The organism is Klebsiella sp. PL-2018 (genome assembly GCF_019048985.1).
In the GTDB taxonomy this organism is placed as follows: Bacteria; Pseudomonadota; Gammaproteobacteria; order Enterobacterales; family Enterobacteriaceae; genus Klebsiella; species Klebsiella michiganensis.
In genome coordinates, this window is sequence record NZ_CP077673.1 from 4,534,799 (window position 1) to 4,648,220 (window position 113,422).

General features: G+C 57.2%; 111 protein-coding genes and 4 pseudogenes (2 of these 115 cut by a window edge). 47 read left to right on the forward strand and 68 right to left on the reverse strand.

The features are described from left to right. On the reverse strand, positions 1-73 hold the 5' end (the start) of the coding sequence (mltB, locus tag MKleb_RS21235; RefSeq protein WP_009651581.1) for a lytic murein transglycosylase B. 1,004 nt of this gene lie to the left of the window's left edge; 73 of the gene's 1,077 nt are visible here — the first part of the coding sequence; it begins with the start codon at positions 71-73; its stop codon lies off the left edge, out of view. 262 nt (positions 74-335) lie between these two features. Between mltB and srlA the strand changes: the two genes are divergently transcribed. From srlA to gutQ, 7 genes are all read left to right on the forward strand, one after another. After that, positions 336-899, forward strand: coding sequence for a PTS glucitol/sorbitol transporter subunit IIC (gene srlA / locus MKleb_RS21240; protein ID WP_004104818.1), 564 nt, complete (start codon positions 336-338; stop codon positions 897-899). Beyond that, positions 896-1,873, forward strand: a complete 978-nt coding sequence (locus MKleb_RS21245; RefSeq protein ID WP_014226517.1) for a PTS glucitol/sorbitol transporter subunit IIB — start codon at positions 896-898, stop codon at positions 1,871-1,873. The genes srlA and MKleb_RS21245 overlap by 4 nt, the downstream gene beginning before the upstream one ends. A 13-nt stretch (positions 1,874-1,886) precedes the next feature. After that, positions 1,887-2,249 carry a PTS glucitol/sorbitol transporter subunit IIA gene (srlB, locus tag MKleb_RS21250; RefSeq protein ID WP_004132227.1) on the forward strand — a complete coding sequence of 121 codons (363 nt, stop codon included), beginning with the start codon at positions 1,887-1,889 and terminating at the stop codon, positions 2,247-2,249. Between the two features lie 17 nt (positions 2,250-2,266). Next, positions 2,267-3,046, forward strand: coding sequence for a sorbitol-6-phosphate dehydrogenase (gene srlD, locus MKleb_RS21255; protein WP_014226518.1), 780 nt, complete (start codon positions 2,267-2,269; stop codon positions 3,044-3,046). A gap of 129 nt (positions 3,047-3,175) precedes the next feature. Then, positions 3,176-3,535 carry a transcriptional regulator GutM gene (gene gutM / locus MKleb_RS21260; protein WP_014839303.1) on the forward strand — a complete coding sequence of 120 codons (360 nt, stop codon included), beginning with the start codon at positions 3,176-3,178 and terminating at the stop codon, positions 3,533-3,535. Between the two features lie 68 nt (positions 3,536-3,603). Continuing rightward, positions 3,604-4,377, forward strand: coding sequence for a glucitol operon DNA-binding transcriptional repressor SrlR (srlR, locus tag MKleb_RS21265; RefSeq protein ID WP_004104826.1), 774 nt, complete (start codon positions 3,604-3,606; stop codon positions 4,375-4,377). Continuing rightward, positions 4,370-5,335, forward strand: a complete 966-nt coding sequence (gene gutQ / locus MKleb_RS21270) for an arabinose-5-phosphate isomerase GutQ (RefSeq protein ID WP_025107286.1) — start codon at positions 4,370-4,372, stop codon at positions 5,333-5,335. The genes srlR and gutQ overlap by 8 nt, the downstream gene beginning before the upstream one ends. Here gutQ and norR read toward each other — a convergent pair. Then, positions 5,298-6,842, reverse strand: a complete 1,545-nt coding sequence (gene norR / locus MKleb_RS21275; protein ID WP_025107285.1) for a nitric oxide reductase transcriptional regulator NorR — start codon at positions 6,840-6,842, stop codon at positions 5,298-5,300. The genes gutQ and norR overlap by 38 nt on opposite strands. A 187-nt stretch (positions 6,843-7,029) precedes the next feature. On the opposite strand from norR, the gene norV reads away from it, so the two are divergent. Then, positions 7,030-8,475, forward strand: coding sequence for an anaerobic nitric oxide reductase flavorubredoxin (gene norV, locus MKleb_RS21280; protein ID WP_217076179.1), 1,446 nt, complete (start codon positions 7,030-7,032; stop codon positions 8,473-8,475). Next, positions 8,472-9,605: an NADH:flavorubredoxin reductase NorW gene (norW, locus tag MKleb_RS21285; RefSeq protein ID WP_025107283.1), complete on the forward strand. Its 1,134-nt coding sequence runs from the start codon at positions 8,472-8,474 to the stop codon at positions 9,603-9,605. The genes norV and norW overlap by 4 nt, the downstream gene beginning before the upstream one ends. A gap of 123 nt (positions 9,606-9,728) precedes the next feature. Here the strand turns inward: norW and MKleb_RS21290 are convergent, their stop codons facing one another. The 4 genes from MKleb_RS21290 to MKleb_RS21305 form a co-directional block, all read right to left on the reverse strand. After that, positions 9,729-10,742 (reverse strand): HoxN/HupN/NixA family nickel/cobalt transporter, encoded by a 1,014-nt coding sequence (locus MKleb_RS21290; protein ID WP_025107282.1) that lies wholly within the window; start codon positions 10,740-10,742, stop codon positions 9,729-9,731. An 11-nt stretch (positions 10,743-10,753) separates the two neighbouring features. Beyond that, positions 10,754-12,973, reverse strand: a complete 2,220-nt coding sequence (gene hypF / locus MKleb_RS21295) for a carbamoyltransferase HypF (protein ID WP_025107281.1) — start codon at positions 12,971-12,973, stop codon at positions 10,754-10,756. Between the two features lie 12 nt (positions 12,974-12,985). Next, complete coding sequence (gene hydN / locus MKleb_RS21300) at positions 12,986-13,513, reverse strand: electron transport protein HydN (protein WP_004104833.1); 528 nt, start codon at positions 13,511-13,513, stop codon at positions 12,986-12,988. Positions 13,514-13,647: 134 nt separating this feature from the next. Then, the gene (locus MKleb_RS21305) at positions 13,648-14,661 is read right to left on the reverse strand and encodes a LacI family DNA-binding transcriptional regulator (RefSeq protein WP_025107280.1); all 1,014 of its coding nucleotides are present in this window, start codon (positions 14,659-14,661) and stop codon (positions 13,648-13,650) included. A 256-nt stretch (positions 14,662-14,917) separates the two neighbouring features. On the opposite strand from MKleb_RS21305, the gene ascF reads away from it, so the two are divergent. Beyond that, entirely contained in the window at positions 14,918-16,360 is a 1,443-nt protein-coding gene (ascF, locus tag MKleb_RS21310; RefSeq protein ID WP_004104835.1) for a PTS cellobiose/arbutin/salicin transporter subunit IIBC, read from the forward strand. Between the two features lie 26 nt (positions 16,361-16,386). Further along, on the forward strand, positions 16,387-17,811 hold the full coding sequence (locus MKleb_RS21315; RefSeq protein ID WP_025107279.1) for a 6-phospho-beta-glucosidase: 1,425 nt from the start codon (positions 16,387-16,389) through the stop codon (positions 17,809-17,811). A 196-nt stretch (positions 17,812-18,007) separates the two neighbouring features. On the opposite strand, the gene hycI is transcribed toward MKleb_RS21315, so the two are convergent. From hycI to hycA, 9 genes are all read right to left on the reverse strand, one after another. After that, positions 18,008-18,493: a hydrogenase maturation peptidase HycI gene (gene hycI, locus MKleb_RS21320; RefSeq protein WP_025107278.1), complete on the reverse strand. Its 486-nt coding sequence runs from the start codon at positions 18,491-18,493 to the stop codon at positions 18,008-18,010. Beyond that, the gene (locus tag MKleb_RS21325; RefSeq protein ID WP_014226530.1) at positions 18,486-18,896 is read right to left on the reverse strand and encodes a formate hydrogenlyase maturation HycH family protein; all 411 of its coding nucleotides are present in this window, start codon (positions 18,894-18,896) and stop codon (positions 18,486-18,488) included. Before MKleb_RS21325 ends, hycI begins: the two co-directional genes overlap by 8 nt. Beyond that, on the reverse strand, positions 18,893-19,660 hold the full coding sequence (locus MKleb_RS21330; RefSeq protein WP_014226531.1) for an NADH-quinone oxidoreductase subunit B family protein: 768 nt from the start codon (positions 19,658-19,660) through the stop codon (positions 18,893-18,895). The genes MKleb_RS21325 and MKleb_RS21330 overlap by 4 nt, the downstream gene beginning before the upstream one ends. Next, positions 19,660-20,202 (reverse strand): formate hydrogenlyase complex iron-sulfur subunit, encoded by a 543-nt coding sequence (locus MKleb_RS21335; protein ID WP_025107277.1) that lies wholly within the window; start codon positions 20,200-20,202, stop codon positions 19,660-19,662. Before MKleb_RS21335 ends, MKleb_RS21330 begins: the two co-directional genes overlap by 1 nt. A 9-nt stretch (positions 20,203-20,211) precedes the next feature. Then, positions 20,212-21,921: a formate hydrogenlyase subunit HycE gene (hycE, locus tag MKleb_RS21340; protein WP_217076181.1), complete on the reverse strand. Its 1,710-nt coding sequence runs from the start codon at positions 21,919-21,921 to the stop codon at positions 20,212-20,214. Positions 21,922-21,938: 17 nt separating this feature from the next. After that, positions 21,939-22,862 (reverse strand): respiratory chain complex I subunit 1 family protein, encoded by a 924-nt coding sequence (locus tag MKleb_RS21345; protein WP_004104852.1) that lies wholly within the window; start codon positions 22,860-22,862, stop codon positions 21,939-21,941. A 2-nt stretch (positions 22,863-22,864) separates the two neighbouring features. After that, positions 22,865-24,691: a formate hydrogenlyase subunit 3 gene (gene hycC / locus MKleb_RS21350; protein WP_025107276.1), complete on the reverse strand. Its 1,827-nt coding sequence runs from the start codon at positions 24,689-24,691 to the stop codon at positions 22,865-22,867. Beyond that, positions 24,688-25,296, reverse strand: a complete 609-nt coding sequence (locus tag MKleb_RS21355) for a 4Fe-4S dicluster domain-containing protein (RefSeq protein ID WP_014839318.1) — start codon at positions 25,294-25,296, stop codon at positions 24,688-24,690. Before MKleb_RS21355 ends, hycC begins: the two co-directional genes overlap by 4 nt. An 82-nt stretch (positions 25,297-25,378) precedes the next feature. After that, on the reverse strand, positions 25,379-25,828 hold the full coding sequence (hycA, locus tag MKleb_RS21360; RefSeq protein WP_004134329.1) for a formate hydrogenlyase regulator HycA: 450 nt from the start codon (positions 25,826-25,828) through the stop codon (positions 25,379-25,381). A gap of 208 nt (positions 25,829-26,036) precedes the next feature. Here hycA and hypA point away from each other — a divergent pair, with 208 nt between their 5' ends. From hypA to MKleb_RS21395, 7 genes are all read left to right on the forward strand, one after another. Then, on the forward strand, positions 26,037-26,381 hold the full coding sequence (gene hypA / locus MKleb_RS21365; protein WP_004114752.1) for a hydrogenase maturation nickel metallochaperone HypA: 345 nt from the start codon (positions 26,037-26,039) through the stop codon (positions 26,379-26,381). Positions 26,382-26,388: 7 nt separating this feature from the next. After that, positions 26,389-27,261 carry a hydrogenase nickel incorporation protein HypB gene (hypB, locus tag MKleb_RS21370; protein WP_025107275.1) on the forward strand — a complete coding sequence of 291 codons (873 nt, stop codon included), beginning with the start codon at positions 26,389-26,391 and terminating at the stop codon, positions 27,259-27,261. Next, complete coding sequence (locus MKleb_RS21375) at positions 27,252-27,524, forward strand: HypC/HybG/HupF family hydrogenase formation chaperone (RefSeq protein WP_004104861.1); 273 nt, start codon at positions 27,252-27,254, stop codon at positions 27,522-27,524. Before hypB ends, MKleb_RS21375 begins: the two co-directional genes overlap by 10 nt. Next, positions 27,525-28,646: a hydrogenase formation protein HypD gene (gene hypD / locus MKleb_RS21380; protein ID WP_025107274.1), complete on the forward strand. Its 1,122-nt coding sequence runs from the start codon at positions 27,525-27,527 to the stop codon at positions 28,644-28,646. It begins immediately after the preceding gene. Then, positions 28,643-29,653, forward strand: a complete 1,011-nt coding sequence (hypE, locus tag MKleb_RS21385) for a hydrogenase expression/formation protein HypE (protein WP_025107273.1) — start codon at positions 28,643-28,645, stop codon at positions 29,651-29,653. The genes hypD and hypE overlap by 4 nt, the downstream gene beginning before the upstream one ends. 231 nt (positions 29,654-29,884) lie before the next feature. Continuing rightward, a complete protein-coding gene (gene flhA, locus MKleb_RS21390) occupies positions 29,885-31,957 on the forward strand; it encodes a formate hydrogenlyase transcriptional activator FlhA (protein WP_064358914.1) in 2,073 nt (690 codons plus the stop codon). Positions 31,958-32,074: 117 nt separating this feature from the next. Then, positions 32,075-33,022 carry an alpha/beta hydrolase gene (locus MKleb_RS21395; RefSeq protein ID WP_025107271.1) on the forward strand — a complete coding sequence of 316 codons (948 nt, stop codon included), beginning with the start codon at positions 32,075-32,077 and terminating at the stop codon, positions 33,020-33,022. 188 nt (positions 33,023-33,210) lie between these two features. Here the strand turns inward: MKleb_RS21395 and MKleb_RS21400 are convergent, their stop codons facing one another. The 4 genes and pseudogenes from MKleb_RS21400 to MKleb_RS21415 form a co-directional block, all read right to left on the reverse strand. Then, the gene (locus MKleb_RS21400; RefSeq protein WP_025106462.1) at positions 33,211-34,611 is read right to left on the reverse strand and encodes a glycoside hydrolase family 1 protein; all 1,401 of its coding nucleotides are present in this window, start codon (positions 34,609-34,611) and stop codon (positions 33,211-33,213) included. A 54-nt stretch (positions 34,612-34,665) separates the two neighbouring features. Then, positions 34,666-36,858 (reverse strand): CBM35 domain-containing protein, encoded by a 2,193-nt coding sequence (locus MKleb_RS21405; RefSeq protein ID WP_025106461.1) that lies wholly within the window; start codon positions 36,856-36,858, stop codon positions 34,666-34,668. Positions 36,859-36,873: 15 nt separating this feature from the next. Continuing rightward, a pseudogene (locus tag MKleb_RS21410) lies at positions 36,874-38,211 on the reverse strand (maltoporin). Positions 38,212-38,434: 223 nt separating this feature from the next. After that, positions 38,435-39,706: a PTS sugar transporter subunit IIC gene (locus MKleb_RS21415; RefSeq protein WP_025106460.1), complete on the reverse strand. Its 1,272-nt coding sequence runs from the start codon at positions 39,704-39,706 to the stop codon at positions 38,435-38,437. 174 nt (positions 39,707-39,880) lie between these two features. On the opposite strand from MKleb_RS21415, the gene MKleb_RS21420 reads away from it, so the two are divergent. The 9 genes from MKleb_RS21420 to sitD all read left to right on the forward strand — a co-directional run bounded on the left by MKleb_RS21420 (position 39,881) and on the right by sitD (position 47,593). Beyond that, positions 39,881-40,195: a PTS sugar transporter subunit IIB gene (locus MKleb_RS21420; RefSeq protein ID WP_004104871.1), complete on the forward strand. Its 315-nt coding sequence runs from the start codon at positions 39,881-39,883 to the stop codon at positions 40,193-40,195. Between the two features lie 9 nt (positions 40,196-40,204). Then, positions 40,205-41,527 carry a PTS sugar transporter subunit IIC gene (locus MKleb_RS21425; protein ID WP_217076183.1) on the forward strand — a complete coding sequence of 441 codons (1,323 nt, stop codon included), beginning with the start codon at positions 40,205-40,207 and terminating at the stop codon, positions 41,525-41,527. A gap of 23 nt (positions 41,528-41,550) precedes the next feature. Continuing rightward, positions 41,551-41,865 carry a PTS lactose/cellobiose transporter subunit IIA gene (locus MKleb_RS21430; protein ID WP_014226542.1) on the forward strand — a complete coding sequence of 105 codons (315 nt, stop codon included), beginning with the start codon at positions 41,551-41,553 and terminating at the stop codon, positions 41,863-41,865. A gap of 187 nt (positions 41,866-42,052) precedes the next feature. Continuing rightward, positions 42,053-42,967 carry an ROK family protein gene (locus MKleb_RS21435; RefSeq protein ID WP_025106459.1) on the forward strand — a complete coding sequence of 305 codons (915 nt, stop codon included), beginning with the start codon at positions 42,053-42,055 and terminating at the stop codon, positions 42,965-42,967. Between the two features lie 56 nt (positions 42,968-43,023). Then, on the forward strand, positions 43,024-43,986 hold the full coding sequence (locus tag MKleb_RS21440) for a LacI family DNA-binding transcriptional regulator (protein ID WP_025106458.1): 963 nt from the start codon (positions 43,024-43,026) through the stop codon (positions 43,984-43,986). A 178-nt stretch (positions 43,987-44,164) separates the two neighbouring features. Then, positions 44,165-45,082, forward strand: coding sequence for a metal ABC transporter substrate-binding protein (locus tag MKleb_RS21445; protein WP_014226544.1), 918 nt, complete (start codon positions 44,165-44,167; stop codon positions 45,080-45,082). After that, the gene (locus MKleb_RS21450) at positions 45,079-45,900 is read left to right on the forward strand and encodes a manganese/iron ABC transporter ATP-binding protein (protein WP_014226545.1); all 822 of its coding nucleotides are present in this window, start codon (positions 45,079-45,081) and stop codon (positions 45,898-45,900) included. Before MKleb_RS21445 ends, MKleb_RS21450 begins: the two co-directional genes overlap by 4 nt. Further along, the gene (sitC, locus tag MKleb_RS21455; RefSeq protein WP_014226546.1) at positions 45,897-46,745 is read left to right on the forward strand and encodes an iron/manganese ABC transporter permease subunit SitC; all 849 of its coding nucleotides are present in this window, start codon (positions 45,897-45,899) and stop codon (positions 46,743-46,745) included. The genes MKleb_RS21450 and sitC overlap by 4 nt, the downstream gene beginning before the upstream one ends. Next, entirely contained in the window at positions 46,739-47,593 is an 855-nt protein-coding gene (gene sitD / locus MKleb_RS21460; RefSeq protein WP_025106457.1) for an iron/manganese ABC transporter permease subunit SitD, read from the forward strand. The genes sitC and sitD overlap by 7 nt, the downstream gene beginning before the upstream one ends. Positions 47,594-47,658: 65 nt before the next feature. Here sitD and MKleb_RS21465 read toward each other — a convergent pair whose 3' ends face one another. Together MKleb_RS21465 and MKleb_RS21470 are read right to left on the reverse strand one after the other, a co-directional pair. Beyond that, the gene (locus MKleb_RS21465) at positions 47,659-48,009 is read right to left on the reverse strand and encodes a nitrous oxide-stimulated promoter family protein (protein WP_014226548.1); all 351 of its coding nucleotides are present in this window, start codon (positions 48,007-48,009) and stop codon (positions 47,659-47,661) included. Positions 48,010-48,085: 76 nt separating this feature from the next. Beyond that, the gene (locus MKleb_RS21470; protein WP_004853555.1) at positions 48,086-48,370 is read right to left on the reverse strand and encodes an Rdx family protein; all 285 of its coding nucleotides are present in this window, start codon (positions 48,368-48,370) and stop codon (positions 48,086-48,088) included. Positions 48,371-48,585: 215 nt separating this feature from the next. On the opposite strand from MKleb_RS21470, the gene MKleb_RS21475 reads away from it, so the two are divergent. From MKleb_RS21475 to MKleb_RS21495, 5 genes are all read left to right on the forward strand, one after another. Beyond that, entirely contained in the window at positions 48,586-50,955 is a 2,370-nt protein-coding gene (locus tag MKleb_RS21475) for a TonB-dependent receptor domain-containing protein (RefSeq protein WP_025106456.1), read from the forward strand. Positions 50,956-51,026: 71 nt separating this feature from the next. Then, a complete protein-coding gene (locus MKleb_RS21480) occupies positions 51,027-52,067 on the forward strand; it encodes a hemin-degrading factor (protein ID WP_014226550.1) in 1,041 nt (346 codons plus the stop codon). Then, complete coding sequence (locus MKleb_RS21485) at positions 52,064-52,882, forward strand: heme/hemin ABC transporter substrate-binding protein (RefSeq protein WP_025106455.1); 819 nt, start codon at positions 52,064-52,066, stop codon at positions 52,880-52,882. Before MKleb_RS21480 ends, MKleb_RS21485 begins: the two co-directional genes overlap by 4 nt. Continuing rightward, positions 52,882-53,877: a FecCD family ABC transporter permease gene (locus MKleb_RS21490; protein ID WP_025106454.1), complete on the forward strand. Its 996-nt coding sequence runs from the start codon at positions 52,882-52,884 to the stop codon at positions 53,875-53,877. Before MKleb_RS21485 ends, MKleb_RS21490 begins: the two co-directional genes overlap by 1 nt. Further along, on the forward strand, positions 53,870-54,649 hold the full coding sequence (locus MKleb_RS21495; RefSeq protein WP_025106453.1) for a heme ABC transporter ATP-binding protein: 780 nt from the start codon (positions 53,870-53,872) through the stop codon (positions 54,647-54,649). The genes MKleb_RS21490 and MKleb_RS21495 overlap by 8 nt, the downstream gene beginning before the upstream one ends. A gap of 108 nt (positions 54,650-54,757) precedes the next feature. On the opposite strand, the gene fucO is transcribed toward MKleb_RS21495, so the two are convergent. Beyond that, a complete protein-coding gene (gene fucO / locus MKleb_RS21500) occupies positions 54,758-55,909 on the reverse strand; it encodes a lactaldehyde reductase (protein ID WP_025106452.1) in 1,152 nt (383 codons plus the stop codon). Positions 55,910-56,348: 439 nt separating this feature from the next. Between fucO and MKleb_RS21505 the strand changes: the two genes are divergently transcribed. Then, the gene (locus MKleb_RS21505) at positions 56,349-56,585 is read left to right on the forward strand and encodes a hypothetical protein (protein ID WP_129897099.1); all 237 of its coding nucleotides are present in this window, start codon (positions 56,349-56,351) and stop codon (positions 56,583-56,585) included. A 291-nt stretch (positions 56,586-56,876) separates the two neighbouring features. Here MKleb_RS21505 and MKleb_RS21510 read toward each other — a convergent pair whose 3' ends face one another. Continuing rightward, positions 56,877-57,188, reverse strand: a complete 312-nt coding sequence (locus tag MKleb_RS21510) for a FaeA/PapI family transcriptional regulator (protein ID WP_025106451.1) — start codon at positions 57,186-57,188, stop codon at positions 56,877-56,879. 171 nt (positions 57,189-57,359) lie between these two features. Between MKleb_RS21510 and MKleb_RS21515 the strand changes: the two genes are divergently transcribed. From MKleb_RS21515 to MKleb_RS21525, 3 genes are read left to right on the forward strand one after another with little or no spacing between them, the layout of a single operon-like run. Beyond that, positions 57,360-58,100 (forward strand): winged helix-turn-helix domain-containing protein, encoded by a 741-nt coding sequence (locus tag MKleb_RS21515; protein ID WP_025106450.1) that lies wholly within the window; start codon positions 57,360-57,362, stop codon positions 58,098-58,100. Further along, entirely contained in the window at positions 58,093-58,581 is a 489-nt protein-coding gene (locus MKleb_RS21520; protein ID WP_025106449.1) for a hypothetical protein, read from the forward strand. Before MKleb_RS21515 ends, MKleb_RS21520 begins: the two co-directional genes overlap by 8 nt. Further along, on the forward strand, positions 58,547-59,812 hold the full coding sequence (locus MKleb_RS21525) for an HD domain-containing protein (RefSeq protein ID WP_029946895.1): 1,266 nt from the start codon (positions 58,547-58,549) through the stop codon (positions 59,810-59,812). Before MKleb_RS21520 ends, MKleb_RS21525 begins: the two co-directional genes overlap by 35 nt. Before the next feature lie 25 nt (positions 59,813-59,837). Here MKleb_RS21525 and MKleb_RS21530 read toward each other — a convergent pair whose 3' ends face one another. The 19 genes and pseudogenes from MKleb_RS21530 to MKleb_RS21620 form a co-directional block, all read right to left on the reverse strand. Then, entirely contained in the window at positions 59,838-60,569 is a 732-nt protein-coding gene (locus MKleb_RS21530) for an SDR family NAD(P)-dependent oxidoreductase (protein ID WP_025106447.1), read from the reverse strand. Position 60,570: 1 nt separating this feature from the next. Beyond that, positions 60,571-60,822, reverse strand: coding sequence for an acyl carrier protein (locus tag MKleb_RS21535; RefSeq protein ID WP_004853570.1), 252 nt, complete (start codon positions 60,820-60,822; stop codon positions 60,571-60,573). Between the two features lie 16 nt (positions 60,823-60,838). Then, the gene (locus MKleb_RS21540) at positions 60,839-61,633 is read right to left on the reverse strand and encodes a MaoC family dehydratase (RefSeq protein ID WP_025106446.1); all 795 of its coding nucleotides are present in this window, start codon (positions 61,631-61,633) and stop codon (positions 60,839-60,841) included. Then, positions 61,630-62,883 carry a beta-ketoacyl-[acyl-carrier-protein] synthase family protein gene (locus tag MKleb_RS21545; RefSeq protein ID WP_014226566.1) on the reverse strand — a complete coding sequence of 418 codons (1,254 nt, stop codon included), beginning with the start codon at positions 62,881-62,883 and terminating at the stop codon, positions 61,630-61,632. Before MKleb_RS21545 ends, MKleb_RS21540 begins: the two co-directional genes overlap by 4 nt. Beyond that, positions 62,870-64,267: a TolC family protein gene (locus tag MKleb_RS21550; RefSeq protein ID WP_025106445.1), complete on the reverse strand. Its 1,398-nt coding sequence runs from the start codon at positions 64,265-64,267 to the stop codon at positions 62,870-62,872. Before MKleb_RS21550 ends, MKleb_RS21545 begins: the two co-directional genes overlap by 14 nt. Further along, positions 64,264-66,207: a MacB family efflux pump subunit gene (locus MKleb_RS21555; RefSeq protein ID WP_025106444.1), complete on the reverse strand. Its 1,944-nt coding sequence runs from the start codon at positions 66,205-66,207 to the stop codon at positions 64,264-64,266. The genes MKleb_RS21550 and MKleb_RS21555 overlap by 4 nt, the downstream gene beginning before the upstream one ends. Beyond that, on the reverse strand, positions 66,207-67,367 hold the full coding sequence (locus tag MKleb_RS21560; protein WP_014226569.1) for an efflux RND transporter periplasmic adaptor subunit: 1,161 nt from the start codon (positions 67,365-67,367) through the stop codon (positions 66,207-66,209). The genes MKleb_RS21555 and MKleb_RS21560 overlap by 1 nt, the downstream gene beginning before the upstream one ends. Then, positions 67,364-69,476, reverse strand: a pseudogene (locus tag MKleb_RS21565) (peptidase domain-containing ABC transporter). Before MKleb_RS21565 ends, MKleb_RS21560 begins: the two are co-directional and overlap by 4 nt. Before the next feature lie 9 nt (positions 69,477-69,485). Continuing rightward, a complete protein-coding gene (locus MKleb_RS21570; protein ID WP_025106442.1) occupies positions 69,486-70,436 on the reverse strand; it encodes a lysophospholipid acyltransferase family protein in 951 nt (316 codons plus the stop codon). 2 nt (positions 70,437-70,438) lie between these two features. After that, positions 70,439-71,107, reverse strand: coding sequence for a DsbA family protein (locus MKleb_RS21575; protein ID WP_025106441.1), 669 nt, complete (start codon positions 71,105-71,107; stop codon positions 70,439-70,441). A 70-nt stretch (positions 71,108-71,177) separates the two neighbouring features. Continuing rightward, complete coding sequence (locus MKleb_RS21580; RefSeq protein ID WP_014226573.1) at positions 71,178-71,384, reverse strand: DUF4762 family protein; 207 nt, start codon at positions 71,382-71,384, stop codon at positions 71,178-71,180. A gap of 104 nt (positions 71,385-71,488) precedes the next feature. Beyond that, complete coding sequence (locus MKleb_RS21585) at positions 71,489-72,160, reverse strand: hypothetical protein (protein WP_064358558.1); 672 nt, start codon at positions 72,158-72,160, stop codon at positions 71,489-71,491. 22 nt (positions 72,161-72,182) lie between these two features. Continuing rightward, a complete protein-coding gene (locus MKleb_RS21590) occupies positions 72,183-72,731 on the reverse strand; it encodes a fimbrial protein (protein WP_014226575.1) in 549 nt (182 codons plus the stop codon). A 9-nt stretch (positions 72,732-72,740) separates the two neighbouring features. Then, entirely contained in the window at positions 72,741-73,793 is a 1,053-nt protein-coding gene (locus MKleb_RS21595) for a fimbrial protein (RefSeq protein WP_049083777.1), read from the reverse strand. Continuing rightward, positions 73,793-74,422 (reverse strand): fimbrial protein, encoded by a 630-nt coding sequence (locus tag MKleb_RS21600; protein ID WP_004137363.1) that lies wholly within the window; start codon positions 74,420-74,422, stop codon positions 73,793-73,795. The genes MKleb_RS21595 and MKleb_RS21600 overlap by 1 nt, the downstream gene beginning before the upstream one ends. 18 nt (positions 74,423-74,440) lie before the next feature. Then, positions 74,441-75,184: a fimbrial biogenesis chaperone gene (locus MKleb_RS21605; RefSeq protein WP_032720410.1), complete on the reverse strand. Its 744-nt coding sequence runs from the start codon at positions 75,182-75,184 to the stop codon at positions 74,441-74,443. A 25-nt stretch (positions 75,185-75,209) separates the two neighbouring features. Beyond that, positions 75,210-77,678, reverse strand: coding sequence for a fimbria/pilus outer membrane usher protein (locus MKleb_RS21610; RefSeq protein WP_217076185.1), 2,469 nt, complete (start codon positions 77,676-77,678; stop codon positions 75,210-75,212). Between the two features lie 75 nt (positions 77,679-77,753). Continuing rightward, a complete protein-coding gene (locus MKleb_RS21615; protein ID WP_014226579.1) occupies positions 77,754-78,308 on the reverse strand; it encodes a fimbrial protein in 555 nt (184 codons plus the stop codon). A 79-nt stretch (positions 78,309-78,387) separates the two neighbouring features. Beyond that, a complete protein-coding gene (locus tag MKleb_RS21620) occupies positions 78,388-78,927 on the reverse strand; it encodes a fimbrial protein (RefSeq protein ID WP_048260253.1) in 540 nt (179 codons plus the stop codon). Between the two features lie 965 nt (positions 78,928-79,892). Between MKleb_RS21620 and MKleb_RS21625 the strand changes: the two genes are divergently transcribed. The 5 genes and pseudogenes from MKleb_RS21625 to MKleb_RS21645 all read left to right on the forward strand — a co-directional run. Next, complete coding sequence (locus tag MKleb_RS21625) at positions 79,893-80,375, forward strand: Hcp family type VI secretion system effector (protein WP_000997079.1); 483 nt, start codon at positions 79,893-79,895, stop codon at positions 80,373-80,375. 11 nt (positions 80,376-80,386) lie between these two features. Then, positions 80,387-80,836, forward strand: coding sequence for an STM2901 family protein (locus MKleb_RS21630; RefSeq protein WP_072351685.1), 450 nt, complete (start codon positions 80,387-80,389; stop codon positions 80,834-80,836). Continuing rightward, positions 80,821-81,168, forward strand: coding sequence for a DUF1493 family protein (locus MKleb_RS21635; protein WP_064358557.1), 348 nt, complete (start codon positions 80,821-80,823; stop codon positions 81,166-81,168). The genes MKleb_RS21630 and MKleb_RS21635 overlap by 16 nt, the downstream gene beginning before the upstream one ends. 286 nt (positions 81,169-81,454) lie before the next feature. Then, on the forward strand, positions 81,455-82,009 hold the full coding sequence (locus MKleb_RS29990; RefSeq protein WP_064358556.1) for a hypothetical protein: 555 nt from the start codon (positions 81,455-81,457) through the stop codon (positions 82,007-82,009). A gap of 81 nt (positions 82,010-82,090) precedes the next feature. Then, positions 82,091-82,294: pseudogene (locus tag MKleb_RS21645) on the forward strand (IS256 family transposase); the annotation flags it as partial. Between the two features lie 31 nt (positions 82,295-82,325). Here the strand turns inward: MKleb_RS21645 and MKleb_RS30230 are convergent. Next, positions 82,326-82,702 (reverse strand): annotated as a pseudogene (locus MKleb_RS30230) (integrase); the annotation flags it as partial. Positions 82,703-82,872: 170 nt separating this feature from the next. On the opposite strand from MKleb_RS30230, the gene mutS reads away from it, so the two are divergent. Further along, a complete protein-coding gene (mutS, locus tag MKleb_RS21650; protein ID WP_217076773.1) occupies positions 82,873-85,440 on the forward strand; it encodes a DNA mismatch repair protein MutS in 2,568 nt (855 codons plus the stop codon). 119 nt (positions 85,441-85,559) lie between these two features. On the opposite strand, the gene MKleb_RS21655 is transcribed toward mutS, so the two are convergent. The 4 genes from MKleb_RS21655 to MKleb_RS21670 all read right to left on the reverse strand — a co-directional run bounded on the left by MKleb_RS21655 (position 85,560) and on the right by MKleb_RS21670 (position 88,318). Continuing rightward, on the reverse strand, positions 85,560-85,712 hold the full coding sequence (locus tag MKleb_RS21655) for a Hok/Gef family protein (RefSeq protein ID WP_009651623.1): 153 nt from the start codon (positions 85,710-85,712) through the stop codon (positions 85,560-85,562). Between the two features lie 338 nt (positions 85,713-86,050). After that, positions 86,051-86,287 carry a non-oxidative hydroxyarylic acid decarboxylases subunit D gene (locus MKleb_RS21660; protein ID WP_004853596.1) on the reverse strand — a complete coding sequence of 79 codons (237 nt, stop codon included), beginning with the start codon at positions 86,285-86,287 and terminating at the stop codon, positions 86,051-86,053. A gap of 10 nt (positions 86,288-86,297) precedes the next feature. Further along, positions 86,298-87,725, reverse strand: a complete 1,428-nt coding sequence (locus tag MKleb_RS21665) for a non-oxidative hydroxyarylic acid decarboxylases subunit C (protein ID WP_004853598.1) — start codon at positions 87,723-87,725, stop codon at positions 86,298-86,300. Continuing rightward, on the reverse strand, positions 87,725-88,318 hold the full coding sequence (locus tag MKleb_RS21670; protein ID WP_004104955.1) for a non-oxidative hydroxyarylic acid decarboxylases subunit B: 594 nt from the start codon (positions 88,316-88,318) through the stop codon (positions 87,725-87,727). The genes MKleb_RS21665 and MKleb_RS21670 overlap by 1 nt, the downstream gene beginning before the upstream one ends. A gap of 169 nt (positions 88,319-88,487) precedes the next feature. Between MKleb_RS21670 and MKleb_RS21675 the strand changes: the two genes are divergently transcribed. Beyond that, positions 88,488-88,904: a MarR family winged helix-turn-helix transcriptional regulator gene (locus MKleb_RS21675; RefSeq protein WP_004853601.1), complete on the forward strand. Its 417-nt coding sequence runs from the start codon at positions 88,488-88,490 to the stop codon at positions 88,902-88,904. Here MKleb_RS21675 and MKleb_RS21680 read toward each other — a convergent pair. Further along, positions 88,901-89,788 carry a LysR family transcriptional regulator gene (locus tag MKleb_RS21680; RefSeq protein ID WP_108703526.1) on the reverse strand — a complete coding sequence of 296 codons (888 nt, stop codon included), beginning with the start codon at positions 89,786-89,788 and terminating at the stop codon, positions 88,901-88,903. The two genes, MKleb_RS21675 and MKleb_RS21680, sit on opposite strands and share 4 nt — an antisense overlap. A gap of 107 nt (positions 89,789-89,895) precedes the next feature. On the opposite strand from MKleb_RS21680, the gene MKleb_RS21685 reads away from it, so the two are divergent. Together MKleb_RS21685 and MKleb_RS21690 are read left to right on the forward strand one after the other, a co-directional pair. Further along, positions 89,896-91,110: an MFS transporter gene (locus MKleb_RS21685; RefSeq protein ID WP_108703527.1), complete on the forward strand. Its 1,215-nt coding sequence runs from the start codon at positions 89,896-89,898 to the stop codon at positions 91,108-91,110. Next, on the forward strand, positions 91,107-91,484 hold the full coding sequence (locus MKleb_RS21690) for a DUF4440 domain-containing protein (protein WP_032751032.1): 378 nt from the start codon (positions 91,107-91,109) through the stop codon (positions 91,482-91,484). The genes MKleb_RS21685 and MKleb_RS21690 overlap by 4 nt, the downstream gene beginning before the upstream one ends. Positions 91,485-91,549: 65 nt before the next feature. On the opposite strand, the gene rpoS is transcribed toward MKleb_RS21690, so the two are convergent. The 13 genes from rpoS to cysG all read right to left on the reverse strand — a co-directional run bounded on the left by rpoS (position 91,550) and on the right by cysG (position 102,767). Further along, positions 91,550-92,542 (reverse strand): RNA polymerase sigma factor RpoS, encoded by a 993-nt coding sequence (rpoS, locus tag MKleb_RS21695; protein ID WP_004104962.1) that lies wholly within the window; start codon positions 92,540-92,542, stop codon positions 91,550-91,552. A gap of 159 nt (positions 92,543-92,701) precedes the next feature. After that, positions 92,702-93,763, reverse strand: coding sequence for a murein hydrolase activator NlpD (nlpD, locus tag MKleb_RS21700; RefSeq protein ID WP_223852525.1), 1,062 nt, complete (start codon positions 93,761-93,763; stop codon positions 92,702-92,704). Between the two features lie 182 nt (positions 93,764-93,945). Then, positions 93,946-94,572: a protein-L-isoaspartate(D-aspartate) O-methyltransferase gene (locus tag MKleb_RS21705; protein ID WP_009651549.1), complete on the reverse strand. Its 627-nt coding sequence runs from the start codon at positions 94,570-94,572 to the stop codon at positions 93,946-93,948. Continuing rightward, positions 94,566-95,327, reverse strand: coding sequence for a 5'/3'-nucleotidase SurE (gene surE, locus MKleb_RS21710; RefSeq protein ID WP_025106440.1), 762 nt, complete (start codon positions 95,325-95,327; stop codon positions 94,566-94,568). Before surE ends, MKleb_RS21705 begins: the two co-directional genes overlap by 7 nt. Continuing rightward, complete coding sequence (gene truD / locus MKleb_RS21715; RefSeq protein WP_014226586.1) at positions 95,308-96,357, reverse strand: tRNA pseudouridine(13) synthase TruD; 1,050 nt, start codon at positions 96,355-96,357, stop codon at positions 95,308-95,310. The genes surE and truD overlap by 20 nt, the downstream gene beginning before the upstream one ends. Then, positions 96,354-96,833: a 2-C-methyl-D-erythritol 2,4-cyclodiphosphate synthase gene (gene ispF, locus MKleb_RS21720; RefSeq protein WP_004853615.1), complete on the reverse strand. Its 480-nt coding sequence runs from the start codon at positions 96,831-96,833 to the stop codon at positions 96,354-96,356. Before ispF ends, truD begins: the two co-directional genes overlap by 4 nt. Continuing rightward, positions 96,833-97,543: a 2-C-methyl-D-erythritol 4-phosphate cytidylyltransferase gene (gene ispD, locus MKleb_RS21725; RefSeq protein WP_025106439.1), complete on the reverse strand. Its 711-nt coding sequence runs from the start codon at positions 97,541-97,543 to the stop codon at positions 96,833-96,835. Before ispD ends, ispF begins: the two co-directional genes overlap by 1 nt. Positions 97,544-97,562: 19 nt before the next feature. After that, entirely contained in the window at positions 97,563-97,880 is a 318-nt protein-coding gene (gene ftsB / locus MKleb_RS21730) for a cell division protein FtsB (protein ID WP_004104977.1), read from the reverse strand. A 140-nt stretch (positions 97,881-98,020) separates the two neighbouring features. Beyond that, entirely contained in the window at positions 98,021-98,347 is a 327-nt protein-coding gene (locus MKleb_RS21735; RefSeq protein ID WP_004124286.1) for a DUF3561 family protein, read from the reverse strand. 53 nt (positions 98,348-98,400) lie between these two features. Then, positions 98,401-99,006, reverse strand: coding sequence for an adenylyl-sulfate kinase (gene cysC, locus MKleb_RS21740; RefSeq protein ID WP_025106438.1), 606 nt, complete (start codon positions 99,004-99,006; stop codon positions 98,401-98,403). Beyond that, positions 99,006-100,433: a sulfate adenylyltransferase subunit CysN gene (gene cysN, locus MKleb_RS21745; RefSeq protein ID WP_014226587.1), complete on the reverse strand. Its 1,428-nt coding sequence runs from the start codon at positions 100,431-100,433 to the stop codon at positions 99,006-99,008. Before cysN ends, cysC begins: the two co-directional genes overlap by 1 nt. A gap of 9 nt (positions 100,434-100,442) precedes the next feature. Beyond that, a complete protein-coding gene (gene cysD / locus MKleb_RS21750; RefSeq protein WP_004104981.1) occupies positions 100,443-101,351 on the reverse strand; it encodes a sulfate adenylyltransferase subunit CysD in 909 nt (302 codons plus the stop codon). Between the two features lie 9 nt (positions 101,352-101,360). Then, positions 101,361-102,767, reverse strand: coding sequence for a siroheme synthase CysG (gene cysG, locus MKleb_RS21755; protein WP_163586344.1), 1,407 nt, complete (start codon positions 102,765-102,767; stop codon positions 101,361-101,363). A gap of 246 nt (positions 102,768-103,013) precedes the next feature. Here cysG and MKleb_RS21760 point away from each other — a divergent pair, with 246 nt between their 5' ends. Beyond that, on the forward strand, positions 103,014-104,069 hold the full coding sequence (locus MKleb_RS21760; RefSeq protein ID WP_025106436.1) for an aminopeptidase: 1,056 nt from the start codon (positions 103,014-103,016) through the stop codon (positions 104,067-104,069). Between the two features lie 252 nt (positions 104,070-104,321). Here MKleb_RS21760 and MKleb_RS21765 read toward each other — a convergent pair whose 3' ends face one another. From MKleb_RS21765 to cysJ, 6 genes are all read right to left on the reverse strand, one after another. After that, entirely contained in the window at positions 104,322-105,239 is a 918-nt protein-coding gene (locus MKleb_RS21765; protein ID WP_025106435.1) for a DMT family transporter, read from the reverse strand. Further along, on the reverse strand, positions 105,236-106,384 hold the full coding sequence (locus MKleb_RS21770; RefSeq protein WP_025106434.1) for a cysteine desulfurase family protein: 1,149 nt from the start codon (positions 106,382-106,384) through the stop codon (positions 105,236-105,238). Before MKleb_RS21770 ends, MKleb_RS21765 begins: the two co-directional genes overlap by 4 nt. A gap of 18 nt (positions 106,385-106,402) precedes the next feature. Further along, on the reverse strand, positions 106,403-107,245 hold the full coding sequence (locus MKleb_RS29995; protein ID WP_224226582.1) for a hypothetical protein: 843 nt from the start codon (positions 107,243-107,245) through the stop codon (positions 106,403-106,405). A 617-nt stretch (positions 107,246-107,862) separates the two neighbouring features. Next, positions 107,863-108,597, reverse strand: a complete 735-nt coding sequence (gene cysH / locus MKleb_RS21785; RefSeq protein WP_014226592.1) for a phosphoadenosine phosphosulfate reductase — start codon at positions 108,595-108,597, stop codon at positions 107,863-107,865. Between the two features lie 98 nt (positions 108,598-108,695). After that, on the reverse strand, positions 108,696-110,408 hold the full coding sequence (cysI, locus tag MKleb_RS21790; RefSeq protein WP_004853633.1) for an assimilatory sulfite reductase (NADPH) hemoprotein subunit: 1,713 nt from the start codon (positions 110,406-110,408) through the stop codon (positions 108,696-108,698). Then, positions 110,408-112,207 carry an NADPH-dependent assimilatory sulfite reductase flavoprotein subunit gene (gene cysJ / locus MKleb_RS21795; RefSeq protein ID WP_025106432.1) on the reverse strand — a complete coding sequence of 600 codons (1,800 nt, stop codon included), beginning with the start codon at positions 112,205-112,207 and terminating at the stop codon, positions 110,408-110,410. Before cysJ ends, cysI begins: the two co-directional genes overlap by 1 nt. A 430-nt stretch (positions 112,208-112,637) precedes the next feature. Between cysJ and queD the strand changes: the two genes are divergently transcribed. Continuing rightward, positions 112,638-113,000 carry a 6-carboxytetrahydropterin synthase QueD gene (gene queD, locus MKleb_RS21800; RefSeq protein WP_004853637.1) on the forward strand — a complete coding sequence of 121 codons (363 nt, stop codon included), beginning with the start codon at positions 112,638-112,640 and terminating at the stop codon, positions 112,998-113,000. Positions 113,001-113,056: 56 nt separating this feature from the next. Here the strand turns inward: queD and queE are convergent, their stop codons facing one another. Continuing rightward, a protein-coding gene (gene queE / locus MKleb_RS21805; protein WP_025106431.1) for a 7-carboxy-7-deazaguanine synthase QueE crosses the window boundary here: on the reverse strand, positions 113,057-113,422 show its 3' portion. It continues 306 nt past the right edge of the window; the window shows 366 of its 672 coding nt (coding positions 307-672); the start codon falls outside the window, past its right edge; it ends in the stop codon at positions 113,057-113,059.

The following is a 113,422-nucleotide window of genomic DNA, read 5'->3' on the forward strand; positions in this document are numbered from 1 at the left end:
TTTGAGGTTTGCTGCTGCAGGCAGCGAGGAGAACGCACAGGGGGAGTAAAGCCAGGGAACGACGCTTCAACATGGGACATCCATTTAACAAATCGGCAAGGGGTAATTATGGTAAAGCATGCGCCCGCTCACAAGGAAGCGGCGGCAATGTAAATTCTTTTTTATCGCCCTTTTTCCTCTCGCCCCGCCGGATCCTTCGTTCACTTCAGCCACAATCTTTCAAAATAAAATATTTATCTTTCATTTTGCGATCAATATAACAATTTCAAACCTTTTAAAATGATTAAAATTAGCTGCCAGTTAGCAAGAAAAATAACACGCTGAAGGAGAGAACAATGATTGAAGTCGTTACCCACGGCGCCGAATGGTTTATCGGCCTGTTTCAGAAGGGAGGCGAGGTGTTCACCGGTATGGTCACCGGGATCCTGCCTTTGCTGATCAGTCTGCTGGTGATCATGAACGCGCTGATCAACTTTATTGGTCAGCAGCGGATCGAAAAGCTGGCGCAGCGCTGCGCCGGTAATCCGATCTCCCGCTACCTGCTGCTGCCCTGCATCGGCACCTTCGTTTTCTGTAACCCGATGACCCTGAGCCTTGGGCGCTTTATGCCCGAGAAATACAAACCGAGCTACTACGCGGCGGCCTCCTACAGCTGCCACTCAATGAACGGCCTGTTTCCGCACATCAACCCCGGCGAACTGTTCGTCTATCTGGGGATCGCCAACGGGCTAACCACCCTCGGTCTACCGTTAGGGCCGCTGGCGGTGAGCTATCTGCTGGTGGGCCTGGTGACGAACTTCTTCCGCGGCTGGGTGACCGACCTGACCACGTCGATTTTTGAGAAAAAAATGGCCATCCAGCTTGAGCAGAAAGTGCATCTGTCAGGAGCGACATCATGACCCGTATTCGCATTGAAAAAGGCGCCGGCGGCTGGGGCGGCCCGCTCGAACTGGACGCCGTTGCCGGTAAAAAGATTGTCTATATCACCGCGGGCACCCGCCCGGCGATCGTCGATAAAATTGCCCGCCTCACCGGCTGGCAGGCGGTCGATGGCTTCAAAGAGGGCGAACCGCCGGAAGCGGAAATCGGCGTGGCGATTATCGACTGCGGCGGCACCCTGCGCTGCGGTATCTACCCGAAGCGCCGCATCCCGACCATTAATATCCACGCGACCGGCAAATCGGGTCCGCTGGCGCAGTACATCGTCGAAGACATTTACGTTTCCGGCGTCAAAGAAGAGAACATTTTCGCGCTGGAAGAGGGTCCCTCCCCGGCCCCGCAGGCCGCGCCTGCCCAGCCGGCGGCCCGCGACTATGACACCAGCAAGAAAATAACCGAGCAGAGCGACGGCCTGCTGGCCAAAGTTGGTATGGGGATGGGCTCGGTCGTGGCGGTGCTGTTCCAGGCCGGGCGCGACACCATCGATACGGTGCTGAAAACCATTCTGCCGTTTATGGCCTTCGTCGCGGCGCTGATCGGCATCATCATGGCCTCCGGCATCGGCGACTGGATTGCCCACGGCCTGGCGCCGCTCGCCAGCCATCCGCTGGGCCTCGTCACCCTGGCGCTGATCTGCTCTTTCCCGCTGCTGTCGCCGTTTCTCGGCCCCGGCGCGGTCATCGCCCAGGTTATCGGCGTGCTGATTGGCGTGCAGATTGGCCTTGGCAATATTCCGCCGCATCTCGCCCTGCCCGCGCTGTTCGCCATTAACGCCCAGGCCGCCTGCGACTTTATCCCGGTTGGCCTGTCGCTGGCGGAAGCGCGCCAGGACACCGTGCGCGTCGGCGTACCGTCGGTACTGGTGAGCCGCTTCCTGACCGGCGCGCCAACGGTGCTGATCGCCTGGTTCGTTTCCGGATTTATTTACCAATAAGAGGTGCCTGAAGATGACCGTGATTTACCAGACCACCATTACGCATATCGGCGCCAGCGCGGCGATGGCGCTGGACGAGCAGATGCTGATCACCTTCCGCGAAGGCGCCCCGGCCGATATCGAAGAGTACTGCTTTATTCACAACCACGGCGAGCTCTCCGGCGCGCTGGTGCCGGGCGCTGAGCTGCAGCTCGGCGAGCTGCGCTACCCGGTCACCGCCGTCGGCGACGTCGCCGAGCAGAACCTGCGCGAGCTGGGCCATATCACGCTGCGCTTTGACGGCCACCGCGAAGCGGAATTCCCCGGAACCGTACACGTGGCGGGGCCAGTGCCGGAAGGCATCGCCGCCGGCTGCGTACTGAAATTTGTTGCTTAAGTTGTATGGAGAAAATTATGAATCAGGTTGCTGTTGTCATCGGTGGGGGACAAACCTTAGGGGAGTTTCTGTGTCGCGGGCTTGCCGCAGAAGGCTATCGCGTGGCGGTGGTCGATATTCAGAGCGATAAAGCGACCCGCGTCGCGCAGGCCATCAATGCAGAACATGGCGAAGGCACGGCGTGGGGCTTCGGCGCGGACGCCACCAGCGAAGCCAGCGTGGTCGCCCTCGCCCGCGGGGTAGACGAAATATTTTCCCGCGTCGACCTGCTGGTCTATAGCGCCGGGATCGCTAAAGCGGCGTTTATCAGCGACTTCGCGCTGGGGGATTTCGACCGTTCGCTGCAGGTGAATCTGGTGGGCTACTTCCTCTGCGCCCGCGAGTTTTCCCGCCTGATGATCCGCGACGGCATTAAAGGTCGCATCATCCAGATCAACTCTAAATCCGGCAAAGTGGGCAGCAAGCATAACTCCGGCTATAGCGCGGCGAAGTTTGGCGGCGTGGGGCTGACGCAGTCGCTGGCGCTGGACCTCGCGGAGTACGGGATTACCGTGCACTCCCTGATGCTCGGCAACCTGCTGAAGTCGCCGATGTTCCAGTCTCTGCTGCCGCAGTACGCCACCAAGCTGGGGATCCCGGAGGAGCAGGTCGAGCAGTATTACATCGACAAAGTCCCGCTGAAGCGCGGCTGCGATTACCAGGACGTACTTAACGTGCTGATGTTTTACGCCAGTCCGCAGGCTTCATACTGCACCGGGCAGTCTATCAACGTCACCGGCGGGCAGGTGATGTTTTAAATCAGAGGTCCCGGATTGCGCTGCGCTTATCCGAGCTACAAAACCGGCACCCCGCGCCGATCCGTAGCCCGGGTAAGGCGCAACGCGCCGCCTCCGGGGAAATATCGCACACACCTTAAGGAGACTTTTATGGTTACCGCACTTATCACCATCGCCGCCATCGCCTGGATAACCCAGCTCGCCTTTGGCGGCTGGCAAATCAGGCAGTTCAATCGCGCATTCGATCGGCTGTGCCAGCAGGGACGCGTCGGCGTCGGCCGCTCCTCGGGGCGGTTCAAGCCGCGCGCCGTCGTCGCCATCGCCGTCGACGAAAACGACCGCATTCGCGATACGCTGTTAATGAAAGGCCTCACCGTTTTCGCCAGGCCGCAAAAAATTCCCGCCCTCACCGGTAAGCATCTTAAGGAATTGCAGCCTGATGTGATCTTTCCCAATGATCCGCTCTGTCAGAATGCACTATCATTAGCGCTTAATCCGAAACATGGATAATTTCGTTGTGAACGTTAATATCTTGCGAAATTATCATTTCGAAACTTTAAACGCAGGATACAACGCCTATGAAACCACGTCAGCGCCAGGCAGCCATTCTCGAGCACCTGCAATCGCAGGGCAAATGCTCGGTCGAAGAGCTGGCGCAACACTTCGACACCACCGGCACCACCATCCGTAAGGATCTGGTGATCCTTGAGAATGCCGGTACCGTTATCCGCACTTACGGCGGCGTGGTGTTAAATAAAGACGAGGCCGATCCGCCCATCGACCACAAAACGCTGATCAACACCCATAAAAAAGAGCGGATTGCCGAAGCCGCGGTCAGCTTTATTCACGATGGCGACTCGATCATTCTTGACGCCGGCAGCACGGTGCTGCAAATGGTGCCGATGCTCAGCCGCTTCAATAACATTACCGTGATGACCAACAGCCTGCATATCGTCAACGCCCTCTCCGAACTGGATAACGAACAAACCATCCTGATGCCGGGCGGCACGTTCCGCAAAAAATCGGCCTCCTTTCACGGCCAGCTGGCGGAAAACGCCTTCGAACACTTCAGCTTCGATCGACTGTTTATGGGCACCGACGGCATTGATTTAATCGCCGGCGTCACCACCTTTAATGAGGTTTATACGGTCAGCAAAGCGATGTGCAATGCCGCCCGCGAAGTTATCCTGATGGCCGACTCGTCGAAGTTTGGCCGCAAAAGTCCCAATATCGTCTGCGGCCTGGAGAGCGTAGACAAACTGATTACCGATGCCGATATCAGCCCGGAATTTAAGCGGGCGCTGGAAGACAAAGGCATCGAAGTCATTATTACTGGAGAACATCATGAGTAACTTTCTGTTAGAAGCCGGACGCCAGACCCTGATGCTGGAGCTTCAGGAGGCGAGCCGCCTGCCTGAACGCCTGGGCGACGACTTCATCCACGCGGCGGAAACCATTATCCACTGCGAGGGCAAACTGGTCGTCTCCGGTATCGGTAAATCGGGTCATATTGGTAAAAAGCTGGCCGCCACCTTCGCCAGCACCGGCACCCCGGCATTTTTTGTTCACCCGGCGGAAGCGCTGCACGGCGACCTCGGCATGCTCGACAGACGCGACGTGATGCTGTTTATCTCTTACTCCGGCAGCGCTAAAGAGCTGGATCTTATCGTTCCGCGCCTGGAGGAAAAATCTATTCCGCTGCTGGCGATGACCGGTAAATCCACTTCACCGCTGGCGCTGGCGGCCAAAGCGGTGCTTGATATTGCCGTAGAGCGTGAAGCCTGCCCGATGCACCTCGCGCCCACCTCCAGCACCGTCAATACCCTGATGCTCGGCGACGCGCTGGCCATGGCGGTCATGCAGGCCCGCGGCTTTAACGAAGAAGATTTCGCCCGTTCGCACCCGGCCGGCGCGCTGGGCGCGCGGCTGCTGAACAAAGTTCACCATCTGATGCGCCGCGACGGCGACGTGCCGCGCGTCGCCAACGACACCAGCGTCATGGACGCGATGCTCGAACTCAGCCGCACCGGCCTGGGGCTGGTGGCGGTCTGCGATGAGCGCAATCACGTGCAGGGCGTCTTTACCGACGGCGACCTGCGCCGCTGGCTGGTGGGCGGCGGCAGCTTACAGGATATCGTCAGCCAGGCGATGACCCGCAACGGCGTCACTCTGCAAGCGGAAAGCCGCGCGATAGAAGCCAAAGAGCGCCTGATGAAGCATAAAATCAGCGCCGCTCCGGTGGTGGATGAAAGCGGCCAGCTGGTCGGCGCGATTAACCTGCAGAATTTTTATCAGGCCGGGATCCTTTAAGCCCCAGACGCTTCGCCAGCCGGTGCAGGTTGGCGACGTCGAGCCCCAGCGCGCGGGCGGCGGCGGCCCAGCTGCGGCCATTAGCCGCCAGCGCGCTGGCGATCGCTTCGCGCTGGAACGCCTCCGTCGCCTCGCGCAGGCTCACTGCTTCCGCCGCCGGCTGCGGGCTGACGGTCGGCAAGGCTGGCGCTTCCCCGGCCAGCTGAAAATGCTGCGGCTCCAGCACGATATCATTACCCGCCTGCGTCGCCCGCGCCAGCACCACCGCCCGATGAATCGCGTGCTCCAGTTCGCGTACGTTGCCCGGCCATGACCAGGCGAGCAGCCTGGCCCGCGTCGCTTCGCTTAAAATCACCTGCGCCAGCCCCATACGCAAACGGCACTGTTCGCAAAAATAGCCGGCCAGCAGCACTACATCACTTTCCCGCTCGCGCAGCGCCGGAACCGACAGCGGAAACACGCTCAGGCGATGATACAGGTCGGCGCGAAAGCGCCCCTCCACCACCTCCTGACGCAGGTCGCGGTTGGTGGCCGCCAGCACCCGCACATCAACCCGCAGGCTGCGATCGTCGCCGACGCGCTGAATATCGCCATACTGCAGCACCCGCAGCAGCTTGGCCTGGAGCGCCAGCGAAAGCTCGCCAATTTCATCGAGGAACAGCGTCCCGTTGTCCGCCATTTCAAATTTACCGCTGCGGTTGCTGATCGCCCCGGTAAACGCCCCTTTGACGTGGCCAAACAGCTCGCTCTCCGCCACGCTCTCCGGCAGGGCCGCGCAGTTGAGATAGACCAGCGGATTGGCCGCCCGCGGCGACCCCTGATGCACCGCTTTCGCCACCAGCTCTTTGCCGGTGCCGGTCTCGCCGCTAATCAGCACGTTTAAGTCAGAAGCCGCGACGATATCGATCTCTTTTTTCAGCTGCAGCATCGGCGCCGACAGGCCAATTATCTCCTGACGTTCGGCTGCCGGATACACGATAGCCTGCTCCGGCAGCACGTTTTGATTCTCCAGCCGGGCGATCAGCAGCGCGTTATTAAGCGCCCCGGCCACCAGGGCGGCAATCAGGCGCAGCTCCTCGTCGCTGAAGCTGTCAAAACGGTCCGCATCCATGCCGTCGAGGGTGAGCGCGCCGATCAGGGTTTGCCCGGCAAACAGCGGCAGGCCGACGCAGGCGTGCACCTTCAGGCTCTCCTGTCCGGGGATCAGGCCATCGTAAGGGTCCGGCAGGTCGCTATCCGCCGGGAAGCGCACCACGTCCCCCGCCCGGGCAATCGCCTCCAGCCGCGGGTGGCCTTCAAGGGCAAAGCGTCGGCCAAGCACGTCCTGGGCCAGGCCATCAATCGCCAGCGGCACAAACTGGTGCGCCTCGTAGCGCAGCAGCGCCGAAGCATCGCAGCCGAGTATCTGCCGCAGGGTGGTAATCAAACGCGAAAAACGGTCGGCATGGCCGAGATCGCTTTGTAAATCAATGGCGATTTTCGCCAGGGCCTCGACGGAGAAACTCATTGTCGCCTCATAGTCATTTTGACACCAAACGTAGTCATATCGACTATTTTAACCATTGTCAATTTGACATCAACAGATTTAATAAAAAACTTAAAACACTTTAAATTCAATTAATTAAAAAGTTGGCACGCAACTTGATATAAGCAAAACATCTTATTTGAACACTGCTGAATTAATTGAGGTTGCTATGTCTATTCTGGTTAAAAATAACATTCATTGGGTTGGCCAACGCGACTGGGAAGTGCGTGATTTCCACGGGACTGAATACAAAACGCTGCGCGGCAGCAGCTACAACAGCTATCTCATCCGGGAAGAAAAAAATGTGCTGATCGATACCGTCGATTATAAATTCAGCCGTGAATTCGTGCAGAACCTGCGCGGTGAAATCGACCTCGCCGATATTGATTACATCATTATCAACCATGCTGAGGAGGACCATGCCGGCGCGCTGACCGAGCTGATGACCCAGATCCCGGACACCCCGATTTACTGTACCGCCAACGCCATCGACTCCATCACCGGACACCATCATCACCCGGAGTGGAATTTTAAGGTGGTGAAAACCGGCGACAGCCTGGATATCGGCAACGGCAAGCAGCTGATTTTCGTCGAAACCCCGATGCTGCACTGGCCGGATAGCATGATGACCTATATGACCGGCGACGCGGTGCTGTTCAGCAACGACGCCTTCGGCCAGCACTACTGCGATGAACATCTGTTTAATGATGAAGTTGACCAGGTTGAGCTTTATGAGCAGTGCCAGCGCTACTATGCCAATATTCTGACCCCGTTCAGCCGCCTGGTGACGCCGAAAATTACCGAAATCCTCGGCTTTAACCTGCCGGTGGATATGATTGCGACCTCCCACGGCGTGGTCTGGCGCGATAACCCGACGCAGATCGTCGAAAAATATCTCGAGTGGGCGGCGGATTATCAGGAAGACCGCATCACGATTTTCTACGACACCATGTCCAACAACACCCGCATGATGGCCGACGCGATAGCCCAGGGCATTACCGACGTGGATCCGCGGGTGGCGGTGAAAATTTTCAATGTCGCCCGCAGCGATAAAAATGAAATCCTGACCAACGTGTTCCGCTCGAAGGGCGTGCTGGTCGGCACTTCAACCATGAATAACGTGATGATGCCGAAAATCGCCGGGCTGGTGGAGGAGATGACCGGCCTGCGTTTCCGTAACAAGCGCGCCAGCGCCTTCGGCTCCAACGGCTGGAGCGGCGGCGCGGTTGACCGCCTGTCCACGCGTTTACAGGATGCGGGCTTTGAAATGTCCCTGAGCCTGAAGGCCAAATGGCGCCCGGATCTCGACGCGCTGGAAGTGTGCCGCGAGCACGGCCGCGAAATCGCCCGCCAGTGGGCCCTCTCCCCGCTGCCGGCGAGCCAGGCCAAACACGCCGCGCCTGAGGCAACGCCCTGCGCAGCGCCAGCGGCAGCCGATCTCGGCCCGAAAATGCAGTGCAGCGTTTGCCAGTGGATTTACGACCCCGAACAGGGCGAACCGAACCAGGACGTCCAGCCGGGTACGCCGTGGAGCGAAGTCCCGGATAACTTCCTCTGCCCTGAGTGTTCACTGGGTAAAGATGTGTTTGACGTTCTGGCATCGGAGGCAAAATGAGTGATGGCATCGTCATCATCGGCTCGGGCTTCGCGGCCCGTCAGCTGGTGAAAAATATTCGCAAGCAGGACCCGAATATCCCGCTGACCCTGATCGCCGCCGACAGCATGGATGAGTACAACAAACCGGATCTCAGCCATGTGGTCAGCCGCGGGCAGAACGCCGACGACCTGACCCTGCAAACGGCGGGCGAGTTTGCCGAGCAGTACAATCTGCGCCTGTTTCCGCATACCTGGGTCAGCGATATCGACGCCGAGCAGCACCTGGTGAAGAGCCAGGACCGCGAGTGGCGCTATGACAAACTGGTGCTGGCCACCGGCGCGACGCCGTTTATCCCACCGGTGCCGGGCCGCGAGCTGATGCTGACCCTGAACAGCCAGCGGGAATACGGTGCGGCGCAAAGCCATCTGCGCGATGCAAAAAGGGTGTTGATCGTTGGCGGCGGGCTGATTGGCTGCGAGCTGGCGATGGATTTCTGCCGCGCCGGCAAAGCGGTGACGGTGGTGGATAACTCCGCCAGCGTACTGTCGGCTCTGATGCCGCCCGAGGCCAGCAGCCGACTGCAGCATCGTCTGACCGACATGGGCGTGCATCTGATGCTGAAGTCCCAGCTGGAAAGCCTGGCGCAGAGCGCCGACGGGATTCGCGTCACCCTTGACCGCCAGCGTACGGTGACGGTGGATGCGGTGGTGGCCGCCGCTGGTTTACGCCCGGAAACGGCGCTGGCGCGGCATGCGGGACTGCAGACGCACCGCGGCGTGGTGGTGAACAGCCAACTGCAAACCAGCCATCCGGCGATTTACGCCCTCGGCGATTGCGCGGAAATCAACGGCATGGTCCTGCCTTTTCTGCAGCCGATTCTGCTAAGCGCTATGTGCCTGAGTAAAAATCTGCTGGCCCAGCAGGGAGAACTGAAGCTGCCGCCGATGCTGGTGAAGGTCAAAACGCCGGATTTACCGCTGCACCTGGCGGGCGATACCCGGCGCGAGGATCTGACGTGGAATATCGTTGCCGCCAAAGACGGCCTGGTCGCGAAAGGCGTTGACGCCGAGAACCAGCTGCGCGCTTTTGTGGTCAGCGAGGATCGCATGAAAGATGCTTTTGCCCTGCTCAAGCAGCTGGTGAGTTAACCTCGATGAAATAATGTTATTCCCGGGTCGCGGCGTAAACGCCTTACCCGGGCTACCCAACTTGCGAGGCGCTCGGGTTTGGTAGCCCGGCTAAGCGCAGCGCGAGCCGGGGAAATGCCCAACCTACCGCGCCAGATTATCGTACCCGCGCCAGCGGTAGTTGAGCACCGACAGCACCCAGCAGGCCACGAACAGCCCGACCACCACAAAACCGGCGTCGCCGAGATGGTCGTTCAATGCGCCAACCCAGCGCCAGAGGCCGCCGCTCAGAGAGAACTTATCCATCAACAGCCCCAGCGCTTCCAGACCGCCGATAAACAGCGCCACCACCACCGAGGTGCCGGTAATGGTCATATTGTAATAGAGCTTGCGCTGCGGCTTGCTGAACGCCCAGCCGTAGGCGCCGACCATCAGCACGTTATCGAGCGTATCCACCAGCGCCATCCCGCTGGCGAACAGCGCCGGAAAAACCATAATCGACCAAATTGACACCCCGCTCGACGCGCTGGCGGCGGAGATCCCCAGCACGCCGATTTCCGTCGCCGTATCAAAGCCGAGGCCAAACAGAAAGCCCACCAGATACATCTGCCAGCTGCGGCTAATCAGGCGGAAGGTTTTACCGAACAACCAGCTCATCATGCCGCCGCCGGTCATGACCTCATCGCTCACCTTTTCGCCCTGCTTCCACGCCCGAAAGCTGCGCCAGACGCTGCGCAAAATAACCAGGTTGATAAAGGCCATCACCAGCAGGAACAGCGCCGACACGGCGGTGCCGATAACGCTGCCGGTCTCATGAAACCAGCTCATCTGCTGGCCAAACGCGGTGGCGGTCGCGGCAATCGCCGCCGAAGCCAGCACCACAATCGACGAATGCCCCAGCGAGAACCACGCGCCAACGGCAAAAGGCCGCTTCCCCTGCTGCATCATTTTGCGGGTCACGTTGTCGATCGCCGCGATATGGTCGGCATCCACCGCGTGGCGCAGACCATAACCCCAGGCCAGCAGGCTGGCGGCCATCAGCGCGCCGCTGCCGCCGAACGCCGTAAACGCCCAGCCCCAGGCCAGCAAATTGGCGGCAATCAATGCCAGCACCAGCGCCGCTGCGCGCGGCTGCTGACGCAAAATCGTCACTATCATATCGGTGTCCTTTAAGCCTGCAGGCGGGCCGCAGCGATAACCGCCTGGCCGAAGGCAATCGCGCCATCGCCTGCGGGCAGCTGCTGCGGAAAGAGCAGAGTAAAATCGGCCAGATAAAAGGTCAATCGCGCCGTCAGCAGGCGGTTGTGCAGTACCCCGCCGCCGAAGGCCAGCGTGTGAATATTCCGCGCGTTCGCGCAATCGCGCATCATGGCCGCCAGCCCGCGGGCCAGCACATCATGAAAGGCCCACGCTTTTTGCGCCGGGCTCGCCTGCCAGCTCAGCCACTGCTGCCAGAACGTCGCCAGATCCAGTTTTCCATCGCGCCACGGCAGCGTCGCCGGATGATCCACGCCTTCGCAGGTCGCCGCCAGCGCCTCCAGACGGCACGCCGCTTCCCCCTCATAGCTCAGGGTTAGCGGAGCGTAGCCCAGCGCGCAGGCGACGGCGTCAAACAGACGGCCGCACGACGATGCCTGCGGCGCATTAATACCGCGCTCGATTGCCCGCGCCAGCAGCGGCCAGCTTTGCTGGCGCAGCGCGGCGGTGTCGGCATAATTCTGCCACTCGGGGACGAAGGCCAGGCAGTGGGCGAGCAGATTGCGCCACGGCTGACGCGCCGCGAGGTCGCCGCCGGGCAGCGCCACCGCCGGCAGACCGCCGAGATGCTCGCACTCGCGATAGTTGACCCGCAGGCACTCGCCGCCCCACAGCTCGCCGTTTTCCCCCATCCCGATACCGTCGAGGATAAGGGCAATCACGTCGCCTCCCTCCCGCGGCCAGCGGTGCTCGGCCAGGCAGGCGGCCGCGTGGGCATGATGATGCAACACGCGGTCCACCGGCAGCATAAGCGACGCCGCCCACCGCGAAGCGCGGTAGCCGGGATGGGCGTCGGCAACCACCCGCTGCGGGGTAAAAGCGTAAATCTCCTGCATCAGACGCAGCGCCTGCCGCCACTGCGCCTCGACGCCCTCCTCATCGAGATCGCCAAAATGCTGGCTGAGCACCGCTTCATCGCCGCGCAGCAGGCAGAACGTATTTTTCATATCCGCGCCGAGAGCCAGCAGCGGCGGTACGTCGTGGAAACCCGGCGGCAGCGCCAGCGCGTCCGGCACGTAGCCGCGGGCACGGCGCAGCATCTCGCCGCTTTGCCGCACCACGGAATCATCCATCCGCTGCACAATCTCGCGATTATGCAGCAGAAATCCGTCGGCAATTCCGGCTAAATCCGCCAGCGCCTCGGCGTTGGTTAACGCCGGCGGGCGGCCGCTGAGGTTGCCGGAGGTCATCACTAATGGGCGCGCCAGCGCCTGCGAAAGTAAATGCTGCAGTGGATTAGACGGCAGCATCCCCCCTACTTCCGCAAGCCCTGGCGCAATCTGGTCGCACAGGCCGGCCACCTGCGTTTTCTCCAGCAGCACGATCGGCGCGGCGGGAGAGGTCAGCAGCGTCAGCGCCGGTTCATCGAGCCCCGCCGTTGTCGCCAGCATCACCGCCAGCGGTTTCGCCGGGCGATGCTTACGCGCCCGCAGCTTCGCCACGGCCTCGCGGTTTCCGGCGTCGCACAGCAGATGGAAACCGCCCAGCCCCTTCACCGCCACAATATCGCCCGCCAGCAGGCGAGCAATCGTCGCATCTAAGGCGGCCTCGCCAAATAAATGCTCCTGCGGGCCGCGCCACTCCAGCTGCGGCCCGCACTCGGCGCAGGCTACCGGCTGCGCGTGAAAGCGGCGATCGGCGGGATCGCCATATTCCGTCGCGCAGGCGGGGCAAAGAGGAAACGGCGACATAGAGGTCAGCGGGCGGTCGTAGGGCATAGCGCGAATAATGGTAAAGCGCGGCCCGCAGTGGGTGCAGTTGATAAACGGATAGCGGTAGCGGCGCTCCCGCGGGTTGTTCATCTCCGCCAGGCATGCCGGGCAGGTAGCGGCATCGGGCACAACCTGCGTGCGCATGCTTCCGGCCCCGCTTTGGCGGATGGTAAAGCCCGGCGGCGGCGCGGCCCAGACAAAAGGCGCCGCTGCCGCGCTGTCGATACGCGCCAGCGGCGGGCAGCGCCGGGTTAACGCGGCGAGAAATGGCGCATCATCGCCGACAAGGCGCACCAGCACGCCGTCGCCGTCGTTGCACACGTCGCCGCGCAGCTCCAGCTGCTGCGCCAGCTGCCAGACGAAGGGGCGGAATCCCACCCCCTGCACTTTACCGCGAATGCGGATTTGCACCCCGTTCATTGCGCGACCGGCTTACCAGGCCAGCGCGGTGCGGCGGCGTTTTTCGATATTCATCTGTTCGAGCTTGTTGCGGTCGACGCAAATCAGCGCGTGGGTCGGACAGGCATCCATACAGGCCGGGCCTTCCTCACGGTGGTGGCAAAGGTCGCATTTGTTGGCTTCGGCTTTTTCCGCCATCACGTTCAGCCCCGCGCCGCTGTGGCGGATAACCGGGCGCACCACCACTTCCATGGCGCCGTAGGGACAGGCCACCACGCAGGTTTTGCAGCCGATGCAGCGCTCCTGCATCACGTGGACGAAGCCCTGATCGCGGCTGATCGCGCCGTTCGGACAGACGTTGGCGCACGGGGCGTCCTCGCACTGACGGCAGGCGGTGGCCGTCGACACGTTAACGCCTTTGATCACGTGAATACGCGGTAAAAAGCTTTTTGGCGTCAGCGCGGCGCAGTCCTGATTTTCCTGATGAGAGACCACGCAGGCCACTTCACAGGTGCGGCAGCCGATGCATTTGCTCGCGTCGGCGATAATGAAACGGTTCATCCATTTCTCCAGCTGTAAGAAGGTTACGCGCCGGAGTATGCATAATGCGTTCCAACTTTTATCTAACTGATATTAAAGAAGATAAATACGGGAGATACTGTCATCGTCAGTTGTGACGATGACAGCTGACGACGTCAGGCGTGCGGGCCGGGAACCATCGAGTCGCGTTCAATCAGCTCGCCGGAAAAGGTTTGCTGAAATTTAAAATCGCCGCCGTCGAGCATAAAGATCAGCCGGTTGATGCTCTCTTTGATCATCTCCGTCACCGGGACTTTGACGCTGGAGAGCGCCGGCACCATAAACGGCGCCAGCGCGATATCGTCAAAGCCCACCACCGAAACCTGCTCCGGGACCTTGACGCCGAGCTGGTGCAGCTGCTTCATCGCGCCAACCGCCATATCGTCGTTGCTCGCCACCAGCGCGCTATAGCCGACGCGGCGCTGGCGCAGCGTCTCGACTCCCGCCGCGCCGGTTTCCGGCGTCCAGCGGCCTTCGACGATCAGAGAGTCATTCAGGGCAATGCCGCCGCGGGCCAGCGCGTCTTTATAGCCCGAGAGGCGCTCTACGCCGGTTGGCGAATCCAGCGAACCGGTAATAAACGCGATTTCCCGATGGCCCAGCGCGATAAGCTTTTCCACCGCCATCATCGCCGAGGCCTTTTGATCGGACCAGACGCAGTGGCTGGCGTTGCGGCGCAGGCGGCGGTTGAGCACCATGATCGGCCGCTCATGATTTTCGATAATCTCATCCATCTCATCAACGCTGAGAAAGCGCGGATAGATAATAATCGCATCGCAGCGCAGATCGAGCAGATACTGAATCGCCTCGCGCTCCTCCTCCGCGCTGTGCTTGCCGTCGGCGAGGATCAGCTGCCGCCCTTTGTCTTCGGTCATCCGCGCCACGTGGTAAAGCAGTTCGCTGAAATAGACGCCGTGATAAAGGGTGTTGGTCACCACCAGCCCGAGGGTCTGGGTCTTTTTCGTCGCCAGGTTGCGCGCCAGCAGATTCGGCCGGTAGCCGCTTTCGGCCACCGCCTGGAAGACGCGATCTTTGGTCTCCTGGCTGACATAGCCGTTCCCCGACAGCACCCGCGAAACGGTGGCCTTTGACACCCCCGCGCGCTTCGCTACCTCCAGCATCGTTGCCATGTGGTTATTCCTGTTGCCAATGTTGCCCGCAGTGTACTGCACGCGCTGCGCTTTTTCAGCATTTGCGCGTCGCCCGCGCTGATGCGCACACAGCGATCAAAATCACAAAATCGAGATCTTATTTTTTTATTTCTTGTATGCATTCATGAAACTAATCATGATTTTGTGGAACCGGTTTCCTATGTATGCATGATGCCGCTCCGCTTTCCGGCGCGGTGACAAGCCAGTACCCCATTGATAAACAGGATAAAATCCGATGTCTAAAAATTATGCAGCTCTGGCGCAGCAGATTATCGCGGCAATTGGCGGCGCAGATAACGTTGCCGCCGTCACCCACTGCATGACCCGCCTGCGTTTCGTGGTCAAAGACAACGAGCGGGTCGACAGCGCCACCCTCAAAGGGCTGAAAGGCGTGCTCGGCGTCGTGCGTAGCGATAACCAGTGCCAGGTGATCGTGGGCAATACCGTCTCCCAGGCGTATCGTGAAGTGGTCGCGCTGCTGCCGGGGGATCTACGCCCCGCCGAACCGCAGGGGAAACCGCCCATTACCCTGAAACGCATCGGCGCCGGGATCCTCGACGCGCTGATCGGCACAATGTCGCCGCTGATCCCGGCGATTATCGGCGGATCGATGGTTAAGCTGCTGGCAATGATCCTCGAGATGACCGGCGCGCTGCCCAAAGGCGCGCCAACGCTGACTATTCTGACGGTGATCGGCGACGGCGCGTTCTTCTTCCTGCCGCTGATGGTTGCGGCTTCCGCGGCGGTGAAGTTCAAAACCAATATGTCGCTGGCGATTGCGATTGCCGGGGTGCTGGTACACCCGAGCTTTATCGAGCTAATGGCCAAAGCCGCCCAGGGCGAGCACGTGGAGTTCGCCTTTATTCCGGTGACGGCGGTGAAATACACCTATACCGTGATCCCGGCGCTGGTGATGACCTGGTGCCTCTCCTATATCGAACGCTGGGTCGACCGTATCACCCCGGCGGTGACAAAAAACTTCCTTAAACCGATGCTGATCGTGCTGATCGCCGCTCCGCTGTCGATTCTGCTGATTGGCCCGCTCGGCATCTGGATCGGTAGCGCCATTTCCGCGCTGGTCTATACGATCCACAGCTATCTCGGCTGGCTGTCGGTGGCGATTATGGGCGCGCTGTGGCCGCTGCTGGTGATGACCGGGATGCACCGGGTCTTTACCCCGACTATCATTCAGACCATCGCCGAAACCGGCAAAGAGGGCATGGTAATGCCGTCGGAAATCGGCGCTAATCTGTCGCTGGGCGGTTCGTCGCTGGCGGTGGCGTGGAAAACCAAAAACCCGGAGCTGCGCCAGACGGCGCTGGCGGCCGCGGCTTCCGCGATTCTGGCGGGGATTTCCGAACCGGCGCTGTACGGCGTGGCGGTGCGGCTGAAGCGACCGCTGATCGCCAGCCTGATCAGCGGCTTTATCTGCGGCGCGGTGGCCGGTATTGCCGGGCTCGCCAGCCACTCAATGGCGGCGCCAGGGTTGTTTACCAGCGTCCAGTTTTTCGACCCGGCCAATCCGATGACCATCGTCTGGGTCTTCGGCGTCATGGCGCTGGCGGTAGTGCTGTCGTTTGTCCTGACGCTAATGCTTGGCTTTGAAGATATTCCGCAAGAAGAAGCCGCCGCCGACGCCAGACAGCGCCAGGCCGGCACCCAGGCTTCTCACGCCTGAACACCATTTTGTTAACGAGGTAACGCATGGCGACTTTTCCACAGGGATTTTTATGGGGCGGCGCACTGGCCGCCAACCAGTCCGAAGGGGCATATCTGGAGGGCGGCAAAGGGCTGACCACCGTCGATATGATTCCCCACGGCGCGCACCGCCTGGCGGTCAAGCTGGGGCAGGAGAAACGCTTCGCGCTGCGCGACGATGAGTTCTACCCGAGCCACGAGGCGATCGATTTTTATCATCGTTATAAAGAAGATATCGCCCTGATGGCGGAGATGGGCTTTAGCGTCTTCCGCACCTCTATCGCCTGGAGCCGTCTGTTTCCTGAGGGCGATGAACTGGAACCGAACCCGGAAGGGATCGCCTTTTATCGCTCGCTGTTCGAGGAGTGCAAAAAGCACCGCATCGAGCCGCTGGTGACGCTGTGCCATTTCGACGTGCCGATGCACCTGGTCACCGAGTATGGCTCCTGGCGCAATCGAAAAATGGTGGAGTTCTTCACCCGCTACGCCCGCACCTGCTTTGAAGCCTTTGATGGTTTGGTGAAATACTGGCTTACCTTCAATGAAATCAACATCATGCTGCACAGCCCGTTCTCCGGCGCCGGTCTGGTGTTTGAAGAGGGGGAAAATCAGGAGCAGGTGAAATACCAGGCCGCCCATCATGAACTGGTCGCCAGCGCCTTAGCGACCAAAATCGCCCACGAGGTGAATCCGCAAAATCAGGTCGGCTGTATGCTGGCGGGCGGCAACTTCTACCCCTACTCCTGTAAGCCGGAAGACGTGTGGATGGCGCTGGAGAAAGATCGCGAGAACCTGTTCTTTATCGATGTCCAGGCGCGCGGCGCGTATCCGGTCTGGGCGGCGCGGGTATTCCGCGAGAAAGGCGTGACCATCGCCAAAGAAGCGGGCGATGATGAGATCCTGCGCCATACCGTCGATTTCGTCTCCTTCAGCTACTACGCTTCGCGCTGCGCGTCGGCGGAGATGAACGCCGGCAACACCAGCGCCGCCAATATCGTTAAATCGCTGAAGAACCCGCATATTCAGGCCAGCGAATGGGGCTGGGGCATCGACCCGCTAGGCCTGCGCATCACCATGAATATGATGTATGACCGCTACCAGAAACCGCTGTTCCTCGTGGAAAACGGTCTCGGCGCGCGGGATGAGATTGACGCTAACGGCGAGATTAACGACGACTACCGCATCAGCTATCTGCGCGAGCATATTAAAGCGATGGGTGACGCCATCGAGGATGGCATTCCGGTGATGGGCTACACCAGCTGGGGCTGTATCGATCTGGTGTCCGCCTCCACCGGCGAGATGAGCAAGCGCTACGGCTTTGTCTACGTCGACCGCGACGATGCCGGACACGGCACGCTGGCGCGAAAACGCAAAAAGTCGTTCTGGTGGTATAAGAAGGTGATTGCCAGCAATGGGGAAGATTTGGCGTAGTGTGCCCCACAGACTGAGGGAGCCCTCAGCTTAGCAAACACCTGCAACACGGAAATTTTCCCGGCTTGCGCTACGCTTAGCCGGGCTACAGGTTCATCAACGCCCGCGAACCGGTAGCCCGGGTAAGGCGTTTACGCCGCGACCCGGGAAAAAATTACGCTTGCTCCCCTGACCGAACTTCCGGCTCGCGCTGCGCTTAGCCGGGGAACGCCGCCTCCTCTGCGGCTTCAAGTGCCGCAAAACCGCCATTCCCCTGCCAGCCATTAAGCCGCGCGTACACCACCTCGACCGCGTCCTTAATCGGCTGGGTCATCGGGTAATAAAAGCCGACGATATCCGGCTGAATGCCTAAGAAAATCACCTCGCCGATATCCTCTTTTAGCTGATCGATCAGATAGTTGAGCGGCATATTGTGGGTGGTCATCATAAACATCTCGGCGATATCGTCCGGATCGACGATGCGGATCTCGCCGGGATTCAGGCCCATATCGGTGGCATCGACGATCAGCAGGCGCTCGGGGCGCAGCTCGCGAATGGCGACGATATCGTTCTCCGGCGCGCTGCCGCCGTCAATCACCACCCATTCGCCGACGGGGTTAGCCGCGCACATCTCCGCCAGCAGCGGACCTGCGCCGTCGTCGCCCATCATACTATTGCCGACACAGAGTAAAACGTCAGTCACGGAGTCTCCTCACCATCAGATAGATGGCGCTTTCCTGGTGAATATCATGCAGCATGCTGAGCAGCGTTTTGCTCCACGCCTGCTGCTCGGGGGTCTGACGGGCCTGCGCTTTATCAAAAGCGTTGGCCAGCATCGTCACATGATTGCTGTCGATAACAATCTCGCCGTACTTCGGCACGCCTTCCATTTTGCGCCGCGCGGTGCTGCCCTCTTCGAGGGTCGCAATCCACGCCAGATACGCCTGCCACGGGCAGCTCAGCGCCGCCTCAAGGCAGTCGATCACGCCGAGGTGGTGGCCAATTGCCAGGCTGTAATAGACCACCTGCTGCGCCTGGTCGGGCGTCGCATCGTTCTCATCAATAAATTTACGGCTCAGCTGACTGAACACCACCGTCTCGCTCATCGGATACGCGCTCCTTCGACCACCTGGTTCAGATGGGTGACGATCTCGGTCAGGCGCGGATCTTTTTCCGCCTCCAGCCAGCGCACCACCTGGCTATCGCCCTGTCCCAGCAGGCGCATATAGTCGTCGGCTATCTGGCGACCGTAGCGATAGCCCGCCAGCCGGCGCGCTTCGCGGTCGATGCGCACCCGCAGCGGCTGTACCATATCCGGATGCAGAAGCTCGGTCGGCCGTTCGTCCTGTTCGCCTGGCACGCGGGCGTGGATTTTCTGCTCCAGCAGGCCCAGCGCCATCGCGAAGCCGTACAGCGTCGCGGCGGGGGTCGGCGGGCAGCCGGGAATATAGACATCCACCGGCACGATTTTATCGGTGCCGCCCCATACGCAGTAGAGGTCGTGGAAGATTCCGCCGCTGTTGCCGCAGGCGCCGTAGGAGATACAGATTTTCGGGTCCGGCGCGGACTGCCACGCGCGCAGCGCGGGAGAACGCATCGCCCGGGTTACCGCTCCGGTAAACAGCAGAATATCGGCGTGACGCGGCGACGGCACCACTTTGATCCCAAAACGCTCGGCGTCGAACAGCGGCGACAGGGTAGCGAAAATCTCGATCTCGCAGCCGTTGCAGCCGCCGCAGTCCACCCGGTAGACGTAGGCGGAACGCTTAATTTTCTTCAGCAGCGATGCCTTCATGCTGGCGATGGACTCATCCACCGTCATCGGCACCGGAATGCCGTTTTCATCGCGCGGCCCTAATAAGTTGCTCATCAGCTGGCCTCTCTCATATGGCGAGTCAGTTCAATACGGTCGGACGGCACCAGGCACTTCTGGCGTTTACACTCCGGGCAGGTCTCAAAGCTTTCGCGATGCAGCTCGGCGCGGCTGTCGCCGTTGTGTTTGAGCAGCGCGATGGCGTAGTCGATCTCTTTCTGTACGGCGAACGGCCGTGCGCATACCCGACAGTGGCAGATGGCAAAACGCGACTGCTGGAGGAAATCCTCTTTTTTCCACACCGCCAGCTCGTACTCCTGAGAGAGCCTAATCGCCGCCGTCGGGCAAACCTCTTCGCAGCGTCCGCAGAAAATGCAGCGTCCCAGGTTGAACTGCCAAGCCAGCTGGTTGGTGGCCAGATCGGTCTCCACCGTCAGGGCGTTCGACGGGCAGGCGTTAACGCAGGCGGCGCAGCCGATGCACTGCTGCGGGTTATGCTCCGGTTTGCCGCGGAAGTTTTTATCCACCGGCATCGGCTCCAGCGGGTATGAGTGCGTCGCGGTGCCGGTTTTGATGACTTTTTTAATAAAGGTAAACATGGCGATTCCTTATTTCAGCGGCGAGTTCTTACGCTCGATGCTGTAGCGCTCCAGCTCTTTGTACGGCACCACTTTGCTTTTCTTCTTGCGCACGTCGACCACGGTCATGCGGTCGGTGCAGGAGTAGCACGGGTCGAGGCTGCCGATAATCAGCGGCGCGTCGGAGACGGTATTGCCGCGCAGCATATAGCGCAGAGTCGGCCAGTTGGCGTAGGTCGCCGCCCGGCAGCGCCAGCGGTACAGCTTCTGGTTGTCGCCGGTCATGCTCCAGTGGATATCATCTCCGCGCGGCGCTTCCGAGAAGCCCAGCGCGAAGCGGTGCGGAATATAGGTGAACCCTTCGACCATCAGCGGGCCGCCCGGCAGGTTATCGAGGCCGAAGTCGATCATGTTCAGCGCGGTGTAGACCTCGTTGATGCGCACCTTCAGGCGCGAGATGACGTCGCAGCCCTGTTCGCTGTGCACTTCCATCGGCAGCAGGCCGTAGCCGACAAACGGGTGATCGGCGCGGGTATCGCGGGCGTGCCCGCTGGCGCGCACCATCGGGCCAACGTTGCTGAAGTCGCGGGCGATTTGCGGGTCGAGACGACCGATGCCCACGGTACGCTGCTCCATATTCGGCGTGCTGAGCAGCATATCCACCAGCTCCTGCACGTCGCGGCGCATCTTCTGCGCCAGCTGGCGGGTCTGGATCATGTCCTCTTTCAGCAGATCGCGACGAATGCCGCCAATCAGGTTCAGACCGTAGGTTTTACGCGCCCCGGTAAGAATTTCCGCCATCTTCATCGAGGTTTCGCGCACGCGGAAGAACTGCATAAACCCGGAGTCGAAGCCGGTAAAGTGGCAGGCGAGGCCGAGGTTCAGCAGGTGCGAGTGCAGGCGCTCCACCTCCAGCAGAATGGCGCGGATCATCTGCGCGCGCTCCGGCACCACGATACCCATCGCGTTCTCCACCGAAGTGGTGTAGGCGGTGCTGTGGGCGAAACCGCAGATACCGCACACGCGGTCCGACAGGAAGGTGACTTCGTTGTAGCCCATCCGGGTTTCCGCCAGCTTTTCCATCCCGCGATGCACGTAGAACAGGCGGTAGTCGGCGTCGATAATATTCTCGCCGTCAACGAACAGGCGGAAGTGGCCCGGTTCGTCGGAGGTGACGTGCAGCGGGCCAATCGGCACCACGTTGTTTTTCTTGCTGCCCAGCTCGTTGATAAACTCGTAGGTTTCGGCGTCGGTGGTCGGCGCCGGACGCTGGCGGTAGTCCATGCTGTCTTTACGCAGCGGATAGAGTTCATCCGGCCAGTCGTCCGGCAGCACCAGCCGGCGTTCGTCCGGCAGGCCGACCGGCACCAGGCCGTACATGTCGCGCACTTCGCGCTCGCCCCATACCGCCGCCGGCACCCGCGGCGTCACCGACGGATACTCGGGTTTATTGGCGTCCACTTCCACGCGCACGGTGATCCAGCACTTCGTGCCCTGCTCCATCGACAGCACGTAGTAGACGGCGTAGTGGCCGTTCAGCTTGCGTTCATCGTTGCCGAACAGCACCGACAGCCAGCCGCCCTGCTTGTAGTACAGGAACTCGACCACTTCCGGCAGATAGTTGACCTTCACCGTGACCGTCAACTGGTCTTTGGTCTGCCAGGCTTCATCCAGCACCACGCCCGGAAAGGCCTGATGCAGCGCGGCGAGATAGTGTTGACCGATTTTTTCTTCAGACATGCTCAAACTCTCTTAAATCACGCCACCAGCAAGGAGACGAAGGCTAAAAAGGCAAAACCAAACCCGGCCCAGGTGACGCGGGAGGTGGCGCAAAAGCGCAGACGCGCCATGCTGTTTTCGAACAGCGCAATCACCAGCACGCCGAGCACCAGCTTGACGACGGCAACCACCAGCGCCAGCAGCAGACCGCCGACGCTAAAGCTGGTCATCTGTCCCCACGGGATAAATACGCCGACGAACATCTGCAGGACCACCAGCTGCTTTAGGCTGATGCCCCACTTCAGCACGCCGAAGCCGCTGCCGCTGTATTCCGAGAGCGGGCCTTCCTGAAGCTCCTGCTCCGCTTCCGCCAGGTCGAACGGCAGCTTGCCCATTTCGATAAAGGTGGCGAAGGCGCAGGCGCACAGCGCCAGAATCAGCGGAAGAGTGCGGGCGACAGGCCAGTGATAAATGGTGTCGGTGATACTGCTGATATGGGTGGACCCCGCGACCTGCGCCGCGACCCACAGGCCGAGCAGCAGGATGGGCTCCACCAGCACGCCGAGCATCGCTTCGCGGCTCGCCCCGATAGCGGTAAACGGGCTGCCGGTATCAAGGCCGGAAATAGCAAAGAAGAAGCGGGCGATAGCGAACAGGTAGATCAGGGTGATCAGGTCGCCCAGCCCCGCCATCGGCGAATCAACGGTCACCACCGGCAGCGCGGTGGCGATGGTCAGCATCACGCCGACCATCACGTACGGCGTCAGGCGGAAGACCCAGCCGGAGGCATCCGGGCCAACGCTCTGGCGGCCCAGCAGTTTCAGAATGTCCCGGTACTCCTGCAGCACGCCCGGACCGCGGCGATTATGCAGACGCGCGCGGGCGACGCGGGTCACCCCGGACAACAGCGGCGCGACGGCGAACAGCACCAGCGCCTGCAACAATGCAATTAATACGCTCATTCTCAGGCTCCTCGGGAAATCACAATCACCACCAGTACCGCCAGCTCCACCAGCGCCACGCCGCGAAATAGCGCAGGCGCGGAAGCGTTCTGCCAGCCGGGCACCAGGCGCACCGGGTTCAGCCAGTGGCGCAGTTTCAGAATCGGCGCAAAGGCTTCTTTCACCGGCATGGCGAAACCGTGGGCGGTCACCACCATGGATTTTTCATGGTCGTAGCCGCAGACCCAGGCCGCCCCGCGGGAGCGCGCCGGCAGGCGATCGCCCTTGAAGAAGATCATCAGCAGCAGCGGCAGCAGCGGGCAGGCAATCAGCAGAATGGCGATCATCGGCTGGGACACCGCGCTGGAGACCTCCGCCTGCACCGGAAACGCCCCGCTCACCAGCGGCAGCAGCCACGGCGCGGCAACCCCGCCAATCACGCAGCAGACGGCGGCCAGCACCACGCTAAAGGTCATCAGCCCCGGCGCGCAGGTGGCGTTTTCCGCCTCTTTACTTCGCGGCGCGCCGAGGAAGGTGACGCCGTAGACTTTCGCCATACACATCACCGCCAGCGCGCCGGTAATCGCCAGGCCTACCGCCAGCAGCGGCCCGAGCAGGCGGCCAACAAACGCGTCGCCGGTGCTCAGCTTAAAGAAGGACTGATAGATAACCCACTCCCCGGCAAAGCCGTTCAGCGGCGGCAGCGCGGCCATCGCCATCAGGCCCACCAGCATCGCGAGCGAAATCAGCGGCATTTTCTTGCCGATCCCGCCGAGCTTTTCGATATCGCGATGGCCGGTGCGGAACCACACCGCCCCCGCGCCGAGGAACAGGGTGGTTTTAAACAGGCTATGGTTGATCAGGTGATACATGCCGCCAATAAAGCCCAGCACCATCAGGGTCGGGTTATGGGTCGCCACGCCGGTGACGAACGCCCCGAGGCCGAGCAGGATAATGCCGATGTTTTCCAGGGTGTGGTACGCCAGCAGGCGCTGAATATTGTGCTCCATCAGGGCGTACAGCCCGCCGACGAAGGCGGTGATCATGCCCAACACCAGCAGCATCACGCCCCACCACAGCGGCGGTACGCTGCCGGCCAGCGAGACCGTCAGGATGCCGTAGAGACCGACCTTCATCACCACCGTGGAAAACAGCGCGGCGGCCGGCGCGCTGGCGCCGGCGTGGGCCTGCGGCGCCCAGCCGTGCAGCGGAATAACTCCGGCCAGCAGCGCAAAGCCGACCAGGCCCGGCAGCCACAGCAGCGCGTTCTGCGGCGCCGCCATCGCCAGCTGGGTAATCTGCGCCAGCTCAAGGGTGCCGTAGGACGACCAGACCAGCCAGCAGCTCCACGCCATCAGCAGCGTACCGAGGCGACCCAGCGCAAACCACAGCTTGCCGGACTGCGCGCAGCCGGTAAGAAACGCGGCGCAAAGGGCCATAATCTCCGCCATCACCACCAGCGCGCCGAAGTTTGTCACCACCACGGCGCAGACGGCGGCGGCCAGCAGCAGATTCACCAGCAGGCCGTTGGCTTTCACCTGCGGGTGACGATGCCAGGCGATATTGAACAGTGAAATCGGCAGCGCCGACAGGCCGATCGCCAGCAGCCACAGCGCGTTGACGCCGCCCACGCGCAGGGTCAAATGCAGCATCTGCAGCATGCCGCCGCTAACGCGCTCCGGCATCAGCAGCGCCGTTCCGCCCGCCAGCACCAGCATCGCGCTGGCGACCGCGCCGCCAATCCCGGCGATCGCCCCGCTCAGCGGTTTGCGCAGGGCGAACAGAAACGCCAGCACCGCGCTGGCGGCGTACCAGGCCACCGCCTGATTCACTAAGGAAATCACACTCATTTCACGTCCCCTTGTTGCGCCTGGAACAGCGACAGATCGCCGAGATCGGTATTAAAAGTCAGCTGCCGCTTACGCTTGCTGGCCTGGGCGATATCGCGGATATCCACCAGCAGCAGCGCTTTGGTCGGGCAGGTGCGTACGCACGCCGGGCCCTGCTCATCGAAGTGGCACAGGTCGCATTTGACGGCGATGGCGCGCACGCCCGGCACCCAGTCGAGCAGCGAGCTGACGCGGGCCGGCGCCGGCGGCGCGGCGGGGGCCAGGGGCGTATTGGCGTTAGCCGGCATATCCAGCGGACGGCTGCCGGAAAACTCAATGGCGCCGAACGGACAGGCGATGCCGCACAGCTTGCAGCTTACGCACAGGCTCTCATTGAGCTGCACCGCGCCATCGACGCGATTAATGGCGTTAACCGGGCAGACGGCGGCGCAGGGCGCATCTTCACAGTGGTGGCACATCTGCGGCGCAGATTCTTTTTCATTGCGCATTAAATGCAGCCGGGGCATGGCCTGCAGGCCCTGCTGGCGGTGAGTCTCAGCGCAGGCGGCTTCGCAGGTGCGACAGCCGATACAGACGGTGGAGTCAGCAATTACAAAACGGTTCACCGGGTCATCCTCAGGTGAAAGTCATTTTTGACGAAAACAGGTTGCGCAGGTGTCAGCTTCGACACTTGTCGACACCTGACGATTAACGGGCCAGCGTCAGGTGGCTTAAATCCACCGGCTGGTCTTGTTCGATAGCCTCGTAGAGACGGTCGTAAACGCTGGCGATAGTCGCCAGATAGTGCTCCAGAACCTGCTCGCGATCGCGGTTGCTAATCCGGCCATCAATGGTGCCGTCTGAACCCAGCGTGGCCTGGGCAATCAGACGTCTGTCGTCGCCGTTTTTGGTTTCCACGTAGTACTCGATGGTGTGGCTGTTAAAGCCCTCCGCCAGCGCAACGTAGACCTGAAAATGGCCAAACAGTACGAAGCACAGTTCTTTATCCGGCGCGCAGCTCATGGCGTGATGCAGACGCGCTTTCGACAGGGTTATCCCCTGTACCAAGGAGTTGCAGTAGGTGTGCCACTGCTCCTGATGCTGACGGTGACGATCGGCGATGTAGTCCGCCTTTTCACTTAATTCCCAAATAGTCATCCCGGATCCCCCGTTGTATGAGATGCACCGGTTAAGCACTTTTCATGCCAAAATTTAATTAATTGATTTTAAACATGTTTATAAAATTCCGGGGGGCGGAAAGACATGTCGATGACGACGTCTGCAGCGTGTCATCGACATTTTCGTGACATTACCTATGACCTGGCATCGTTATTGCATTAAAGGGCCATCGCGATACGGAGGCACCATGCACGAAATCACTCTTAGCCAGCGGGCGCTGGAAATTATCGAACAGCAGGCGCTGCAGGCCGGCGCGCGTCGGGTGACCGGCGTGTGGCTGAAGGTCGGGGCGTTTTCCTGCGTGGAGGCCAGCGCGCTGACCTTCTGCTTTGAGTTGGTGTGCCGCGGCACGCTGGCGGAGGGCTGCGAGCTGCATATCGCCGAACAACAGGCTGAATGCTGGTGTGAATCCTGCCAGCAGTACGTGCATCTCATCTCCCAGCACGTGCGCCGCTGCCCGCAGTGTCAGAGCGACCGGCTGCAAATCGTGGCGGATGACGGCTTACAGATTCAGCGACTAGAAGTGGAGTAATAAGATTATGTGTACAACCTGCGGCTGCGGTGAAGGCAACCTTTATATAGAAGGCGACGAGCATAACCCGCATTCGGCGTTTCGCAGCGCACCCTTCGCGCCCGCCCCGCGCCAGATGATGAACATTACCGGCGTGAAAACCGATAACTTTTCCCCCACCCGCTCGGAGGCTGGCGACCTGCACTACGGTCACGGCGAGGCGGGTACCCATGCGCCGGGCCAGAGCCAGCGGCGGATGCTGGAAGTGGAAATCGACGTGCTGGATAAAAACAACCTTCTGGCCGCCCGCAACCGCACGCGCTTCGCCGCGAAAAACCAGCTGGTGCTGAATCTGGTCTCCAGCCCCGGCTCCGGCAAAACCACCCTGCTGACGGAAACCCTGCTGCGGCTGAAAGAGAAAACCGCCTGCGCGGTGATTGAAGGCGATCAGCAAACGGTGAACGACGCCGCGCGCATCCGCGCCACCGGCACCCCGGCGATTCAGGTCAACACCGGCAAAGGCTGCCATCTCGACGCGCAGATGATCGCCGACGCCGCGCCGCGCCTGCCGCTGGCGGACCACGGCATTCTGTTTATCGAAAACGTCGGTAACCTGGTGTGTCCGGCGAGCTTTGACCTCGGCGAACGTCATAAAGTGGCGGTGCTGTCGGTAACCGAAGGCGAAGACAAGCCGCTGAAGTATCCGCATATGTTCGCCGCCGCCAGCCTGATGCTGCTTAACAAGGTCGACCTGCTGCCGTATCTCAACTTTGACGTAGAAAAGTGTCTGGCCTGCGCCCGCGAGGTGAACCCGGATATTGACATCATCCTGCTTTCCGCCACCAGCGGCGAAGGCATGGACCAGTGGCTTAGCTGGCTGGAGACGCAACAATGTGCATAGGCATTCCCGGACAAATCTGCGCCATTGACGGCAATCTGGCGAAGGTCGAAGTGTGCGGCATTCAGCGCGAAGTCGACCTGACCCTGGTGGGCGCGGTTGACGATCGCGGCCAGCCGCGTCTCGGTCAGTGGGTGCTGGTCCACGTGGGTTTCGCCATGAGCGTGATTAACGAAGCCGAAGCCCGCGATACCCTCGAGGCGCTGCAAAATATGTTTGAAGTCGAGCCGGACGTCGGCGCGCTGCTGTACGGCGAGGAGCGGTAAATGCGCTATGTCGATGAATACCGCGCCCCGGAACAGGTGATGCAGCTGGTGGAACTCCTCCGGCAGCGCGCGCGCCTGCTGCCGCATACCGCCGAACGTCCGCTGCGCATTATGGAAGTGTGCGGCGGTCATACCCACGCCATTTTTAAATTTGGTCTCGACCAGCTGCTGCCGGAAAATATCGAGTTTATTCACGGCCCCGGCTGCCCGGTGTGCGTGCTGCCGATGGGGCGCATCGACGCCTGTATCGATATCGCCAGCCGTCCGGGGGTGATTTTCTGCACCTTTGGCGACGCCATGCGCGTGCCGGGAAAAAACGGTTCACTGCTGCAGGCTAAATCGCGCGGCGCCGACGTCCGCATCGTCTATTCGCCGATGGACGCCCTGAAGCTGGCGCAGCAGCACCCCGAGCGTGAAGTGGTGTTCTTCGGCCTTGGTTTTGAAACGACGATGCCCGCCACCGCCCTGACCCTGCGCCAGGCCCGCGAGCGCGGCGTCGCCAACTTCTATTTTTTCTGCCAGCACATCACCCTGCTGCCGACCCTGCGCAGCCTGCTCGACCAGCCGGATAACGGTATCGACGCGTTTCTCGCCCCCGGTCACGTCAGCATGGTGATTGGCACCGACGCCTACGGATTTATCGCCAGCGACTATCATCGTCCTTTAGTGGTGGCAGGATTCGAACCGCTTGATCTACTGCAAGGCGCGGTGATGCTGGTTGAGCAGACAATAGCGCGGCACAGCGACGTGGAGAACCAGTATCGCCGGGTGGTGCCCGATGCGGGCAACCCGCTGGCGCAGTCGGCCATCGCCGAGGTGTTTTGCCTTAGCGGCGATAGCGAGTGGCGCGGTCTGGGGGTGATTAACGACTCCGGCGTGCATCTGACGGCCGCGTATCAGCGTTTCGACGCCGAAGCACATTTCCGCCCGGCGCCGCAGCGGGTCAGCGACGACCCGCGCGCCCGCTGCGGCGAGGTGCTGACCGGCCGCTGCAAACCGCACCAGTGCCCGCTATTCGGCAATACCTGCAACCCGCAGAGCGCATTCGGCGCGCTGATGGTCTCATCGGAAGGCGCCTGCGCCGCCTGGTATCAATATCGCAGTCAGGAAATCGAAGCATGAAAAGCGTTCAGTTAGCCCACGGTAGCGGCGGTCAGGCGATGCAGCAGCTGATCGGCGACCTGTTTATGCAGGCTTTCGCCAACCCCTGGCTGGCGGAGCAGGAAGATCAGGCGCGTCTCGATCTCGCCCAGCTTAGCGCGCAGGGCGACAGGCTCGCCTTCTCCACCGACAGCTACGTCATCGATCCGCTGTTTTTCCCAGGCGGCAACATCGGCAAGCTGGCGGTCTGCGGCACCGCCAACGATGTGGCTGTGAGCGGCGCGCTGCCGCGCTATCTCTCGTGCGGGTTTATTCTCGAAGAGGGGCTGGAGATGGCCACCCTCGAAGCGGTGGTGAACAGCATGGCGCAGACCGCGCGGGAGGCCGGCATCGCCATTGTCACCGGCGATACCAAAGTGGTGCCGCGCGGGGCGGCGGATAAGCTGTTTATCAATACCGCCGGGATCGGCGTTATCCCTACCGGTATTCGCTGGGGGGCGCAGCAGATTAGCGCGGGAGACGTGCTGCTGGTCAGCGGCACGCTTGGCGATCACGGGGCAACGATCCTCAACCTGCGCGAACAGATGGGGCTTGACGGCGCGCTGTCCAGCGACTGCGCGGTGCTGACGCCCTTGATTCAGACGCTGCGCGACGTTGCTGGCGTGAAAGCCCTGCGCGATGCCACCCGCGGCGGCGTTAACGCGGTAGCCCATGAATTCGCCGCCGCCAGCGGCTGCGGGATTGAACTGCACGAGAATAAGCTGCCGGTGAACGATACCGTGCGCGGCGTATGCGAGCTGCTGGGGCTGGACGCGCTTAATTTCGCCAACGAGGGCAAGCTGCTGATCGCCGTTGCCCGCGAGGCGGCGGAAAGCGTACTTGCGCATTTACGGTCTCATCCATTAGGCCGCGATGCGGCGATAATCGGCGAGGTTGTGCCGCACGCGGGCGTGCGCTCTGTTGGTCTGTACGGCGTGAAGCGCACGCTGGATCTTCCTCACGCCGAGCCGCTGCCGAGAATTTGTTAACGGTGCGGGCCCCCGGATTGCGGCTAACGCCCTATCCGGGCTACAACACTGCGCGCACCTGTAGCCCGGCTAAGCGCAGCGCGAGCCGGGAAAAGCCAGCATGATTATCCAGCCCAAACCAGCGGGCACCCACGGATGGGTTAATGGCGGTCACAACCGCTTTATTAACAGACTATTATTTGTGTCATCACTTTCTTCTGCGCCGCTTTGCGGCGCTTTTGGACTTAAGCAATGTCGTATACACCGATGGGCGATCTTGGGCAGCAGGGTCTGTTTGATATCACCCGCATTTTATTACAGCAGCCGGATCTGGCCGCGCTGAGCGAGACGCTGACCGGCCTGGTGCAGCAGTCCGCGCTCGCCGACCGGGCGGCGATTATTCTGTGGCATTCCGGCAACCATCGCGCCGTCCGGCACGCCTGCGACGACGCGGGGCAGCCGGTGAGCTACGAGGATGAAACCGTCCTCGCCAACGGCCCGGTTCGACGCCTGCTCTCGCGCCCGGATGCGCTGCATTGCGATAGCGCCACCTTTGCCGAAACCTGGCCGCAGCTCGCCGTAAGCGGACTCTACCCCAGCTTTGGCTATTACTGCCTGCTGCCGCTGGCGGCGGAAGGGCGTATTTTCGGCGGCTGCGAATTTATTCGCGACGACAACCGGCCGTGGACCGAAAAAGAGTACCAGCGGCTGCACACCTTTACGCAAATCGTTGCCGTGGTGACCGAACAGATCCAAAGCCGGGTCAGCAACAACGTTGATTACGACCTGCTGTGCCGGGAACGCGACAACTTCCGCATCCTGGTGGCGATCACCAACGCGGTACTCTCGCGGCTGGATATCGACGAACTGGTCAGCGAAGTGGCCAAAGAGATCCACCGCTACTTCCGCATCGACGCCATCAGCGTGGTACTGCGCAGCAACCGCAAAGGCAAGCTCAATATCTACTCCACCCACTACCTCGACGCCAGCCACCCGGTGCACGACCAGAGCGAAGTGGACGAAGCCGGTACCCTGACCGAACGGGTATTCAAAAGCAAAGAGATGCTGCTGCTCAACCTGCATCAGCACGACCCGCTGGCGCCGTACGAAAAAATGCTTTTCGAGATGTGGGATAACAAAATTCAGACCCTGTGCCTGCTGCCGTTGATGTCCGGCAATACCCTGCTTGGGGTGCTGAAGCTGGCGCAGTGCGATGAGAAAGTCTTCACCACCACCAACCTCAAGCTGCTGCGGCAAATCGCCGAGCGCGTCTCGATCGCCATCGACAACGCCCTCGCCTACCGCGAGATTCAGCGGCTGAAAGAGCGGCTGGTCGATGAGAACCTCGCCCTGACCGAACAGCTTAACAACGTCGAGAGCGAGTTTGGCGAAATCATCGGCCGCAGCGAGGCCATGAACAACGTGCTCAAGCAGGTGGAGATGGTGGCGCAGAGCGACAGCACGGTGCTGATCCTCGGCGAAACCGGCACCGGTAAGGAGCTGATTGCCCGCGCTATTCATAATCTGAGCGGCCGCAATAGCCGCCGGATGGTCAAAATGAACTGCGCGGCGATGCCCGCCGGGCTGCTGGAAAGCGACCTGTTTGGCCACGAGCGCGGCGCCTTCACCGGCGCCAGCGCCCAGCGTATCGGCCGTTTCGAACTGGCGGACAAAAGCTCGCTGTTTCTCGATGAAGTGGGCGACATGCCGATTGAACTACAGCCGAAACTGCTGCGCGTGTTGCAGGAGCAGGAGTTCGAGCGTCTCGGCAGCAATAAGCTGATTCACACCGACGTGCGCCTGATCGCCGCCACCAACCGCGATCTTAAGCAAATGGTCGCCGATCGCGAGTTTCGCAGCGATCTCTACTATCGGCTGAACGTCTTCCCGATCCACCTGCCTCCCCTGCGCGAGCGGCCGGAGGATATTCCCCTGCTGGTGAAGGCCTTCACTTTTAAAATTGCCCGCCGTCTCGGGCGCAACATTGATAGCATTCCGGCGGAAACGCTGCGCCTGCTCAGCCGCATGGAGTGGCCGGGTAACGTGCGCGAACTGGAGAACGTCATTGAGCGCGCGGTGCTGCTGACCCGCGGCAGCGTGCTGCAGCTCTCCTTACCGGAAATGAGTATCGAGACGGAGCCGCTGGCGGCGGAAGTGCTGCCGGAGGAAGGGGAAGACGAATACCAGCTGATTGTCCGGGTGCTGAAAGAGAGCAACGGCGTGGTCGCCGGACCGAAGGGCGCGGCCCAGCGTCTGGGATTAAAGCGCACGACGCTGCTTTCGCGCATGAAACGGTTGGGTATTAATAAAGACCAGCTGCAGTAGGCACATCTTCAGAACGCTGTTTCATTTTGATTTTAATGAAACAGCGTTCTGTGAGACAACTCGCTTTACCCGTTCCTGATGAATGATAAATAAGCCTTTTCCTTAATGGAGATGCTTATGACGCGTTTACCTCTGGCCGCCGCCATCGCTTTGCTTTTGGCTTCTCAGGCTGCATTTTCCTCTCTTCCCACCTTTTCCGTCTGGCCCGGCGGTGAAGCGCCCGGCGCCAAAAACAGCCCGGCGAGCGAATCGCTGGTGGAGCGCAGCAAAGACCCCTCGCTGCCCGATCGCGCGGTCACCGGCGTTCGCGCTCCGACAATTACCGTTTACGCGCCGGAGAAGCCCAACGGTATCGCGCTGCTGGTGACGCCGGGCGGCTCTTACCAGCGAGTGGTATTGGATAAAGAGGGCAGCGATCTCGCCCCGGTATTTAACGCCCGGGGCTATACCCTGTTTGTGATGACCTACCGGATGCCGGCGGACGGTCACGCGGAAGGCAGCGAGGCGCCGTTGGCCGATGCGCAGCGCGCGCTGCGTACCCTGCGGGCGCGGGCCGCCGATTGGCATATCGACCCGCAAAAAATCGGCATTATGGGCTTTTCCGCCGGGGGACACGTGGCGGCAAGCCTGGAGACACGCTATAGCGAACCGGCTTACGCCGCCGTGGACGCGGTTGACCAGCAGAGCGCGCGGCCGGACTTCGCGGTGCTCGGCTATCCGGTTATTTCCATGGATCCGGCGATTGCCCATCCCGGATCGCGCAAGGCATTGATTGGCGAAACGCCGACGGCAGAGCGGCAGCACCGCTATTCACCGGAGCAGAACGTCACGCCGCAAACGCCGCCGACCTTTATTTTTCACGCGGTGGACGATCCTTCCGTGCCGGTGGATAACGCGCTGGTGATGTTTAACGCCCTGCGCGCGCAGCAGGTGCCGACCGAGCTGCATCTGTTCGCCGAGGGGAAACACGGATTTGGCATTCGCGGGACCCGAGACCTGCCCGCCGCCGAGTGGCCGCAGCTGGCGATGAACTGGATAGCCTCGCTGGCGGAAATGAAAAAATAGCGCCGGTAATCCCCGGCTCGCGGCTGACGCCTTAGCCGGGCTACCTGTCCGCAGACGGCGGGGACCTCGAAGCCCCGGTAGGTACGGTTTCCCGGAGGCGATGCTGCGCATCTGGCCGGCTACAAGTTCGTGCGGTTTGGTAGCCCGGACAGGCGCGTCAAGCGCCGCCTCCGGGGGATTTTGCCGAGCTATTTATCAGAACTGAAGCCGTTGCTGGTCGCCAGTTCGGCAAACCACAGCGCGTTGCGCTTTATCTGCCGCTCTCCGGTTTGCAGGTCGAGCCGCCAGAAACCGTAGCGGCGCTTGAACGAGTTAATCCACGACCAGTTATCGATAAAGGTCCACTGATGCACGCCAAAGCAGTTCGCGCCGTCGGCTATCGCGCGATGCAGCTGCACCAGATGCTCTTCCATCAGGCCGATACGGAACGAATCGTCAATCACCCCGTCTGCGCCGGGTTCGCCTTCCGACTCAATATCCATCGCAATACCGATTTCCGCGAGGAACCACTTTATATTGCCGTAGTTATCGCGAATATTGGCGGCAATGTCATAAATCGCCTGCGGCAGAATCTCATTATTATCGCGATAAGGATTAAAGCGCCCTTGCGGATTCACGTAGTTTTCGAAATAGAACTCCGGGGTGAAATAGTCCAGCGTATAGTCGCTTTCGCGCGCCTTCACCCGCCGCGGAACGTAATAGTTAACGCCGAGAAAATCGACGCGCGATCCGGTAATCAGCTCCACGTCGGCTTTTGTCACCTCCGGCAGGCAGTGGTGTGCGGCCAGAATTTCGCACAGCGCTTTCGGGAACTGATGCTTCACCAGCGGATCGAGGAAGCTGCGGTTGAAGAACAGATCCGCATACCACGCCGCTTTTTGGTCTTCCGCGCTGTCGTTGCGGGTATAGGACGGCGTCAGATTCAGCACCACGCCAATCTCGCTTTCCAGCGCCAGCGCGCGAAACTCGCGCACCGCTTTGGCGTGGGCCAGCATAATGTTAAACGCCACCTGCGCCGCCAGCCTGCCGTCTTTCTTGCAGGGATAGTGGAAGTCGTACAGGTAGCCGCCCTCAACCGGCACAATCGGCTCGTTGAAGGTAATCCAGTATTTCACCTTGTGACCGAATAGCTCAAAAGCGGTACGGGCAAAACGCGCGAAAAGATCGGTCACGTGCGCCGACTCAAAGCCGCCGTACTGCTTTTGCAGCGCTTCCGGCATGTCAAAATGATAGAGGTTGATCATCGGCTCGATGCCGTTTTCAATCATCTCATCCAGGTAGGCATGATAGAAACGCACCGCGTCCGCATTGGGCGCGCCGGTTTCGAAGTCGTCAATCAGCCGCGACCACTGAATCGACGTGCGGAAGGAGTTGAACCCGGTCCGCTTCATCAACGCCACGTCCTGGGGATACTGATGATAGGTGTCGCAAACGGTTTGCGGCCCAATCTGCTGATAAAAACGTTCCGGCTGTTCGGCAAACCAGCTATCCCAAATAGAACGGTGCGGCTTGTTGCTTATCCCTTCCGTTTGCGGACCGGATGCCGCCGCGCCCCATAAAAAGCCTTCCGGAAACTGATACCGGGTCATAACGCCTCCTGTAAGTTAAAAAAGGCCGCACCCAACGGGCGCAGCCAATAAGCACTACTCTGCAACCACTTCAATCGATTTGATAAACATGTAGCCCCAGTCGCCGGCGAATTTACCGAAGTCGATGCGGTTATCGCCGGCCTTCAGCTCAACCGGCACCAGCAGCTGCTGGCCCTGCTCATCGGTCTGCGGGAATTCAACCGCGATTGGCGCGCCGTCGTTGACGATAAACGAGTTTTTCTTGCCGCCCCATTTGCCGCTGAACGTCACCCGCAGCTGATACTTGCCGGCCCACGGCGCGGAAACCTGCCAGCTGACCTTATCCCCGTCGTTGGCGAACGGCCCGAGGAAGCCGTCGTCGCCAATCGCCAGCGCGTCTTTTTCGCTTTTCGCCGCCGCAATCTTGCCATCGGTCACGTTCAATACCCCGCCGCCAAAACGGCAGTAGTCGGCGGGGACTTTACCGACGGCTTCCGTCACCGTGACCTTAACGGTTTTGCTGCTTTTGAGCAGGCCGTCATCGGCGCTAAAAGTCAGCGCGTATTCACCGGGGGCGCTGAACCAGGCGCGGGTTTCGGCTTTATCCGTCGCGCAGAAGTGGGCCTGCGCGCTGCCGCCGTTGCTCCAGCTCACCGTCACGTTGCGGTCCGGGAGGGCGTCATCGCGCCAGCTCGCGCTGAGCTGCACGCCCTGGTCCTGGCTGGTGGTGAGCGTCTCCGCCAGCGCCACTACCGGCGCCTGATTCGCCTGAGTATGCTTCACGCTAATCACATTCGAAGGCGATGAACTGCCGCTCTCGTTTTTAGCGATGACGCGGTAATAGTACGTATTCCCCAGCCGCAGACTGCGATAGTCATCGCGGAACAGATCCATCGTCTGCGGGTTCCACTCGTTAACGCCGTCGGAAATGTCGCGCCCCACGACCTTCCACGGCCCGGATGGCGAATCAGCGCGCTCAACATCATAGGCGCGCCCTACCGCCGCCCCCAGCCAGTTGATCGCAAACGGTGAATCCGTCGGCCGCAGCGTCGGCGCGTCAGGTTTCGGCAGCGGCGGCGCTTTCTCCTGCCCGTTCATCTGCGCGGCGGCGGTGCGCACCAGGTCGACCACCTCCATCTCCTGGTTGGCCTTACCTTCGACCGGGAAGCCCGGCAGATGGTAGCTGTAGTGGCCGGTGGACTCTTTGTGCCAGTAGAAGCCGCCGTCGTGACGATGACCGCGGAAGCCCCAGATTAAACCGCCCGCCGCCTGCGCGCCGTTGACTTCGCTATGGACGATCGACTGCATAATGGCGTTAAGCTGCTGCGCGTCCAGCAGGCCAAATTCGCCCACCATGTAGACTTTCTTACCCGCTGCCGCCGTCAGGTCTTTTTTCACCTGTTCGGGATGGTTGTTATCGGCATTGGTGTAGTAATGGTTGCTGACGATATCGACATGGGGATCGTTAAGCGCAAACGCATTAATTTTCTTATAGGTACCATCCACCACCAGCTGGTGCGGCGCCCACTTTTTGATCCACGCGGCGGTCTGCAGAAGGAACGCCGCGTTGGTGTCCTCCAGCTCGTTGCCGGTCTCCCAGGCCATAATCGCTTTTTCGTCATAGTAAGGGCGCCCGGTCACGCTGTTGGTACGGGTGATAACCTGGCGAATCACATCAAGATAGGCCTTGAAGGTTTTACTGTCGGTACGGTAAAAATCCTCCGGCTTTTCGTGGTAGAACGCCGCCAGCTGCTCGCGACCGCCCCACCACCACCAGTGATCGATAAACGGCAGAATCAGGCGCAGCCCCTGTTTGTCCGCCTCGGCGATCATGTTGTCGTACACCCGCATCGCCTTTTCGTTCAGGCGCGGCATGCCGTCGGCGGTTTCCGGGGCCAGAATATGGGTTTCGCGACCGCAGGCCTCGTCAAACGTCTGCTGCACCGAGAGTACGTATACCCGCTGCGCCCTGGCGCCGGTTTGCACGAGCGCTTTAATCCAGTTTTCCTGTTCCTCCGCCGTCGGCCAGCGGAAGTATTGCCCCCAGCCGCGCGAGTCGGCCTTGCAGGTACCGCGCGCATCGTCCTCGATACGGTGCAGTTCCGGCGCATGAATGCCCGCAAAGCGGAACACCTTGTCGCCATCTTTTAACGTTGCGCCGTCGCGGGTAATAAAGTGTTCAAAGTGCGACTGCTCCGCGGCCATCGCGCCTGCGCTTCCCAGCGCCGAAAGCAGCGCGACGAGCATCAGTTTTTTCACCGGCTTAATCATCGTTATCTCTCCTTAGAACCAGACTTCGGCCTGCACGCCGAAGTTCAGCGTATCGGTGTCGCCGCTGCGCGAGTAGCTACCGGCGGAAAGGGTATTGGTGCTCCAGTCGTAGTTGCCGTCCAGCGCGTCGGACACCCCTTTATCCCATTTCGCGTAAGTCACGAAGAAGCGCAGCTGCGGGCGAGTCCAGAAGCCGGAATCAAAGGTCAGGGTCGGCGCGATGGTCACTTTAGTCAGGCCGCCTTTGCCTTTGCCGTCCACGCCTTTGTAGTTTTTATCGTCGAGATATTCGTAGCCCAGCTCGTACTGCATGGCGAAGTTTTTGGTGATCTGCTGGTACGGGCGAATCCCCGCCACCCAGCTGGTGCGCCCCTAGCCTTCGGCGTCTTCCGTCCACCAGCGGTAGTTTTTGTCTTTCTGATAGTAGGCAAACGTGGAGATTTCCCAGTCGCCGAGCGAGGCCATGTTATCCAGCACCACGCGCCAGGACTGGGTATCGTCGAGGTTTGCCCAGCCCCAGCCGTTTTTACCCAGCGATTCTCCCGCCGCCAGGCCGCGCCCGTACTGGAAGACCACGCGAGAGTAGCCGCCGGTCAGGCCGTAAAAGCCGTCAAAGTTGTAAACGCCGGTCACGCCGTAGCCCTTCTCCGCCGAGGTCGGGTGCTTCTCGTTGCGGTTCATGTGGTGGCCAATCAGCTCAAGATCGAAGCCGGTGCCGCCGATCTTTTTCAGCCACAGGTTGAGCGAGTAGTCATCCGGATAGCCCTGATCGCCTTTGTCGACCGGGTAGGCTTTGGTTTCATCCGTCGGCGAGAAGGCGTAAACCCCGGCATCGAAGCGCGCGAAGCCGAGATCCATGTTGTCGAAGCCGCCGCCGGTACCGTTGTACTGAATGTACTCCCAGTCGAACTGGTGGCTGGAGGTGTTGGAGCTGCTGTAGCGCTTACCGGCCCAGAAGGTCATTTCCGGGGCGAAGTCGAGATTTGACAGTTCGGCAAAACCTTCACGGAACTGCACATCATGCCCGTCGTCATCCTGACAGTTCCAGTCTGAGGTGCATTTCGACTGATGGGTAATGTTGGCCTGGACTTTAGCCACCACGCCGCTGTCCGAGGTTAACGTCACCGTCGGGATCAGTTCGATCTTGGTGTCCTCTTCGTTGCCCAGACGCCACTTGCCGTCCGGCATCAGGCCAACGGAGTCGGCGCGGTTACCGTCGGCGTTGGCGAGGATCCCCGAACGGATATAGCCGTGGAGCATAAAATCGTACTTCGGATCGGCGATGGCGCAGTCGCTCATCACCGCGAGGGCGAGTAAAGACAGAGGTATTGAATGATTTAGCCTGATCATTTTTTATCCTTGGTTATTTTTTTATTAACACTGCCTGAGAACGGGAGGAAATTTACGGATCAAAATTGGAAATGTACATCCGTTAATGGAAAGCGCTTTCCGTAATTGCCGGATGAGTTCACAAATTTAACGATAGCGGGCAAATATTCGTGATTTAGATCACATCTTTGAGCGGAAATAAAAAAGCCCGCGCGCGGCGGGCTGTGGCAGGCAGGCGAAAAGCTTAGCGTTCGGCGTCGGCGAGCTGCCGTTCATAGACCTTGAAGAACGGACGATAGAGCATCCAGGCATTAAAAATGGCGAACAGGCACATGCAGAGGTTTTTCCAGCTGCCGTTGGCTGACCACGCCGCGCCAAGCGGCGCCGGCATCGACCACGGCAGCATCGCCACCGCCCGATCGAGAACCCCAAGATGAGTTAAATACCAGGCGATACAGGCGTTTATCAGCGGTACAAAAAGAAACGGCAGCAGGAAAACCGGGTTCATGATAATCGGAAAGCCGAACAATATCGGCTCATTGATGTTAAACAGCGAGGGCAGCAGGCCAATTTTCCCCACGCTTTTCAGCTGCCGCGAACGGCTGCGCATCGCCATAAAAACCAGCGGCAGCGTCGAGCCGATGCCGCCGATCAGCAGGTAGAAATCCCAGAATCCCTGCAGGTAGATATGCGGCAGCGTAGCGGAACCGGCGGCCAGCGCCTGCTGGTTTTCAAACAGATAGGTCATCCAGAACGGGTTCATAATCCCGGTGATAATCAGCGCGCCGTGAATGCCGACAAACCAAAGCAGGTTGCAGATAAATAAAGAAATTAATACCGCAGTTAGGGTATCGGAGGCCACCACCAGCGGCCGCACCGCTTCGCTAATCAGCTCCGGTAAAATGCGCCCGGTGCTCTGCAGCAGCAGCGCGTTGATGACGCTAATAGAGAGCATCACCACCAGCAGCGGGATCAGCAGCTGAAAGCCGTTGCGGGTCATCACCGGCACCTCTTCCGGTAGGCGGATGCACCAGCCTTTCTTATAGAAAAAGCGCACGATTTCAATAGAGTAAGTGCTTGAAATCAGCGCGGTAAAAATCCCCATTCCGCCGAGGAAAATATTGGTCGCGCCGTTGTCGCGAAAGCCGATAAACAGCAAAAACGCCAGGCAGCCGGTCAGCCCGCAGAGCCGCTCCGGCAGCCGGTACTGCTTGGCAAGGCTGGCGCTGGCGCCGAAGGCCACAATCAGCGCCACCAGCCCGATAGTCAATTCAAAGGTTGGCAGCAGAATGGGCCGCAGCTGGAAATAGAACTGGCCGAAAGCCGATGCGCCGTTAATGGAAACGGGCGGAAACAAAATCGGCACCAGCAAACTTCCCACAATCACAAACGGCATCGCCAGCGCAAAGCTGTCGCGCATCGCCGTAATGTGGTTATTGCGCGTCAGAACGTTGGCCAGCGGCGCCAGCCGCTGTTCGATGATATCGACGGCAACATTCATCAACTGAATGTTCATAATCCTGCCTTTAAGAATAGAGGTGTCGCCAGGATGATCGCGCACTCCCGGGTAAAGTAAAAGCCCGCCATAGGTGATCGTGGTCACAATAAATAAATCCACTAACGGAAAGCGCTTTCCGTTTTATATCCGTTATGACTATAGTCGGCGCATCCATCTCATCAGGAGCGATATATGAAAAAGATAATGTTGTGCTGTTCCGCGGGCATGTCCACCAGCCTGCTGGTGAAAAAAATGATCGCCGAAGCCGAGCAGCGCGGTCTGCCGGTGGAGATCAACGCCTTTGGCGTCGCGGAATTCGATCAACAGGTCGGCCATTACCAGGTGGTCCTGCTGGGGCCGCAGGTGAAATACATGCAGAAAGATCTGCAAAAGCAGGCTGATAAATACGGTATCCGCGTGGAACCCATCAACATGATGGATTACGGCATGCAGAAAGGCGGCGCCGTACTGGATTTCGCGCTTTCCCTTATCGATAACAAAAACTAAGGAAAGATCATGAGCTCTCTGTACGCGAAGCTGATCGCCGTGATTGAACAGAAGATCACGCCTATGGCGGGGGCGATCGGCCAACAAAAATACGTCACCTCCATCCGCGACGGTTTTATTACCGCCCTGCCCTTTATGATCGTCGGCTCGTTTTTGCTGGTCTTTATCTTCCCGCCGTTTTCCCCGGATACGACGTGGGGCTTTGCCCGCGCCTGGCTGCAATTTTCTCTCGATCATCGAGATGCGCTGATGCTGCCGTTTAACTTCAGCATGGGGGTGATGACGCTGTTTATCGCCGTCGGGATCGCCGCCAGCCTGGCAAAACACCATAACCTGGACTCGCTGACCGCCGGGATGCTGTCGCTGATGTCGTTCCTGCTGGTGGCCGCGCCGCTGAAAGATGGCCAGATCTCCACCGCCTACTTCTCCGGCCAGGGGATCTTCACCGCAATTCTGGTGGCGATTTACTCTACCGAGCTGTACGCCTTCCTCAAACGCCACAATATTACGATCGGTCTGCCGCCTGAAGTGCCGGCGGGCGTGGCTCGCTCGTTTGAGATCCTGATCCCGGTGCTGGCGATCGTGCTGACTCTGCATCCGCTGAATCTGTTTATCGAAGCGCAGCTGGGCATGATCATCCCGGAAGCGATCATGTCGCTGGTGAAACCGCTGGTGGCGGCGTCCGATACTCTACCGGCGATTCTGCTGTCGGTGCTGGTATGCCAGGTGCTGTGGTTTGCCGGCATTCACGGGGCGCTGATCGTCACCGGGATTATGAATCCGTTCTGGATGGCGAACCTGTCGATCAACCAGGCGGCGATGGCCGCAGGCACCGCGATCCCGCATATCTATGTCCAGGGCTTCTGGGATCACTATCTGCTGATCGGCGGCGTCGGCTCCACCCTGCCGCTGGCTTTGATGCTGCTGCGCAGTAAGGCGGTGCATCTGCGGACGATTGGCCGGATGGGCGTGGTGCCGGGCGTATTTAACATCAACGAACCGATTCTGTTCGGCGCGCCGATCATTATGAATCCGCTGTTCTTCCTGCCGTTCGTGCTGGTGCCGATGATCAACGCAACCCTGGCCTACTTTGCGCTGAAGCTGGACCTGGTGAGCCGCGTGGTGTCGATGACGCCGTGGACGACGCCGGCCCCTATCGGCGCCTCGTGGGCAGCGAACTGGAGCTTTAGCCCGGTGATCATGTGCCTGATTTGCATGGCGACGGCGATGGTGATGTATCTGCCGTTCCTCAAAGCCTACGAAAAACAGCTGCTGGAGCAGGAGCACGCTAACGCGGCGGCCCAGGCCGAAAGCGCGCCGCAGTCCGCATAATTAATACTATTCAGAGGTTTGTCATGGAATTAGAAGAACAGGTAATGGGTATCATCATCAACGCCGGGCAGTCGCGTAGTCTCTGTTACGAAGCGCTGAGCTGCGCTAAAGCGGGTGATTTCGCCGCCGCCGACGAAAAAATGAAAGAAGCGGCGCATTTTGCCCGCGAGGCGCATTTGGTACAGACCCAGCTGATTGAGGCCGACGAAGGCGAGGGTAAAACCAAAATGACTCTGGTGATGGTTCACGCTCAGGATCATCTGATGACCTCGATTCTGGCGAAAGAGCTGATCGGCGAACTGATCGCCATTTACCGCTCGCGACCGCTGCACGCGTAGGGTTCCCCCTCTCCGGGGAGAGGAGATGACGTAGCCCGGGTAAGGCGTTTACACCGCAACCCGGGAAAACGGTAAATGCTCATGTCACCTGGCTGGCTGACTTCCCGGCTCGCGCTGCGCTTAGCCGGGCTACCTGAACTACACGCGTAGCGGCCCGGGAAACCGTCGACCACAATTAAGGACAACCATGCTACATCTGGGTTTAGACATTGGCGGCACCAAAATGGAAGCCGTCCTGCTCAACGCGGCGGGCGAATGCGTCTATCGCCAGCGCCGTCCGACGCATAAAGAGAGTTATCAGGCGTTTATGCAGCAACTGCTCGGACTGATTGCGACCGTCCGCGACTGGAGCGAACGGCCGTTTACTCTCGGCATCGGCCTGCCGGGGGCTATCGACCCGCAAAGCGGCCTGATTAAAAACTGTAACTGTCTGGTGCTCAACGGCCACGACCTGCGTCATGACCTGATGCGGGAACTTGGTCAACCGGTATGGATGGCGAACGATGCCGACTGCTTCACCCTCTCTGAGGCGGTGGACGGCGCGGGCGCGGGGGCAACGACCGTATTCGGCGTTATCATCGGTACCGGCTGCGGCGGCGGCGTTGCGGTGAACCAACGGCTGCTCGGCGGGCCTAACGCCATCGCTGGCGAATGGGGACACAATCCCCTGCCGGAGTACCGCCCCGAGCGCGACGGCCCGGCGCAGCCCTGCTACTGCGGCAAAGAGAACTGCATCGAAAGCTTTATCTCCGGTACCGGCTTTGCCCGCCGCTACGGCGAGCAGGCGCCTGCGGAAGCGATTATCGCCGCCGCGCAAAACGGCGAACCGCAGGCGCTGGCCCACTGGCGGCATTTTATTGACGCTTTCGGCCGTAGCCTGGCGTCGGTAATCAATATCCTCGATCCGCAGGTGATTGTACTGGGCGGTGGGCTCTCCAACGTCGGGCAAATCTATGAGCAGCTGCCGGCGGCGATTGTCCCGTATCTCTTTTCCGACAGCTGCCGAACGCAGATCAAACAGGCCCGCTTCGGCGACGCCAGCGGCGTGCGCGGCGCGGCCTGGCTGCCGGTTCTGGCCAACGCTGAAGCCGGTCGGCGGTAGACACTTTTTTCAGCAGGTATGCTAAGCTAGGCGAAAATATTCAGACAGAAAATGCCATGCCAACCATTGATGATGTTTCAAGATTAGCGAATGTCTCGCGAGCGACGGTATCCCGCGTGCTGACCGGCACGCGGGGCGTGCGCGAAGAGAGCCGGGAAGCGGTGCTGCGCGCGGTAGAGGAACTTAACTACCGCCCGAGCTTTGCCGCGCAAAACCTCGCCAGTCAGACATCCAATCACGTGGGGCTGGTGATCCCGGCGAACGATGACAGCAGCGGCGCGCGCCTGCTGCCGATGCTCTCGCTAGCGCTGAAGGGGCTGAATAAAAACCTGATAGTTCAGTACGTCACGGATGCGGCGGAACAGGCGGCGGTCGTCGACGATTTACAGCGCCAGTGCGTGGCGGTGGTGGTGCTCGGCGCCGTGCCGGCGGATGCGCCGCGCAACGTGATCTCCTTTGACCGCTTCAGCATTGCCGGGGTCAATAATCAGGGCTACGACTACGCTTTTGCCACCGAAAGCGCCTGCCGCTACGTGATCGGCAAGGGCCATCGCAATATCGCGCTGATCGTTGATAACGACAGCGATGACGCCAGCCGCCAGATGCTCGAAGGCTATCGCAACGTCCTGCAAAACTACTCCATCCCTTTTAACCGGCAGCTGATGCTGGCGGCCAACGATAACGTTGAACAGGCGCTGCTGACGCTGATTAATAGCTTCAGCAAATACTCGGTGATTATCGTGAAACGGGACCGCTACGCCGCCGAAGCGATGCGCCTGCTGCGCGAGTTCAACGTTGCCGTACCGCAGGAGGTCTCGCTGCTGAGCCTGGAAGATTCTCCCCTCGCCTCGCTGCTCAATCCGCCGCTGACCTGTATCTCCTGGCCGCTGGAGCAACTGATGGAGAACTGCCTGCAGCGTATCCGCAACCTGATTGACGAGCGCCCCACCTTCTCTCCCGAAGGGCGCACGCTGGCGGGCCGCCTGATCCCCCGCCAGTCGGTGGCCGATCTCTCCTGATTTCAGCGTCCGGCCTTCCGCGTGGCCGGGCCTTTTCCTCTCCCGCCGCGGGTTCGCACGCTAATCATTCGCCTCACATCTAAATAAGAATTATTTTCATTTATAAATAGCTTGTGCTATATAACATAGCAATGGCTATAAATGATGATTAATTAACCGCAACGTTGTGAGGGACCTTATGCTGCACCTGCCACCCCTGAAGCATCTGATGTTTGCCGCCACGCTGGCGCTGCTGGCCGTCGCCCCCGTCCAGGCAAAAGAGAAATTTAAAGTGATTACCACCTTCACGGTGATCGCCGATATGGCGCAAAACGTCGCGGGCGACGCCGCCGACGTCAGCTCCATCACCAAACCGGGGGCCGAGATCCATGAATATCAGCCGACCCCCGGGGATATCAAACGCGCGCAGGGCGCGCAGCTGATCCTCGCCAACGGCCTGAACCTTGAACTGTGGTTCGCCCGCTTTTATCAGCACTTAAACGGCGTACCGGAAGTGGTGGTCAGCAACGGCATTCAGCCGATGGGCATCAGCGAAGGGCCGTATAACGGCAAACCCAACCCGCACGCGTGGATGTCGGCGGACAATGCGCTGATCTACGTCGATAATATTCGCGACGCGCTGGTGAAATACGATCCTGCGAACGCCGACGCCTATCGCCACAACGCCGAAGCCTACAAAGAGAAGATCCGCCAGACCATGGCGCCGCTGAAGGCGGAACTGGCGAAGCTGCCGCAGGATAAGCGTTGGTTGGTGACCAGCGAGGGCGCGTTCTCCTATCTGGCACGCGATAACGGCCTCCAGGAGCGCTATCTGTGGCCGATAAACGCCGACCAGCAGGGCACCCCGCAGCAGGTGCGCAAAACCATCGACACCATGAAGAAAGAGCGGATCCCGACTATCTTTAGCGAAAGCACCATCTCTGATAAACCGGCGCGTCAGGTGGCCCGGGAAGCCGGCGCCCACTACGGCGGCGTCCTGTACGTCGACTCTCTGAGCGCCGCCGATGGCCCGGTGCCGACCTATCTCGACCTGCTGCGCGTCACCACCCAAACCATCGTCCAGGGCATCAACGACGGACTAAGGAAACAGGCATGAGTCACGAGCTGCCGGGCCTCGCGGTCAACAACGTCAGCGTCACCTACCGCAACGGTCATACCGCGCTGCGCGATGCTTCTTTTAGCGTCCCGCGCAGCGCCATCGCGGCGCTGGTCGGGGTGAACGGCTCGGGAAAATCGACGCTGTTTAAAGCGCTGATGGGCTTTGTGCGCGTCGGAAAAGGCGATATTGCGATTCTCGGTCAGCCGGTTAATCGCGCCCTGCGGCAGAACCTCGTCGCCTACGTTCCGCAGGCGGAAGAGGTGGACTGGTCCTTCCCGGTGCTGGTGGAAGATGTGGTGATGATGGGGCGCTATGGCCATATGGGCTGGCTACGGCGGGCCAAACCGCGCGACCATGAGATTGTCGACGCCGCCCTGGCGCGGGTCGGCATGAGCGAGTACCGCCACCGCCAGATCGGCGAACTCTCCGGCGGGCAGAAAAAGCGCGTGTTTCTGGCCCGCGCTATCGCTCAGCAGGGAAAAGTCATTCTGCTGGATGAACCCTTTACCGGCGTCGACGTGCAGACCGAAGCGCGCATCATCGAGCTGCTGCGGGAACTGCGCGACGAAGGCTGCACCATGCTGGTTTCCACCCATAACCTCGGCTCGGTAAGCGAGTTCTGCGACTACACGGTGATGGTCAAAGGCACCGTGCTGGCCAGCGGCCCGACGGAAAGCACCTTTACCGCCGAAAACCTCGAACTGGCGTTTAGCGGCGTGCTGCGCCACGTGGTGCTGAGCGGCGCGGAAGAGCGGATTATCACCGACGATGAGCGGCCGTTTATCAGCCGTCGGGCGGCGGGAGGCGAAAGATGAGCTGGCTACTGGAGCCGTTTGGTTATCACTATATGCTGAACGCGATGTGGGTCTCGGCGCTGGTGGGCGGGGTGTGCGCGTTTCTCTCCTGCTACCTGATGCTTAAAGGCTGGTCGCTGATTGGCGACGCCCTCTCCCACTCCATCGTGCCCGGCGTGGCGGGCGCTTATATGCTCGGTCTGCCCTTCGCGCTGGGGGCGTTTCTTTCCGGCGGCCTGGCGGCGGGCAGCATGCTGTTTCTTAACCAGCGTTCGAAGCTGAAGGAAGACGCGATTATCGGCCTGATCTTCTCCTCTTTTTTCGGTATTGGCCTGTTTATGGTGTCGCTGAACCCCACTTCGGTGAATATCCAGACCATTATTCTCGGCAATATTCTGGCCATCGCCCCGGAGGATATTATCCAGCTGGCGGCGATTGGCTCTATTTCGATGGCGATTCTGCTGCTGAAGTGGAAAGACCTGATGGTGACCTTTTTCGATGAGAACCACGCTCGTTCCATTGGCCTGAATACCACCGCGCTGAAGCTGCTGTTCTTTACTCTGCTGGCGGCCTGTACCGTGGCGGCGCTGCAGACCGTCGGCGCGTTTCTGGTGATTTGCCTGGTGGTGACGCCCGGGGCCACAGCCTGGCTGTTGACCGACCGCTTCCCGCGCCTGCTGGCGATTGCCGTCGCGATTGGCAGCCTGACCAGCTTTTTCGGCGCGTGGCTGAGCTACTATCTGGACGGGGCGACCGGCGGGATTATCGTCGTCGCCCAGACGCTGCTGTTTTTAGCCGCTTTTGTTTTCGCGCCGAAGCACGGCCTGCTCGCCAGCCGTCGCCGCGCCAGGGAGGCCTCATGCTGAGCGCGCTGATTGAACCTTTCCAGTTCTCCTTTATGGTCAACGCCATGCTGGTGGCGGCGATCGTTGCCGTCCCCTGCGCGCTGCTGTCAGTGTTTTTGGTGCTCAAAGGCTGGGCGCTGATGGGCGATGCCATGAGCCACGCGGTTTTTCCGGGCGTGGTGGTGGCGTATATCCTCGGTATCCCCTTCGCCATCGGCGCGTTTATCGCCGGGTTGTTCTGCGCCATCGCCACCGGTTATCTCGACGATAACAGCCGCATTAAGCGCGATACGATCATGGGCATCGTCTTTTCCGGGATGTTTGGCGCGGGCCTGGTGCTGTACGTGTCGATTCAGTCGGAGGTCCATCTCGATCATATTCTGTTTGGCGACATGCTGGGTATTTCCGCCAGCGATATTGCGCAAACGTCGCTGATCGCGCTGGCGATTGCGCTGATAATCGGGCTTAAGTGGCGTGATTTTCTGCTGCACGCCTTTGATCCGCAGCAGGCGAAGGCCAGCGGATTGCGCTGCGGGCTGCTGCATTATGGGCTGCTATGCATGATTGCGCTGACCATCGTGGCGACGCTGAAAGCGGTGGGGATCATTTTGTCGATTTCGCTGCTGATAGCGCCGGGGGCGATCGCTCTGCTGCTGACGCGGCGTTTTGTCAGCGCCCTGCTGCTGGCGGTGGCGATAGCGTTAAGCTGTTCGCTGGGCGGCGTGTGGCTGTCGTTTTATCTCGACAGCGCCCCGGCGCCGACCATTGTGGTGCTGTTTACCGTTCTATTCGTTATCGCGTTTATCTGGACGTCGGTTCGCGATAGTCAAACCACGGCTCGTTCCGGCGAAGCCCCGGGTCGCGGCTGACGCCTTACCCGGGCTACAGACCGCACGAATTGTAGCCCGGCTAAGCGCAGCGCGAGCCGGGGAGTTTATTGCGGCTTTTTGGGCCGATACTTTTCCGGTAACTCCGGCACCGGGCGTTTGTCATCGATCAGGTGGCGAATCGTCAGGATCGGGTGCCGCCAGAGCATCCGCGGCCCCGCCCAGCGCATAATCTGCTTCATCTCTTCGCGTTTCGCGGGCTGATAGCAGTGCACCGGGCACTGCTTGCAGGCGGGCTTTTCTTCGCCAAATACGCACTTATCCAGCCGCTTGTCGGCATAGCCGTTGAGCGCCTGATAGTGTTCGGCGTCGTCGCGGGCATCCGGGCAGCGGCGCTGGTAGAGCGCAATCATGCTGCTAATGGTCTTTTTTTCCCGCGCAATACGTTTGCCCGCCATCGCCTGTTCCCTCCGATAAAGATGCATTCATAATACACATTCAGAGAGGACGATGCAGCCCCATACTCCCTGAGGATTATGCCGGTTTATCCACGTGCCCCAGCGGTTTTTCCGGGAAGCACACATCGCGCACCCGGCGCTTGAGCTCCGCCGCGTCGGGGAAACCGCCATCCTGCTTGCGCTCCCAGATTTGCACATCATCAACGGCCACCACGAAGATCCCGCCGGTTCCCGGAACCAGCGTGACCGAAGCGATATCGGTGCTAAAGCTGTGCAGCAGTTCCTGTGCCATCCAGCTGGCACGCAGCATCCAGTTGCACTGCGAACAGTAGGTGATGGTAATCGCGGCTTTATGGCTCATCGGCTTCTCGCTGTCGGTAAAAGGGCAAATTGTAAACAACTTGCAGATTAATTGAAGATAACATGATTATTTTGTTGCAAACGATAATACCTATCATTACCATTCGCAATCAACAAGCATGGAGAAAAAACGTCCAGTAACGGAATAACCGGACACACCTGCACTCTGGAAGTAACGCGTGAGCCAATACTAATAATGATTAAGGCGTGGCTACTATGTATAACTCCACTCAATCAACAGCATGGTTCAAGAAAAGCCTGCTGGTGACTTCTTTGCTTACAGCAATTTATCAGACTTCCGCCGGGGCGGCTGATACCACCGCGAAAACCACCAGCAGCGCATCGACTGATGACAGCTCGGAACGGATGACCGTTACCGCGCCGGCGCCGTTGCTGAAAGCGGGCAGCGAACATTCGATCGGCGCTCAGGAGCTGCAGGATAAAGGGGCCAACGACTTTGGCTCGATCATGCGCTACGAGCCGCTCATTAGCGCCACCGGCGCCAGCGGCGGTTCCGGCAACGGCAAAAGCGGCTTCGACCGCGGCGGCTATACCGGCTACAACATACGCGGCATGGAGAGCAACCGCGTCGGGATCGACGTCGACGGCATCGCCCAGCCGAACGCCACCGGGCGCAGCTACGCCAGCCGCGCGGGCCTTAATACCTTCGGTATGGGCCGCGACTATATTGACCCCTACATGTACGGCAGCATCGATATTCAGTCCGGGGCGACATCAACGGAAACCGCCAACAGCGCCATCGGCGGCAACGTCTCTTTCCGCCCGAAATCCGCGGATGACTATCTGCATCCGGGCAAAACCAGCGCCTTCGGCTACCGCAGCGGCTACGACTCGTCCGATCGCAGCTGGCACAACGGCGTCACGGTCGCCGGCGGCGACGAGACCCTGCGCGGGATCTTCGTCTACAGCCGTCGCGACGGTCAGGAGACGGAAAATAACAGCGGGACCGTTGATTCCTATCCGGCAAACTGGCACTCGGACGCCTTTATGGCCTCCGGGATCTGGCAGCCGAATGACGAACATAAGTTCACCAGCACCTTCGATTATTACCATAAAACGAACCACACGCATTACGACGCCTGGGACTCCAGCGGCAACAGCGTTATCGGTACGTCAAAGCAGACCAGCCAGACCCGCCGCTGGGGCCTGAGCCTGAAAGACGACTGGACGCCGATGAACGACTATATCGACAGCGTATCGACCAAAGTCTACTACCAGCATACCGAGGCCCATGACTGGACATATATGCCGGACAGCGTCACCCGCGCGATGCAAACGGTGAGCTCCGACTACGATACCGACACCTGGGGGATTCAGAGCGCGCTGGCGAAATCGATAGGCCGTCACGATCTGAGCGCCGGTTTTAACGCCAGCACGACGAAAACCCAGCGGCCGTTAACCCAGTCGCCAACCCCGAGCGCCTATAGCCAGATTATGCAGCCGGACGCCGACAGCCGCGGCTATATCGTCGCCGGCTTCCTGCAGGACAAAATTAACTTCGACCTCGACGGCCATAACTTTGCGGTTATCCCGGGCATTCGCGTGATGCATCAGTCGACCAAACCGGAAAACGTCTCCGATTTGGCCAACAACAGCAGCGTGCTGACCGGTTCCGACGTGTCAAATCTGTACGGTAAGAACGCTGATACCCAGGCGCTGCCGTCGCTGGTCTTGCAGTACGATATCACCCCGCGCCTGATGACTTATCTGCAATATCAGCGCGGCGCGCAGTTCCCGAACGCCAGCCAGCTATACGGTTCGTGGAACCTCGGCTCCAGCTACGCCGGACGCGCCCAGTATGCGCTGATCGGCAACACCGATCTGAAAACCGAAACCAGCGATAACGTTGAGTGGGGGATGAAGGGCGAAGTGACGGAGGGCATCACCATGCGCACCGCGCTGTTCTACAACACCTATAAGAACTTTATCGCCTATACCCGCTACACCCGCGCCAATAATCCGACGCAGTTCACTAACGTACCGTCGAACATCTACACCATTTACCAGGCGGAAAACCGCGATAAAGCGTACATCTACGGCGGCGAAATCAGCGCTAAATTCAACTTTGGCACCTGGTTTGAAGAGGTTAACGGCCTGAGTGCCACCCTCGCTTACGGCTATAGTGAAGGGCAATCGAAATCCAGCTACAGCGGCGATAAGTACGTCGACCTCGATAGCGTCGCGCCAATGAAGGCCATCGTCGGCGTGGCGTGGGACGATCCGGCAAAAGTGTACGGCACCGCGCTGACCGCCACCTTTGTTAAGGGCAAGCGCGCCACCGCCACCAACCGCGAAAGCTATACCAACTCCGGCTCCGCGATTACCGATTCGACCAGCGAGTATATGCGCGTTCCGGGCTACGGCATGCTGGACTGGACCGCGTACTGGCAGGTCGCGAAGAACGTGCGCGTCAACGGCGGCGTATACAACATTACCGATCGTAAATACTGGGATTATCTGAGCAGCCGCAATATCGAAACGGCGACGAACCAGGACGCCAACGACAGAGCGCTGGCGGTGATGCCTGGCCGCACCTGGCAGTTGGGCGTGAACGTCGATTTCTGATCGGCCAATAATAAGAAACCTGCTCCCCGGCCGCGCGCCGGGGAAACTCATCGTAGAGAAGGATGTGAATTATGCAAAACACCCAACCGCAACATACCCCGCTGTGGCAGCGCTATCTGACCACGAAAGCGCAATCTTCCGCGAAATACGCCCGCGATATCGCCGCCGAAATGGGGATCAGCGAAGCCGAGCTGACCGAAGCCCGCCTGGGCTACGATGCCGTACGTCTGCAGGACGACGCCCGCGCCATTCTGACGGCGCTGGAAACCGTGGGGGAAACCAAATGCATCTGCCGCAACGAATACGCGGTGCATGAGCAGGTCGGCGAATTTACCCATCAGCATCTGAGCGGCCACGCCGGGCTGGTGCTCAATCCGCGCGCCCTCGATCTGCGCCTGTTTCTCAGCCAGTGGGCCAGCGCTTTTCGCCTGAACGACAACGGCCGCCAGAGCATCCAGTTCTTCGATCCGCACGGCGACGCGCTGCTCAAGGTTTACACCACCGGCAATACCGACATGGCGGCCTGGGATGCGCTGATTGCCGGGCATACGCAGCAATCGCCTGCCCCGCTGGCGATTCGCCCGGCCGAACCGCTGAAATATGCCGACTCCGCCGACGCGGCGGCGCTGGAAAATGAATGGCGGGCCATGACCGACGTTCACCAGTTCTTCGGCCTGCTGAGAAAATATAGCCTGTCGCGCCAGCAGGCTTTCCGCCTGGTCAGCGACGACCTCGCCTGCCGCATTGACACCCAGACGCTGCCGGGCCTGCTGGAAACGATCCGCCAGGATGGCAACGAGATCATGATTTTTGTCGGCAACCGCGGCTGCGTGCAGATCTTCACCGGCGCGCTGGAAAAGGTCGCCCCGATGCGCGGCTGGCTGAATATCTTCAACCCCGCGTTTACCCTGCATCTGCGCGAGGAGAGCGTGGATGAGATCTGGGTGACCCGCAAACCGACCTCTGACGGCCACGTCACCAGCGTCGAGCTGTTCGCCAAAGACGGCACGCAGATCGCACAGCTGTTCGGTCAACGCAGCGAAGGCCACCCGGAGCAGGCGCAGTGGCGTGCGCAGGTCGATCGTTTGACCACCGAAGGGCTACTCGCATGAAGCGCTGGCTGATATTACTTGCGGCGTTTCCGCTGTTGGCCAGCGCCGCCGCCGAGCGGATTGTGTCACTCGGCGGCGACGTCACGGAGGTGGTTTACGCCCTCGACGCCCAGCGGCAGCTGGTGGCAAAAGACAGCACCAGCACCTGGCCTGCCGCCGCGCAGAGCCTGCCGGATGTGGGCTATATCCGCCAGCTGAACGCCGAGGGGATCCTCTCCCTGCGGCCGACGCTGGTGCTGGCCAGCGCCCAGGCGCAGCCCTCGCTGGTGCTGAAAAAGGTTGAAGAGAATAAGGTTAAGGTGATCAACGTCCCGGGCGGCTACGACCTGCCGGCAATCGAGGCAAAAATTGGCGTGATTGCCGACGCCCTTGGTAAGCAGAGCGAAGGTAACGCCCTGCGCCAGAAGGTTCATCAGCAGATCGCGCAAATTCCGTCGCAGCCCGTGAACAAGCGGGTGCTGTTTATTCTCAGCCACGGCGGCATGAATACCATGGTGGCCGGGAAACAAACCGCGGCGGATGGCGCAATCAGGGCGGCCGGGCTGCAAAATGCCATGCAGAGCTTCGACCATTATCGCAGCATGTCGCAGGAGGGCGTTATCGCCAGTAAACCGGACCTGGTGGTGATCTCCGCCGATGGGCTGAAAGGCATGGGCGGCGAAGCCGGGCTCTGGAAGCTGCCGGGGCTGGCGCAGACGCCTGCGGGACGCCATAAGCAGGTACTGGTGATAGATGATATGGCCCTGCTCGGCTTTGGTCCGCGCACCCCGCAGGCGGTGCTCGCGCTGCGGCAAAAAGCGGAGCAGCTGCCCTGATGCGCTCCCACCCTGCCCGTAATCTGTGGTTAATGACGCTGCTGCTGATTGTCCTGACGCTGCTCGCCACGACCCTGGGCGCCATGCGTCTGCCGTTGGCCAGCCTGCTGCCCTCCGGCGATGAGATCCTGAGAAACATCTGGCTGACCATTCGTTTGCCGCGAGTGCTGCTGGCGCTGCTGGTCGGCGCCGCGCTGGCGCTCTCCGGCTGCGTGATGCAGGGGCTGTTTCGCAACCCCCTCGCCGATCCGGGGCTGTTAGGGATCAGCGGCGGCGCGGCGCTGGCGGTCGCCTGCTGGCTGGTGCTGCCTCTGTCGGTGCCGCTGCTCGTGGCGCTGTACGCCCCGATGCTGGCGGCGTTTATCGGCAGCATGGCGGTGATGGTGGTGATTTTTATCCTCAGCCGGGCGGGAGACGCCTCGCTTTCGCGCCTGCTGCTGGTCGGCATCGCCATTAACGCCCTGTGCGGCGCGCTGGTCGGGGTACTGGCGTGGATCAGCAACGATACCCAGCTGCGCCAGCTTTCGCTTTGGGGGATGGGCAGCCTCGGGCAGGCGGAATGGTCGACGCTGCTGGTGGCGGCCACGCTGATGATCCCGGCTTCCCTCGTGGTGTGGGCGATGGCTTCACGGCTTAACCTGCTGCAGCTGGGCGATGAAGAAGCGCACTACCTCGGCGTCAACGTTCGCGCCCTGCAGCGGCTACTGCTGCTGTGCAGCGCATTGCTGGTGGCGTCGGCGGTGGCTATCAGCGGCATTATCGGCTTTATCGGTCTGGTCGTGCCGCATTTGATGCGGATGTGGCTGGGGCCGGACCATCGCGGCCTGGTCCCCGGTTCGCTGCTGTGCGGCGCGATGTTACTGCTGCTGGCCGACACGCTGGCGCGTACCGTTGCCGCCCCCGCCGAGATGCCGGTCGGGCTGTTGACCAGCGTACTCGGCGCGCCGTGGTTTCTATGGCTGATTTTTCGTCGGGAGAAAGGGACCCATGGATAACCGCTATAGCGCGCGTTCGCTGTCGCTGCGTCTGGGTAACCGGCAGATTATTCATGATGTTTCGCTCCAGCTCTGCGGCGGTGGAATGACGGCATTGATTGGCCCCAACGGCGCCGGTAAATCAACCCTGCTACGCCTGTTGACCGGTTATTTAACGCCCGACGCCGGCGAACGGGTGGTGGAGGGCCGTCCGCTGGAGAGCTGGTCGGCAGAAACGCTTTCCCGCCGCCGGGCGGTGATGCTGCAGCGTACCCAGCTTCACGCCGACTGGCCGGTTGAGACGGTTATCGCCATGGGCCGTTCGCCGTGGGGCGGCGTAGCAAATGAGGAGATCATCCGCCGGGTGATGGAAGAGACCGGCTGCGATCATCTGGCCGGGAGACGCTACCCTTCCCTCTCCGGCGGCGAACAGCAGCGGGTGCAGCTGGCCCGCTGTCTGGCACAGCTGTGGCGCGATGGCGCCCCCGAGGGCTGGCTGTTTCTTGATGAGCCCACTTCGGCGCTGGATCTCTATTACCAGCAGCACCTGCTGCGCCTGCTCAAACGCCTGACCCGCAGCAGCCGGCTGCACGTCTGCATAGTGCTGCACGACCTGAACCTCGCGGCGCTGTGGGCCGACCGGATTCTGCTGCTGTATCAGGGGAAGCTGGTAGCCGAGGGCACGCCGCAGGAGGTGATCCAGCAGCCGATTATCAGCCGCTGGTACGGCGCGGAGGTCAGCATGGGGGAACATCCCGATGCGGCCGTTCCGCAGGTCTATCTGGCGCCGTGAACTGATGAAATGATTATGCCGGGCGGCGGCTAACGCCCCGCCCTGTGAAAACGTTCCTTTCTGAACAGCGAAGCCGGTATGTCTACCGGCTTCGCTGCGATTGCCAAATTAGAAGATCTGCCGATACAGCGCTTTAATCTCTTCCAGATTGGTGTCACGCGGGTTGCCGCCGGTGCACACGTCCGCCAGAGCCGCCGCCGCAAGGGCATCAATATCCTCTTCTTTCATACCGACATCGCGCAGGCGCGCCGGGATATTGACGTCGCGATTCAGCTGCGCCACCGCCTCAATGGCTGCCTGACGCGCTTCGGCAATCGGCAGAGTTGACGCCTGCTTGTTGCCCAGGGCCACCGCGATGTCGCGATATTTTTCGCCAGTATATTCGGCGTTGTAGGCCATGATATGCGGCAGCAGCACCGCGTTAGCCACGCCGTGCGGCGTACCGTAGAACGCGCCCAGCGGGTGGGCCATACCGTGGACCAGCCCCAGACCAACGTTTGAGAAGCCCATTCCGGCAATATACTGCCCCAGCGCCATCCCTTCCGCGCCCTGTGCCTCGCCCTGAACGGAAGCACGCAGCGAGCGGCCAATCACCTCGATAGCCTTCAGATGCAGCATGTCGGTGAGTTCCCATGCGCCTTTAGTGATGTAGCCTTCAATCGCATGGGTTAGCGCGTCGACGCCGGTCGCCGCCTTCAGGCTGGCCGGCATGCTGCTCATCATCTCGGCATCGATGATCGCCACTACCGGGATATCGTGCGGGTCGTAGCAAACAAATTTGCGGCGATTCTGTACGTCGGTAATCACGTAGTTGATGGTGACTTCGGCTGCCGTACCGGCGGTGGTTGGGATCGCAATCATCGGCACGGCGGCGTTTTTCGTCTCCGCTCCGCCTTCGAGACTGCGGACGTCGGCGAACTCCGGGTTATTAATGATGATGCCTACCGCCTTACAGGTATCCTGCGGTGAGCCGCCGCCGATAGCGATCAGGTAGTCGGCGCCCGACTGTTTAAACGTCTCTACGCCCTGCTGCACAACCTCAATCGTGGGATTCGGGACCACCTCATCAAAAATGCTGTAAGGCAGCCCGGCTTCATCGAGAATAGCAAAAACTTTTGTTGCGACGTTAAAACGAATCAGATCCTTATCCGTGACCACCAGCGCTTTTTTGAAGCCGCGTTTTTTAACTTCATCAACGATACAGCGAATCGAACCTGGGCCAAAATAAGAGGTTTCGTTTAAAATCATTCTGTAAGCCATTTGTGCTCCCTCAATTCGAGTGTTTGATAACCATAATATTTAGCCCTACAGTAACGTGACTGGCGCAGCCATTTTATTAATTCATATCAAATAACACCCTAATTGCCCGGCACGCTGTTGCAGTTAATTAACCCATCGCACATTAGTCATGAGATCTGTCCAGCATACTGGACATCAGCGAGCATCAACTTTAATGACGCCCAGGGACACCAACAGTAATATATACCCGTCATACTTCAAGTTGCTTATGTGTTGGCTACGCTCATTCCCCCCAGTCACATAGTTATCTATGCTCCCGGGGACTAATGAGAGGCTCCTGCCTCTCACCGGAGGCCAGCCTTCGGCTGGTCAAATTCGTTCCCGACGAATTTGTCACTCCCTTGCCGCCTTTAAGCAACTCGAATTATTTAGGGTATAGACCTGAGAAAGATATTATCTCATGATGGATATTATTGAACTGGATCACATTATTTTATCTTTTACTGCCGATACGCATTCGTATAGCCAAAAAGATATCTCTGCAGAAGCACAACAGAAACAGGAGGGTCTCATGGCGCTTAAGCCGGCGTGCGTTAAAAACTGCCGTCGATTATTCTCTATATCTCTTTCTTATCCATCTCCTTATCTCACCGCCCGCCAACATCAAGTGCATCAGATAGTCATATCGTCAACTTAACACTTTAGAAACAAAAGCATCATTTCCTCAACAAAGCGGCCATCCCAGGTCGTTGGCTATCGATTAAACATCTATTATAAGAATTATCTGTCATTATTCATAATTGCTTATCGGCCGGTCGATAGCAAAACATCTTTTTCATAAGAGTCGCGAGTTCTCATTATTAAGAATATTCTCTATCATTTGCGAGATATTATTTGTTAATAATCTAAAAACATAAAAAAAACAGTCAAGATCTCTATCTTTATTGCAAACAACATTACCTCTTGTTAATATAGCCCTTGACATATATTATTTATTATAAAAATACCATTTATGATGCTTATTAACTTTTATTCTAATCACCTGACCATACTTCTCCAACGGCAGTAGTAAATGTCTGACTTTATAAATTGACATTTCGCACCTGTCCGCTAATTCACGAGTAAGTAACCCTTCAGGTTCATGTTCTTTCAATACATAAAGAATATACTCCTGCTCTGGTACAATTACCCCGGAGAATTTATTGATGCCCATTGAACTCATCAATACTCGTAAACTTTCAACTGCAGCCACAGAATTTTGATGTGAATGCGGGGTACAGGGTGAAAATGAAATCTTCATGAGTCAGCTCCTTCTGTCATTAAGTACACGGCAGTATGGATTGCCCCTACGAAAACGGCAACATTAGCTTTAAATTTCAACTTAAACAGTACATTTATCTGAAATTCACTTTTTTTTATGATAAAAACCCTGATATAAAGAGTGAATTTTTAATTCCGTGCGGAGATAAAAATGCGGTTCGATATAGAGGGATTTATTACATTTGATACTGAGGAAGCATCGCTGGTCAATCTTTTGACCGGTGATTGTATTGAACTCTCTGCTACTTCCACTCGCCTCCTGACCAATCTGTTACAATACCGTGGGGATATTATTTCTCGCGTTGACATTTTTCAGTCGGTGTTTGAAAAATATGGCGCCAGACCTTCTAATAGCAACCTGAATCAATACATCTCAACGCTGCGTCGCAGCCTTGCGGATCTGGGCGTTGAGAAAAATGTGATTATTACGGTACCGCGAATTGGCTTTAAAATTTCTGAGGAAGTCATTATCACCAGCGACAATGATTACTCCTCCTCTTTCACTCTCCCGACGCTGGCCCCTGAACCTCCCAGGCGTAGTTTGCTGTGGCAACACCGCAAAGTCGCCATTTTATTTATCCCGATGGTGATAGCTTTGATGCTACTTTTACAGTTTTTTACCCATCAAAAACAGTCCCCTACAGCGATTTTTACTCAGGATAAATGTATTTTTTATGGCGCAGGAGCGCTACGCGTGGGGGAAGTACTCAGAAATAAAAAGCTGTTCCCCTCGGGGCTCGATTGTTCTACACCCAAGAAAATTTATCTTTTCAACCGACAATTAAATCAGGAACAGGACTTAGGTATTTATATGGATATATTCATACTCAAATGCGATATAAAGTACCAGCAGTGCCACAGTTACTACTATAAGGAAATAAAAAATGCGTAAATACGCTTTTATCGCGCTGGCCTGTACGCTAACGCTGGCATTAGCTTCCATCCTGTACATTTGTTTCAACAGCCATGACGCTTTCTCCTGTAAATCACAATACGATCTTACAGAGGAAATAAATGAGAATGTTCTCCGCTCCCAGGGCTTGCTGTCCGCTGAGTTTTCCAACCATCGTCTTATAATCAACCTTGAGGGATTGCTCACCAGCGCGGGAGATAAATACATTGTCTCGCGCGCCCTCTCCATCACCTTAAAAAAAAGCACCGCTGCGGGTCATCTTTTTTATATTTCTGATTCGCAAACCACTCGCCACAACGGTGATAATACGCCTGATAACATCGCGCAAAAAATCCTCTTTGGCAACCAAACTAATGATAGAATCATCTATATCAATCGCGTTAATGATGATACTATTTTATTCGGTAACCAAACGTTCCCACAATATGGTTGCCAGCGTCAAAAAACAATCATTGATTGAGATTTATCTCATTAATTTTAATTATAAAGATATCATGACGATACATTTACTACCGACGTTAGCCAGCATCGCTAATATCATTGATATGATTAACCCACGGCTAAATCTGCACCATGTCAGAACGGCGTTTATCGCATCGCATCTGGCAAATTTAGTCAATTTTTCTGCGGCCCAGCGGCGTAAAACCATTCTCGCCGCGCTTATTCATGATGTCGGCGGATTAAATGAAAAGTCGCGCCTTGAGCCGCTCAACTACATCGATAATGAACATAATAATCACGCGCTAATCGGCAGCGAGTTGCTTAACCGAATTCCGCTGTTTCGCCCGCTCAACAGAATCGTTCGCTATCATCACACCCGCTGGCGCAACGGTCTGGGGTATTATATTGAAGGTGAGCGGGTGCCCGAAGAGAGCCATCTGCTCTTCTTCGCTGACCGGCTGGATGTACTTTATTGCGAGCACCGTACCGACCATAGCGCCTTTTTAAGCAACAAGCTGGTCGACATCGTTGCTGCCGGAGCTAATATTCTTTATAAACAGGAGTATATTCAGGCCTTCAGAACGCTCTCCGCCGATGGCCATTTCTGGTCCGTCATGGCGTCCACCGATTATCGCGATTACATTAACGCGATCTCCGGCGTCCATAACGACACCCTCTCTTTACACAACCTCCGCGATATTGCCGAGTTGGTCTCTTTTATTATCGATCAATTCAGTCAGCAGACGCCCTGGCACTCCGCCGCCGTCGGGCACATTGCCGGTTATCTGGCGACAAAAATAGAAATGAGCGCGACGCAAGCGCTGAAAGTAGAAATTGGCGGGTTACTGCATAATATTTCCTGTCTGGATCATAGCCCGCCGTCAAAACGCATTGGTGCGTCAGACAACGCCCGGCACACGCTTTATCCTATTGAAGGTATTGATGATATTTCTGAGTGGATGTCCATACAAAATGGCCCCGCGCCGCTTCAATTACACGAGGAAATCCTTAAGCCAGAAGCCGTGCTTATCGCGGTGAGCCGACGGGTGGTCCATGCGCTAAATGGACCGAAAGCGGAAGAGAAGTCGCTGGCGCAGTTAATAAAAAATAACCCGGGAGAGGAAATTCCCCCGTTTATGTTATCCCTGATTGCCCAATATTCCCCACAGATTATCCAGGTCTATCGTGCAACCGCTGGCGAAATACAGGCGTTAATGAATCGCATTGCGCAACTCACGCATTCCCTTTAGAAGCTAAGCCGGCCTAATCACAGACTCAGGCGCTCAATCCGCCGTCCAGAACCAGGGTTTGCCCGGTCATATACTGGCTCCCCTCACCGATTAAAAATGCCACCGCCTGCAGCACATCATCCGTTTCGCCCAATCGGCGTAGCGGGATCGACTGGCGCATCTCTTTCAATTTTTGCGCGGGTATCTCCTCCAGCATCTCCGTACGGATCAGGCCCGGCGCCAGGCAGTTGACCCGAATGCCGAAACGCCCGACCTCCAGCGCCAGCGAGCGCGCAATACCGCTCATCGCCGCTTTACTCGCGGCATACGCCGTCTGCCCCACGTTGCCCTTTAACGCGCTGACCGACGACATCATCACGATGGAGCCCCGCCGCTGCGTGAGCATCGCCGGCAGCAGCACCCGGTTCCAGTTCATCATAGAGATCACATTGGTTTCCAACACCTCGCGCCAGAGCGCGGCGTCCTGATGAATATGCAGGCCATCGCGAGCTATCCCGGCATTGTGAATAATCGCTTCCGGTGCCCCCCGCTCGGCCAGTAGCGCCTGCGCAAGCTGTTCAACCCGCGACGCGTCGTTGCCGTCGCAGACGTATCCCTGTACCCGGTGGGCGGAGTTTTCGCTCGCCGCCTGGGTGGCGTTAATCGCAGCCTCATCGCGGCCGGTAAAGACCACGTTGCGGCTTTGCGCCAGGCCGGTGACCAGCGCCCGACCGATACCGCGGCTGCCGCCGGTCACCAATATCCATTGTTGCGCCATATCAGTTACCTGACTCTTTGCTGATGTGCTGACACAGTTCGCCCAGGGTGATCCCCGGATTGTGAATAAACCAGTCCGCCTCCAGGGTGATATTGAATTCACGTTTTGCCAGCACCATGAGCTCGACGTAGTCCAGGCTATCTAATTTCAGACGAACCAGCGGCGTATTCTCATCAATCTCATCCGGTTCCAGGTCTTTCGCATCGCAAATCATTTCACATACTTTTTGCAGAACTTCATCATAGGCAGTCATAAATTATCCTTAATTATCAATTATGCACGGGGCCAACTTTTAGCGTGACCACGTTCGTTATTATCAGGTCATCCAGCTGCGCCGCCGCGGCGATGCGCACCAGCGCCCCCTGTTCGGCCTGGCCCACCACCAGCGAGGGCAGCAGCCAGAGCGCCAGAGATTCGGGCCAAATCGGCGTCGCTTTGCCCGCGAGACGAGCATCAAACACCACCTCCTGGTGGGTTTGCAGCACCGGATAGCGGGTAAATATTTGCTGCAACGAGGTTTCCCCCGGCCCGAGCAGGGCCGCGATGTTCTCCTGGCGCAGCAGCGCGGGATCGCCAATCAGCTGGCGGAACAGCAAGGCATCAAGAAACTGCCACTGCGCCAGGCCGGGCCAGGCGGCGTTGAAGCAGGACTGCAGCTCGCGCAGCGTCTTTGGCGCAATCGTGCAGGGCTGTTTACCCACCAGCGATTCCGGCTCGGCCGCCGTGCTCATCTGGCAGGACAGGCAGAGTTCGCCATCCTGCGGATTGCTGACCGATGTGGCGGATAAAAGGCGATTTTTGGCTACCCCGGGCGTTAACAGCCAGTCGGTATCGCACCATATTGGCCTGCGCAGGCGAACCTGGCATTTTACGTAACGCTCAGGGTGGTACAGCCGGGAGTGGGCATCGCGCTTCACGTCGAGCAGCGCGCGCATTCCGTGGACGCTCAACTGTCCCCCGCCCATCTGGCGCGCTGCCGCGAGGTCGAAGTGAATCGGGTTTTCGTCGCCGGAAAACGCCGCCCACTGCCGCGCGTCGGCAAGGGTGTAGTGCAGCAGCGTCACGCGTGTTTCTCCAGCACCAGCGCGGCGTTCGCGCCGCCGAAACCAAAGCTCAGATTCAGCGCCCGATGTATCTCCCCCTGACGGTGCCCTTCAGCGATATAGTCGAGATCGCACTGCGGGTCAGGCTGGGTTAAATGGGCCGTCGCAGGCAGGATCCCCGCCGCCATCGCCTGCAGACAAACAATGGTCTCGAAGCTCCCTGCGGCGGCAATCAGATGCCCGGAGTAGGCTTTGGTGCTGGAAATCGGGATACGGTACGCCTCGTCGCCCAGCGCCTTTTTCAGCGACTGCGTTTCGTTGAGATCGTTGAGCGGCGTGGAGGTGCCGTGGGCGTTGATATAATCGAGGTCGGCAGGCTGGAGATCTGCGCCGCGCAGCGCCCAACGGATGGTCTGCTCGCGGGCTACGCAGTCCTCCGCCGGGGAGGTAAAATCCACCGCGTCGGAGAAATTAGCATAGCCGGTGACCTCCGCCAGGATCGTCGCCCCGCGCGCGAGGGCGCTCTCGCGCTCCTCCAGGCACAGCACCGCCCCGCCTTCCGAAAGCACGAACCCGCTGCGCTGCAGGCTGAACGGACAGCTGGCCCGTTCCGGCGACTCCGTTTCCCGGCTCAGCGCGCCGAGCACATCGATATTCCAGATCGCGCAAACGCTGTTTAGCGATTCCCCGGCGCCGGCGAGCAGCATGCTGGCGCGGCCAAAGCGAATCGCATCATAGGCCTCGCCGACAGCGATAGTGCCGGTGGCGCAGGCCGCGACCGGGGTATTTTGATAGCCGCGCAAATTCCACAGCTGGCTACAGGCGGCGGTGCTCACGTTGGGCATGGAAAAAAAGCAGCTAAAGGGCGAGGAGACGCCGGTTTTCTCAAACTCGGGTACCGCCAGATAGCTTTCATCCAGCCCTGCCCAGCCGGAGCCGATGATGGCGCCGCACATTAGCGGGTCATAAAACGCCGTGGGAGCTTCGCCCGCAAAGGCCATCGCCACCGCTTCCCGCGCGGCGGCCAGCGCCAGGCGCGCGTGACGCGGCAGACGCCGACGGATCGCGGCGGGAACCCCCTTAAGACTGGGTTCATTCGCCACCTGACCGATAAAATGCGTGTGAATACCGTTCGCGGAGAGATCCACATAGCGGTAGCCGCGTCGATAATCCATGATGGCCTGCCAGCTTTCGGCGGCGCTATCGCCGAGGGGAGTCACCGCGCCATAGCCGGTTATCACCACGCGATAAGGGGAGTTACTGTGACTCATTCTGGGAAGTCCTCTGTTGCGGGTTAATGCCTCCCTGCGCCAGCCAAAGCTGCAAAGTGGCATAAAGATAGTCGTACTGGTTCTGCGCCAGGCTGTTCTGCACATCAAGCAGCGCGTCCTGGGCGTTCAGCAGAGTCTGATAATCCACCGCCCCTGAGCGATAGCGGCTACCGGTGAGCGCCAGACGCTGCTCGCCCAGCTGCAGCGTTTGCAGCAGACGATCGCGCTGCTCGTCGGCGTTAAGCCGCTTCTCCATCGCGTTGTCCACCTCCGACAGCGCGGTATAGGCGGTGCGGCGAAAGTTCACCGCCTCCTGCTGTACCTTCACGCTGGCCTGCTCCACGGTGAGCTGTACTGTGTTCCACTGGATAAAGGGCGCGGAAACGCTGCTGCCCACGGTGCGCAGCGGGTCGTTAAACCACTGGTGAAAGAGCTGGCTTCCGGCGCTCAGCGTTCCCTGCAGCGAGAGCGTGGGATAGAAGCTCAGCCGCGCGGCGTCTGAGCCCGCCAGCGCCGCCCGCAGGCGGGATTCCGCCGCCTGCAGGTCCGGCCGGCTGGCGAGCGCGGCCAGCGGCGTGGCGTTGGCAATAGCGATATGCTGACGCACATCCAGCGCGGAGGACTCATCGGTATGCTGAGCCGGCGGTCTGTTGAGCAGCAGCGCCAGCGCGTTACGGGAAATTGCCCGCTGCTGCTTCAGGCTCAACAGCTGATTCTGCCGGCTGATGACCGTCTGCCGCGCCTGCAGCACATCGAGCAGGCCCACTTTCCCCGCTCGCTGCCAGGACTCAATCTGCGCCAGCGTCTGCCTGGCGATATTCAGACTCGCCGCCTGATACGTCATTTGCTGATTCAGCAGAGCGATGTTCCAGTACAGCTGCGCGGTGGTGTCAATCGTCGACAGGATCGTCGCCCGGTAGTCCTGCTCGCTGGCTATCGCCTCCCATTCGCTCTGCTCCCGGATCCGCGCCAGCTTGCCCCACAGATCCAGTTCATAGCTCAGGGACAGTGAGGCGCTGTAGCTCTCCTGTGAACCGCCGCTGTTGAGCGGCTTTGAGTTACTGCCGGAGCCGTTGAGGCTCGCGTCAGGGCTGATATTGGTTCGGGTGAGCCCAGCGGAAATACGCGCCTGCTTAAGGGTTAAGGCGGCAGCGGCGAGATCGTTATTGCTTTCCAGCACCTGCCCCACCACCCGCGACAGACGTTCGTCGCCGAAACGGTCCCACCAGCGCTGCGCTTTCTCCTGCGAGCGCGCGATGCTGTCTCCCTCCGTCCTCTGCCAGTTCTCCGGCACCGACAGCAGCGGGCGCTGATAATCGCTGCGGGTTAAATTCCCGCAGCCCGTCAGCAATACAATTAACGGTAATAAAGTCAGCGGTCTCATTCGCGGGCCAGCGCCTCCGTCGGGTTCAGTCGCGCCGCGCGGCGCGCTGGAAAATAGCCAAACGTCAGGCCAATCAGGGCGGAAAAACCGCAGGCCATCGCTACCGGCAGCCAGGTAAAGACCATGGAAAACTCCTGCGTCAGCAGGGCAAACAGGTTACCGGCGGCCCAGGAGCCCAATACCCCCGTCAGCCCGCCGAGCGCGCAGATCATCACCGCCTCAATTAAGAATTGATGCATGATGTCGCTGGGGCGAGCGCCGACCGAAAGCCGGATGCCAATCTCATGGGTGCGTTCGGTAACGGAAACCAGCATGATATTCATGACGCCAACGCCGCCAACCAGCAGCGAGATGGCGGCAATCGCGGTGATCAGCAGCGACATGGAGTCAGAGGTTTTTTGCAGCGCGTTGGCGAGCTGTTCGTCGGTCTGGACAAAGAAATCTTTTTTGCCGTGCTCGCGGATAAGATGCCTTTCCGCCCGCCGCGCCGCGTCCTGCGGCGACAGCGTTTCCTGAAAGCGCAGCGTGAGCGCCTCCAGCGGTTTGTCCCCGGAAATCCGCTGCAATAAAGAGGTATAGGGGATCCAGGCCGACATAAATCCGCTGACCACCTTCGGTCCCGGCTTGCTGGCGATGCCGATCACCCGCCACGGTGCGCCGGCGATTTGCACAATTTTACCCAGCGGATCTTCATTACCGGGAAACAGCGTCTCTTTGCTGGTTTCATCCAGCACCAGCACCGGTTCACGATCGTCGACATCGCGGTGGGTAAAACCGTTGCCGTGAAGGAAACGAATACCCTGCAGCGAGAAATAGTCGGCGGAAACCCCGGAAAGAATAATCGAGGAATCAAACCCCTGGCGCACCGCGGTCGTCATGCTGGAGACGATCGGCGACACCCCAAGCACCCACGACTGTTTGCCGAGGCTGGCGATATCATCCAGCGACAGCGCCCGCTCCATATCCGGACGCTTGCTGCCCCAGCCGGTGCCGGGGCGGATTTCGAGCGTGGTATTACCCAGCTTGCCAATCTCATTCATGATGCTCTGCCGGGCGCCTTCTCCCACCGCCATGGAGGAAACCACGGACGAAATGCCGATGATAATCCCCAGCATCGACAAAAAGGCGCGCATACGATGCCCCAGCAGCGACCGCCATGCCATCCGTACCGACTCTCCGATACTGCGCGACAGCGAGGCCCGACCGTTATCTTGTACCGCGGGCAGCCGCGGAATGCCGCGATTATCACGCGCGCCGTGGGTGCTGTCGGCGACCACCTGCCCATCGCTGATCTCGACGATCCTCTGGGCTTGCTGCGCTACCTCGCGATCGTGGGTCACGATAATCACCGTATGCCCGTCAGCGTTCAGCTGGTGCAAAACATCCATCAGCGCCCGGCCGCTGACGCTATCCAGCGCCCCAGTGGGTTCATCGGCGAGAATAATCTGCGCGCCGTTGATCAGCGCCCGACAGACGCTGACCCGCTGCTGCTGGCCGCCGGAAAGCTGCGCGGGTTTATGCGCCAGGCGCGCGTCAATGCCCAGCTTTTCCGCCAGCAGCGTAATGCGCGCCTGGCGCTCAGCGGCGGGCATCGCGGTATAGAGCGCAGGGATGGCAATATTCTCTTCCGCCGTCAAATAAGGCATCAGGTGATAGCGCTGAAAAATAAATCCCAGCCAGCGGCTGCGCAGCTCCGCCAGCGCCGCGCTGTCGGCCTGATGGGCGGCGATGCCGTTGATATACACTTCACCGCTGCTGGGTTTATCCAGACAACCGATAATATTCATCAGCGTCGATTTACCCGAGCCGGAAGCGCCCATAATCGCCACCATCTCGCCGGGCATAATGGTCAGAGAGATGGATTTCAGCACCGGAATCAGTTGCGTCCCGGCAACAAAATGACGCGTGACGTTGTTCAGCAAGATTAACGGCTCAGCCATCAGACGGACCCCGCATCCTGCGGGATCACCACCCGCTCGCCGGGCTGTAATCCTTCAAGAACCTGCGCATACTGGCGGTCGTTAATCCCGATGCGGATGGTGCGCTCCTCGCTGCCGTTCTCCTTTTGCACCACGACCAGGTAGCGCTCATCCCCGAGCGAACGCCCCAGCGCGGCAACCGGCACGCGCAGCGCATCTTTCACCTGCGCGATGCGGATAAACACCTGGGCGGTCATCGAGGTTTTCAGCAATCGCTGGCGATTATCCACCTCGAAGGTGCCGTTATAGTAAATGGCGCTGCTCTGCTGGTTACCGGCAGACGCGCCGGCGTTTTGTTCCTCCAGCGCCTCCTGCGGCGCGGGCTGGACATAGCCAAGCTCCCCTTCATAACGGGTTTGCGGGTCGGCAATGACGTAAAACCATAGCGGCTGTCCCGGATGGATTTTCTGGATATCGGCTTCGGAAATGCGGGTTTGGACCTGGACTTTATCGAGATCGGCGAGCACCAGAATCGTAGGCGCAATTTGCGAGGAGACGATGGTTTGCCCTTCACGGGTCACGATGCCCAGCACTTCGCCATCCATAGGCGCGAGAATGCGGGTATAGCCGAGGTTGGCGTTGGCGGTCTGCACGCTCATTTCCGCCTGCACAATCTGCGCCTCATTCACCGCTATCTGCTGAACCTGCGCGGCATACTGCGCCTGCGCCTGTTCGAGATCGCTGCTCACGCCGGAGCCGTCGCGGCTCATGGCCTGCTCGCGCGCCAGCGCTTTACGGTACTGCACCAGCGTGGCCTCAGAGGCCTGCTTTTGCGCTCTGGCGCTGGCCAGCTGCGCGGTAGCGTTGCGTAAGTCGGAAAGCTGCAGCGTCGGGTCGATTTCGGCTAACAGCTGCCCTTTGCGCACCCGCTCGCCCTGGCGCACGTACAGCTTACGCAGCTGGCCGCTGACCTGTGCGCCGACGCTCACCTGAACGGCAGGTTTGATAATCCCGCTCGCCAGCACGACCTTTTCGATATCCCCGCGATCGAGCGTAACGGTATCAATCGACTCGGCCTGTGCCGGAAATGAGCGCTGATAGTAGACGGCGGCAACAATGGCCAGCATAGCGACCAGCGCAAACAGCCACGTTTTACGGCGGCGTAAAAATGCTCTTCTCATTGGTCCACCTCTCCCTGTGTGATATCGCGCAGCTTGCCTTCCTTCAGGCGATAAACCCGCGTGAAATGATGCAGGATCTGCTCGCTGTGGGTCACGACGATCAGCGTCTTGCCCTGTTCGCGGCAGTGCTGGCACAGCGCGAGGATCGCCGTTTCCGCGGTTTCATCATCAAGATTGGCGGTCGGTTCGTCGAACAGCAGTATGGGCCGGGTGCTGTAGAGCGCCCGCGCCAGCATCAGCCGCTGACGCTGGCCTAAAGAGAGCGCCGAGTGGCTCTCGCGGATCAGCGCCTCCATTCCTCCCGGCAGCGCCTGAACCACCGGCCCCAGCGCCATTTTTTCGACCAGCGCCTCCACTCGCCCACGGTCGCTGTCGCTGTACCACGGATCAAACAGGGTGATGTTTTGCAGCACCGAGGCGTTGAACAGGATGTCTTCCTGACTCTGTAGCCATACCTGCGACGCCAGCTGCTGCGCGCTCACCTCATCGTTGTTCAGCAAAATTCGCCCATGCTGCGCGGAAAAAAGCCCTGCCATCAGCCGCAGCAGGGTGCTTTTTCCGGCGCCGGAGTCGCCCACGATCGCCAGCCGATCGCCGGGCTCCAGGATGAGATCAACGGCATTGAGTACCGGACGCTGCGGGTTGTAATGAAAGCTCACCTGTTCGAACGTCAGCCGCGGAACTGCTTCACCGCTGAGCGGAGCAAACTGGGGCGCAGCAGGCTCATGGCGGGTGAACAGGCCCTGCGCGCGGGTATCGATCACGTGCAGCTGTGATTTACGGATCACGGCATAAAATATCCGCGTGACGTAGGAGGTAAAAATCTGTCGTAAAAAGCTGTAGGCAAAAAAGTCGCCCAGCGAGATAAGCTTTGCGTGCACCAGCGGCAGCACCACCAGCATGAAAACCACCATCTCAAGGCTGCCGGTCAGCTGGTACAGTCCCTCTTTGACCTGCTGATAGACTTTCTGCCGCTGGAGGCAGGTGAAAAGGTCATGAGACAAACGGGCAAACTGCGCTTTACGCTGCGTTTCCAGCCCGGCGGTCTTGATGGTTAACACGCCCTGAAGCGTTTCCATAAAAAAGTCATTCAGCGTCGCGCTTTTCAGCTGCAGCTGCTGCGTATACCAGCGGTCGCGAAAAATGGCCCAGACGCTGATCAGCCCCATCGCCACAATACCCACGGCGGAAATCAGCGCCAGCACCGGGGAGATCCAGAACATAATGCCGATCGCGATAACGCAGATGATCCAGTCCGAGCGGAGCCCGTTATCCAGTTCGATTTTTTGCAGCATCCCGCCCTGCCAGGCGATAAAACGGCTGAAAACGTCCCCCGGCGCGCGTTTTTCAAAAAAAACGCAGCGGATTATTCAGCAGGCGGGAAAAACCGATATCGCTCTTAAGCAGGACAAAGCGGCGAATAAATCGCTCGCTAATCACCCTGACGCCCAGCGCCAGCAGCGTGGATACAACAAAGGCGAGGATGAACCATAAATAAGGAAACTGCGTATTCTGAACGTCAGAGAAGGCCTGGTTGATCGCCCGGCTGACCATCGTCGGCATTAAAAACAGGGTGAGCGACACCAGGAAGGTTAAGAGCATCAGCTTATAAATGCCCGGTACCGCCGCGGTCTCCTTCAGGCTCATCGCCCGCGGCATCTCCTGCTGCGCGCCGGCAATAACCGGGTCCGGGCCGGCAATCGCGCCGGGCGACTCTTCAAGGATCAGCGCATAGCCGCTAATCTCTTTTTTTAATGCCGAGAAAGGCAGCCACTGCTGGCCAATCGCCGGATTCATGACGCAGACGTAATCCCCTTTTCGCCAGGCCAGCAGAACATAGTGGCTGGCGCCGTAGTGCAAAATGGACGGGAACGGCAGCGCATGAAGCTCAGCGTGATCGAACAACACCGGCGCGGTGGCAATGCCGATCTGCTGCAGGATAACGGATAAATCGCTCAACGATGTCCCATGATCGGATGCCGGGAAAATTTCCCGCAAAGCCGGCAGCGAGCACGGAATATTCTGGGTTTGCGCCAGCATCGCAATACAGGAGAGGCCGCATTCATTGGTCTCTTCCTGGAAAACCATATCAGGAATAATCTTTTTCATGATGATGCATCAGTGATTAATAAAATAGAGCGAATGGCTGTGCCACAAAAGCCAATCCTGCGGATAATCGCGCAGGGTGTTTTCAATCATCGTTGGTAGCTTTGCCGCGACCTCTTTTGGCGACAGCGGGGAATAGATCTTTATTTTTATCCCGTGCTGATAATAGAGGTGATAAAAAACCACCTTCGCCGATACGATGCGAGAAAACCGCTGTACCCCGCTATGTAATTTTGCCGGGCGGCCAAATATCCGGCAGCTTATTTTCCCGGACTGCGCTTCCGGGGTCTGCACGGTGTAATCGGCAGGAATGTCGGGGAAAATAATCATATTTTCCCGCCCTGCCGATACATTGGTCATTAACGCCATAAGCTCGCTAGCCAGCGATGTATTATCCTGGTGGATTGAGCAATAAGAGAGCGCGACGCCGCCCATTTTACGGCTGGCGACGGTGTAGCTTTCCGCGCTGGAAGAGACCACTACGCTGGCTTTGCCCGGCGTCACGCCAGCCCCGACCATCGCCGCTAAGATATCGGAAACGCAGTGCAGCGGCGCAAGGACGACCGGCGTCTTTTGCGCCGCCAGGGGAGCGACAACGGCGTCAAGCTCTCGCGTGCATGCCTGCATCTGGGCCAGGGTGGCCGGGTGCTGTCCCCAGGTCGCCCCTATCTCCAGCAGCTGGCGGCGCATGGCTATCCATCCGGCATCGATTCGGCCCTCGACGCCCGTCAGGCAGCGGTAGTTTTGCGTCGCCACGGCGCTGCGGCCACGGTACTGTCTGCCCAGCAGCCGCAGCCGACACAGCGCGCGAACCGCCAGCAGCAGCAGCGGCATCGGGGTAAAACGCATGACTCTACGCACCGCTTTTTGGCCGTAGCCGGTAAGAGGCCGGTAGCGCCAGCTCAGCTGCGCGGACCATTTTCTTACGCTGAAGACGCCCCAGACGATGAGAAAGCGCGCCACGCTTACTCCTTATCCTGGGTTAACAGCTGGCGCAAATAGTCGGCAAATTCAGGAAACTGACGATCCTTCGCCACTACGTATTTCTTATTCACAATAAACAGCGGCGTCGCGTTAATGTCATAAAGCTCGGTGATTTTCGCCATATATTCCAGACGCTCGGCGACGGCCTGACTTTGGCTTAGCTGATGGTATTTATCGACATCAATACTATTCTTTTTCAGCCAGCCATTAAGCGTTTCCTCATCGGCTAAATTAACCCCGCGGGTCATTACCGCGTTAAACGCCTGGTCGCGCGTCTGGCGCTCAATACCCATGACTTCAAGGGTCGCAAAAACCGGCGCAAAGACCGCCAGGCCGTTATTCTCGCCAGTAATATGGATAACTTCAAAGGTGCTATCCGCGGGTAGCGTGGCGGCGAATTTTTCGATCTCTTCCTCGTTCGATGCGCAGTAGTGACAGCCATAGGACATCACTTCAATAATGCTTTTCTCATTTTTTATTGGGCTACTGGCAACGGTTGCGCTGTCAATTTTCCGCAGGGCGGAAGGCTGACTGCTATCCAGTGAAAATGTATTAAACACAAATATGTGATAGCACAGCACGGTAATTAGCGACGAAATTAACGCCACCAGAAACGTATAGCCAACGGCGGTAATAGGTTTTATCTTCATTTGATACCAGGCTCGCGAAAATAGCGGAGAAATACATGGAGGGTTCCCCCTCCATGTATCACATCAGTGATTAATAACGGGCGCTATTTGGCACGACGCACATGCTGTCCGGCGCATCTTTCATGCTAACGGTTGAACCGTGCTTATCCGTACAGGTGGTCACTTGTTTACAGGTAGAAACACCGCCAACGACCACTGTCTCGTAAGAGCTTGTGCAAGTTTCCTTGCAGCAGCCGCCAATAATAGTTGACGCTTCAATCATACTTAATTTTTGCATTTGTTAGATCCTTAACTATTTATATTGAAATGTATTTTTCTTACACTTACCTACTGGCTTAGCTATCTGCCAGTAATTCTGTCGATGTTAGACTTTGTACGCTGTTATACGCAGGGGGTGGCGACGATACATTTGAAAATATTAAACAGCTCTACGTTATTTTTAGCATTTAACTTTTTCATCAGGCCCCGTTTGCAGCGGCTCAGTCGACGAACATCAATTTTTTGCTCAGAGGAAATTTGCGACAATGACTTCCCTTTGAATATTTCTTCCATTAACCACCAGTCATCGCTGGAGATACTGTTATTAAAATCCCGGGCTAACCACTTCTGTCGGGTATAATTAATTAGCGAGCGGCTATAAAATATTTTCTTTGCCACCATCGAATCAGCGCTTTCAATGAATTTGAAAAAATTCTCCAGCGATTCATTTTTTAATAACCAGCTCGCCTCCGGGAGCAGCGAATGCAGCGCAAAAAACAGAGAAATATTATTTTCTCCTAATAAAATCACCAGCTGCTGATTTTCCCGGCAGTAGTACTCTTTAATGGTGTATAGCGCATTAAAGCGTTCGTCCGGCAAACTGTCGACATCGCAGAGCACCCAGCGCAGCTCCTCTTTCTGCTTCGGCAGACGCAGCGTATTAATCAGCTGAGAGAACTGATCGAGCCTTGAGAAAGCGCAGTCGCCGTCATGCGCGGCAAGATCGTCAACCAAAGAACGTACGCCTTCTGAGAAAAAGATATTTTTATCGTAGAGAAAGAAACGGCGGCTCATTTATCATCATCCTTGATCTATTCTACTGGTAATTAAGGGTGTAATACGCTGTTGCCTGGAAGGCACCGGTCTGCAAGGTTTTGTTACTCAAGGCGTCCGGTTCCCCTTCAACAAAAGCTTTAAAATTTAACTGCATGGTGGCATCGGAAATGGCGACCGCGGTTGTTGGCGTATTGAGTGAAATCGCCGTGCCGTTACTCTCTTCAAAACCAATGCCAATACCGCTGGCGGAATTTGGCGCTACCGGCGTAATCGCCAGACGGTCGCTCATATTGGCATTTTCCGTCCCGCTAAAGGTTACGGTAACGGAATTAAAAACATCGGTACTGCAATCCTTAAGCTCAATCACAAACGCTTTGGGCTGTGATTTGCTCTCCGCATAGAGCGTACGGGTTGAAATCTGGCCAAAATCCACGGCGATATTTTTGGATGAAGGAACGATACTGCAGCCATGGGCCGCCACGGTGCCTTTGAAGGTTAAGTCGCCGCCGATCAGTTCCCCGCTGGCGTACGCCGGCGTGGCCGCCGACAGTAAGCCCAGAAGTACCATAGATGCGATAAATTGACGCATGCTGCCCCCTTACTGAAACTCAGCGACCACGGTGGCCGATGCCTGGAAATCCCCTTCGAGAACGTTGGTCCCGGCATTGGCAATCGGCGCGGCGGTCAGATTCCAGGTTCCCTGATTATTATTAAAACCCGGCACGTCATAAAATCTATTCGCGGCCACTAAACTGCCGCCTGAATCTTTCAGAATAATGCCAAGATTGGATCGATCGACGGCGCCGGTGGTCCCTAAATAATCGCTATTAAAACTGGCGGTATTGGCCTGCTGAATGCCCAGGCGAATATTTAAATTACCGTTCGCGAAACTTCCCCCTTCGCATTTCACCTGAATCGGCACGGACCGGCTGTAATTATTGCCATTTAGCAGCGACCCCGAACTGGGGATGGTATCAAAATCAACGACGATCGGTGAACCTGAGTTGACAATGCATTTATCCGGAACGGTAATGACCCCGGAATTAATCGAGATAATCGACATCGGGGTGCTGCCCATTCCTGAGCTATAGTTCCCCAGGCGGCCGTAAAGCTTGGCGATTTCTGTACCCAACAGGTTAACGCCGTTGACAATAGGCTTAGTAATCATAAACGTTACCCGCCCCTTGGCGCCGGACTCAAAGTTATTAAACTGGGTAGTTGGCGGAACGCATTTATTCTGAAAAGCGTTATTCGGCTCATTATAAAAAGGCACCGCAAAATAATCCATGCGCTTACCACGGATATAAATTTCAATTTTGACATCCATATAATCATTGAGCTTTAAATAGCCCGACGCGCTTCCCTGCTGCATCAGCGAGGCTGTCGCAGAGTAATAAATCGCCTGGTTTTCCATGGGAATGGTACAGCTGGCTATACCAGAATATTGCTCGCCCAATGAAAATTCATAAGGAATCGTTGCCCCAATGCTGTTATTGGTAATATCCTGATTGACCACGTCAATATTATACATTTTAGGTCCGCCGACCGGCGTAATTTCCCCTTCAATCGCCGCGCTGGCGTCAAGGGATAATAAGCCGCCGCAGAGTAAAAGCGTGACGCAAGATTTTCGCCCGATAACCATCGTCGTCATCAGAGATACTCCATTTTTAAACGCAGCAGTCCGCTAAAGTTGCCCGCGGTCACGTTTCGTCCGGTTGACTCCAGCACGGCAATAAACGTCAGGCTGCTATCGCCGGTTTTCACAATAAACGGCGGCTGCGTTTGATTAATATCCAGCGCCCGTTCTTTGACATCCAGCAGGCGAATACCGGCTCCTGAGATGCTGCCGGTCAGGCGCAGCAGCTGGCGATTATGTTCATCCGATTCGCCGATAAAAGTGAGCTGAACCGCCTGCTCGCCGGTGGTGTAGAGATGCTTGCTGCTGCCCGTCGTCCGTGAGGCGATGCTGTCGCGCGCCTGCGAGGCGCCTTTCAGGCAATCTCTGAGTTCGACGCGAACCAGCACCGGCTGGCTCCGGTCGCCGGCCTGATGAAAACGGCGGGCGCTGATTTCACCCATCTCGATAATCTGCAGGCGGCTCTGCGGCGCCAGCACGCAAGGCGAGGCATAAACTGAGCCATTGAATATCACGTTACCGCCATCTTCCCCCTGATGATCCCGGTTATAGTGCTGTGGCTGTAGCGGAATATCAGCGTCGGCCAGCGCTGGCATACTGATACCGAATACAAACAGTGCTAATAGCGATAGACGCGTTTTCATCATCAGGTTCCTCTTTAATTACCCTTGCTGCGATGGCGGCAGCGCTTTACAGGTATTTCCTTCACAGCGATATTTCAGCTCCGGATGACCGCCATAATCGTTCACATACATCATGGCGAAATCTCGCACGCCGCCGTCGGTTACGCTGAACTCCATGCTGGACTTCGGCGCAATCATAATCCCCGGAAACTTAGTGATTTTTTCACCCTTAACGCGGGACAAGCTAATAATGGTGATGTAATAGGGCGTCGGGTTTTGCGCGGTCATCTTATTGCCGCTCTTTTGAAAGACGACCTGGTCCTGCCAAATCTCGCTTTTGCTTTTGGGAATAATGGCCGTCGGGCGGTAAAATAATTTAATCCGCGACTGCATGGCTAACTGCAGGACATTCGCTTTATCCGGCTTGGGCGGGATTTCGCGCACGCTTAAATAAAACAGGCTTTCCCGATCCTGCGGCAGCTGGTTAATACCGTCAGTTTTGGTGACCCGCGCCACCCCTTTTTGCCCGCCGTTAATCCGCTGTAAAGGCGGCAGCACCACCAGCGGAGAGGTAATTTTGTTGCCCTTGCTGTCCTCAACCCACGATTGCGCGAGGAAAGGAATATCCGGGCTGGTGTTGGTTAAATTCGCGCTCGCCGAGCTGTCTTTACCGGTGATGATAAGACGCGTGCGATCCAGCGAAACCCCTGCCTGAGCGGTACCGCTTACCGCCGCCAGCATCACAACGCCCATCCAGCAGAATTTGTTGCTTGTTATGCTCATTTTTGGCCTTTTATTACTGTCACTGTCATTTACACGGCAATAGCGCGGCTGTCGAACGACGCACGATGGTCGGCGGGATGGCAATCTGGCACTGCTTTTTCCCGCTCCACACTACGCTTAGCAGCTCCTGAGGATTCACCCCCGCCAGCCATCCCTGGCCACCTTCCATAATCATGGAGACGCTCACGCCATCGCCGTTGATAACTTCCGCGCCGAACGGTGGATAGGTACCGTCAGCCAGGCGAATAATCCCCATCATTTTTTCGCCCTTGGCCATGCCAAAGGTCTGATAGCCAATGGCACCTTCGGTCAGCGTGGCAGTGCTGATGGCCTTTGCCGGTTCGATGGATTCCGACATCGCATCGACATCAACACGGGTATCAAAGCTGTTGTAGCTCACGATGTCCGGAATAACGGCAATACCGAAATTGTTGGTTCTTGATTTACCGTCATTGAGCGGAACGTCGCCGATACCGTTGGTATTCACCATCACGCGCGCCGTGTTAAGCGTCGCGCCGCTGTTGTGGATCGCCGCCCCGTGCCGGGTGGCGGTAAAGCCGCCGCGCAGGGTGCTGCTCAGGGAAACGTAGTGATCCTGCTGATAGCTGGCGTTGCTGTTGATTTCGGCATACTGCGAGCGGCGCAGATAGTAGCCGTCGACGTTGGCATAGCCGCTCTGGCTCGCCCCGGCACGCAGTCGCCACAGGTTGTTGTAGTCGCTGCTGTCGGTGTACGAGAGCATCGGGCTGGTTTTGCCGTTATTGGTCTGTACGTCGAGACCGCTCCATTTGCTATCGCCAACGGGAATGGAAAGCGAGAAAGCAATAGAGTCGTCTTTACGCCCTTCGTAATCGGAACGGTAGGCCGAAATATTGGTGGTGATCCCGCGAATATTACCGACGTTAAACGAGCGCCCTAACGAGATGCCGTAGCGATCCTGGCTGCTTCGATTCCAGTAATTCTGGTGGGTATAGGTCAGAAAGACGGTAGTCGCTTTGCCTGGCTCATCGGCCCAGAACGTTTTATTCCCGGTGATGGTATAGACTTCTTTTTCACGGCCAAGGCTGTCGTAACCCTCGTAACGCTCGTTGAGATATTGCGAGAAAGAGCGGAAATCTTCCTGAGAGAAGCGATAGCCGGCGAAGGTAATTGAACTGTTATATTCGTCGAACGTTTTCGCATAGCTCAGCTTAAACGAGGTGCCTTTAAGCCGCTTCTGGTTTGACTGCTGGCTGTAGGATTCGGTGGCGTCAAGCGAGAGCGCGCCCAGTACGCTGAGATCGCGACCAATACCGGCGGAGACCGCGGTATATTCCGCCCCTGCGCTTTGTAAACCACCGTACAGCGACCAGGCGTTGGTTATCCCCCAGGAGAAATCACCGGAAGCGAAACCTGGCCCCTGAATTTTATGGTTATAGCGGGACGGCGCGCCGACAGCCACGTTGTAACGCACGTAGCCGGGACGCGTAAGGTAAGGAATGTTGGCGGTGTTAACCTGGAACGTTGAAATGGAACCGTCCTGCTCCTCCACCTGAACATCCAGCGTACCGCGCACCGAGCTGCGTAAATCCTGAATGTTAAACGGCCCGGCGGGAACCGTCGTTTCATAAATAATGCGCCCGCTCTGCTTCACCGTCACTTTGGCGTTGGTCTTGGCCAGGCCGCGAATTTCCGGCGCGTAGCCCTGCAGGTTTGGCGGCAGCTGACGCTCATCGCTGGCGAGATTAAGCCCGGTAAAGCGCACGGTGTCGAAGACCTGAGAATCAAGGTAGATCTCCCCCGCCGTCAGCTTTGCCGCCATCATCGGCAGCGGACGGTAGGCGTAGATCTGATTCATGTCGAAATCAAATTGATGCGTCGCGCTGTAATAGCTGGTCTGATATTCGCCGCGCAAACGCCAGCCGCCGAGGTTAAACCCGGTCTGGCCGTATCCGCTCAGGGTGGTGTAATCTTCATGCATATCAAGCTGGCGGGTATATTGCCCGGTCAGACTGTAGTCGAGCAAAAAACCACCGATGCCCTGGTCCCAGCGCTCCGGCGGCGTCCAGTTCGGATCGTTGTATTTCATCCACGCCTGCGGGACGGTGATGTCCAGCACCCCGGCGTAGTTGCTGAGCGTAGCGCCAGGAAGACTCAGCAGGTCATAGCAATCGGCAAACGGCTGTGCGACCTTTTGCTGCGCTTCTTCTTTCAACGCCAATCTGGCAAGAATTTCGCCGTTAATGCAGGCCTGGGTATGCTTCTGGTCTTTAGAAGCCAGATAGCGAACCTTTTGCTGCCCGACCGCCTGGCCGTTTATTTTAATATCTAATAAGTACTCGCCCGGCGGGACATAGTTGTCGGTGGCGAAACGGGTTAAATCGATATTGTCGCGATCGGCGGCATCCAGTACGTCGGTATTGAATTCCACGTCGGTTGAGGCACAAGCCATAGAAGCACAGCAGAAAAAAAGCATCTGAGAGAGGATTATTTTTATTTTTAGTTCTGCTGACATGACTATTCATCCCGAATCATTCAGTAAAATATCGTGCGCGGTAAACAAGCTACAACAGCAATAGCTGGCTTGCGTCTAGTTGTAATCCATATAAAAACGAGTGACGGCGTAAAAATCCCCAGCCTTAATATGTTGCTGAACCGGAACCAGCGAAGCGGTGAATTTCAGCGTATTATTCTCATCACTTAGCAGATATCCCGAAGAGGGTTCTCCAAAAGTTAAAACTTCCCCACGGCGATCGCGAATCTGTATACCAAACCCCTTTCCTTCGCCATCCGGAATTAATACGGTCGGGTCCTGCGATGACGCATTGCCGGTAAAAGTAATCGTGGCATAAGCACCGGGCGTTGATTGATTTTCGCTGCCGTAAGACGCGCAGCCCACTAAGCGCACCAGAAAAGGCCGGACGAGCTTGCCTTCTTGATCCATATTAATATCGCGAGCGGATATGTTGCCGAAATCCACCCATAGCTCCCGCGAGCTGGGATCAATATCGCAGGCGGCAGCAACCAGCTCCCCCGAAAGCGCCAGCTGTCCGGGCGTAAAATTAGTACTCGAAGCATGTCCGGAAAAGAGTAATACCGATACGAATAGCGCCATCAGTCTCTTTTTCTCTGTATCCTTAACCATACTCAGAATTCCATATTATCGGGTACACCATCCAATATCGCGGGGAGGAACCTCCCCGCGAGCGATAATTCAAAATCGATTATTGATAATCGATAGTGAAATTGATCGTTGACTGGAATGCACCCGCGGTTACGGTAGGGGTAGAACCGCCCGATGCCGCTTCCGCTTTCAGGAAGGCCACGAAAGGAATGGTGTTAGTACCATCGACCAGGGTGACCGGCGTGGTCTGCGCGCCCCAGGTCACAGTCTGGCTAGCGCTATCTTTCAGGCCGATACCTGCACCAGATGCGGTACCAGAAGTAAAGGCAGCCAGAGTAGGATCGTTCGGGTTAACCGAAGTCGGGGTATAGGAAACAACGGCGCTGCTGGCGATGGTGGTATCGCAATACTGCAGCTCGATGTTTTTGGTTTCAGTTGCCTGACCACCGCCTTGCAGCAGGGAAACTGGAACCTGACCAAAATCAACGGTTACCGGGCTGGACGACGGCGCTAAACCACACGCGGTATTCACCAGCTCACCCTGAAGCTCAATCTGACCATTAGTGGTATCAGCCAGTGCAGACATTGAGCCGAGAGCAGCAGTTAATGCCACAGCCATAGCAACTTTATTCAGTTTCATAGAAAATTCCTGCGTTATAAATTTTTATCCTAAAGAGTAAGGAGCTATAAAATTGCTGAGTTATACTCTCATAACAATTTGCAGCCCTCCGCATCACCGAAAAATCCGTTTCAATAATTAGACTATTAATTAATATTAATAATTTAATTAAAGCCAGATCCCCTGGTCGACAAAAATACTAACAAATCATTTTTTAGGTAAAAAGAGATACATTTACAAAGGAATTAAAAAAAGATTTAACCTCGCGAACAATGCCACCATAGGAAATTAACTCGCAGAATGCTGAGATATATCCTAAAAACAAATTACGCCAGGTGATTAATAGAGGATAAACGAAAGATGTTGATGGTAAGAGAATTGTAACACAGATCACATTTTATTAACAAAGCCCCTTTTCTGCTACACGCAACGGTGAAAAGTAGACGGAATAAGGGAAATAACGCGAGGCGTACGACGCCGGTGAAAACGGATGTCTCCCCGTCTATACCATCGACCTGCATTCGCCAGTATAGCCTTTTTCCGCTGCGACCTCCTCCGCCGGCATACCGCCGCTGCTTCTTGTTTTCCTGACCTGAAGACTCCGTTATCATACGGCTCATGAGTCAATAAACAGAAATGCACAGTTTCACGGGAACCGATGAGCGATAGCGCGACGTCATGAAAACAATAAACTCCGCTAACTCATTAAAACTGGATTTGACCCTATATATCTTGACGCCCATACCCCGATGATGCAGCAGTACCCTTCATCAAGGGTTAACCTGTTCAAATTGAGGAATAAAGTAATTGCTAAGTAAGTTCTGGCTTACTGATGGTATACATTTTTGGGAATATGAGTGCGGTTTGATAGAAGCAGGTAACTAACTCTTCAAAAGAGCAAAAAACCACATATTGGTTATTTACTCACCTTCGCTCAATAGATACACTATTTACAGGGATTTACAACTACATAAGGAAAAAAGTACATGGCTATTCCGGGTAATATGTGGCTCTATGACGATGGGGGAGCACTAATCAAAGGCGGTTGTGATGTTGCAGACAGAGAATTCAGTATAGAGTTTAAAGGGTTTCACCATAATCTCTCCATTCCCACTGATAATGCCACTGGCAAGCCTACCGGCACTCGTCAGCACTCACCAATGATCATCGTTAAAGAATTCGACTATTCCAGCCCATACCTCTACAAAGCAGTTGCTACTGGTCAGAACCTGAAATCTGCTGAAATCAAATGGTATAAAATCAGCGATGCTGGTCAGGAAGTGGAATACTTCAATATGCTACTTGAAGGAGTTCGAATCGTATCAATATCACCTACAATGGCTTCCCCAGAAGACAAGAACAACAACCATCTTGAATCTGTGGAGCTAAGGTATGAGAAAATCACCTGGAAACATTGTGATGGAAACATAATTTTCACCGATGCCTGGAATGAACGGCAAACAGCCTAATAGGTGATTGAATGGATACGACAGAAGAACTAAACGGAACCTACTTCTACCACGGACAATCGAACCTGTCAGCAGGTGAACTATTTGATGTGATTTTCCTTGAGCAATTTTGTGATGAACTTGGAATTGGCATTGAGTCAGGTGCTGCTATCCTCGCCGGGCAACCGTGGTTAAAAACCAGAACGAAACCGGGAGAGGCAATAAAAGGGACAAGTGTTATTTCCAGGTATGGGAGAATGCTTTTACGAAATGCACGAACTCCTTTTGGTATTAGAGTTCCTACACCAGTTGGTGTAAGAATGCGAAAAACAAATAATCTTGCCGCAGTCATAGCACGATATGTTCCGTGGTTAGGCTGGATTGGTCTTGTCAATTCGATTTACCAAATATCAAGGAAAACTCAGGCAAAATACAACCTAATAGCACGCCCTAAAGATCGTATACAATGGACATCCTTTTGATGGATACAATTCAACAAGAGGTGTTAGCACTCTTCCGTGAAGAGATCCCCGGATATTTAGACAGCAATTGGAAAGAAATCCCTTTAGAACTTGATTCTGATTTATTTGAAGCTCCCGGTGATGACCTGCATGAAGCTTTGAATAAATTTGAAAAAAATTTTAATGTAGATTTATCAGAAGTTAAATGGTCGTATTATTTTCCTTGGGAGAATACTCCATTACTAACACGGTGGTTTAAATTAAAAAGGGAAGATGTAGAAAGGAGTCGTAAACCTTTAACTGTAAAAATGTTTGCCGAATCAGCAAAAGCAGGAAAATGGCTTTATGACTGAGTGGACGATGGTGTTATTTATTTTAAAAACAGGAAATATAGATGAAAACATTACACACTTAAAGAAGACAAAGATTCTGGAGATTTTTATCTTTTTGCAAGAGATATGCACCGAAAGGCGCAGAATATTAATGCACTCTGGCTTCAAAAAATACATGCAAAAAATGTATAAATCAGGCAATAAAGGGAACCGTTTCTCATGTGTCACTGAACAACAATTCAACTTACGATGAAAAATAATAAATTTCATCTATAATCATCAACCGACCATTGGCGAATATCACATCATGGATAAAAAAATTAAATTAGGTATGGAGATAGTGTTATTTGTAGCTGCTCTTGTAGGAATATGCGCCTACTTCTTTCCCAAAACTCCAGATGCGCACAAGAGTGATGACATCATTGGCATATGGACATCAGATTATTCATATGATAGTGCAGGAATTACAATTAGGGTAAATGGAGAGACATCATACTTTTCTAATGGAAAATACAATGTTAATGCTGATATGTCTTTTCAACCAGATAGCACAACTATCATAACATTTGCTATTAATGGTGCTGGGGATTGGAATATTCATAATAAAGAACTAATAACAACACTTAATACTTTGAAGTCTATTCCCGCAAAAATGGTTTATAAAGGGAAGGTGTTGGGATCTCAAGATTTTGATATGATGGAAAGAATTTCCAATCAAAAACTTAAGACCATAGAAGATTTCACAGCGCCTGGAGCAAGTCAGTCTTACATTATAAAAAATGATGACCATGACAAAAAGTTATTAGAAGCTATAAATCCCTTTGGCAAAAACTTCAACATAGAGATGTATAGAAAAAAGTAGGATCTTTCATGAGACTGTAATTTAAATTGTGTATCTGCCTGTTTTTGATATGTTCATCCCAACAATGGAGACAGGCAAATTATGGACGAAAACAAACTTAAGGCGCTGACTGCTGAACTGGCCAAAGGCCTCAAAACCAAAGCTGACTTAAACCAGTTTTCCCGTATGCTGACGGATTTAACCCTCGAAACAGCACCCAATGCTGAACCCTGGCATGAGAAAAACGCGCCCAAAAAAGGCTTTAATACACGCAATGGCTACTCGTCAAAAACCCTGCTTTGCGATAGTGAGCAAACACATCATTAATAATGAGTTATGAAGCCTCTGTTTCTCGCTTAACCCTATTGGGATTTCTTTTGGTAGCGATCATGGTCTGAACCAATACCCTGGCGGCTTCACGGGCTTGATCGAGCCTCGGATAACCAGAAACATTTCCTACTTTCACTTTTAGGACCGAACTCGGTTTCTTATCTTCTTTCACATCACGAGCATCGGAAGGCACTCTTCTCTGGATTACATATGTTTTTTTCGTCAAACTTACCTTCACCCCGAATCCCACAGGAGCGTCCCTGTGATCATCAAAGACTGTGTAAGGTTTTTGGTCAGGGTAACTTCGAAAACAATTTTTCCTGGATCACTAAGAGCAGGCTTCAAAATTATGATTAACTTATTGATAATAAAAGATTGATTCAGGGTTGTTCTCTAAGCACCACCACCATTTGTAGCTCAAGAATGATTAGAGGGTAACTTATCGCGTTCTGAGCTACAAGTGAGCTACAAATTTGTGGGTTCATGTGAGTTTTACAGGGGTTTAAATGTGCCACATGAGTACTCGAAAGAATTAAAAAATGAGTAAAATCAATATGAATGAAGAAATTGATAAGGACTTCTCTAACCACACCCCGATGATGCAGCAGTATCTCAAGCTGAAAGCCCAGCACCCGGAGATTCTGCTGTTTTACCGAATGGGTGATTTTTACGAACTGTTCTATGACGATGCGAAACGCGCATCGCAGCTGCTGGATATCTCGCTGACGAAGCGCGGCGCTTCCGCGGGCGAACCGATTCCGATGGCCGGGATCCCCCATCACGCGGTAGAGAACTATCTGGCTAAGCTGGTTAATCAGGGCGAGTCGGTGGCCATTTGCGAACAGATTGGCGATCCGGCAACCACCAAAGGGCCGGTTGAACGCAAAGTCGTCCGCATTGTGACACCGGGTACCATCAGCGATGAAGCGCTGCTGCAGGAACGCCAGGACAATCTGCTGGCCGCCATCTGGCAGGACAGTAAAGGTTTTGGCTACGCCACCCTCGATATCAGCTCCGGACGTTTTCGCCTGAGCGAACCCGCTGACCGCGAAACGATGGCGGCGGAGCTCCAGCGCACCAACCCCGCCGAGCTGCTGTACGCGGAGGATTTTGCCGAGTCGTCGCTGATTGAGGGCCGCCGCGGCCTGCGCCGCCGTCCGCTGTGGGAATTTGAAATCGACACCGCGCGCCAGCAGCTCAATCTCCAGTTTGGCACGCGCGATCTGGTTGGTTTCGGCGTTGAAAACGCCCCGCGCGGCCTGTGCGCCGCCGGCTGCCTGCTGCAGTACGTCAAAGACACCCAGCGCACGTCATTGCCGCATATCCGCTCCATCACGATGGAGCGCCAGCAGGACAGCATCATTTTGGATGCGGCCACCCGCCGCAATCTGGAGATCACCCAGAACCTGGCCGGCGGCTTTGATAATACGCTGGCCTCGGTGCTCGACTGCACCGTGACCCCCATGGGCAGCCGTATGCTTAAGCGCTGGCTGCATATGCCGGCGCGCGACACCGCCGTGCTGGTAGAGCGCCAGCAGACCATCGGCGCGCTGCAGGAACATTACACCGAGCTGCAGCCGGTACTGCGCCAGGTCGGCGACCTCGAACGTATTCTGGCGCGCCTGGCGCTGCGCACCGCCCGTCCTCGCGATTTAGCGCGTATGCGTCACGCTTTCCAGCAGCTGCCGGCACTGCGCGCGATGCTGGGGGACGTCGACTGTGCGCCAGTACAGCGGCTCCGGGAAAAGATGGGGGAATTTAGCGAGCTGCGCGAACTGCTGGAACGGGCGATTATCGATGCGCCGCCGGTACTGGTTCGCGACGGCGGCGTTATCGCCCCCGGCTATAACGCGGAACTCGATGAGTGGCGCGGGCTGGCCGATGGCGCGACCGATTACCTCGACAGACTGGAAGTTCGCGAGCGCGAGCGCCTGGGGCTGGACACGCTGAAGGTAGGCTACAATGCCGTCCACGGCTACTACATCCAGATTAGCCGCGGTCAGAGCCAGCATGCGCCGATCCACTACGTCCGTCGCCAGACCCTCAAGAACGCCGAGCGCTATATTATTCCTGAGCTGAAGGAGTATGAAGACAAAGTGCTGACCTCCAAAGGGAAGGCGCTGGCGCTGGAAAAGCAGCTGTACGATGAACTTTTCGATATGCTGCTGCCGCATCTTGGCGATCTGCAGCAGAGCGCCAGCGCGCTGGCGGAGCTCGATGTGCTGGTGAACCTCGCCGAGCGCGCGGAGACCCTCAACTACTGCTGCCCGACTTTTAGCGATAAGCCGGGTATTCGTATCAGCGAAGGCCGCCATCCGGTGGTTGAGCAGGTTCTGAAAGAGCCGTTCATCGCTAACCCGCTGCACCTCGCCCCGCAGCGGAGAATGCTGATTATCACCGGTCCGAATATGGGCGGTAAAAGTACCTATATGCGTCAGACCGCGCTGATCGCCCTGCTGGCGTATATCGGCAGCTACGTTCCGGCGGAAAAAGTCGACATCGGCCCCATCGATCGTATTTTCACCCGCGTCGGCGCGGCGGATGACCTGGCCAGCGGCCGCTCAACCTTTATGGTAGAGATGACCGAAACCGCCAATATTCTGCATAACGCCACCGAGCATAGCCTGGTGCTGATGGATGAAATCGGTCGTGGCACCTCGACCTACGATGGCCTGTCGCTGGCGTGGGCCTGCGCGGAAAATCTGGCGAACAAGATTAAGGCCCTGACCCTGTTTGCCACCCACTACTTCGAGCTGACCCAGCTGCCGGAGAAAATGGAAGGCGTGGCCAACGTCCATCTTGATGCTCTTGAGCACGGCGACACCATCGCCTTCATGCACAGCGTGCAGGATGGTGCGGCCAGTAAGAGCTACGGTCTGGCGGTTGCCGCGCTGGCCGGTGTGCCGAAAGAGGTGATTAAACGCGCGCGGCAGAAGCTGCGCGAGCTGGAAAGCATTGTGCCGAGCGCTGCCGCCACGCAGGTGGACGGTACCCAGATGTCGCTGCTTTCCGCTCCGGAAGAGACCTCGCCCGCGGTTGAAGCGCTGGAGAATCTTGACCCGGATTCGCTGACTCCGCGCCAGGCGCTGGAGTGGATCTATCGCCTGAAGAGCCTGGTGTAGTTCTCGTTTAACGTGAAAAAACGGCAGCGCCCTGCGGTGCTGCCGTTTTAACAAATGCAAACTGGGTGCGAGAGGATGCATCCTGACAACCAATACGCGGGGTTGCCCTCGCGCTGATGCTATTTCTTCGATTCGTAAGCGAGAACAGCTTTAAACTCCATACTACGCTCTTTAATACTGAGTTCGCATAGCGAGCTGCGCACCAAAAGCGTAAATCCCAGTACCGTAATACACAGTACGACGATTGCCACAAGGGCATATTTTGTTAGCATGTCTTGCCTCCCTGCAAAGAAGAGACTAACATCTGAATTGTTCAGGTTCATTCGTCAGCCTCAGTTGATAGAAATATCTCCTGGGGCTTTCGTCTATCTGAATCCTTGTCAATGCTCAAAGCCAGATAGCCTCAAGCACCCGCCGCTATTCTATATTTTCCCGGCCGCGAAGCTTATCGGTAATTTATCAAACCCGTTGATTTTATTATAAACTGGAAGATGGCTCGCAAACGTATCTGCTCTATTAACCTTTTATGCAATTTGAAAATTTAATTAATAAATATTTTGCATTGATTAACTAAATATAAAAAGGCCCGACTAAGCGGACCCCGTTGATTTTAGCGTTTATCTTCCGCCAGCAGCGGCGGAATATGCGGCACCATTGGCGCGTCATCGATATCCTTTTGGGTCATGCGGAACGCTTCCGGATAATGTTCCCGGCTGGTGCGGCGTAGCGGTTCAGTATTCCGCCAGGTGTAGAAACAGTGCTGGCACTGAAATACCGTCCAGACATCTTTTACCGGCGATGTTGCCAGCACTTCAATATGTTCATCGGCGCAGCGTGGACAAATCATCTTCTTCTCCTTATTTACGGTTGGCCAGCATGGCGGTCAGTTTTTCAGCCCAGGCTTTGGTTTCAGGAAGATCCTGTACCGGCTGGCTGTAGTGGCCGCGCAGATCGGGCGCAACCGGCGTGGTGGCGTCGATAATCAGTTTGTCGGTGATCCCCGCCGGGCTGGAGCCTGGATCAAGCTCCAGGACCGACATATTCGGCAGCTGCACCAGGTCACCCGCCGGGTTGACCTTCGACGACAGCGCCCACATCACCTGCGGCAGGTTGAACGGGTCGACGTCTTCATCAACCATGATCACCATCTTCACGTAGCCCAGGCCGTGCGGCGTGGTCATCGCCCGCAGACCCACCGCGCGTGCAAAGCCGCCGTAGCGTTTTTTGGTGGAGATAATCGCCAGCAGGCCGTGGGTGTACATCGCGTTGACGGCCTGCACCTCCGGGAACTCAGCCTTCAGCTGCTGATACAGCGGTACGCAGGTGGCCGGGCCCATCAGGTAGTCGATCTCGGTCCACGGCATACCGAGATAGAGGGACTCGAAAATCGGCTTGCTGCGGTAGGAAACCTTATCGATACGCACCACCGTCATATTACGGCCGCCCGAGTAGTGGCCGGTAAATTCGCCGAACGGGCCTTCAATTTCGCGCTTGCGGCTTTCAATCACCCCTTCGAGGATCACCTCTGACCCCCACGGTACGTCGAAGCCGGTCAGCGGCGCGGTGGCGATTGGGTACGGGCTTTCACGCAGCGCGCCGGCCATCTCATATTCCGACTGATCGTATTTCAGCGGCGTGGCGCCCATCAGGGTGATAATCGGATCGTTACCCAGGGTAATGGCGATCGGCAGGTCTTCACCGCGCTCTTCCGCTTTGTGCAGATGCAGAGCGATATCGTGCATAGGTACCGGCTGCAGGCCGAGTTTACGTTTGCCCTTCACCTCCATACGGTAAATGCCGACGTTTTGCTTACCAAAATTGTCCGGGTCGAGAGGATCGCGAGAAACCACGCAGGCTTTGTCGAGATAAAAGCCGCCGTCGCCGTCATTGAGACGGAACAGGGGCAGAATATCGAACAGATTAATCGCCTCGCCGTCGACGGTATTTTCCGCCCACGCCGGGTTTGCCCGCCGCTCCGGCGTCACCGGAAATTTATCCCAACGACGAATAAATTCGTCGATCTGATTTTTCACTGGCGTATTCGGCGGCAGCCCCAGCGAGATAGCGTGGTTCTGCCAGGAACCGATGGTGTTCATTGCCACGCGCGCATCGGTAAAACCGCGAATATTGTCAAACCACAGCGCGGGAGCGCCATCGCCGATGCGCCCGGTCGCGTTTGCCGCCGCGGCCAGATCCGGCTCCGCGTTCACTTCTTCGCTAATTTTCAGCAGTTGCCCCTGGTCGTCCAGCGCCTGCAAAAAGCTGCGCAAATCATCAAAAGCCATTATTCATTCTCCTGTGATACATTCTCTACCGCCCGCAACCCGCTCCAGCGGCGCGCTTTGTGATACTCCAGACCGAACTGATCCAGCACCCGCGTGACAACGTGGTCAGTGACGTCCTCAATGGTTTTGGGATGGTTGTAATAAGCGGGCATGGGCGGCACCATCGCCACACCCATGCGTGACAGGGCCAGCATGTTTTCCAGATGGATCGTGCTCAACGGCATTTCACGCGGCACCAGCACCAGCTTACGCCCCTCTTTCAGCACCACGTCCGCGGCCCGCCCCACCAGCCCCTCGGCATAACCGGCACGGATACCCGCCAGCGTTTTCATACTGCAGGGGATAACGATCATGCCGTCGGTACGAAATGAACCCGATGAGATGACGGCGGCCTGGTCCGCCGGACTGTGCGAGAAATCGGCCAGCGCAGCCACTTCACGGGCGCTGTAAGGCGTTTCCAGCTCAATGGTGGTTTTGGCCCACTTTGACATCACCAGATGCGTTTCCACTTCCGGCATCTCTCGAAGCGCTTTGAGCAGCGCCACGCCCAGCGGAGCGCCCGTCGCTCCGGTCATCCCTACGATTAGCTTCATCATCGCCTCACAATTGTTCGTATACGAACGTTTTTATTAAAACTACTCTTGATGAGCTTTTCGTGCAAGTGCGTTCGTACACGGCCGCATTTTTCATCAAAACAGGAAAAATGCTAAAACGCCTTGCGAACGGCTATCATAGAACCGACGGTTTGATTACGGAGTTGTCATGGAGTTAAAAAACGAGGCGTTTCACCTGCTACGCCAGCTTTTTCAGCAGCACACCGCCCGCTGGCAGCTTGAACTGCCGGACCTCACCAAACCGCAGTATGCGGTGATGCGTTCCATTGCCGAACATCCCGGCATTGAACAGGTGACGCTAACGGAAGCGGCGGTCAGCACGAAAGCGACGCTGGCGGAGATGCTGAGCCGAATGGAGAGCCGCGGTCTGGTTCGTCGCGAACACGATCCGGCGGACAAACGCCGTCGGTTTGTCTATTTAACCGCAGAAGGCGAAGCGCTACTGGCAAGCTCAATGCCGCTGGGTAACGCCGTTGATGAAGAATTTTTAGGTCGGCTGAACGATGAAGAACGGCAGCAGTTTTCGCAAATCATCCACAAGCTGATAGCGCGAGAACCCAATTAACCCAGGCGCTCGCGGAGAAAATCAATAAACGCCCGGACCCTGACGGGAACGTGCTGCGCGTCCGGGTAAACCGCGTACACCCCCTGGCGCGGAAAGCTAAACGCCGGCATCACCTTCACCAGCGCGCTGTCTGCCAGCGCAGCGGCCACCAGCCATTCGGGCAGCAGCGCGATGCCGCTGCCCGCCAGCGCAAAGGCCATCAGCGCGCTGGCGCTATCTGCCGACAGCCGCGGCGCCTGTTTAATCTCGAAGGCGATGCTCTCCTCATCGGGCCCGGTAAGCGGCCAGCGGAGCGGTGCGGTCAGACGTTCATGAATAATCCACGCCGCGTGGGCCAGCTCCTCAAGCGTCTTTACAGGATGCAGCGCCAGCCATGATGGGGCAGCAACCGGGACGATGGCAAAATGCGATATCAGCGCCGCGCGGTAGCGCGAATCCGCCAGCGTCCCGAGGCGAATCGCCACGTCAAACCGTTCGGAGATTAAATCCGCGTGGTGAGAAGAAGAAACATGGCGCACGCGGAGCGCTGGATGCCGCTGGCTGAACTCCGCCAGCGCCGGGATAATCACCTGCGCGCCATATTCTGGCGTCGTTGTGATCCGCAGTTCACCGCTCAACCCCACGTGGCTGCCCCGGACGTCGTCCTGCAGGTTTTCCGCCGCTTTCAGCAGCGCGACCCCGCGATGATAGAAGAGCGAACCGGCTTCCGTCAGCGTCAGCCGCCGGGTCGATCGCAACAGCAGCGTAACCCCCAGCTCGCTCTCCAGCTGGCGAATGTTGAAACTCACCACCGCCTTGGTCTGCCCCAGGGCCGTCGCCGCCGCGGTAAAACTTCCGCTATCGACCACCGCTACAAACATGTTCATCCGCTGCAGGTTCAGCATCGCGCCGCCAATTGTCAAAAAATTTCAGACAGTATATCTCCGAATGTCGTGTTTATTCGCCCTGACGCTGAGGTTTACAGTAGCGGCCTTCACGGGGGGTTTAATCAATGACGTATCGCAGCAAGGTCGCAACCGTTTTTCTGCTGGGTTTCTTTCTCGACTTAATCAATATGTTCATCGCCAGCGTCGCCTTTCCGGCGATGGGCCGGACGCTGCACGCGTCGGTGGGCGAACTGGCGTGGGTCAGCAATGGCTATATTGCCGGGCTCACGCTGGTACTGCCATTTAGCGCCTGGCTCAGCCAGCAGTTTGGTACCCGGCGGGTATTCCTGCTTTCGCTCAGCATATTTAGCTTTGGGGCTCTGGCCGCAGGAATGGCCGACTCGTTGACCAGCCTTGTCATGTGGCGCACCCTGCAGGGGATGGGCGGCGGACTATTGATTCCGCTAGGCCAGTCGCTGACCTGGCAACAGTTCAGGCCTCACGAGCGGGCGAAACTTTCCGCCGCGGTGATGCTGGTCGGGCTGCTGGCGCCGGCGTGCTCGCCGGCGATCGGCGGGGTGCTGGTGCAATCGCTCAGCTGGCGCTGGGTTTTCTTTGCCAGCCTGCCGATCGCGCTGCTGACGTTCGGACTGGCAGCGCTGTGGATTAAGGATGAGAGACGCGTCGCGCGGCCGGGGGGACTCCTGCGTCTCTCACTACTGCGCGATCCGCTGCTGCGCTTTTCAATGCTGGTCTATCTCTGCGTGCCGGGGACTTTTATTGGCATCAATGTCGTCGGGATGTTTTATTTACAAAGCGTGACGGGGATGTCGCCCTCCGCCATCGGCGCCCTGATGCTTCCGTGGTCGCTGGCCTCGTTTGTGGCGATCGCGACGACCGGCCGCTATTTCAATCGTCTCGGCCCCCGCCCGCTTATCGCGGTCGGCTGCCTTCTCCAGGCAGTCGGGATCGTCACCCTGGCTGGCGTCAATGCCCATACCGCCAGCAGTATGCTAATCGCGGCATTTATATTCATGGGCGCAGGCGGCAGCCTGTGCAGCAGTACGGCCCAGAGCAGCGCGTTTCTGAATGTGGCGAACGGCGATATGCCGGACGCCAGCGCGCTGTGGAATCTTAACCGCCAGCTCAGTTTCCTGATGGGATCTGCGCTACTGGCAGCCTTACTGAGCGCCTTTTTGCTTTACTGGCCAACGCCGCAGGCGTGGCGTGGCGTATTTATCGCCGCCGCCGCGTTGACCCTGGCGCCGCTGCTGGGCTGCCTTACCTTCGATAACCGGGCGATAATCATGCGCCTGCACGGTAAAATGGAGAACAAATGAATCGCTATATTGCGGAAGTTATTGCGGCCCACGTTGCTATAGAAAACTGGCTGAATCAGGGGGACGGGAGCGCCGACGCGCTGATGCGTCGCTTTAGCCCGGACTTTACCATGATCCCGATAAACGGTATGCGCATGGATCATCAGGCGGTCAGCGCCTTTTTTCACGGGGCTCGCGCCAGCCGTCCGGGCTTAAAGATTGTCGTCGATAGTGCCGCCATACTTGCCGAATGGCGCGATGGCGCAGCGGTGAGCTACCGGGAAACACACGCGCTCCCCGGCAAAGCGGAAACCGCGCGCTGGTCGACGGTTCTTTTCCGTCTGCAGGAAGAGAAAATCATCTGGCGGCACCTCCACGAGACGGCGATCGCGTAAGCGACGGAGGCCCAAAAAAGAAAAAGGCCCAATCAAACGATTGAGCCTTTTTTAAGAAAGGTGTCTTACTCGCGGAACAGCGCTTCGATGTTCAGCCCCTGGCTTTGCAGGATCTCCCGCAGACGGCGGAGACCTTCTACCTGGATCTGACGCACGCGTTCGCGGGTCAGGCCAATTTCGCGGCCCACATCCTCAAGCGTCGCGGCTTCATAGCCGAGCAGACCAAAGCGACGAGCCAGCACTTCACGCTGCTTGGCGTTCAGTTCGAACAGCCATTTGACGATGCTTTGTTTCATATCATCGTCCTGCGTGGTGTCTTCCGGGCCGTTGTCTTTTTCATCGGCCAGAATATCCAGCAGCGCTTTTTCCGAGTCGCCGCCCAGCGGTGTATCCACCGAGGTAATGCGCTCGTTCAGACGCAGCATCCGGCTCACGTCATCAACTGGCTTATCCAGCTGTTCGGCTATCTCTTCCGCGCTTGGCTCGTGGTCCAGCTTATGGGACAACTCGCGTGCGGTACGCAGATAAACGTTCAGCTCTTTGACGATATGGATAGGTAAACGAATGGTACGGGTTTGGTTCATGATCGCCCGTTCAATCGTTTGGCGAATCCACCAGGTCGCGTAAGTCGAAAAACGGAACCCACGTTCCGGGTCAAACTTCTCAACTGCGCGAATCAGCCCCAGGTTACCTTCTTCAATCAGATCCAGCAGAGCCAGACCGCGATTGCCGTAACGGCGGGCTATCTTGACGACCAGACGCAGGTTACTTTCGATCATCCGGCGGCGTGACGCAACGTCACCACGCAGCGCGCGACGCGCAAAATAAACCTCTTCTTCGGCCGTCAGCAGTGGGGAATAACCAATCTCTCCAAGATAAAGCTGCGTCGCATCGAGCACCCGTTGGGTTGCTCCCTGCGAAAGAAGCTCTTCCTCAGCCAGATCGCTATCACTGGGTTCCTCTTCAACTAAGGCTTTCTCATCAAAAACCTCGACTCCGTTCTCATCAAATTCCGCGTCTTCATTTAAATCATGAACTTTCAGCGTATTCTGACTCATAAAGATGGCTCCTACCCGTGATCCCTGAGCAAAGCACCTTCCGCTAAACATCACTTAAAAGACGCCCGGACGAGAACCTTTTCTGCCCCGGTAAAGCAGGCATTCTGGCCGCCCTGGCGCCTCTTTTAGCGATACTGAGCTTATCCGTACTTTGCCAAATTATCGCTGCGGTAAATACTGCAGCGGGTTGACGGATTTCCCCTTGTAACGAATTTCAAAATGCAAACGTGTAGAACTTGTACCTGTGCTACCCATGGTAGCGATTTTCTGCCCCGCCTTGATATCTTGTTGCTCTTTTACCAGCATCGTATCGTTATGTGCGTAGGCGCTCAGGTAATCATCGTTGTGTTTGATGATAATAAGATTACCGTAACCGCGCAGTGCGTTACCGGCATAGACGACGCGCCCATCTGCGGTCGCGACAATAGCCTGTCCTTTACTGCCTGCAATATCAATACCTTTATTGCCACCTTCGGCACCACTAAAGTTCTCGATAACCTTGCCATCAGTCGGCCAGCGCCATGAAGAGATCGGCGAACTGGTTGACGTACTGCTTGCAGTCGATTGGGTTGTGCTGACAGCCGGGGCCGTAACAGGCGCGACGGTTGTTGTCGTCGTCGCAGGCTTGTTATTCGGCAACATCTTATTAGCACTCTGTTCACCTGAAGATTCAGAATACGTAATAGTTGGTTGGGACGCAACCACCGCGGTGGATTTTTGTGCAGAATTTGCGGTTAACATCCCGCCACTGCTGGCCTTCACGCTGGCCTGGGCGACAGGGTTATCTCCGGTGATTGGCTGACCGGACGCGTTACCAACCTGCAGCGTCTGACCCACGTTCAGACCGTACGGCGCCGGGATATTATTACGCTGCGCCAGGTCGCGGAAGTCGTTCCCGGTGACCCACGCAATATAGAATAGCGTGTCGCCGCGTTTAACAGTATAGGTACTGCCGCCGGTATAGCTACCTTTCGGAATATCCCCATACTTACGGTTGTAGACAATTTTGCCGTTCACCGTTTGTACCGGCTCCTGAGCCATCGGCTGAACCTGAGCGGGCTGCGTCTGCACCGGCTGCGTTTGTACCGGGCGCGCCTGCGGAACGTTATTGGATGGAGGCGTGATCAGCATTCCGGAATTCGTGCTGGAAGACGAAGTCCCGCCAGCCGAGCTGACCGGCGCAGGCGGATTGTTGGAGCTGCTGCAGCCTGCCAGCCACAGTGACACCAGTGATAAAGCCGCAATGCGGCTTAAGGTAAAATTTGGGCTTCCCGCGCTCATTTATCCCCCAGGAATATGTTAACTACCAATATCTTGCTCACCGGACGGCGCCCGGCCAGGACACGAAAAATGCGTCCACCCTATGCCTAAATGCAGGCAAAAAAACCTGGAATAATCCGGGTTCAGGCTAACTCCCCCTTCACGAGGGGAACAAAGCGCACGGCTTCGACAGTATCAATGACAAACTCGTTGCCGCGCCGACGGATCCGCTTCAGGAACTGATGCTCTTCGCCAACCGGCAGCACCAGTACGCCGCCATCGTCCAGCTGCGCCAGCAGCGCGGCCGGAATTTCCGGCGGCGCGGCGGTAACGATAATCGCGTCGAACGGCGCACGCGCCTGCCAACCCTGCCATCCATCGCCGTGACGGGTTGAAACATTATGTAAATCAAGTTGTTTAAGACGACGGCGCGCGTGCCACTGCAAACTCTTAATTCGCTCAACCGAGCAAACGTGATGCACCAGATGCGCCAGAATCGCCGTCTGATAGCCAGAGCCGGTGCCGATTTCCAGCACCCGGGACTCCGGCGTTAGCGTCAGAAGCTCGGTCATCCGCGCCACCATGTAGGGTTGCGAGATGGTTTGCCCCTGACCAATCGGCAGCGCCGTGTTTTCCCACGCCTTATGTTCAAAGGCTTCATCAACAAACTTTTCTCGCGGCACCATGGCGATCGCGTTCAGCACGCGCTCGTCAATAATGCCCTGCGTGCGGAGCTGATTGAGAAGACTTTCAACACGTTTACTTACCATTGCGTATCAACTCCAACGCGATCCAGCCAGCCGCTAACCACCTCATGCGCGCCGTGGGCGGTTAAATCGACGTGTAGCGGCGTGACCGACACATAGCCTTCATCCACGGCGGCAAAGTCGGTATCCGGCCCGGCGTCATACTTTTCGCCCGGCGGTCCGATCCAGTACAGCGTATTGCCGCGCGGATCTTTTTGCGGGATCACCTGGTCGGAAGGATGACGACTGCCGCAGCGGGTCACGCGGATACCTTTGATCTGCTCAAGAGGCAGATCCGGCACGTTGATATTGAGAATGCGCCCGGTGCGCAGCGGCTCGCGGCCTAAAGCGCGCAGAATAGAGCAGGTGACCGCAGCGGCGGTATCGTAATGCTGATAGCCGTTTAGCGAGACGGCCAGCGCCGGAAAGCCCAGATGACGGCCTTCCATCGCGGCGGCAACGGTGCCGGAATAGATGACGTCGTCACCGAGGTTGGGTCCGGCGTTAATGCCGGAAACCACGATATCCGGACGCGGCCGCATCAGGGCGTTGACCCCGAGATAAACACAGTCCGTCGGCGTGCCCATCTGTACGGCGATATCGCCGTTATCAAAAGTGAAAGTGCGAAGCGAAGATTCCAGCGTCAGGGAGTTCGACGCTCCGCTGCGGTTACGATCGGGTGCAACTATCTGAACCTCAGCGAATTCCCGTAAGGCCTTTGCCAGGGTCTGAATGCCCGGCGCATGAATCCCATCATCGTTACTCAGCAATATTCGCATAGTCACCCGTTGTATTGATAAGCTCCCTTACTACGCTGGTGGCGAAGCTGCCCGCGGGCAGCCAGAAACGCAGTTCAACGGTAACGTCATCCCACCAGTTCCAGCTCATCTGCTGGGGATAAAGCAGCATCGCCCGGCGGGCGGCCTCTACTTTTTCACGCACCAGCAGCGCCTGTAGCTGCGTCTCTTCGACCACTGCCGCCTGCTCGGCGGCCAGCGCATCCCGTTGGCTTCCCCAGTCGCCGCTGCCCACAAGCGCAGCGGTAATCATCAGCTCGCGGTTATCTACCCGCGCCTGGAGTTCCGTCAGTTCTTCAGAGGCCGCAACGAACCAGCTTCCGCGCCCCGCTAATTGTAGCGCATCGCCATCAACAACCTGATTAAATTCCGGTTTTTTTAATCTAATACCAACCTGTTGATTAAACAATGCGCTGCGGGCCGCCGACAACCAAAAACTGCGTTTATTGCGATCGCGCACCGGCGCGCCGCTCTCGGCCCAGCGCAGCGCCCCCAGCAGGTTACTGCCGCCGATACCGAAGCGCTGGGCGCCAAAATAGTTGGGTACGCCATGCTCAGCAATCGCCTGTAAACGCGTTTCGACATCGTCGCGATCGCTGATTTCGCGCAGCACCAGCGTAAACTGGTTCCCCTTCAGCGCCCCGAGGCGCAGCTTGCGCTTATGGCGCGCGTACTCCAGTACCTGACAGCCTTCAAGCTGAAATTTGCTCAGGTCGGGCATCTCTTTGCCCGGCACTCGGGCGCACAGCCACTGTTCAGTGACCGCGTGTTTGTCCTTCTGCCCGGCAAAGCTCACTTCACGCGCATGAATTTTAAGGAATTTTGCCAGCGCGTCAGCAACAAAACGGGTATTGCAGCCGTTTTTCAGAATACGCACCAGCACATGCTCGCCTTCGCCGTCAGGCGCAAAGCCGAGATCCTCAACCACCACGAAGTCCTCCGGGTTGGCTTTTAGCAGCCCCTGGCTCAGCGGTTTTCCATGCAGATAAGTGAGTTCGTCAAAAGCGATCATTTCTCCGCCTTACGCAGCAGCGCCACCGCTTCACAGGCAATGCCTTCGCCGCGACCGGTAAAGCCCAGCTTTTCCGTGGTGGTGGCTTTGACGTTAACATCGTCCATATGGCAACCGAGATCTTCGGCAATAAAGATGCGCATCTGGGGAATATGCGGCAGCATTTTTGGCGCCTGGGCGATAATGGTGACGTCAACGTTGCCAAGGGTATAGCCTTTCGCCTGAATCCGCCGCCACGCTTCGCGCAGCAGTTCGCGGCTGTCGGCGCCCTTAAAGGCCGGGTCGGTATCCGGGAACAGCTTGCCGATGTCGCCCAGCGCCGCCGCGCCGAGCAGCGCATCGGTCAGCGCGTGCAGCGCGACGTCGCCGTCGGAGTGGGCCAGCAGCCCTTTCTCGTAGGGTACGCGCACGCCGCCGATGATGATTGGGCCTTCACCGCCAAAAGCGTGTACGTCAAAACCGTGTCCAATTCGCATTAAGCCTTCTCCTGGTGTCGGGAACGGGTAAGGTAAAATTCGGCCAGCGCCAGGTCTTCCGGGCGCGTCACTTTAATATTATCAGCTCGTCCGGCGACCAGTTCAGGATGAAAGCCGCAGTACTCAAGCGCCGAGGCTTCGTCGGTGATGATCGCCCCTTCATTAAGCGCCCGCGTCAGGCAATCAACAAGCAGTTCGCGAGGGAAAAATTGCGGCGTCAGCGCGTGCCATAAATCGTTACGTTCAACGGTATGGGCGATGGCTGCCCTGCCCGGCTCCGCGCGCTTCATCGTGTCGCGAACCGGAGCGGCCAGAATGCCGCCCGTACGGCTGGTTTGGCATAGCTGAAGCAGGCGGCTGAGATCGTCCTGGTGCAGGCAGGGGCGTGCGGCATCGTGCACCAGCACCCAGTCGGCTTCGCCAAGAACCTTCAGGCCAGCGAGAACGGAGTCCGCGCGTTCCGTGCCGCCATCAACAACGGTGATTTGGGAGTGGTTCGCCAACGGCAGTTGGCTGAAGCGAACGTCGCCCGGGCTGACGGCAATCACCACCCGCTGTATAAGGGGGTTTGCCAGCAGCGCGGCGACCGCGTGCTCGAGAATCGTTTTGTTACCGATTGAGAGATATTGTTTAGGGCATTCCGTTTGCATGCGGCGGCCAAAACCGGCTGCCGGCACCACGGCGCAAACGCCCGGAAAAGTGGCTGCCATGTTGTAATCCTGGGCCTGTTTATCGATTATTCTGCTGTTGCCCCGCGGCCTGGTTGCGTTTTGACGCATCCGGCACCAGACGATAAAACGTTTCGCCCGGGCGGGTCATACTGAGTTCATTGCGCGCGCGCTCTTCGATAGCTTCCTGACCGCCGTTGAGGTCGTCAATTTCGGCGAACAGCTGATCGTTGCGTGCTTTTAATTTAGCGTTCGTTGCCTGCTGCGCGGAGACATCGTCGTTAACCCGGCTATAGTCGTGCAGACCATTTTTGCCGAACCATAGCGAGTACTGCAGCCAGACCAGCAAAGCCAATAACAGCAGCGTTAGTTTACCCATCCTGCCCCCTGAAAAACGGCATCATCATCCCATAACTCGCCCGAGTTCTCTACTCTGGCGCGCGGACGACGCCGCGTAACGCGGGGACTGTACCACATTTTTACCGTTGATACCCAGGCTAGATTCATTCGTAGAAAGGACTACCCCAGTAGCCAGAGGAACAGCAGACCGAACATCAGTCCGACGGTTAAAATCGTCGCGCAGACGCTGTACTGAAGTTTGCCATCCATCAGCGAATGCAGCGCGATGCCAACCACGACGGCAACCGGCATTAATGCCAGGAAGAACGGCCAGGTGTAGAGGAGGACAAATAGCGTGTTACTGCCATAGATCAGGAAGGGAATACCCAGCGCCAGCAGCCATGAAATAAAGCCAACGGCAGCGCCCGACAGAGACCAGGTGGTCTCGTCGCTGACTGCCGGCGGCGGTTCTGAACGAATAATACTGATGTTCTGGGTATTGCGCATATCGAATCCTGTTGACCTGGCGATCGGCATCCTGTGATGATGCCGCTGCCGTTTCAGGATCTGATAATATCGCTCTGTCGTAGCAGGTCTAATAATTGGTGCACCAAATTTGTTACCAATTGTTCACCGTCGAGGTGAATTTCGGCGCTCTCCGGGGATTCATACACTGAATCAATTCCGGTAAAGTTGCGCAGCTCCCCGGCCCGTGCCTTCTTGTACAGCCCTTTCGGATCCCGCGCTTCGCAGATCGCCAGCGGCGTATCGACAAAGACTTCAATAAAGCGCCCTTCGCCCAAACGTTCGCGCACCATCTGCCGCTCTGCGCGATGCGGTGATATAAACGCAGTCAATACTACCAGCCCGGCATCCACCATCAGCTTCGCCACTTCACCCACCCGGCGAATGTTTTCTTTGCGGTCGTCGTCGCTGAAGCCAAGATCGCTGCACAGGCCGTGACGCACGTTATCGCCATCCAGCAAATAGGTGCTCACGCCGAGCCGATGCAGCGCCTCTTCCAGCGCGCCGGCAACGGTGGATTTCCCCGAGCCCGAAAGCCCGGTGAACCACAGCACCACGCCGCGATGGCCATGATGCTGCTCGCGCTGCGCCTGCGTGACAGGATGTGCGTGCCAGACGACGTTTTCGTCATGTCGGGCCATTACTTGCCTCCCAGCAGGTCGCGGGCGTCCCAGTGCGGGAAGTGCTTGCGAATAAGCTGGTTCAGCTCAAGCTCAAACGCGCTGTATTGCGAAGCGCCTGCCTGAGCCTGCTCGTTCGGTTCGCGTACCATCCCTGCGCCAACGGTCACGTTGGTCAAACGATCGATAAAAATCAGGCCCCCGGTGACCGGGTTATCCTGGTATTTATCCAGCACCAGCGGCTCGTCGAAAGTCAGATCCACCAGCCCAATGCCGTTGAGCGGCAGCGATTCCACTTCGCGCTGGGTCAGGTTGTTAATATCAACCTGGTAGCGTACGCCATCCACGCGGGCGCGGGTTTTCTTACCGGCGATTTTAATGTCATAGCTCTGGCCAGGCGTTAGCGCCTGCTCCGCCATCCATACCACATCAACGCTGGCGCTTTGTACCGCAGGCAGAGAGACAGTCGCGTCCACCAGCAGGTCACCGCGGCTGATATCAATTTCATCCTTCAGCACGAGAGTGATCGCTTCCCCGGCCGCCGCTTCCGGCAGATCGCCGTCAAAGGTGACAATGCGCGCCACGGTGGATTCCACCCCCGACGGCAGCACTTTCAGGCGCTGTCCTACGCTCACGCTGCCGGCGGCAACCGTACCGGAGAACCCGCGGAAGTCGAGGTTCGGGCGGTTGACGTACTGCACCGGGAAGCGCAGCGGCTGGCTTTCCACCACGCGCTGAATCTCAACGGTTTCCAGCACTTCCAGCAGCGTCGGGCCGCTGTACCACGGCATTTTATCGCTCTGGCTGGCGACGTTGTCCCCTTCAAGCGCGGAAAGCGGGACAAAGCGAATGTCGAGATCGCCTGGCAGCTGTTCAGCAAAGGTCAGATACGCTTCACGGATGGTGTTAAAGGTCTCTTCGCTAAAATCGACGAGGTCCATTTTGTTCACCGCCACCACCAGGTGTTTGATCCCCAGCAGCGTGGAGATAAAACTGTGGCGGCGGGTCTGATCGAGCACGCCTTTGCGGGCGTCGATCAGCAGGATCGCCAGGTCGCAGGTTGACGCGCCGGTCGCCATGTTGCGGGTATACTGTTCGTGTCCCGGGGTGTCGGCGATAATAAATTTGCGCTTCTCGGTTGAGAAGTAACGATAGGCGACGTCAATGGTAATGCCCTGCTCACGCTCGGCCTGCAGACCGTCCACCAGCAGCGCCAGATCGAGTTTTTCGCCCTGGGTACCGTGACGTTTGCTGTCGTTATGCAGCGAAGAGAGCTGATCTTCGTAAATCTGACGGGTATCGTGCAGCAGGCGGCCAATCAGCGTACTTTTGCCGTCGTCGACGCTGCCGCAGGTCAAAAAGCGCAGCAGGCTTTTGTGCTGCTGGGCATGCAGGTAGGCTTCAACGCCGCCTTCATTGGCAATTTGTTGTGCAATAGTCGTATTCATGGCGGCTCCTTAGAAATAACCCTGACGTTTCTTCAGCTCCATGGAGCCTGCCTGGTCGCGGTCAATCACGCGCCCCTGTCGTTCGCTGGTGGTCGAGACCAGCATCTCTTCGATGATCTCCGGCAGCGTTTGCGCATTGGACTCCACCGCGCCGGTCAGCGGCCAGCAGCCGAGGGTGCGGAAGCGTACCATCTGTTTTTTGATCATCTCGCCGGGCTGTAAATTGATGCGATCGTCATCGATCATCATCAGCATCCCGTCGCGCTCCAGCACCGGACGCTCCGCCGCCAGGTACAGCGGAACAATTTCAATATTTTCCAGATAGATGTACTGCCAGATGTCCAGCTCGGTCCAGTTGGAGAGCGGGAACACGCGGATACTTTCGCCCTTGTTAATCTGGCCGTTATAGTTGTGCCACAGCTCCGGGCGCTGGTTTTTCGGATCCCAGCGGTGGAAGCGGTCGCGGAAGGAGTAAATACGCTCTTTAGCGCGGGATTTCTCTTCATCGCGACGGGCGCCGCCGAACGCGGCATCGAAGCCGTATTTGTTCAGCGCCTGCTTGAGGCCTTCGGTTTTCATGATATCGGTATGCTTGGCGCTGCCGTGAACGAACGGGTTAATCCCCATCGCCACCCCTTCCGGGTTTTTGTGCACCAGCAGCTCACAGCCGTAGGCTTTAGCGGTACGATCACGGAACTCGTACATTTCGCGGAATTTCCAGCCGGTATCGACGTGCAGCAGCGGGAACGGCAGGGTGCCTGGATAAAACGCTTTACGCGCCAGATGCAGCATCACGCTGGAGTCTTTGCCGATGGAGTACATCATCACCGGGTTAGAGAATTCGGCGGCCACCTCACGAATGATATGGATGCTTTCCGCCTCCAGTTGCCGCAGGTGAGTAAGTCGTTTTTGGTCCATAACCGTTCCTTAAGCCAGATTTACTACAGAAGCCTTAAAGGCGTCTGAGGATGAGGTGTGTTGAAACCAGGCGAGCTGTTGATGTAATTGCACCACTTCACCCACCACCAGCAGCGCGGGCATCGGGGCGTCTTTCGCCAGGTTTTCAAGCTGTTGTAATGTGCCGGTCTTCGTTTGCTGATCGGCGCGGGTGCCGCGCGAGATTACCGCCACCGGGGTATCGCCTCCGCGGCCGTTGGCGATCAGCTGAGCGCTGATTTCCGCCGCTTTCAGGCTGCCCATATAAATGGCCAGGGTCTGGCCGCTTTGCGCCAGCCGCGCCCAGTCGAGCGGCGAATTTTCAGCGCCAAAGTGCCCGGTAATGAAGGTTACGCTCTGGGCATAATCACGATGCGTCAGCGGAATACCGGCATAGGCCGTTGCACCCGCCGCCGCCGTGACGCCCGGGACGACCTGAAACGGAATGCCCTCTTCGGCTGCGGCCTGCAGCTCTTCACCGCCGCGGCCAAAAATAAACGGGTCGCCGCCCTTCAGGCGAATCACCGTTTTGCCCGTTTTCGCCGCTTCCAGCAGCAGGCGGTTGATCTCCTGCTGCGGTACAGATACGCCGGCGGCGCTTTTGCCGACGCAGATTGTCTCCGCGTCCCGGCGCACCAGTTCACGTACTTCCGGGGTGACCAGGTTGTCGTAAAACACCACATCCGCCTGCTGAAGGGCCTGCAGGCCGCGCAGGGTCAGCAATCCGGCATCGCCTGGCCCTGCCCCGACGAGAATAATTTCACCAGGGCGTTTTTCCGGCTGAAGAAGTTCATCTTCCAGCGCTTTTTCCGCTTCATCTTTATTGCCCGCCAGCATCAGGCTGGCAAAGCGACCGGTAAACACGCGCTCCCAAAAGCGGCGGCGTTCGGCGGTGGTTTTCAGATGGGTTTTAATATGGTGACGCCAGTAGCTCGCCGTTTCAGCCAGCCGACCCAGGTTGGTGGGCAGCAGCGCTTCGATTTTTTCGCGCAAAATCCGCGACAGCACCGGCGCTTTTCCGCTGGAAGAGATAGCCACCAGCAGCGGAGAGCGATCGACAATGGATGGAAAGACAAACGAGCACAGCGCCTGATTATCCACGACGTTGACCAGCCGATAGCGCGCGTTAGCCGCGACATAAACGCGTTGGTTCAGCTCGTCATCTTCCGTGGCGGCAATCACCAGGAATACGTCGTCAAGCTGCTGCTCTTCGAATACGGTTGCCCGCCACTGAATTTCCTCGCGCTCGACCTTTTCGGCAAGTTCCGGTATCAACGTTTCGGCGACAATTTGCACCTTCGCTTCAGCACGCAGCAAAAACGTAATCTTACGCGCGGCTATCTCGCCGCCGCCGATCACCAGCACGGGTCTGTCTTTCACTTCGGCAAATATCGGCAAGTATTCCACTGCGCAACAACTCTCTTACAATCAGCAATAGAGCGACTATAGGGTGCGGTTTAGAGCAAATGAAATTACGAAATGGAATGAGTTGTTACTCAAAAGAATAACGACCTGGGAAAGCAAATATCAAAAAGTGCTTAACACGCGGTTTTTCCACCATTTAAGAGCGATTGAAATTGTTTAACCCCGGTCACAGTTTCATACTACGCGGGTGAAATTGTTTTAAGTGCTAAAGGACCCCCTATGTTTTCCGCATTGTGCCGTCGCCTGCTCCCCCTGGCGTTGGGCGCAGGTTTTGTCTTCTCCGCCGCCCCGGCATTCAGCGCCCCGGGCGAAACCGCCAATGCCCAGGCTCGTCATATCGCCACCTTTTATCCCGGAAGAATGACCGGCACGCCGGCCGAGATGCTGTCGGCCGATTATCTCCGCCAGCAGTTCGCCCAGATGGGCTACCAGAGCGATGTGCGCAGCTTCAATACCCGTTACGTCTATACCGATAGTAATCAGCGTAAAAACTGGCATAACGCCACCGGCAGTACGGTGATCGCCGCTCATGAAGGCCAATCTCGCCAGCAGATTATTATCATGGCGCACCTGGATACCTACGCGCCGCAGAGTGATAAAGATGTTGAAAACAACCTCGGCGGCCTGACCCTGCAGGGGATAGACGACAACGCGATGGGTCTCGGCGTCATGCTGGAACTTGCTGAACAGTTAAAGAACGTTCCTACCCGTTACGGTATTCGCTTCGTCGCCACCAGCGGTGAAGAAGAAGGCCGGCTGGGTGCGCAGAATCTGCTTAAGCGCATGAGCGACGCGGAAAAGAAAAACACCCTGCTGGTGATTAATCTCGATAACCTGGTCGTGGGCGATAAGCTGTACTTTAATAGCGGCCGCAGCACGCCAGCATCGGTGCGCAAGCTCACCCGCGACCGGGCGCTGGCTATCGCCCGTAGCCACGGCATCGCGGCCTTCACCAATCCTGGGATGAACCGGGACTTCCCGAAAGGCACCGGCTGCTGCAACGACGCCAGCGTTTTTGATAGCGCCGGGATCCCGGTACTGTCGGTGGAAGCGACCAACTGGTCATTAGGTAAGAAAGACGGTTATCAGCAGCGGAGCAAATCACGCAGCTTCCCGCAGGGCACGAGCTGGCATGACGTACAGCTGGATAACCTACAGTATATTGATAAAGCGCTGCCGGGGCGTATTGAGCATCGCGGACGCGATGTGATGAAAGTGATGCTGCCGCTGGTGAAAGAGCTGGCGAAGGCGGAGAAGAGACCCGCCTCAAAATAGACTAACGATAAAAATTCGGCAACAAGGACTGTCGCCATGATGCGTTTTCATTTTTTAATACCGCTAGCACTTCTCCGGGAGTGCTTTTTTAACAATCCTCGCTCAATCAGCAGGCGGTATGTCTCTCACCGTCTCCACTGCCAGAAGTCATTCAGCTTGCTGGCCAACCTGCGGGGAAAAGGGGTTTTCCTGTACCGTTGGCTGGGCACCGTCCTGTTGCCTGGACGGCGCAAGCACCGTCTGAACACACCGCTACAATCCGCGTAACCGATCCGTTGGATTTACGTTAGAGCGCTTCGAAAATATCTTCAGAATACCCGGAAGGCACATCCCTATCAGAATCAATCCTCCCCCGAAAATAACATTGGCGGAAAACGTTTCATGCAATAACCAGAGTGCGAATAGTGCGGAAAACACCGGCTCCAGATTGTAAATCAGAACGGCTCGCGTTGGCGTTGAATACCGCTGGAAATGCGCCTGAACCCAAAAAGCAATGACAGTAGAAAAGACTGCCGTTATCCCTAACGCGATGACAAGCTTGCTACTCCAGTTACGAGGGAGAATCTCACCTCCGCTGATGTGCTGTAGTCCCAGAAAGATTACGGCCATCGTAGAGATCTGTAAAAACGTTAGTGTCATATTATTATGACGCGCGCAGAAACGATCGAGCGCAATAATATGTATGGCGGTGAACAACGATCCAATAACGACCAACCCATCTCCCAGATGGAGCTGCCATCCCTGGATATCGGCCATCAGATATAAACCCGCAAGACCAAACAATGTCGCTAATATCGCGTCAAAAGAGGGGTGTTTCCCCATCAATGGTCCCGTGAGCAATAACACCCAAATGACACTGAGCCCCGCAAGAAAACCGGTATTTGAGGCCGTTGTTAACTGAAGACCATAAATAAGGAACACAAATGAAGTTCCCAATAGCAGACCCAGTAGTAGACCAGACAGAAATGTTTGTCGCGATAATGTTCCCAATCCTCTCAAGCTGAACGGCAGCAAAAAGAAGGCCGAAAGCAGAAAGCGTAGCCCTAACACCATCATTACCGGATAGGTATTGACCACCATTTTCATAACCGGAAAACCAATCCCCCAACCCGCCGCGACAACGGCCAGCAATAGCTCGGCAACCCAGCGTTTTGGCACTCTGGGCTTCATTTAATCCCCCCCAGGCGCTGTGCTGTACCGGCAAGCAACTCCACTGCTGTTTTAAGTTCTTCACGCTCCGTCATATGGCTAAAGCTCATGCGAATTGCCCCTTGAAGCAAGGCATCATCCAGCCCCATAGCGCTTAAAACATGGCTGGGTTTTTGTTCCGTTGAATGACAGGCTGAGGCACTACTGAGCGCAACTTTCATTTTGAGTTTTTTCAGAAGCATACTGGACTTAATGCCAGGCAAAGAGAAGTTCACGGTATTAGGCAGGCTTTGCGTCCTACAGCCATTTATCACAACGTCCGGCATTATTGATTCGAGGAGATCGATAAAATAACTCTTCATCTCTTTTTGAAACGCAATGCGCTGCGGATATGAGGAGATAAACAGCTCAGCAGCCTTTGCCATTCCAGCAATAGCCGGAAGATTAACTGTGCCGCTACGGATGCCTGACTCCTGACCTCCTCCATGAATGAGTGGCGAGTGCCGGAGGATGTCAGGCCGTGAGCTGTAGAGTGCGCCGACGCCTTTGGGGCCATAGAATTTATGAGCTGAAAAACTGACAAAATCAGGGCTGGACTGTGTCACCGAGAAGGGGAGTTTCCCCACGAGCTGGGCGGCATCGCTATGGAATAATATACCGTGCTGGCGCGCTATAATTCCAATTTGATCCAGAGGCTGTAGAACACCAGTTTCATTATTCGCTGCCATGACAGAAATTAGTCGAGTTTCTGGACGGATAGCCTCTTTTAGAGCCTCAATGGAGACGCGTCCCAGACGATCGACAGGCAGAAAAGTAATGTCGACACCGTGTCGCCTGACATACTCACAAACTTTTAGCAGGCATTCGTGCTCGATCGAACTGGTAATGATATGAACCTTGCCGGTGTGTAAGAAGTAATCAGACACCGCTCGAATAACCGTGTTATTTGCTTCAGAAGCACCAGAATTGAAAGTGATAAATTCCGCATTAGCCCCAATCATTTGTGCCACAATGGCCCTGCACTCTTCTAAATAATTTTGCGCTCTGATCCCTTCATAATGACTGACAGAAGATGCATTGGCGAAGTATTCGTCAAAGCAGTGTATAACAGTAGCGCGGACTTCAGGAGCCATGTTGGTTGTTGCGTTATTATCCAGATAAATCATGTTTATATCCACTTCCTGTTAGACAACCATAGGGTCTGCTTTTATAGACGATACGGCACTGTATTCCATTTTAGCGATGTGGCCTTCATCATCGCCAAAAAATATGTTAGCGATGGTGAGATTATGATTTTGCGGTTTTTGCATAACAGTTAATGCGGTGCGGCCTTGTACCACCTTATTGTGATCTGAAAAATCAGACCAGTCGATGATCACAAAGTCACGGGCTTCTGTAAATCGCTGTTTAAGTTTGAAAAGTATATCTTTATAGTGTTGGAAAATGATAGCTGGACATTTAGCAGTAAAAACGTCACCATTTTTTCTTGCTAAGACAAAAGGAATGACATCAGGGACTGATAACTTAATTTCAGTATGAGATCCATTTTCAGTAATCAATAATCCTTCCGTATTGTCCTTGAGTTTCTTTTTTATACTTTCGATGGACCGATTTTTACTGGTTCGCTCGGAAAAAACCATTAATTTATCGCGTTTGATGAGAGTATTTTTTTGGATAAAAAATTCAATTTCCTCAGGAAGTTCTCCAGCCGTTTGCGGTTCTGATATCTTTTCGAGTTGAGGGAGAGTACAGCTATCTTCAGAACAGGCAATCCCGAGATCGTCTACCAGAATACCGTAAACGAGTTTGATATTTTTTTGATATTTACTGATAAGTTTTTTTCCGAAAGCAACGGCATCAGATAGCGTGTTAAGCGCAAACTCGTCTGCGCCAAATTGCCGATTGAAATGACCGCCTTCGAGGTAGACAACGAGCTTACCGGTACTTGTGGCGTAACTATTTTCGATTATAACTTCCAGGGAAGAATGATAATCACCTTTAGGTACTATTTCCTTTTCTAATGACATGACGCTACCTTGCGCTTTATTTAAGAAAAAACTCCCCAGCAATAGCCAGTAAAAACGGGGAAATCGAGGCGTTCAGAAAATATTGTGGTATTCGAATGATGAGAGAAAATCCGAAATATATTCTTTCTGCATTCGCCCTGTCTCAAAAATATAAATACAATTTGTGGCCTGTGTCAAGCCAGGTACAAATGAGAACCTCAATCACAACGGATAATTATGAGATAATATCGTAATGAAACATAAATCACTTATATTCTTAATGGGTATAGTTTAAAAGACCAGGAATAATAGTTCATGATCGATGGAGATTTTGTCAAAGCAGATTTGTAGTTGCAGAAAAATCCATGACGCCGGGAGGCTGAAAATCGAGGCAAATCCCGGCAGCCCATCTTTCAGCCTTCCACGCAGACAAGGACGAGGCCCGGCGACAAGTCAGCGGTTATATTCTGGTAGATAACCATAGCGCCAGGCTTCACCATGACAACAGTGTGCTGAAGCCGGAAGAATTAGATAGCAGATACCCTTTTTACTGTAAAATCGTCGCCAATATGGCTTACCAGGTCAAAAAAGGGTTCTGCTGTTTTAGCCGGAAGTTGTGGAAATCCCACAGGGCTACATTAGCCTTCGTGCAGCCCGCACTCTCTTTTCAGACCAAAGAAGCGCGTTTCTTCCTCCGCCATCCCCGGCTCCCATTTCCGGGTGGTGTGGGTATCCCCCACCGACAAATAGCCCTGATCCCACAGCGGGTGATACTTCAGGCCGTGCTTTTGCAGATACTGATAGACGGTACGATTATCCCAGTCGATGATCGGCAGCACCTTAAACACGCCGCGCTGGATCGCCAGCACCGGCAGGTGGGCGCGGCTGCCGGACTGCTCGCGGCGCAGGCCCGCAAACCAGGTTTGCGCATTCAGCTCTTCCAGCGCCCGGTTCATCGGCTCGACCTTGTTAATATCATTGTACTTTTCAATACCCTCAACGCCCTGCTCCCACAGCTTACCGTAGCGCGCCTCCTGCCAGGCGGCGCTCTCCTTCGCCCGATAGATCTTCAGGTTCAGATTGAGTTTGTCCGTTAACTCGTCGATAAACTGGTAGGTTTCCGGGAACAGATAGCCGGTATCGGTCAGAATGACCGGAATATCCGGGCGCACCTGATTGACCAGATGCAGGCTCACCGCCGCCTGAATACCAAAGCTCGAAGAGAGCACATATTCGCCCGGCAGGTTTTCCAGCGCCCACGCGACGCGCGCTTCCGCGCTCAGCTTTTCCAGCTGGCTATTGGTTTCCGCCAGCTGCAAAACACGATCGACCTTCGGTAATGCGTTCAGCGCGTTTAGATCGAGTACGGACATAAGAACCTCGCTTGCCTGTTTCGCCGGGCGGTACTGCATTTGCCCGGCCTACAAAACCCACAGGCCCGGATCGCTGCTCGCCACCGGGCACCTGGATATTATTCCCAGAAATCACGGGCTGGGTCGAGCACCGGGCGAATGATGCCCGCACGCACCGTAAAGTCGCCGAAGCCTTCACCCGCTTCACGCTCTTTCGCCCAGCGCCCTACCAGTTCGTCGATCGAATCGAGAATTTCCGACTCGGTAATATTTTCCCGATACATACGCGGAATACGCGTCCCGCTGCGGTTGCCGCCAAGGTGCAGGTTATAGCGGCCCGGCGCTTTACCGACCAGCCCCACTTCCGCCAGCATCGCGCGGCCGCAGCCGTTCGGGCAGCCGGTAACGCGGGTAACGATATGCTCGTCGCCAACGCCATGTTTGCTCATCACCGCCTCGACTTTATCGATAAACGACGGGAGGAAACGCTCGGCTTCCGCCATCGCCAGCGGGCAGGTCGGGAACGACACGCAGGCCATAGAGTTTTCGCGCTGCGGCGTGACGGCGTTCATCAGGCCGTGATCGCGGGCCAGCTTCTCGATCTTCGCCTTCTGATCTTCCGGTACGCTGGCAATAATCAGGTTCTGGTTCGCCGTAATGCGGAATTCGCCTTTGTGGATCTTCGCAATCTTCAGCAGGCCGGTTTTCAGCGGACGACCCGGATAATCAAGGATACGACCATTTTCAATAAACAGCGTCAGATGCCAGTTATTGTCGATACCCTTCACCCAGCCGATACGATCGCCGCGGCCGGTGAATTCGTACGGACGGATCGGCTCAAACTTGATGCCCGCCCGACGTTCCACTTCCGCCTTAAAGGTCTCAACGCCAACGCGTTCGAGGGTGTATTTGGTTTTCGCATTTTTACGATCGGTACGGTTACCCCAGTCGCGCTGGGTCGTGACCACCGCTTCCGCCACCGCCAGAGTGTGCTCCAGCGGCAGATAGCCAAACTCGCTCGCCGTACGGGCGTAGGTTTTCTTATTGCCGTGCTCAATCGATAAACCGCCGCCGACCAGCAGGTTGAAGCCGACCAGCTTGCCGTTTTCAGCGATGGCCACGAAGTTCATATCGTTCGCGTGCAGATCGATATCGTTCTGCGGCGGGATCACTACGGTCGTTTTGAACTTACGCGGCAGATAGGTCTGACCGAGGATCGGCTCTTCATCGGTGGTGGCGACTTTCTTCTGATCCAGCCAGATCTCGGCGTAGGCGCGCGTGCGCGGCAGCAGGTGCTCGGAGATCTTCTTCGCCCATTCGTAGGCTTCAGTATGCAGTTGGGACTCGTACGGGTTAGAGGTACACAGCACGTTACGGTTCATATCGTTGGCGGTGGCCAACGCGTCCAGCCCGACCGAATGCAGCATCTGGTGCACCGGCTTGACGTTCTTCTTCAGAATGCCGTGGAACTGGAAGGTCTGACGGTTGGTCAGACGGATACTGCCGTAGATGGTGTTATCGGCGGCGAATTTATCGATCGCCTGCCACTGTTTGGTGGTGATCACCCCGCCCGGCAGGCGGCAGCGCAGCAGCATCGCGTGACGCGGCTCCAGCTTCTGCGCCGCGCGCTCGGCGCGGATATCGCGGTCATCCTGCTGGTACATACCGTGAAAACGGATCAGCAGAAAGTTATCGCCTTTAAAACCGCCGGTCAGGCCGTCGTTCAAATCTTCCGCAATGGTGCCGCGCAGGTAGTTGCTTTCGAGCTTCATGCGCTCGGCGTCAGTCAGTTTACCTTCGACCACCAGCGGGCCTGGATGTTTTTCGCTCATTAGTAGACATCTCGCTGATAACGGCGCTCAACGCGCAGCTCACTTAAAAATTCGTCCGCCGCTTCGGCGTCCATCGCGCCGTATTCGGCAATCACTTCCAGCAACGTCTGCTCAACGTCTTTTGCCATACGATTGGCATCGCCGCAGACATAAATATGGGCGCCGTCGTTAATCCAGCGCCACAGTTCGGCCCCCTGCTCGCGCAGCTTGTCCTGAACGTAGACTTTTTGTTGTTGATCGCGGGACCAGGCCAGGTCGATGCGGCTCAGCACGCCTTCTTTGACGTAGCTTTGCCACTCCACCTGATAAAGGAAATCTTCGGTAAAGTGCGGGTTGCCGAAGAACAGCCAGTTCTTCCCTTCCGCGCCTTCCGCCGCGCGCTGCTGCATAAAAGCGCGGAACGGCGCGATGCCGGTGCCGGGGCCAATCATGATCACCGGCGTCTGCGGGTTAGCGGGCAGACGGAAGTTATCGTTATGCTCGATGAAGATGCGCACTTCGCCATCTTCTTCGACGCGGTCAGCCAGGAAGCTGGAAGCGCCACCGGCCCGGGCGCGGCCTTCGATGTCATAACGCACCACGCCAACGGTGACGTGGACTTCGCTTTCCACTTCCGCCTGCGAAGAAGCGATCGAGTACAGTCGCGGGGTCAGCGGGCGCAGCAGGTCGACCAGCGCCTGGGCATCCAGCTGCGCCGGGGAGAAACGCACCATATCGACAATCGGCGTGGTCGCGGCGTAATGCTGGAGCTGTGCCTTATCGCCCACCAGCGGCAGCAGGGATTCGCTGCGGGTTAAGGTGGCATAATTTTCCACGATGTTACCGGTGTTGACCGTCAGCTCGAAGTGCCACTCCAGCGCTTCGGCGAGCGGCAGCGTTTTGCCGTCAACCGTGACCGGCTCCTCGCCCGTCAGCCACAGCAGCTCTACCAGCTCTTTCACCAGAGCCGGATCGTTCTGGTACCAGACGCCCAGCGCATCGCCCGGTTGATAGCGCAGGCCGGAGTCGCCGAGGTCGATTTCAATATGGCGCACATCTTTTTCAGAATCGCGACCGGTAATTTTTTGATTCACCGCCAGCGTCGCGGTCAGCGGCGCTTCTTTGGTATAGGGGCTGGTGTGGATCTCGTTCACCGATCCGCTGGCAATCAGCTGAGACGGGACGGCGGCAGGAGCGCGCGCTTTCAGCGCCTCAACCACCCGAGCGCGCCATTCGGCGGCGGCGGCCTGATACTCTACATCAGCATCAACCCGGTCGAGCAGGCGTTCGCCGCCCAGTTCGGCCAGCTTATTATCAAAATCTTTGCCGGACTGGCAGAAGAATTCATAGGAGGTATCGCCGAGGCCAAACACGGCAAATGCGGTATCGGTCAGCTTCGGCGCTTTCTTCGAAAACAGGAATTTATGCAGCGCGACGGCTTCTTCCGGCGGCTCACCTTCACCCTGCGTTGACGTCACCACGACCAGCAGCTTTTCGGAGGCAATTTGTTTGAATTTATAGTCGCCTGCGTTGACCAGCTTCACGTTCAGCTGCGCGGCCTGCAGATCGTCGCGCAGCGCTTCAGCGACGCGGCGGGCGTTGCCGGTTTGCGATGCCGAAATCAGGGTAATGGAGGGTACTTCAGCCGCCTGGGCTGGCGCAACAACCGCCGCGCCGGGCTGCTGGTTCAGCACCCCCCAAAAATAGCCGGAAACCCAGGCCAGCTGGGTGGGCGTGAAGTCAGTCGTGGCCGCCTGAAGGCGCGCCATTTGCTCCGGACTCAGCGGTAGCAAATTGGAAGGTGGGGCCTGTGTCGTCATGCGTTGTTATGTTCCAGTAAGCAAAGCTGTGATTCACGCCCTGTCAGCGTGATAAACAGAAGATAATGTATTTACTCTAAATAATTCGAGTTGCAGGCAGCGACACAGCGCCCATCAGGGCAAAGCCCAAGGCTGGGCCGAGTTATTGCCAACGCACATGCGGCTCGAAGTATGACGAGTGAGTAGGTTAACGGTGCAAATAGTAACAACTAAATAAAGGATGGAAATAACAAATAACCAAATGGACTAACCTGTTTTAGTTATAGTTATTAACAACAAAATCGATTATATAAACCCATGAAATATAGGCAATTAATTTGAACAGGCTGGATGAATGTGGCTATTTTCCGCTCAGGGCCGTTTTAGTTAATGCGAAAAAATGTGCTTTCCGGTACCCTACGGCGGTTTTTTGCCATATTGAGAAGAAAAGATGTCCACCACGCTGTTTAAAGATTTCACCTTTGAAGCCGCTCACCACCTGCCGCACGTGCCGGAAGGTCATAAGTGCGGTCGCCTGCACGGCCACTCTTTTATGGTGCGCCTGGAGATTACCGGTGAAGTCGATCCCCATACCGGGTGGATCATGGATTTTGCCGAGCTGAAGGCCGCGTTTAAACCCATCTACGATCGCCTCGACCATTACTATCTGAACGATATTCCCGGGCTGTCCAATCCGACCAGCGAAGTGCTGGCAAAATGGATCTGGGAGCAGATGAAACCGCGGGTACCGCTGCTGAGCGCGGTGATGATCAAAGAAACCTGCACCGCGGGCTGCGTCTATCGCGGCGAGTGATAGTGCCTTTAGCTGAATAAGACCCTGATAGCCCTGCGCTATCAGGGTTTTTTATATCACGCGATATTGAGGTACTTGTGCGTCTGCATCGATAAGCGCCAGTTGCGGGCGATACAGGTTTCGATGCACAGGCGCGTCGCGTCATCTTTCTGGCTAATCGGCTGAAGCGCGATAATACGCGGCTTTTCATCGGCCAGCGTTGCCAGCAGCTCATCCAGCGCTTCGATATCGCGCACGCGTCCAACCGGATGTTTAATTTCATCAGCCCGCTGTAGCGCCTGAGAGAGTACGTCATAGCCGCCGCGCATGTTCACCTTTGGCGACACCGTCACCCAGGTATGCGGCGTGCAGCGCACTTCATGGGTGCCGCTGGTTTCAATCTGGCAGCTAAATCCGTTTTGCTCCAGTAAAGAGGTTAACGG

Excerpts from the sequence above, each read along its gene's own strand:
- MKleb_RS21400 (WP_025106462.1), bottom strand. The coding sequence starts at position 34,611 with ATGACCCGGTATCAGTTTCCGGAAGGCTTTTTATGGGGCGCGGCGGCA.
- MKleb_RS21575 (WP_025106441.1), bottom strand. The coding sequence starts at position 71,107 with ATGAAGATAAAACCTATTACCGCCGTTGGCTATACGTTTCTGGTGGCG.
- MKleb_RS21325 (WP_014226530.1), bottom strand. The coding sequence starts at position 18,896 with ATGAGCGAGACGGTGGTGTTCAGTCAGCTGAGCCGTAAATTTATTGAT.
- MKleb_RS21680 (WP_108703526.1), bottom strand. The coding sequence starts at position 89,788 with ATGCTGAACCTGCAGCGGATGAACATGTTTGTAGCGGTGGTCGATAGC.
- MKleb_RS21555 (WP_025106444.1), bottom strand. The coding sequence starts at position 66,207 with ATGGCTGAGCCGTTAATCTTGCTGAACAACGTCACGCGTCATTTTGTT.
- hypD (WP_025107274.1), top strand. The coding sequence starts at position 27,525 with ATGCGCTATGTCGATGAATACCGCGCCCCGGAACAGGTGATGCAGCTG.
- norR (WP_025107285.1), bottom strand. The coding sequence starts at position 6,842 with ATGAGTTTCTCCGTCGAGGCCCTGGCGAAAATCGCCATTGATTTACAA.
- MKleb_RS21415 (WP_025106460.1), bottom strand. The coding sequence starts at position 39,706 with ATGAACATTCAGTTGATGAATGTTGCCGTCGATATCATCGAACAGCGG.
- truD (WP_014226586.1), bottom strand. The coding sequence starts at position 96,357 with ATGATCGCTTTTGACGAACTCACTTATCTGCATGGAAAACCGCTGAGC.
- hypE (WP_025107273.1), top strand. The coding sequence starts at position 28,643 with ATGAAAAGCGTTCAGTTAGCCCACGGTAGCGGCGGTCAGGCGATGCAG.
- MKleb_RS21375 (WP_004104861.1), top strand. The coding sequence starts at position 27,252 with ATGTGCATAGGCATTCCCGGACAAATCTGCGCCATTGACGGCAATCTG.
- MKleb_RS21635 (WP_064358557.1), top strand. The coding sequence starts at position 80,821 with ATGGACATCCTTTTGATGGATACAATTCAACAAGAGGTGTTAGCACTC.
- MKleb_RS21420 (WP_004104871.1), top strand. The coding sequence starts at position 39,881 with ATGAAAAAGATAATGTTGTGCTGTTCCGCGGGCATGTCCACCAGCCTG.
- sitD (WP_025106457.1), top strand. The coding sequence starts at position 46,739 with ATGCTGAGCGCGCTGATTGAACCTTTCCAGTTCTCCTTTATGGTCAAC.
- gutQ (WP_025107286.1), top strand. The coding sequence starts at position 4,370 with ATGAGTAACTTTCTGTTAGAAGCCGGACGCCAGACCCTGATGCTGGAG.
- norV (WP_217076179.1), top strand. The coding sequence starts at position 7,030 with ATGTCTATTCTGGTTAAAAATAACATTCATTGGGTTGGCCAACGCGAC.
- MKleb_RS21615 (WP_014226579.1), bottom strand. The coding sequence starts at position 78,308 with ATGGTTAAGGATACAGAGAAAAAGAGACTGATGGCGCTATTCGTATCG.
- MKleb_RS21545 (WP_014226566.1), bottom strand. The coding sequence starts at position 62,883 with ATGAGTCACAGTAACTCCCCTTATCGCGTGGTGATAACCGGCTATGGC.
- rpoS (WP_004104962.1), bottom strand. The coding sequence starts at position 92,542 with ATGAGTCAGAATACGCTGAAAGTTCATGATTTAAATGAAGACGCGGAA.
- MKleb_RS21600 (WP_004137363.1), bottom strand. The coding sequence starts at position 74,422 with ATGAAAACGCGTCTATCGCTATTAGCACTGTTTGTATTCGGTATCAGT.
- hypB (WP_025107275.1), top strand. The coding sequence starts at position 26,389 with ATGTGTACAACCTGCGGCTGCGGTGAAGGCAACCTTTATATAGAAGGC.
- MKleb_RS29990 (WP_064358556.1), top strand. The coding sequence starts at position 81,455 with ATGGATAAAAAAATTAAATTAGGTATGGAGATAGTGTTATTTGTAGCT.
- MKleb_RS21685 (WP_108703527.1), top strand. The coding sequence starts at position 89,896 with ATGACGTATCGCAGCAAGGTCGCAACCGTTTTTCTGCTGGGTTTCTTT.
- MKleb_RS21655 (WP_009651623.1), bottom strand. The coding sequence starts at position 85,712 with ATGCTAACAAAATATGCCCTTGTGGCAATCGTCGTACTGTGTATTACG.
- MKleb_RS21495 (WP_025106453.1), top strand. The coding sequence starts at position 53,870 with ATGGATAACCGCTATAGCGCGCGTTCGCTGTCGCTGCGTCTGGGTAAC.
- MKleb_RS21450 (WP_014226545.1), top strand. The coding sequence starts at position 45,079 with ATGAGTCACGAGCTGCCGGGCCTCGCGGTCAACAACGTCAGCGTCACC.
- MKleb_RS21675 (WP_004853601.1), top strand. The coding sequence starts at position 88,488 with ATGGAGTTAAAAAACGAGGCGTTTCACCTGCTACGCCAGCTTTTTCAG.
- MKleb_RS21245 (WP_014226517.1), top strand. The coding sequence starts at position 896 with ATGACCCGTATTCGCATTGAAAAAGGCGCCGGCGGCTGGGGCGGCCCG.
- cysD (WP_004104981.1), bottom strand. The coding sequence starts at position 101,351 with ATGGACCAAAAACGACTTACTCACCTGCGGCAACTGGAGGCGGAAAGC.
- MKleb_RS21595 (WP_049083777.1), bottom strand. The coding sequence starts at position 73,793 with ATGACGACGATGGTTATCGGGCGAAAATCTTGCGTCACGCTTTTACTC.
- MKleb_RS21525 (WP_029946895.1), top strand. The coding sequence starts at position 58,547 with ATGGTTGCCAGCGTCAAAAAACAATCATTGATTGAGATTTATCTCATT.
- MKleb_RS21735 (WP_004124286.1), bottom strand. The coding sequence starts at position 98,347 with ATGCGCAATACCCAGAACATCAGTATTATTCGTTCAGAACCGCCGCCG.
- gutM (WP_014839303.1), top strand. The coding sequence starts at position 3,176 with ATGGTTACCGCACTTATCACCATCGCCGCCATCGCCTGGATAACCCAG.
- cysJ (WP_025106432.1), bottom strand. The coding sequence starts at position 112,207 with ATGACGACACAGGCCCCACCTTCCAATTTGCTACCGCTGAGTCCGGAG.
- MKleb_RS21620 (WP_048260253.1), bottom strand. The coding sequence starts at position 78,927 with ATGAAACTGAATAAAGTTGCTATGGCTGTGGCATTAACTGCTGCTCTC.
- hycE (WP_217076181.1), bottom strand. The coding sequence starts at position 21,921 with ATGTCTGAAGAAAAAATCGGTCAACACTATCTCGCCGCGCTGCATCAG.
- MKleb_RS21590 (WP_014226575.1), bottom strand. The coding sequence starts at position 72,731 with ATGCGTCAATTTATCGCATCTATGGTACTTCTGGGCTTACTGTCGGCG.
- MKleb_RS29995 (WP_224226582.1), bottom strand. The coding sequence starts at position 107,245 with ATGTCATTAGAAAAGGAAATAGTACCTAAAGGTGATTATCATTCTTCC.
- cysH (WP_014226592.1), bottom strand. The coding sequence starts at position 108,597 with ATGTCCGTACTCGATCTAAACGCGCTGAACGCATTACCGAAGGTCGAT.
- MKleb_RS21610 (WP_217076185.1), bottom strand. The coding sequence starts at position 77,678 with ATGTCAGCAGAACTAAAAATAAAAATAATCCTCTCTCAGATGCTTTTT.
- MKleb_RS21585 (WP_064358558.1), bottom strand. The coding sequence starts at position 72,160 with ATGAGCCGCCGTTTCTTTCTCTACGATAAAAATATCTTTTTCTCAGAA.
- MKleb_RS21435 (WP_025106459.1), top strand. The coding sequence starts at position 42,053 with ATGCTACATCTGGGTTTAGACATTGGCGGCACCAAAATGGAAGCCGTC.
- hypF (WP_025107281.1), bottom strand. The coding sequence starts at position 12,973 with ATGAACGGGGTGCAAATCCGCATTCGCGGTAAAGTGCAGGGGGTGGGA.
- MKleb_RS21520 (WP_025106449.1), top strand. The coding sequence starts at position 58,093 with ATGCGTAAATACGCTTTTATCGCGCTGGCCTGTACGCTAACGCTGGCA.
- MKleb_RS21335 (WP_025107277.1), bottom strand. The coding sequence starts at position 20,202 with ATGTTTACCTTTATTAAAAAAGTCATCAAAACCGGCACCGCGACGCAC.
- MKleb_RS21330 (WP_014226531.1), bottom strand. The coding sequence starts at position 19,660 with ATGAGCAACTTATTAGGGCCGCGCGATGAAAACGGCATTCCGGTGCCG.
- cysI (WP_004853633.1), bottom strand. The coding sequence starts at position 110,408 with ATGAGCGAAAAACATCCAGGCCCGCTGGTGGTCGAAGGTAAACTGACT.
- MKleb_RS21345 (WP_004104852.1), bottom strand. The coding sequence starts at position 22,862 with ATGAGCGTATTAATTGCATTGTTGCAGGCGCTGGTGCTGTTCGCCGTC.
- srlR (WP_004104826.1), top strand. The coding sequence starts at position 3,604 with ATGAAACCACGTCAGCGCCAGGCAGCCATTCTCGAGCACCTGCAATCG.
- MKleb_RS21760 (WP_025106436.1), top strand. The coding sequence starts at position 103,014 with ATGTTTTCCGCATTGTGCCGTCGCCTGCTCCCCCTGGCGTTGGGCGCA.
- MKleb_RS21490 (WP_025106454.1), top strand. The coding sequence starts at position 52,882 with ATGCGCTCCCACCCTGCCCGTAATCTGTGGTTAATGACGCTGCTGCTG.
- flhA (WP_064358914.1), top strand. The coding sequence starts at position 29,885 with ATGTCGTATACACCGATGGGCGATCTTGGGCAGCAGGGTCTGTTTGAT.
- MKleb_RS21670 (WP_004104955.1), bottom strand. The coding sequence starts at position 88,318 with ATGAAGCTAATCGTAGGGATGACCGGAGCGACGGGCGCTCCGCTGGGC.
- MKleb_RS21425 (WP_217076183.1), top strand. The coding sequence starts at position 40,205 with ATGAGCTCTCTGTACGCGAAGCTGATCGCCGTGATTGAACAGAAGATC.
- hypA (WP_004114752.1), top strand. The coding sequence starts at position 26,037 with ATGCACGAAATCACTCTTAGCCAGCGGGCGCTGGAAATTATCGAACAG.
- MKleb_RS21475 (WP_025106456.1), top strand. The coding sequence starts at position 48,586 with ATGTATAACTCCACTCAATCAACAGCATGGTTCAAGAAAAGCCTGCTG.
- MKleb_RS21515 (WP_025106450.1), top strand. The coding sequence starts at position 57,360 with ATGCGGTTCGATATAGAGGGATTTATTACATTTGATACTGAGGAAGCA.
- ispF (WP_004853615.1), bottom strand. The coding sequence starts at position 96,833 with ATGCGAATTGGACACGGTTTTGACGTACACGCTTTTGGCGGTGAAGGC.
- MKleb_RS21660 (WP_004853596.1), bottom strand. The coding sequence starts at position 86,287 with ATGATTTGTCCACGCTGCGCCGATGAACATATTGAAGTGCTGGCAACA.
- MKleb_RS21440 (WP_025106458.1), top strand. The coding sequence starts at position 43,024 with ATGCCAACCATTGATGATGTTTCAAGATTAGCGAATGTCTCGCGAGCG.
- MKleb_RS21625 (WP_000997079.1), top strand. The coding sequence starts at position 79,893 with ATGGCTATTCCGGGTAATATGTGGCTCTATGACGATGGGGGAGCACTA.
- MKleb_RS21290 (WP_025107282.1), bottom strand. The coding sequence starts at position 10,742 with ATGATAGTGACGATTTTGCGTCAGCAGCCGCGCGCAGCGGCGCTGGTG.
- MKleb_RS21770 (WP_025106434.1), bottom strand. The coding sequence starts at position 106,384 with ATGATTTATCTGGATAATAACGCAACAACCAACATGGCTCCTGAAGTC.
- MKleb_RS21765 (WP_025106435.1), bottom strand. The coding sequence starts at position 105,239 with ATGAAGCCCAGAGTGCCAAAACGCTGGGTTGCCGAGCTATTGCTGGCC.
- MKleb_RS21705 (WP_009651549.1), bottom strand. The coding sequence starts at position 94,572 with ATGGTAAGTAAACGTGTTGAAAGTCTTCTCAATCAGCTCCGCACGCAG.
- MKleb_RS21505 (WP_129897099.1), top strand. The coding sequence starts at position 56,349 with ATGATGGATATTATTGAACTGGATCACATTATTTTATCTTTTACTGCC.
- MKleb_RS21485 (WP_025106455.1), top strand. The coding sequence starts at position 52,064 with ATGAAGCGCTGGCTGATATTACTTGCGGCGTTTCCGCTGTTGGCCAGC.
- cysC (WP_025106438.1), bottom strand. The coding sequence starts at position 99,006 with ATGGCCCGACATGACGAAAACGTCGTCTGGCACGCACATCCTGTCACG.
- MKleb_RS21430 (WP_014226542.1), top strand. The coding sequence starts at position 41,551 with ATGGAATTAGAAGAACAGGTAATGGGTATCATCATCAACGCCGGGCAG.
- MKleb_RS21580 (WP_014226573.1), bottom strand. The coding sequence starts at position 71,384 with ATGCAAAAATTAAGTATGATTGAAGCGTCAACTATTATTGGCGGCTGC.
- surE (WP_025106440.1), bottom strand. The coding sequence starts at position 95,327 with ATGCGAATATTGCTGAGTAACGATGATGGGATTCATGCGCCGGGCATT.
- hycC (WP_025107276.1), bottom strand. The coding sequence starts at position 24,691 with ATGAGTGTGATTTCCTTAGTGAATCAGGCGGTGGCCTGGTACGCCGCC.
- MKleb_RS21530 (WP_025106447.1), bottom strand. The coding sequence starts at position 60,569 with ATGGCGCAACAATGGATATTGGTGACCGGCGGCAGCCGCGGTATCGGT.
- sitC (WP_014226546.1), top strand. The coding sequence starts at position 45,897 with ATGAGCTGGCTACTGGAGCCGTTTGGTTATCACTATATGCTGAACGCG.
- MKleb_RS21465 (WP_014226548.1), bottom strand. The coding sequence starts at position 48,009 with ATGGCGGGCAAACGTATTGCGCGGGAAAAAAAGACCATTAGCAGCATG.
- queD (WP_004853637.1), top strand. The coding sequence starts at position 112,638 with ATGTCCACCACGCTGTTTAAAGATTTCACCTTTGAAGCCGCTCACCAC.
- MKleb_RS21630 (WP_072351685.1), top strand. The coding sequence starts at position 80,387 with ATGGATACGACAGAAGAACTAAACGGAACCTACTTCTACCACGGACAA.
- MKleb_RS21305 (WP_025107280.1), bottom strand. The coding sequence starts at position 14,661 with ATGGCAACGATGCTGGAGGTAGCGAAGCGCGCGGGGGTGTCAAAGGCC.
- ispD (WP_025106439.1), bottom strand. The coding sequence starts at position 97,543 with ATGGCAGCCACTTTTCCGGGCGTTTGCGCCGTGGTGCCGGCAGCCGGT.
- MKleb_RS21480 (WP_014226550.1), top strand. The coding sequence starts at position 51,027 with ATGCAAAACACCCAACCGCAACATACCCCGCTGTGGCAGCGCTATCTG.
- srlD (WP_014226518.1), top strand. The coding sequence starts at position 2,267 with ATGAATCAGGTTGCTGTTGTCATCGGTGGGGGACAAACCTTAGGGGAG.
- MKleb_RS21470 (WP_004853555.1), bottom strand. The coding sequence starts at position 48,370 with ATGAGCCATAAAGCCGCGATTACCATCACCTACTGTTCGCAGTGCAAC.
- MKleb_RS21535 (WP_004853570.1), bottom strand. The coding sequence starts at position 60,822 with ATGACTGCCTATGATGAAGTTCTGCAAAAAGTATGTGAAATGATTTGC.
- ascF (WP_004104835.1), top strand. The coding sequence starts at position 14,918 with ATGTCTAAAAATTATGCAGCTCTGGCGCAGCAGATTATCGCGGCAATT.
- hycA (WP_004134329.1), bottom strand. The coding sequence starts at position 25,828 with ATGACTATTTGGGAATTAAGTGAAAAGGCGGACTACATCGCCGATCGT.
- MKleb_RS21690 (WP_032751032.1), top strand. The coding sequence starts at position 91,107 with ATGAATCGCTATATTGCGGAAGTTATTGCGGCCCACGTTGCTATAGAA.
- MKleb_RS21560 (WP_014226569.1), bottom strand. The coding sequence starts at position 67,367 with ATGAGAAGAGCATTTTTACGCCGCCGTAAAACGTGGCTGTTTGCGCTG.
- ftsB (WP_004104977.1), bottom strand. The coding sequence starts at position 97,880 with ATGGGTAAACTAACGCTGCTGTTATTGGCTTTGCTGGTCTGGCTGCAG.
- MKleb_RS21550 (WP_025106445.1), bottom strand. The coding sequence starts at position 64,267 with ATGAGACCGCTGACTTTATTACCGTTAATTGTATTGCTGACGGGCTGC.
- MKleb_RS21445 (WP_014226544.1), top strand. The coding sequence starts at position 44,165 with ATGCTGCACCTGCCACCCCTGAAGCATCTGATGTTTGCCGCCACGCTG.
- hydN (WP_004104833.1), bottom strand. The coding sequence starts at position 13,513 with ATGAACCGTTTCATTATCGCCGACGCGAGCAAATGCATCGGCTGCCGC.
- srlB (WP_004132227.1), top strand. The coding sequence starts at position 1,887 with ATGACCGTGATTTACCAGACCACCATTACGCATATCGGCGCCAGCGCG.
- MKleb_RS21395 (WP_025107271.1), top strand. The coding sequence starts at position 32,075 with ATGACGCGTTTACCTCTGGCCGCCGCCATCGCTTTGCTTTTGGCTTCT.
- mutS (WP_217076773.1), top strand. The coding sequence starts at position 82,873 with ATGAATGAAGAAATTGATAAGGACTTCTCTAACCACACCCCGATGATG.
- MKleb_RS21315 (WP_025107279.1), top strand. The coding sequence starts at position 16,387 with ATGGCGACTTTTCCACAGGGATTTTTATGGGGCGGCGCACTGGCCGCC.
- MKleb_RS21510 (WP_025106451.1), bottom strand. The coding sequence starts at position 57,188 with ATGAAGATTTCATTTTCACCCTGTACCCCGCATTCACATCAAAATTCT.
- MKleb_RS21665 (WP_004853598.1), bottom strand. The coding sequence starts at position 87,725 with ATGGCTTTTGATGATTTGCGCAGCTTTTTGCAGGCGCTGGACGACCAG.
- MKleb_RS21605 (WP_032720410.1), bottom strand. The coding sequence starts at position 75,184 with ATGAGCATAACAAGCAACAAATTCTGCTGGATGGGCGTTGTGATGCTG.
- srlA (WP_004104818.1), top strand. The coding sequence starts at position 336 with ATGATTGAAGTCGTTACCCACGGCGCCGAATGGTTTATCGGCCTGTTT.
- cysN (WP_014226587.1), bottom strand. The coding sequence starts at position 100,433 with ATGAATACGACTATTGCACAACAAATTGCCAATGAAGGCGGCGTTGAA.
- norW (WP_025107283.1), top strand. The coding sequence starts at position 8,472 with ATGAGTGATGGCATCGTCATCATCGGCTCGGGCTTCGCGGCCCGTCAG.
- fucO (WP_025106452.1), bottom strand. The coding sequence starts at position 55,909 with ATGGCTTACAGAATGATTTTAAACGAAACCTCTTATTTTGGCCCAGGT.